The sequence below is a fragment of the Acidimicrobiales bacterium genome (assembly GCA_022452145.1).
Taxonomy (GTDB): Bacteria; Actinomycetota; Acidimicrobiia; order Acidimicrobiales; family MedAcidi-G1; genus UBA9410.
Genome location: JAKURY010000006.1, coordinates 1 through 98,077 on the forward strand (window position 1 = coordinate 1; position 98,077 = coordinate 98,077).

The 98,077-nt window shown below is 70.8% G+C and carries 89 protein-coding genes, 1 rRNA gene and 3 pseudogenes; 11 read left to right on the forward strand and 82 right to left on the reverse strand.

The window, feature by feature from the left end; translation table 11 throughout:
• Both MK177_03220 and tyrS read right to left on the reverse strand, forming a co-directional pair.
• A 16S ribosomal RNA gene (locus MK177_03220) occupies positions 1-407 on the reverse strand; the annotation flags it as partial.
• A 618-nt stretch (positions 408-1,025) separates the two neighbouring features.
• Positions 1,026-2,339 carry a tyrosine--tRNA ligase gene (gene tyrS, locus MK177_03225; GenBank protein ID MCH2426328.1) on the reverse strand — a complete coding sequence of 438 codons (1,314 nt, stop codon included), beginning with the start codon at positions 2,337-2,339 and terminating at the stop codon, positions 1,026-1,028.
• Between the two features lie 168 nt (positions 2,340-2,507).
• Here tyrS and MK177_03230 point away from each other — a divergent pair, with 168 nt between their 5' ends.
• Positions 2,508-5,210, forward strand: a complete 2,703-nt coding sequence (locus MK177_03230) for a transglycosylase domain-containing protein (GenBank protein ID MCH2426329.1) — start codon at positions 2,508-2,510, stop codon at positions 5,208-5,210.
• Positions 5,207-5,737: a hypothetical protein gene (locus MK177_03235; protein MCH2426330.1), complete on the forward strand. Its 531-nt coding sequence runs from the start codon at positions 5,207-5,209 to the stop codon at positions 5,735-5,737. The genes MK177_03230 and MK177_03235 overlap by 4 nt, the downstream gene beginning before the upstream one ends.
• 90 nt (positions 5,738-5,827) lie before the next feature.
• Here the strand turns inward: MK177_03235 and MK177_03240 are convergent, their stop codons facing one another.
• The 17 genes from MK177_03240 to infC form a co-directional block, all read right to left on the reverse strand.
• Complete coding sequence (locus MK177_03240; protein ID MCH2426331.1) at positions 5,828-6,451, reverse strand: NUDIX hydrolase; 624 nt, start codon at positions 6,449-6,451, stop codon at positions 5,828-5,830.
• A complete protein-coding gene (locus MK177_03245) occupies positions 6,448-6,831 on the reverse strand; it encodes an acyl-CoA thioesterase (protein ID MCH2426332.1) in 384 nt (127 codons plus the stop codon). Before MK177_03245 ends, MK177_03240 begins: the two co-directional genes overlap by 4 nt.
• A gap of 3 nt (positions 6,832-6,834) precedes the next feature.
• Positions 6,835-8,217, reverse strand: coding sequence for an argininosuccinate lyase (gene argH, locus MK177_03250; protein MCH2426333.1), 1,383 nt, complete (start codon positions 8,215-8,217; stop codon positions 6,835-6,837).
• Positions 8,218-8,221: 4 nt separating this feature from the next.
• Entirely contained in the window at positions 8,222-9,463 is a 1,242-nt protein-coding gene (locus tag MK177_03255; GenBank protein MCH2426334.1) for an argininosuccinate synthase, read from the reverse strand.
• A 72-nt stretch (positions 9,464-9,535) separates the two neighbouring features.
• Entirely contained in the window at positions 9,536-9,997 is a 462-nt protein-coding gene (argR, locus tag MK177_03260; GenBank protein MCH2426335.1) for an arginine repressor, read from the reverse strand.
• Positions 9,994-10,908 (reverse strand): ornithine carbamoyltransferase, encoded by a 915-nt coding sequence (gene argF / locus MK177_03265; protein MCH2426336.1) that lies wholly within the window; start codon positions 10,906-10,908, stop codon positions 9,994-9,996. The genes argR and argF overlap by 4 nt, the downstream gene beginning before the upstream one ends.
• Complete coding sequence (locus MK177_03270) at positions 10,905-12,146, reverse strand: acetylornithine/succinylornithine family transaminase (protein ID MCH2426337.1); 1,242 nt, start codon at positions 12,144-12,146, stop codon at positions 10,905-10,907. The genes argF and MK177_03270 overlap by 4 nt, the downstream gene beginning before the upstream one ends.
• Positions 12,143-13,063, reverse strand: coding sequence for an acetylglutamate kinase (gene argB / locus MK177_03275; protein ID MCH2426338.1), 921 nt, complete (start codon positions 13,061-13,063; stop codon positions 12,143-12,145). Before argB ends, MK177_03270 begins: the two co-directional genes overlap by 4 nt.
• 34 nt (positions 13,064-13,097) lie before the next feature.
• Complete coding sequence (gene argJ / locus MK177_03280; protein ID MCH2426339.1) at positions 13,098-14,276, reverse strand: bifunctional glutamate N-acetyltransferase/amino-acid acetyltransferase ArgJ; 1,179 nt, start codon at positions 14,274-14,276, stop codon at positions 13,098-13,100.
• Positions 14,273-15,346, reverse strand: a complete 1,074-nt coding sequence (gene argC / locus MK177_03285; GenBank protein MCH2426340.1) for an N-acetyl-gamma-glutamyl-phosphate reductase — start codon at positions 15,344-15,346, stop codon at positions 14,273-14,275. The genes argJ and argC overlap by 4 nt, the downstream gene beginning before the upstream one ends.
• Before the next feature lie 54 nt (positions 15,347-15,400).
• On the reverse strand, positions 15,401-16,378 hold the full coding sequence (locus tag MK177_03290) for an NADPH:quinone oxidoreductase family protein (protein MCH2426341.1): 978 nt from the start codon (positions 16,376-16,378) through the stop codon (positions 15,401-15,403).
• Positions 16,379-16,449: 71 nt separating this feature from the next.
• Positions 16,450-18,813, reverse strand: coding sequence for a phenylalanine--tRNA ligase subunit beta (pheT, locus tag MK177_03295; protein MCH2426342.1), 2,364 nt, complete (start codon positions 18,811-18,813; stop codon positions 16,450-16,452).
• A gap of 79 nt (positions 18,814-18,892) precedes the next feature.
• Entirely contained in the window at positions 18,893-19,921 is a 1,029-nt protein-coding gene (gene pheS, locus MK177_03300) for a phenylalanine--tRNA ligase subunit alpha (GenBank protein MCH2426343.1), read from the reverse strand.
• Between the two features lie 124 nt (positions 19,922-20,045).
• Entirely contained in the window at positions 20,046-20,843 is a 798-nt protein-coding gene (locus tag MK177_03305) for an RNA methyltransferase (GenBank protein MCH2426344.1), read from the reverse strand.
• A gap of 38 nt (positions 20,844-20,881) precedes the next feature.
• Positions 20,882-21,241, reverse strand: a complete 360-nt coding sequence (rplT, locus tag MK177_03310; protein ID MCH2426345.1) for a 50S ribosomal protein L20 — start codon at positions 21,239-21,241, stop codon at positions 20,882-20,884.
• A 103-nt stretch (positions 21,242-21,344) separates the two neighbouring features.
• Positions 21,345-21,539: a 50S ribosomal protein L35 gene (rpmI, locus tag MK177_03315; protein MCH2426346.1), complete on the reverse strand. Its 195-nt coding sequence runs from the start codon at positions 21,537-21,539 to the stop codon at positions 21,345-21,347.
• Positions 21,540-21,544: 5 nt separating this feature from the next.
• Complete coding sequence (gene infC, locus MK177_03320) at positions 21,545-22,231, reverse strand: translation initiation factor IF-3 (GenBank protein ID MCH2426347.1); 687 nt, start codon at positions 22,229-22,231, stop codon at positions 21,545-21,547.
• Between the two features lie 416 nt (positions 22,232-22,647).
• Between infC and MK177_03325 the strand changes: the two genes are divergently transcribed.
• Positions 22,648-23,181 carry a DUF1844 domain-containing protein gene (locus tag MK177_03325; protein ID MCH2426348.1) on the forward strand — a complete coding sequence of 178 codons (534 nt, stop codon included), beginning with the start codon at positions 22,648-22,650 and terminating at the stop codon, positions 23,179-23,181.
• Positions 23,182-23,206: 25 nt separating this feature from the next.
• Here MK177_03325 and hisG read toward each other — a convergent pair whose 3' ends face one another.
• The 3 genes from hisG to MK177_03340 form a co-directional block, all read right to left on the reverse strand.
• Positions 23,207-24,082, reverse strand: a complete 876-nt coding sequence (gene hisG, locus MK177_03330) for an ATP phosphoribosyltransferase (protein MCH2426349.1) — start codon at positions 24,080-24,082, stop codon at positions 23,207-23,209.
• Between the two features lie 135 nt (positions 24,083-24,217).
• Positions 24,218-25,228, reverse strand: a complete 1,011-nt coding sequence (gene ribD, locus MK177_03335) for a bifunctional diaminohydroxyphosphoribosylaminopyrimidine deaminase/5-amino-6-(5-phosphoribosylamino)uracil reductase RibD (protein ID MCH2426350.1) — start codon at positions 25,226-25,228, stop codon at positions 24,218-24,220.
• The gene (locus MK177_03340; protein ID MCH2426351.1) at positions 25,221-25,763 is read right to left on the reverse strand and encodes a MogA/MoaB family molybdenum cofactor biosynthesis protein; all 543 of its coding nucleotides are present in this window, start codon (positions 25,761-25,763) and stop codon (positions 25,221-25,223) included. The genes ribD and MK177_03340 overlap by 8 nt, the downstream gene beginning before the upstream one ends.
• A 54-nt stretch (positions 25,764-25,817) precedes the next feature.
• Here MK177_03340 and MK177_03345 point away from each other — a divergent pair, with 54 nt between their 5' ends.
• Positions 25,818-26,609 (forward strand): dienelactone hydrolase family protein, encoded by a 792-nt coding sequence (locus MK177_03345; GenBank protein MCH2426352.1) that lies wholly within the window; start codon positions 25,818-25,820, stop codon positions 26,607-26,609.
• A gap of 28 nt (positions 26,610-26,637) precedes the next feature.
• Here the strand turns inward: MK177_03345 and MK177_03350 are convergent, their stop codons facing one another.
• The 3 genes from MK177_03350 to def are packed head-to-tail and all read right to left on the reverse strand — an operon-like array spanning position 26,638 to position 29,238.
• A complete protein-coding gene (locus MK177_03350) occupies positions 26,638-27,771 on the reverse strand; it encodes a methyltransferase domain-containing protein (GenBank protein ID MCH2426353.1) in 1,134 nt (377 codons plus the stop codon).
• Between the two features lie 37 nt (positions 27,772-27,808).
• Complete coding sequence (locus MK177_03355) at positions 27,809-28,663, reverse strand: hypothetical protein (GenBank protein ID MCH2426354.1); 855 nt, start codon at positions 28,661-28,663, stop codon at positions 27,809-27,811.
• A 32-nt stretch (positions 28,664-28,695) separates the two neighbouring features.
• Positions 28,696-29,238, reverse strand: a complete 543-nt coding sequence (def, locus tag MK177_03360) for a peptide deformylase (GenBank protein ID MCH2426355.1) — start codon at positions 29,236-29,238, stop codon at positions 28,696-28,698.
• 93 nt (positions 29,239-29,331) lie between these two features.
• On the opposite strand from def, the gene MK177_03365 reads away from it, so the two are divergent.
• Entirely contained in the window at positions 29,332-29,937 is a 606-nt protein-coding gene (locus MK177_03365) for a class I SAM-dependent methyltransferase (GenBank protein ID MCH2426356.1), read from the forward strand.
• On the forward strand, positions 29,934-30,452 hold the full coding sequence (locus MK177_03370) for a hypothetical protein (GenBank protein ID MCH2426357.1): 519 nt from the start codon (positions 29,934-29,936) through the stop codon (positions 30,450-30,452). Before MK177_03365 ends, MK177_03370 begins: the two co-directional genes overlap by 4 nt.
• Positions 30,453-30,461: 9 nt before the next feature.
• On the opposite strand, the gene MK177_03375 is transcribed toward MK177_03370, so the two are convergent.
• From MK177_03375 to MK177_03590, 44 genes and pseudogenes are all read right to left on the reverse strand, one after another.
• Positions 30,462-32,390, reverse strand: a complete 1,929-nt coding sequence (locus MK177_03375) for a hypothetical protein (GenBank protein MCH2426358.1) — start codon at positions 32,388-32,390, stop codon at positions 30,462-30,464.
• Between the two features lie 13 nt (positions 32,391-32,403).
• Positions 32,404-33,543: a methionine adenosyltransferase gene (gene metK, locus MK177_03380; GenBank protein ID MCH2426359.1), complete on the reverse strand. Its 1,140-nt coding sequence runs from the start codon at positions 33,541-33,543 to the stop codon at positions 32,404-32,406.
• 53 nt (positions 33,544-33,596) lie between these two features.
• Positions 33,597-34,841 carry a bifunctional phosphopantothenoylcysteine decarboxylase/phosphopantothenate--cysteine ligase CoaBC gene (gene coaBC / locus MK177_03385; protein MCH2426360.1) on the reverse strand — a complete coding sequence of 415 codons (1,245 nt, stop codon included), beginning with the start codon at positions 34,839-34,841 and terminating at the stop codon, positions 33,597-33,599.
• 25 nt (positions 34,842-34,866) lie between these two features.
• Positions 34,867-35,220, reverse strand: a complete 354-nt coding sequence (gene rpoZ, locus MK177_03390; GenBank protein ID MCH2426361.1) for a DNA-directed RNA polymerase subunit omega — start codon at positions 35,218-35,220, stop codon at positions 34,867-34,869.
• Positions 35,221-35,393: 173 nt separating this feature from the next.
• Entirely contained in the window at positions 35,394-35,966 is a 573-nt protein-coding gene (locus MK177_03395) for a hypothetical protein (GenBank protein ID MCH2426362.1), read from the reverse strand.
• 28 nt (positions 35,967-35,994) lie between these two features.
• Positions 35,995-36,309: an integration host factor gene (locus MK177_03400; GenBank protein MCH2426363.1), complete on the reverse strand. Its 315-nt coding sequence runs from the start codon at positions 36,307-36,309 to the stop codon at positions 35,995-35,997.
• A gap of 90 nt (positions 36,310-36,399) precedes the next feature.
• Entirely contained in the window at positions 36,400-37,101 is a 702-nt protein-coding gene (gene pyrF / locus MK177_03405) for an orotidine-5'-phosphate decarboxylase (GenBank protein MCH2426364.1), read from the reverse strand.
• Between the two features lie 38 nt (positions 37,102-37,139).
• Positions 37,140-38,090 (reverse strand): dihydroorotate dehydrogenase, encoded by a 951-nt coding sequence (locus MK177_03410; protein MCH2426365.1) that lies wholly within the window; start codon positions 38,088-38,090, stop codon positions 37,140-37,142.
• Positions 38,087-41,377, reverse strand: coding sequence for a carbamoyl-phosphate synthase large subunit (gene carB, locus MK177_03415; GenBank protein MCH2426366.1), 3,291 nt, complete (start codon positions 41,375-41,377; stop codon positions 38,087-38,089). Before carB ends, MK177_03410 begins: the two co-directional genes overlap by 4 nt.
• On the reverse strand, positions 41,377-42,492 hold the full coding sequence (carA, locus tag MK177_03420) for a glutamine-hydrolyzing carbamoyl-phosphate synthase small subunit (GenBank protein ID MCH2426367.1): 1,116 nt from the start codon (positions 42,490-42,492) through the stop codon (positions 41,377-41,379). Before carA ends, carB begins: the two co-directional genes overlap by 1 nt.
• Positions 42,489-43,781 carry a dihydroorotase gene (locus MK177_03425; protein ID MCH2426368.1) on the reverse strand — a complete coding sequence of 431 codons (1,293 nt, stop codon included), beginning with the start codon at positions 43,779-43,781 and terminating at the stop codon, positions 42,489-42,491. The genes carA and MK177_03425 overlap by 4 nt, the downstream gene beginning before the upstream one ends.
• A complete protein-coding gene (locus MK177_03430; protein ID MCH2426369.1) occupies positions 43,778-44,767 on the reverse strand; it encodes an aspartate carbamoyltransferase catalytic subunit in 990 nt (329 codons plus the stop codon). Before MK177_03430 ends, MK177_03425 begins: the two co-directional genes overlap by 4 nt.
• Positions 44,764-45,330 carry a bifunctional pyr operon transcriptional regulator/uracil phosphoribosyltransferase PyrR gene (gene pyrR, locus MK177_03435; protein ID MCH2426370.1) on the reverse strand — a complete coding sequence of 189 codons (567 nt, stop codon included), beginning with the start codon at positions 45,328-45,330 and terminating at the stop codon, positions 44,764-44,766. The genes MK177_03430 and pyrR overlap by 4 nt, the downstream gene beginning before the upstream one ends.
• Before the next feature lie 145 nt (positions 45,331-45,475).
• Positions 45,476-46,066 (reverse strand): GNAT family N-acetyltransferase, encoded by a 591-nt coding sequence (locus MK177_03440; GenBank protein ID MCH2426371.1) that lies wholly within the window; start codon positions 46,064-46,066, stop codon positions 45,476-45,478.
• Entirely contained in the window at positions 46,063-46,491 is a 429-nt protein-coding gene (gene nusB, locus MK177_03445) for a transcription antitermination factor NusB (GenBank protein ID MCH2426372.1), read from the reverse strand. The genes MK177_03440 and nusB overlap by 4 nt, the downstream gene beginning before the upstream one ends.
• Before the next feature lie 11 nt (positions 46,492-46,502).
• On the reverse strand, positions 46,503-47,066 hold the full coding sequence (efp, locus tag MK177_03450) for an elongation factor P (GenBank protein ID MCH2426373.1): 564 nt from the start codon (positions 47,064-47,066) through the stop codon (positions 46,503-46,505).
• Positions 47,067-47,162: 96 nt separating this feature from the next.
• Positions 47,163-48,266: a Xaa-Pro peptidase family protein gene (locus tag MK177_03455; protein MCH2426374.1), complete on the reverse strand. Its 1,104-nt coding sequence runs from the start codon at positions 48,264-48,266 to the stop codon at positions 47,163-47,165.
• A complete protein-coding gene (locus MK177_03460) occupies positions 48,263-48,706 on the reverse strand; it encodes a 3-dehydroquinate dehydratase (protein ID MCH2426375.1) in 444 nt (147 codons plus the stop codon). The genes MK177_03455 and MK177_03460 overlap by 4 nt, the downstream gene beginning before the upstream one ends.
• A gap of 49 nt (positions 48,707-48,755) precedes the next feature.
• A complete protein-coding gene (locus MK177_03465; GenBank protein MCH2426376.1) occupies positions 48,756-49,790 on the reverse strand; it encodes a 3-dehydroquinate synthase in 1,035 nt (344 codons plus the stop codon).
• Positions 49,787-50,341, reverse strand: coding sequence for a shikimate kinase (locus MK177_03470; GenBank protein ID MCH2426377.1), 555 nt, complete (start codon positions 50,339-50,341; stop codon positions 49,787-49,789). The genes MK177_03465 and MK177_03470 overlap by 4 nt, the downstream gene beginning before the upstream one ends.
• Positions 50,342-50,402: 61 nt before the next feature.
• Positions 50,403-50,882 (reverse strand): prepilin peptidase, encoded by a 480-nt coding sequence (locus tag MK177_03475; GenBank protein ID MCH2426378.1) that lies wholly within the window; start codon positions 50,880-50,882, stop codon positions 50,403-50,405.
• Between the two features lie 23 nt (positions 50,883-50,905).
• Positions 50,906-51,778 (reverse strand): shikimate dehydrogenase, encoded by an 873-nt coding sequence (aroE, locus tag MK177_03480; protein MCH2426379.1) that lies wholly within the window; start codon positions 51,776-51,778, stop codon positions 50,906-50,908.
• Positions 51,771-52,841, reverse strand: a complete 1,071-nt coding sequence (mltG, locus tag MK177_03485) for an endolytic transglycosylase MltG (GenBank protein MCH2426380.1) — start codon at positions 52,839-52,841, stop codon at positions 51,771-51,773. The genes aroE and mltG overlap by 8 nt, the downstream gene beginning before the upstream one ends.
• Before the next feature lie 155 nt (positions 52,842-52,996).
• Complete coding sequence (gene ruvX / locus MK177_03490) at positions 52,997-53,488, reverse strand: Holliday junction resolvase RuvX (GenBank protein MCH2426381.1); 492 nt, start codon at positions 53,486-53,488, stop codon at positions 52,997-52,999.
• A 7-nt stretch (positions 53,489-53,495) separates the two neighbouring features.
• Positions 53,496-56,090, reverse strand: coding sequence for an alanine--tRNA ligase (gene alaS, locus MK177_03495; protein ID MCH2426382.1), 2,595 nt, complete (start codon positions 56,088-56,090; stop codon positions 53,496-53,498).
• Positions 56,091-56,184: 94 nt separating this feature from the next.
• Positions 56,185-56,472 (reverse strand): hypothetical protein, encoded by a 288-nt coding sequence (locus tag MK177_03500; protein MCH2426383.1) that lies wholly within the window; start codon positions 56,470-56,472, stop codon positions 56,185-56,187.
• Positions 56,472-56,909 carry a hypothetical protein gene (locus tag MK177_03505; protein ID MCH2426384.1) on the reverse strand — a complete coding sequence of 146 codons (438 nt, stop codon included), beginning with the start codon at positions 56,907-56,909 and terminating at the stop codon, positions 56,472-56,474. The genes MK177_03500 and MK177_03505 overlap by 1 nt, the downstream gene beginning before the upstream one ends.
• A 94-nt stretch (positions 56,910-57,003) precedes the next feature.
• A pseudogene (locus tag MK177_03510) lies at positions 57,004-58,275 on the reverse strand (replication-associated recombination protein A).
• A gap of 15 nt (positions 58,276-58,290) precedes the next feature.
• Entirely contained in the window at positions 58,291-60,030 is a 1,740-nt protein-coding gene (gene aspS, locus MK177_03515; protein MCH2426385.1) for an aspartate--tRNA ligase, read from the reverse strand.
• On the reverse strand, positions 60,027-61,286 hold the full coding sequence (gene hisS, locus MK177_03520) for a histidine--tRNA ligase (protein ID MCH2426386.1): 1,260 nt from the start codon (positions 61,284-61,286) through the stop codon (positions 60,027-60,029). The genes aspS and hisS overlap by 4 nt, the downstream gene beginning before the upstream one ends.
• An 86-nt stretch (positions 61,287-61,372) precedes the next feature.
• On the reverse strand, positions 61,373-63,592 hold the full coding sequence (locus MK177_03525; protein ID MCH2426387.1) for a bifunctional (p)ppGpp synthetase/guanosine-3',5'-bis(diphosphate) 3'-pyrophosphohydrolase: 2,220 nt from the start codon (positions 63,590-63,592) through the stop codon (positions 61,373-61,375).
• Between the two features lie 217 nt (positions 63,593-63,809).
• Positions 63,810-64,916, reverse strand: coding sequence for a protein translocase subunit SecF (secF, locus tag MK177_03530; GenBank protein ID MCH2426388.1), 1,107 nt, complete (start codon positions 64,914-64,916; stop codon positions 63,810-63,812).
• Positions 64,913-66,415 carry a protein translocase subunit SecD gene (secD, locus tag MK177_03535; protein MCH2426389.1) on the reverse strand — a complete coding sequence of 501 codons (1,503 nt, stop codon included), beginning with the start codon at positions 66,413-66,415 and terminating at the stop codon, positions 64,913-64,915. Before secD ends, secF begins: the two co-directional genes overlap by 4 nt.
• A gap of 32 nt (positions 66,416-66,447) precedes the next feature.
• Positions 66,448-66,759, reverse strand: a complete 312-nt coding sequence (yajC, locus tag MK177_03540; protein MCH2426390.1) for a preprotein translocase subunit YajC — start codon at positions 66,757-66,759, stop codon at positions 66,448-66,450.
• A gap of 109 nt (positions 66,760-66,868) precedes the next feature.
• Positions 66,869-67,978, reverse strand: coding sequence for a tRNA guanosine(34) transglycosylase Tgt (gene tgt, locus MK177_03545; GenBank protein ID MCH2426391.1), 1,110 nt, complete (start codon positions 67,976-67,978; stop codon positions 66,869-66,871).
• Between the two features lie 43 nt (positions 67,979-68,021).
• A complete protein-coding gene (queA, locus tag MK177_03550) occupies positions 68,022-69,041 on the reverse strand; it encodes a tRNA preQ1(34) S-adenosylmethionine ribosyltransferase-isomerase QueA (protein MCH2426392.1) in 1,020 nt (339 codons plus the stop codon).
• A gap of 79 nt (positions 69,042-69,120) precedes the next feature.
• Entirely contained in the window at positions 69,121-70,161 is a 1,041-nt protein-coding gene (gene ruvB, locus MK177_03555; GenBank protein ID MCH2426393.1) for a Holliday junction branch migration DNA helicase RuvB, read from the reverse strand.
• A gap of 12 nt (positions 70,162-70,173) precedes the next feature.
• Positions 70,174-70,704, reverse strand: a complete 531-nt coding sequence (locus MK177_03560; protein MCH2426394.1) for a Holliday junction branch migration protein RuvA — start codon at positions 70,702-70,704, stop codon at positions 70,174-70,176.
• Positions 70,705-70,880: 176 nt separating this feature from the next.
• Positions 70,881-71,279, reverse strand: a pseudogene (locus MK177_03565) (crossover junction endodeoxyribonuclease RuvC).
• A 52-nt stretch (positions 71,280-71,331) separates the two neighbouring features.
• Positions 71,332-72,081 (reverse strand): YebC/PmpR family DNA-binding transcriptional regulator, encoded by a 750-nt coding sequence (locus tag MK177_03570; GenBank protein MCH2426395.1) that lies wholly within the window; start codon positions 72,079-72,081, stop codon positions 71,332-71,334.
• Positions 72,082-72,133: 52 nt separating this feature from the next.
• Positions 72,134-72,709: a pyridoxal 5'-phosphate synthase glutaminase subunit PdxT gene (gene pdxT / locus MK177_03575; GenBank protein MCH2426396.1), complete on the reverse strand. Its 576-nt coding sequence runs from the start codon at positions 72,707-72,709 to the stop codon at positions 72,134-72,136.
• A 12-nt stretch (positions 72,710-72,721) separates the two neighbouring features.
• Positions 72,722-73,612, reverse strand: a complete 891-nt coding sequence (pdxS, locus tag MK177_03580) for a pyridoxal 5'-phosphate synthase lyase subunit PdxS (protein ID MCH2426397.1) — start codon at positions 73,610-73,612, stop codon at positions 72,722-72,724.
• A gap of 68 nt (positions 73,613-73,680) precedes the next feature.
• The gene (locus MK177_03585) at positions 73,681-74,856 is read right to left on the reverse strand and encodes a DUF3048 domain-containing protein (protein ID MCH2426398.1); all 1,176 of its coding nucleotides are present in this window, start codon (positions 74,854-74,856) and stop codon (positions 73,681-73,683) included.
• Between the two features lie 7 nt (positions 74,857-74,863).
• Complete coding sequence (locus MK177_03590; GenBank protein ID MCH2426399.1) at positions 74,864-75,586, reverse strand: hypothetical protein; 723 nt, start codon at positions 75,584-75,586, stop codon at positions 74,864-74,866.
• Between MK177_03590 and MK177_03595 the strand changes: the two genes are divergently transcribed.
• Positions 75,585-75,770 (forward strand): hypothetical protein, encoded by a 186-nt coding sequence (locus MK177_03595; protein MCH2426400.1) that lies wholly within the window; start codon positions 75,585-75,587, stop codon positions 75,768-75,770. The two genes, MK177_03590 and MK177_03595, sit on opposite strands and share 2 nt — an antisense overlap.
• Here MK177_03595 and MK177_03600 read toward each other — a convergent pair.
• From MK177_03600 to MK177_03650, 11 genes are all read right to left on the reverse strand, one after another.
• Entirely contained in the window at positions 75,760-76,830 is a 1,071-nt protein-coding gene (locus MK177_03600) for a glycosyltransferase family 4 protein (GenBank protein ID MCH2426401.1), read from the reverse strand. The two genes, MK177_03595 and MK177_03600, sit on opposite strands and share 11 nt — an antisense overlap.
• A gap of 11 nt (positions 76,831-76,841) precedes the next feature.
• Positions 76,842-77,810: a phosphatidylinositol mannoside acyltransferase gene (locus MK177_03605; GenBank protein MCH2426402.1), complete on the reverse strand. Its 969-nt coding sequence runs from the start codon at positions 77,808-77,810 to the stop codon at positions 76,842-76,844.
• A 67-nt stretch (positions 77,811-77,877) separates the two neighbouring features.
• The gene (locus tag MK177_03610) at positions 77,878-78,570 is read right to left on the reverse strand and encodes a CDP-alcohol phosphatidyltransferase family protein (GenBank protein ID MCH2426403.1); all 693 of its coding nucleotides are present in this window, start codon (positions 78,568-78,570) and stop codon (positions 77,878-77,880) included.
• Positions 78,571-78,727: 157 nt separating this feature from the next.
• A complete protein-coding gene (locus MK177_03615; GenBank protein MCH2426404.1) occupies positions 78,728-79,234 on the reverse strand; it encodes a hypothetical protein in 507 nt (168 codons plus the stop codon).
• A gap of 130 nt (positions 79,235-79,364) precedes the next feature.
• Positions 79,365-79,994, reverse strand: coding sequence for a uridine kinase (udk, locus tag MK177_03620; protein ID MCH2426405.1), 630 nt, complete (start codon positions 79,992-79,994; stop codon positions 79,365-79,367).
• Between the two features lie 115 nt (positions 79,995-80,109).
• On the reverse strand, positions 80,110-81,573 hold the full coding sequence (gene ahcY, locus MK177_03625; GenBank protein MCH2426406.1) for an adenosylhomocysteinase: 1,464 nt from the start codon (positions 81,571-81,573) through the stop codon (positions 80,110-80,112).
• A gap of 144 nt (positions 81,574-81,717) precedes the next feature.
• A complete protein-coding gene (locus tag MK177_03630; protein ID MCH2426407.1) occupies positions 81,718-82,920 on the reverse strand; it encodes a class I mannose-6-phosphate isomerase in 1,203 nt (400 codons plus the stop codon).
• Positions 82,921-82,938: 18 nt separating this feature from the next.
• Entirely contained in the window at positions 82,939-83,175 is a 237-nt protein-coding gene (locus MK177_03635) for a Trm112 family protein (GenBank protein ID MCH2426408.1), read from the reverse strand.
• A gap of 10 nt (positions 83,176-83,185) precedes the next feature.
• Positions 83,186-85,729: a glycosyltransferase gene (locus MK177_03640; protein ID MCH2426409.1), complete on the reverse strand. Its 2,544-nt coding sequence runs from the start codon at positions 85,727-85,729 to the stop codon at positions 83,186-83,188.
• Entirely contained in the window at positions 85,726-88,362 is a 2,637-nt protein-coding gene (locus MK177_03645; GenBank protein MCH2426410.1) for a hypothetical protein, read from the reverse strand. Before MK177_03645 ends, MK177_03640 begins: the two co-directional genes overlap by 4 nt.
• The gene (locus MK177_03650) at positions 88,359-89,117 is read right to left on the reverse strand and encodes a CPBP family intramembrane metalloprotease (protein ID MCH2426411.1); all 759 of its coding nucleotides are present in this window, start codon (positions 89,115-89,117) and stop codon (positions 88,359-88,361) included. The genes MK177_03645 and MK177_03650 overlap by 4 nt, the downstream gene beginning before the upstream one ends.
• 133 nt (positions 89,118-89,250) lie before the next feature.
• On the opposite strand from MK177_03650, the gene ftsH reads away from it, so the two are divergent.
• Both ftsH and MK177_03660 read left to right on the forward strand, forming a co-directional pair.
• Positions 89,251-91,323 (forward strand): ATP-dependent zinc metalloprotease FtsH, encoded by a 2,073-nt coding sequence (gene ftsH, locus MK177_03655; GenBank protein ID MCH2426412.1) that lies wholly within the window; start codon positions 89,251-89,253, stop codon positions 91,321-91,323.
• Between the two features lie 11 nt (positions 91,324-91,334).
• Entirely contained in the window at positions 91,335-91,781 is a 447-nt protein-coding gene (locus MK177_03660; protein MCH2426413.1) for a hypothetical protein, read from the forward strand.
• Position 91,782: 1 nt separating this feature from the next.
• On the opposite strand, the gene MK177_03665 is transcribed toward MK177_03660, so the two are convergent.
• Together MK177_03665 and MK177_03670 are read right to left on the reverse strand one after the other, a co-directional pair.
• On the reverse strand, positions 91,783-93,264 hold the full coding sequence (locus MK177_03665; protein MCH2426414.1) for a DUF5719 family protein: 1,482 nt from the start codon (positions 93,262-93,264) through the stop codon (positions 91,783-91,785).
• A 2,708-nt stretch (positions 93,265-95,972) separates the two neighbouring features.
• Positions 95,973-96,545, reverse strand: a pseudogene (locus MK177_03670) (hypothetical protein).
• 335 nt (positions 96,546-96,880) lie between these two features.
• On the opposite strand from MK177_03670, the gene MK177_03675 reads away from it, so the two are divergent.
• Both MK177_03675 and MK177_03680 read left to right on the forward strand, forming a co-directional pair.
• Complete coding sequence (locus tag MK177_03675) at positions 96,881-97,819, forward strand: GDP-mannose 4,6-dehydratase (GenBank protein ID MCH2426415.1); 939 nt, start codon at positions 96,881-96,883, stop codon at positions 97,817-97,819.
• Between the two features lie 5 nt (positions 97,820-97,824).
• A partial coding sequence (locus MK177_03680) for a GDP-mannose 4,6-dehydratase (GenBank protein ID MCH2426416.1) occupies positions 97,825-98,077 on the forward strand: 253 nt, incomplete at its 3' end.

Here is a 98,077-nt window from a genome sequence, read left to right on the forward strand (position 1 = left end):
CCTCAAGCGGCGTGGCTGCGTCCGGCTTTCGCCCATTGCGCAAGATTCCCCACTGCTGCCTCCCGTAGGAGTCTGGGCCGTGTCTCAGTCCCAGTGTGGCTGATCGTCCTCTCAGACCAGCTACCCGTCGTTGCCTTGGTGAGCCGTTACCTCACCAACTAGCTGATAGGCCGCGAGACCCTCCCGAAGCGCCTGAGCATTTCCTCACCTGGCCATGCGACCTGGTGGGGATATCCGGTATTAGCCCGAGTTTCCTCGGGTTATTCCAGTCTTCGGGGCAGGTTTCTCACGTGTTACTCACCCGTTCGCCACTCACTCATGTGACCCGAAGGTCGAGTGCGTTCGACTTGCATGTGTTAGGCCCGCCGCCAGCGTTCGTCCTGAGCCAGGATCAAACTCTCCGTCGAAATCTCAGGCCGACACCGCCGAAGCGGTGCTGGCCGTCGAATCAGTTGGTGCGGCACCGCCCGAAGGCGGTGCCGACGCGAGTTCGAGGTCGATCGGGACACCAAATCCCGGCCGACCAGGCACAGGTCAATGGTGGTCGGCCGAAGCCGGCCACCGCTGTCCGTACAGTGCTATTTGAATTGTTCAGGGTCTGTCCAGTGACGACTCGCGATCGTCTGTGGACAGCCCGCACTGGCTTTTTCGTCCTCTATCCCGTTTTCAAGGAGCACCTGGAGGCCAGAGGCCTCCCGGCACACGCCGAACACGCGGGACGGATCCCGTGTGATGGCGGTGGTGCCCTCAACCCACCTCGGTGATTCGGTCCCATCGGACCTGCCACCGGGCGGGTGCCCACGCTACGGTGGCCGATCCGCCCGGTCAAGGACGGACGCGGTACCCGTAGGCAGAGAAACACTATCCCTACGCCTGACTGGCCCCAACCCGTACCGGCGGCTTTTTGCCCTGATCGGCGTGACCAGCAACACCCGGCAGCCCGGACCTGGAGGGTCTGCCGGGAGAACGGCGGCGGTCCAGCGCGGGCAGGGCGCCGGCAGTCGGGAACCAGCAGGTGGGAACCCTCAGGTGAGCACCAGCAGGTGCCGGTTGCGCCTGCCCTTCTGGAGCAGCACGTAGCGCCCGTCCACCAGTGCGTCGGGCGGGAGGGCGACGGCGCCGGGATCCTGTCGCCGACCGTTCACGGACACCCCACCGCCGGAGAGCGTTCGCCGGGCGTCGCCCTTGGACCCGCAGAGGCCCGAGGTCACGAGCACGTCGACGAGGGATTCAGCTCCGGTCAGGTCATCGGCGGCCACCGACGTCTCGGGCACGATGCCCCGCAGCGCCTCGAGCACCGCGCCGGTGGGCGGCTCGGCACCGAACAGGCCCTGTGCGGCCAGGCGGGCCCGGGCCGTCTCTCCCTCGCCGTGGACCAGGGTGCACACCTCGTCGGCGAGGCGCTGCTGGGCCACACGGAGTTCCGGAGCCTGCTGGTGGGACGCCATCACAGCAGCCACCTCTTCGACCGGTACGAGGGTCAGGTGCAGCAGTAAGCGCTCCACGTCCCGGTCGTCCACGTTCACGAAGTACTGGTGGAGCTCGTAGGGCAGGGTCCTTACTGGGTCCAGCCAAAGCGTACCGTCTGCCGTTTTTCCGAACTTGGCGCCGTCGGCCCGTGTCACCAGGGGCACCGTCAGCCCGTGGGCCGATGCGGCCTTCCGCCGCCGGATCATGTCGATGCCGGCGGTGATGTTCCCCCACTGGTCCGACCCGCCCACCTGGAGCTCGCAGCCCAGGCGCTCGTGGAGTTCGAAGAAGTCGTTGGCCTGGAGGAGCATGTAGCTGAACTCGGTGAACGAGATGCCCTGGTCGCCGGCCAGGCGGGCCCGGATCGACTCCTTGCCGAGCATGGTCCCCACGGTTACGTGCTTGCCGACGTCGCGCAGGAACTCGAGCACGCCGACGCCGACGGTCCACTCCCGATTGTCGACCAGTACGGCCGGCTGGTCGTCGGGAGCCAGGTCCCCGTCGAACCTCAGGAACGACCTGAGCTGCCCGGCGACGGCCTCCACGTTGTTGGTGAGGGTCACGCCGTCCAGCAGGTTGCGTTCCTCGGACCGACCGCTGGGGTCGCCCACCATCCCCGTGGCACCACCGGCGAGCGCGATCGGACGATGGCCGGAGTCCTGGAACCGACGCAGCAGCAGGAGCGGGACGAGGTGCCCGACGTGGAGGCTGTCGGCCGTCGGATCGAAGCCGCAGTACACGGTGATCGGCCCCTCGTCCAGGCGCTGCCGGAGGGTCCCGAGGTCGGTGCTGTCCTGGACCAGCCCCCTGGCCACCAGGTCGTCGAGGATGCCGGCTCCGGCGAAGCCGTCGGGCTGTGGGGCGCTCATGATCACCAGTATGGAGCCTCGGAGCCGTCAGGCCGGGCCCTTTCCCACGACCCTGCCTGACCTGCTGTCCGGGACCCTGCGCACTGCCCGGCAACCGGTGCCCGGCGCCGCCCTGTGGTGGTCGTCACCCGACGCGGTTACGGGTCGCCGGGCGGCCAGACTGGGAAGATGCGGATCCTCTCCCCGGGCCTCGTGCGCGTCGCCTGCGTGGTGACGGCGCTGGCCACCGTGGCCACCTCCTGCTACCGCTACGAGACCCGGGACTTCGAGATCACGATCCCCGAACAGGCGGAGTCCTCGGTCGTGGTGGCCCGCGACGGACGCCACATCATCACGCTGGTCGCCCCCGAGAACCGCACCAGCGCCCGCACCCTGGACGAGATCCCCCAGATGGTCCGCGACGCCGTGATCGCAATCGAGGACGAACGCTTCTACATCCACGACGGCTTCGACCTCAAGGCGATCATCCGGGCGGCCCGGACCAACCTGGAGGCGGGCGGGATCAGCCAGGGTGGATCCACCATCACCCAGCAGTACGTGAAGCTCGCCATCATCCGCAATGCCGAGCAGACAGCCAGCCGGAAGTTGGAGGAGGTCTGGTACGCCACCCGACTGGAGGACGAGTACGGCAAGGACTTCATCCTCCTGCAGTACCTGAACACCGTGTACCTGGGCCACGGCGCCTACGGCGTGAAGGCTGCCGCACAGACGTACTTCAACAAGGACGTGGCCGACCTCAACCTCTCCGAGGCGGCGATGGTGGCCGGGATCATCCAGCTGCCGGGCCGCTACAACCCGTTCATGAACTACTCCAAGAGCCTGAAGCGCAGCCACATAGTGCTGGACCGCATGCTTGCCAACGACTACATCACCCCGGAGCAGCACGCGGCCGCCGCTGCCATGCCACCCCGGCTGGAGGAGTACTCGGCCCGCCTGGAGACCCGCTACGCGGCCGGCCACCTGGTGGAGGAGGTCCGGCGTTGGTTCCTGGACAACCCGGCGTTCGGAGCCAGCCGGGGAGTCCGGGAGCGGCTCCTGTTCGAGGGCGGCCTCAGGATCGAGACCACCGTCGACCTCGACCTCCAGCAGGCGGCCGAAGAGGCCGTGGAGGACCACCTGCCCGCCGGACGGGGCCACCCCGACGCAGCGGTGGTGGTGCTCGAGACAGGAACCGGCCAGGTCCTTGCGATGGTCGGCGGACGGGACTTCTTCGGCACGGACAACGACGCCAAGGTCAACCTTGCGATCGGCGGCGGACGGCAGGTGGGCTCCTCGATGAAGACCATCGGCCTGGCCGCGGCCCTGGAGGCAGGCTGGAAGGTCACCGCCACGTATCCGGCGCCCAACGTGCTGGAGTTCGAGATCCCCGGCGCCGACGAGGACAACAGGGTCTGGCGCGTCACCGGCGGCGTAGGCGGCCACGATGCCACCGAGGCCCGTTTCGAGCACGGAATCCAGGCCCTCCTGCAGTTCTACCTACGGGAGGAGCACACCGACGTCCCGCCCGACCACGTCGAGACCATCCGGGTCGTCAAGGAGGTCGACGTGGAGGACCGGGATGAGGACGCAGGGGAGGCCGGCGAGACCGAGATCACCTACCAGGCGGTGGACCTCACCCAGTGGGTGGCAAACCGCCGGTACGACTTCGACCGGGAGCGCCTCTTCCAATATCGCATCCAGATGCTGGAGGCCATCCCCACCTGGAGCTGGGACCCGTCTGAGGGCGAAGAGTTGGTGGCACCACCCGACGCCGAGGAGGTCACCCTCATCCGGGCCACCCGCAGTTCCCTGAACACGGTCTTCGCCCAGCTCAGCATGGAGATGGGCGCCCACCGGGTGGTCTTGATGGCCCGCCGGCTGGGGATCCGCTCCACCATCCAGCGGGTGAACTCGAACATCCTCGGCACGTCCAACGTCACGATGCTGGACATGGCGACCGCGTACCACACGTTCGCCAACCGTGGCGTCAACATCCCGCCGAGCTACGTGACGCGCATCGTCCGCGCCGACGGAACGACGCTGTGGTCGTGGACCAGGCAGCAGTCACGGGTGCTGGACGCCCGCCTCGCCGACATGGTGACCTGGATACTGGAGGGAGCGGTCACCCAGGGCACCGGCTGGCGTGCCAAGTTGGATGACCGACCGGCGGCCGGCAAGACCGGTACCACCCAGAACTACGCGGACGCCGTCTTCGTGGGGTACACCCCGCAGCGGACCACCGCCGTCTGGGTCGGCTACCCCGAGGCCCAGATCCCGATGATCCCCCCGACCACCGACCGCAAGGTCTACGGCGGCACCTACCCGGCGATGATCTGGAAGGACGTGATGGAGGCCGCACACGTCGGCCTCCCCGCGGAGGAGTTCGCCAGCATCATCCCCACCCGCAGCGTCCGCCCGGTGCCCGCCGCCCCTACCACGACCGTGGCCGTCGAGCCGCCCGCCGACGGTCGCCTTCCCACGCCGGACCTGCTCGGCCTCACCCTTAACAATGCCAGGGCCCTCCTCGCCGGCTCCGGCGACGGCATACGGATCGTGAGCGTGGTGGAGGTCGAGATGGAAGGCACGGAGGCCGGAACGATCATCGGCCAGGCACCGGCCGTCGGATCGACCATCCAGCCGGGTGGCTCCATGCTGCTGGAGGTGACCGTGGAGCCTCCCCCGATGGCCAGGGTGGTCGTACCCGAATTGCTCGAACGCGTGCTCTTCACCGTGACCCCAGTCCTCGAATCCCTGGGCCTCGGCTACCAGGTGATCCATGTGGCCGACCCGGACGAGCCGGAGTGGATCAGCGGCCTCGTCTGGTCCCAGGACCCGGCCCCGGGAACGGTCGTCGAGCCGGGAACCGTCATAACCCTCCGGGTGGCACCGTGACCACCCCCGCACCGGTTCGATCGGACGGTCGCAGGTTCGTCGTCCGAACGCTGGTGGGGCTGCTGGCCGTGGCCATGGTGGTGCTGTGGGTCTACGCCTTCCTCCTGGCCCCGTCGGGAAACCCGGATCGACTCCAGGACCGCGCCTGGCCCGAGGCGGCCCAGAAGCGGTGCCTGGAGGCCAGGGCGGTGATCGACTCGCTTCCCAGTGCAGCCCAGGCCACCTCTCCGGCCAATCGGGCCGTCGACCTGGACCTGGCCACGGACGTGCTCGGTGCCATGGTCGCCGACCTGGCCGTGATGCCAGGCGGCATCGACGACGACACGCACCTCGTCGAGATGTGGCTGGACGACTGGGAGGTCTACCTTTCCGACCGACGGGTGCACGCCACCCGGCTGCGGCTGGAGGGCGATGTCAGGCCGCTGCTCACAGCGCTGCCCAGTGGCACCGGCAGCGTCCTGAAGCGTATGAACGGCTTCGCCCGGGTCAACGACATGGAGGCCTGCCTGGACCCTGGCGACGTGTAGGCCCTACCCGGGGGTTCGACACTCAGGTCGTCCGGGAGCCCGGCCACGTGCCGACCGGCCCGACCCCCGGAGACCGGGATACCGGTCTGTTCAGGCCTGGAGGGCCTCGATGGCGTCGAGACGGGCAAGCGCCCGATCGGCCAGGCGGCAGAGGCCCGTATCGGCCCCGAGGGAGGGCAGGTCGGCCACCGCAACCCATCGGAGGGCCTCCGACTCGTGGTTGCCGATCGGCACGGAGCCGGGCGGCGCCAGCACCAGGAACCGGACGTCGTGGTGCTCGTGGGGGTCCTCGGCCGGCGGGTCCACGAGGTGGACGTCCAGGTCGACGGCCGGCTCCACCACCCGCAGCCCGGTGATGCCCGTCTCCTCGACGGCCTCCCGGAGCGCCACACGGGCGAGGTCGGCATCCCCGTCGGCGTGCCCGCCGGGCTGGAGCCAGCGCCGCAGCTTGGAGTGGAACAGGACGAGGATCCGGCGGTCTGACGGATCCACGACCAGCGCCGAGCCCGTCAGGTGCCCGGGACGACAGGTCCGGTCGAGGGGGTCGGCCCGGGTGTCCAGGAGTTCCAGAATCCGGTCCTGCTCCGGACCGACCGGTCCGGCCTCGACGGCGTACCGGGGATCGTGGACCTGTCGTCCGGCCAGGTCGGCCAGGTCGGCGGCCGAGGCAGCCGGGCCGGTGGGCCCGGCACGTACGTCGCGGTCCCCTCTCACCCGCCCAGGTGGGCCCGGATGGCCTGTGGCGGCACCATGGGTTCGTGGTCGCCCACCGACACGCCCACGTAGTACACGGTCGCCGTCAGGACGACGCGGTCCTCCACCCGGACGTCGAAGGCCATGTCGAACGACGTGGTCCCCCACCGCACGACCTCGGCCGTCACCACCAGCTCGTCGTGTACCCCGGCCGGTCCGTGCCAGGTGAGGTCGGCCCGGCGCAGCATCAGCTCCCAGCCGGTGGACTCGAAGTCCGCGTCCAGCGTCCGGAGCCACGAATCGGACACGTCGTCCAGGTACGCCAGGTAGTGGGCGTTGAAGACAACGCCCTGCCGGTCGACCTCGCCGTAGCGAACGCGGATGGTCTGCGTGTAGGCCACGGGTCAGTCGGCGATCCTCTTCGCCTGGGCGGCCAGCCGGTTCACGAACCGGCCCCGCTGCACGGCGACGGGCCCGGGGCCGGCACCGCCCGGCGTGGTCCGCCGCCGTACGGGGGCACCGGGAGCAAGCAGGGCGGCCGCCTCCGGGCCGAGGCGCTCGTCGGCCGACACCAGGTCGACCAGCGAGCCCTCTCCGGCCAGCGCAGCCCGCACCAGAGCCCCCACGACGGCATGGGCGTCGCGGAACGGCGTACCTGCGGCCACCAGGTACTCGGCCAGGTCGATCGCGGCGGCGTACGGGTTGTCGGCCGCGGCGGCCATGCGGTCCGTCCGGAACGCCAGGGTGGACACCATCCCGTCGAGGGCCGCCAGCGTCAGCCTGACGGTGTCGAAGGCGTCGAACAGCGGCTCCTTGTCCTCCTGGAGGTCCTTGTTGTAGGCCATGGGCAGGCCCTTGAGGGTCGCCAGCAGGCCCGTCAGGTGTCCGATGAGGCGCCCTGCCTTGCCCCGCGCCAGCTCGGCGACGTCAGGGTTCTTCTTCTGCGGGAGCATCGAGGACCCGGTCGAGAAGGCGTCGTCCAGGTCCACGAACCCGAACTCCTCGCTGCTCCAGAGGACCAGCTCCTCGCCGATCCTGGAGAGGTGCACGCCCAGGAGGGCCAGGGCGAACAACGACTCGGCCACGAAGTCCCTGTCGCCGACGGCGTCCATCGAGTTCTCGAAGCGCGCGGCGAAGCCCAGGTCTGCGGCGACCGAGTCGGGGTCCAGGGGCAGGGACGACCCGGCCAGCGCACCGGCGCCCAGCGGCGACACGTCGGCCCGGTCGCGGGCGTCCAGCAGCCGGTCCACGTCGCGGGCCAACGCCCAGCCGTGGGCCAGGAGGTGGTGCGCCAGCAGCACGGGTTGGGCGCGCTGGAGGTGGGTGTAGCCGGGCAGGTAGGCGTCGGCGGCCTCGTCGGCCCGGGCTGCGAGCGTGCCCTGGAAGGTGGTGACCAGGCGCGCCAGGTCGCCCAGCTCCCGTAGCGTCCAGAGCCGCAGGTCGGTGGCCACCTGGTCGTTACGGCTCCTCCCGGTGTGCAGCCGGGCGCCGGCGTCCCCGGCCAGCTCGGTGACCCGCCGCTCGACCGCGGTGTGGATGTCCTCGTCGCCGGCAGCGAAGGCGAACGAGCCGTCGGCCATCTCGGCCTCGACGGCGTCCAGCGCCGCGAGGACCGCCTCGGAGTCCACCTCCGACATGAGGCCCACGCGGGACAGCATCCGGACGTGGGCCCGAGACCCGGCGATGTCCTCCCGGAACATCCGCCTATCGAACGGCAGGCTGTCGTTGAGGGCCTGGAGGGCCTCTGCGGGCCCGCCCTCGAAGCGTCCGTGCCAGAGCGTCGCCACGGCCCTATGCCCCCGACCTGGCTGCCCGCCGGGCCAACGTCCTGAGCCTCAGGGCGTTCAGCCTGATGAAGCCCTCGGCGTCGGCCTGGTCGTAGGCACCCTCGTCATCCTCGAAGGTGGCGACGGCCTCGTCGAACAGGGTGTCGTCGGACTCCCGACCCACGACGGCCACATTGCCCCGGTACAGCCGCAGCCGGACGCGACCGTTCACGAAGGCCTGGCTGTGGTCGATGGCCACTTGCAGCATCTCCCTCTCGGGACTGAACCAGAAGCCGTTGTAGACCAGCTCGGCGTAGCGGGGCATCAGCTCGTCCTTGAGGTGCGCTACGCCACCGTCCAGGGTGATCGACTCCATGGCCCGGTGTGCCTTCAGCAGGATGGTGCCACCGGGGGTCTCGTAGGCGCCCCGTGACTTCATGCCCACGAACCTGTTCTCGACGATGTCGGTCCGGCCGATGCCGTTGGCCCCGCCCACCCTGTTCAGTTCGGTGAGCACGGCCGCCGGGGTCATGGGCGTGCCGTCGAGCGCCACCACGTCGCCGTTCTCATACGCCAAGTCCAGGTAGGTGGCCTCGTCCGGTGCCATCTCCGGGCTGACCGACCACCGCCACATCTCTGACGGCGGCTCCTGCCAGGGGTCCTCCAGCGGACCGCCCTCGTACGAGATGTGCAGCAGGTTGGCGTCCATCGAGAAGGGGGACTTCGTGCCCCGCTTCATCTCCACCGGGATTCCGTGCTTCTCGGCGTAGTCCAACAGGCTCTGCCTGGAGCCCAGGTCCCACTCCCGCCACGGTGCGATGATCCGGATGTCGGGCCGCAGTGCGTAGGCGCCCAACTCGAACCGGACCTGGTCGTTGCCCTTGCCGGTGGCTCCGTGGCTGATGGCGTCGGCACCGGTCTCGTCTGCGATCTCGACGAGCCGCTTGGCGATGAGCGGCCGGGCGATCGACGTTCCGAGCAGGTACTCCCCCTCGTAGAGGGCGTTGGCCCTGAACATCGGGTACACGTAGTCCCGTACGAACTCCTCCCGGAGGTCCTCGATGTAGACCTCGGTCACCCCCATGGCCTCGGCCTTGGCCCGCGCCGGCTCGAGCTCCTCGCCCTGGCCCAGGTCGGCGGTGAAGGTCACCACCTCGCAGCCGTAGGTCTCCTCCAGCCAGCGCAGGATGATCGAGGTGTCCAGCCCACCCGAGTAGGCCAGGACCACCTTGTCGACCGCCGTCCGGTCCGTCTCGTCACCGCTCACTTCTCTGCCTGCTTTCGTCAGCCTCGGGCCCTCGTATCCGGATGCACCGGCGCCCACGTATCCACGTCGTTCTCAGAGCCCGGCCAGGGCCCGCAGGGCCGTGGCCAGCTGCTCTCCGGTCGTTCCCTCGGCGGCCACCACCATCAGGGTGTCATCGCCGGCCACCGTTCCGATGGACCCCTCGATCCCCGTCCGGTCCAGGGCCGACGCGACCACGTGGGCCGAGCCGGGCGGGGTCCGCAGCACGACGAGGTTGCCCGAGTACCCCACGTCGACCACCCACTCGCCCATTACACGCCGCAGCTGGTCGATCGGCACGACCCGGTCGGCCGGATGCTCGGGGATGGCGTACATGCTCTCCGCGCCCGGCACCCGTACCTTCACCGCCCCCAGGTCGTCGAGGTCGCGCGACACGGTGGCCTGGGTGGACTCGATGCCCTCGTCGGCCAGGAGGCCCACCAGCTGCTCCTGGCTGGTCACCACGTGGCCGGCCAGGAGCCGCTCCACCCGGTGCTGTCGTTGGTGCTTGCTCACGTGACTCCCCCTACTCCGTGGACCGCCTCGCCCAGCAACCAGGCCAGCAGCCCCCGGGCGGCATGCATCCGGTTGGCGGCCTGCGGCCAGACACGGCTTGACGCCCCGTCGACCACCCCGTCGGTGACCTCCTCGCCCCGGTGGGCGGGCAGGCAGTGAAGGAACAGGGCACGGGGGCCGGCGGCCTCCATGAGAGCCTCGTCCACCCGGAACCCCTCGAAGTCCCGCAGTCGCCGGGCCGACTCCTCCTCCTGGCCCATCGAGGTCCAGACGTCGGTGTAGACCACGTCGACGCCGGCCACCGCGTCGGTCGCCCGGTCGAACTCGGCCACCACCACGCCGGCGGCCGCCAGGCGATCCCGGTCGGCCTCCGGCAGCCGGTAGCCGGGTGGCCCGGCGAACCGGACGTCGGCGCCCAGCATCCCCGCCGCCAGTGCGAGCGACCGGAACACGTTGTTGCCGTCGCCGACGTAGGCGACGGTCCTGCCGGCCACCTCGCCGAGCTCCTGTCTGATGGTCAGTACGTCGGCCAGGGCCTGGAGTGGATGGGCGGCGTCCGACAGCATGTTGACGATCGGCACCAGCTCCTCGCCGGCCATCCGCTCGACCGTGGAGTGGGCGAACACCCGGGCACCAATGCACCCGTGGAAGCAGGCCAGCGTGCGCGTCACGTCCTCGACGGACTCCCTGACGTCCAGGCCGACATCGGCCGCCTGGATGTGGACGGGGTGGCCACCCAGTTGGAATACGGCCATCTCCATGGAGTTGCGGGTACGGGCCGACGGCTTCTCGAACACCAGCGCCATGCCGCGTCCAGCCAGTACCTGTGGCGGCGATGGGTCCACGGCCAGGTCCAGGACCCGGTCCAGCTCTTCGACGGTGAGGTCGTCGACCTCCAACAGGTGCCTCATCGGTTCGCCTCCCCGGCGGCGTCCGCCGCCATGACACCGGCCAGGATCTCGACGCCCTCGGCCAGCTCGTCGCTGGACACCGTGAACGGGGGTGCCAGCCGCAGTGCAGTCGGCGTGACCCCGTTTACCACCAGGCCGGCATCCAGGCACGCCCGGGCCACGTCCGGCGCGGTCCGGCCGGCCAGTACCTCGGGCTGCAGCTCGGCTGCCAGCAGCAGGCCCAGGCCCCTGACACCGGCCACCCCCGGCACGCTCTCCAGCAGCGCCGTCAGCTCGGCGCCGCGCTCGCGTGCAAGTCGGGGTGCGTCGATCTCCTCCATGACCCGGAGTACCTCGCGGGCCGCCGAGGCGGCCAGCGGCTGGCCGGCGAAGGTGGACCCGTGGTCTCCAGGCCCGAACGCCGATGCCACCTCGGACGTTGCCCACACGGCGCCGATGGGCACGCCGTTTCCGAGGGCCTTGGCGACCGTCACGATGTCGGCCCGGATCCCGGCATGGTGGAACCCGAACCAGGCACCGGTGCGACCCAGGCCCGTCTGGATCTCGTCCATGACCAGCAGGATGCCCCGCTCATCGCAGAGCCGTCGGACGCCCCTCAGGAACTCCACGTCGGCCGGGTTGACGCCTCCCTCGCCCTGGAGGGGCTCCAGCAGGATCGCACCGACCGACGGGTCGATGGCCGCCTCGAAGGCCGCCACGTCGTTCCAGGCGGCATGCCGGAAGCCCTCGGGCAGCGGCTGGAAGGGCTCGTGCTTCTCGGGCTGGCCGGTGGCTGCCAAGGTGGCCAGGGTCCGACCGTGGAACGACCTGAAGGCGGCCAGCACGCCGTGCCGACCCCGACCGTGGTACTTCCGGGCCAGCTTCAGGGCCGCCTCGTTGGCCTCGGCACCCGAGTTCTGGAACAGCACCCGACCGGGTTCGGCCTGGTCGGTGCCCGACCGGACCAGCGCATCCAGGCGCTCGGCCACCTCCAGCTGCGGCTCGGTCACGAACAGGTTGGAGACGTGCAGGAGGGTGGATGCCTGCTCTGCCAGGGCTGCCGCCACCCGGGGGTGGGCGTGTCCGAGGCCTGTCACGGCCAGGCCGCAGAGGAAGTCCAGGTACCGCTTCCCGGAGTCGTCGAACAGCTCCGTACCGGCGCCACGGACGAAGGTGACCGGGGGGAGGCCGTAGTTGCCCATGAGCACCTCCGGCCACCGCTCCCGTCCTGTGCCGGCGCTCGTGGCGGTGGTGGTCATACCTGCACCCCGTCCACGCCCCTGCCGTCGGCGGCCACGCCGCCGTCGGGCAGGACCATGGTGCCGATGCCCAGGTCGGTGAAGAGCTCCAGCAGGAGCACGTGGGGTATCCGACCGTCGACCATGTGGGCCGAGCCGACGCCCGCATCCACGGCATCGATGCAGGCCTGCACCTTGGGAATCATCCCGCCGCTGATCGTGCCGTCGGCGCTGAGGTCGGCCAGGCCCGAGAGGTCGATCCGGGAGATCCTGGACGCCGGGTCGTCGGCGTCGGCCAGGAGGCCCTCCACGTCGGTCAGGTAGAGGATCCGCTCGGCTCCCAGGGCTCCGGCCACCGCTGCGGCCACGGTGTCGGCGTTGATGTTGTAGGCCTGTCCGCTCGGGTCAACCCCGATGGTCGAGACCACCGGGATGAGGTCTTCGGCCAGGAGCCGCTCGATGATGGCCGGGTTGACCGACTCGACGTCGCCCACGAAGCCCAGCTCCGGGTCCCGGGCCGAGGCCCGGATCAGCCCGGCGTCCTCCCCGGAGAGGCCCACGGCCAGGGGCCCGTGCCGGTTGATGCCCGACACGATGTCCCGGTTGACCTTGCCGACGAGGACCATTCGGGCCACGTCGAGGGTCTCGGCGTCGGTGACCCTGAGGCCGTCCCGGAACTCCGACACGATGCCCAACCGGTCCATCAGCGCGCCGATCTGGGGACCACCCCCGTGCACCACGACCGGCCTGATGCCGACAGAGTGCATGAGCACGATGTCCTCGGCGAACCGGGCGGCCAGGTCCTCGTCGCCCATGGCACTTCCACCGAACTTGACCACGATGACCGAGCCGGCGAACCGCTGTATGTACGGCAGGGTCTCCACAAGCACTGCGGCGCGCCGTTCAGGCGAGAAGCCCGAGAGAGGGCCTGCGCCCACGGAATCAGACTGGTCCATGTCGTCCTCCACGTCCCTACGAGGTCCGCATGTTCTCGTCGATGTAGGCGTGGCTGAGGTCGGTGGTGACGATCCACGCCGAGCCGTCTCCCTGCCCCAGGTCCACCTCGAGGTCGATCCTCCTGCCCGCCATGTGGGTGGCCAGGGCCATCTCGTCGACCGGCTGGACCTGTTCGGCTGCGTAGACCACCTGGCCGCCGTAGGCGATGGTGATGGTGGCAGGGTCGAAGGCGATGCCGGCAGCCCCCATCTCGGCGGCGATCCGGCCCCAGTAGGGGTCCTCTCCGTACCAGGAGCACTTCACCAGCTGGCAGTTGGCAGTGTCCCGTGCGCCCGTCGCCGCCTCGGCGTCGGAGACTGCGCCGGTGACCGTCAGGAACACCGTCTTGGTGGAGCCCTCGGCGTCGTCGGCCATCTGCACGGCCAGGTCCCGGCAGGCGTCGGCCAGGGCGGCCCCCAGGTCGGCCGTGTCCACCGGTCCGGCCGTCCCCGAGGCCAGCAGCAGGACGGTGTCGTTGGTCGACTCGGCGCCGTCCACGGTGAGGCAGTTGAACGAGACCCCGACGGCGTCCCGTAGCAGGTCGGTGGCCGTGGACGGGTCGACCTCGGCGTCGGTGGTCAGCACGGCCAGCATGGTGGCCATGTTGGGCTCCAGCATGGCGGCGCCCTTGGCCACCCCGCCGACCGTGAACGCTCCCCCCTCGGTTGTCGGGCCGGTGGTCACCGTGGTCCTGGGCACCGTGTCGGTGGTCATGATCGCCCGGGCGGCGGCCAGGCCGCCGTCAACGGTCAGTGCTGCGGCGACCGTCGGGATGGCCGGGGCAATCCGGTCCATGGGCAGTGGGAAGCCGATGAGGCCGGTGGAACAGACCAGGACCTCGTCGGGTGTGCAGCCCACGGCTTCGGCGGTCAGGGCGCACATGGCCTCGGCGTCGGCCCTGCCCGCCGCACCGGTGGCCGCGTTGGCGTTGCCGCTGTTCAGGACCACGGCCGCCGCCCGGCCTCCGGTGGCCGACAGGTGGTCCCGGCAGACCAGGACGGGCGGGGCCGTCATCCGGTTGGAGGTGAACACGCCAGCCGCCGTGACCGGCGTGCCGTCGGCGGTGGCCACCATGGCGAGGTCGTCGGCACCCGAGGCCTTGACCCCGCAGGCCATGCCGGCTGCCACGAATCCGGGCACCGCCGTGACGCTCACGGGTACACCCCTATCGAGGTGAGGCCGGTCGTCTCGTCGAGGCCCAGGACGGCGTTGGCACACTGCACGGCCTGTCCGGAGGCGCCCTTCACCAGGTTGTCGATGGCGCAGATTGCGAGGAGCAGGCCGGTGCGTGGATCCACCCGGGCGGTCAGGTGGGCGGCGTTTGAGCCCAGGGTGGCCTTGGTGGACGGCGACCGCTCGTCGGTGACCACGAACGGCTCGTCGGCGTAGAAGTCGGACAGGATCGCCATGGCGCCGTCGGTGTCCAAGCCGCCGTCAACAGGCCGGGCGTAGCAGGTGGCCAGGATCCCCCGGTTCATCGGAGCCAGGTGGGGGGTGAACAGGACGCTCACCCCGGCGACCGTGGTGCCGTCGGCCAACGTCGAGATTGCCTGCTCAATCTCCGGCGTGTGCCGGTGGCCGAGACCGGATCCGCCCGGACTCCCCACCAGGCCGTATGCCGAGACGTCCTCGTCCACGGCACAGAACGTGGTGTTCGGCTTCGGTGGCCGACCTGCGCCGGACACGCCGCTGGCCGCATCCACGATGATGCCGGCCGTCTCGACGGCGCCGGCCCGCACGAATGGCGCCAAGGCCAGCGCAGAGGCGGTGGGATAGCAGCCGGCGGCGGCCACCAGCCGGGCACCGGCCAGGTCGGACCGGAACAGCTCGGGGAGGCCGTAGACGGCCTCATCGAGCAGGGCGGGTACCTCGTGGTCCTCGCCGTACCACGCCGGGTAGAGGGCAGCGTCCCGGAGCCGGAAGTCGGCGGCTAGGTCGACGACGTGGCCGACCCGGTCGAGGAGCTCGGGCACCAGGGCCTGGGAGGCCCCATGGGGCAGGCCCAGGAATGCCACGTCGCACCCGTCGACCGCCGACGGGTCGGCCGGAGCGTAGGTCAGGTCCGGGTAGTGGGCGGCCAGGCTCGGGTAGAGGTCGGCCACCGCGGTGCCGGCCTGGGTCTCGCCGGTGGCGACTGCCACCTCGAAGTCGGGGTGGCCGGCACAGAGCCGGAGGAGTTCGGCCCCGGTGAATCCCGACGCCCCGATGATGGCGATCCTGCGCATTGGGACAGTATGCCAACTTCTGCATATTGATACAACATTACTATGCAGTGTTATTTATATCTGCAGGTCAGCAACCACTTTGCCCACGGCCTTGCGGTCGGCGATGTCCTGCAGAGCCCGTGGCGCGTCGTCGAAGCCGTACGGCGGGTGGAGCAGCGGATCCACCGCACCCTTTGAGGCCAGGGCGAACACGGAGGCCATCTGACGACCCAGCGACCCGGGATCGCGGGCCAGCGAGGCCCCCCAGTGCACGCCGACCACCGAGTAGTTCTTGAGCAGCACATGGTTGGTCTTCAGCTCGGGGATGCCGGCCACGAAGCCGATCACCAACAGGCGACCATCCCATGCCATGCACCGACGGACCTGTTGGAAGGTCTCGCCCCCCACCGGGTCGTAGGCCACGTCGACTCCCGTACCACCGGTCAGCTCCCGAACCCGCTCGACGAGGTCGTCCACCTCGCGGTGGTCGATCACCTCGTCGGCGCCCAGGCCCGCACATGCGGCCACCTTCTCCGCTCCACCGGCCACCGCGATCACACGCGCCCCTGCCGCCCGACCCAACTGGATGGCCGCCGATCCCACGCCACCTGCCGCCCCGGTCACCAGCAGCGTCTCACCGGCCGCCAGGTGGGCCCGATCGTGGAGGGCGAACCAGGTCGTGCCGTAGTTCATCGGCACCGCCACCGCCTTGGTGGACGGGAGGGCATCGGGCACCTCGAACACCGATCCCTCCGGCAGCACCACCCGCTCGGCGAGGCCCCCACCCAGGGCCACCACCCGCCGACCGACGAGTGCCGGGTCCACCCCGTCGCCGACGGCTGCGACCCGACCGGCCGTCTCGCTCCCGGGCGAGAACGGCAGCGGGGGCTTCACCTGGTACTCGCCACGGCACTGCAGGACGTCGGGGAAGGCCAGGCCGACCGCCTCCACGTCCACCAGCACACGTCCGGGCTCCGGAACCGGGTCCGGCACCTCGTCGAGGACCAGCCGCTCGATCGGATCACCCAGCTCGTGGAGTCGCCATGCACGCATGGCACCGACGGTACCCGTGGGGCCGGTGGCCTCCAGCAGTGGGACGGCCCCAGAGCCGAGCTGCCGCGGTCTCAGCCCCGCAGGGTGGCCGACAGGGCGCCCTGCACGGCGTCGATGCAGCGCTGGCGCACCTCGGCCACCTCGGCATCGGTGAGGGTCCGGTCGTCAGCCTGGAAGCGCAGCGTGAAGGCGAGGCTGCGACGACCCTCGGCCACCGGTGCCCCGCGGAAGACGTCGAACAGGGAGAGGTCGGCTAGCAGATCACCCGCTGCGCCCCGCAGGCACGATCCAACGTCGGCCGCCGCCGTCGTCTCGTCGACCTCGAAGGCCAGGTCGATATCCGACGACGGGTAGCGGCTCACCGACCGGTATGGCCGGTCGCCGTGCGGCAGGCCCAGCAGGATCTCCAGGTCGAGCTCCAGCCAGCCCACGCGCTCGTCCACCCCGAAGGCCTCCAGAACCCCCGGGTCCACCTCGCCGACGTGTCCGACGGCCACGCCGTCCACGTCGATCCGTGCAGTCCGGGTCGGATGCATGCCGGGGGTGGTCTCGGCCACCAGGCGGTAGTCCCTGGCGTCCAGGGCGTCGGCCAGGGCCGAGAACACCTCGACGGCGGCCCCGGCGTCCCGACCGGCAAGAGCCACGGCGAGGTGCTCCCGCTCGTCCGGGAGCGGCTGGACGTCCACGGGGCGGCGGTACACGTGGCCGACCTCGAACACGCCGAGCCCGTGGAGACGGTGGGAGGCGTTGTAGGCCAGGGCCTTGAGGATTCCCGGGCGCAGCGACGCCCGCATGACCGACTCCTCGGCCACCAGCGGGTTGGTGACCGTCACGCCATCGGGTTCCAGGCCAGCCCTCTCGAGGTCACCGGGAGCCAGGAAGGGCACCGGCATGACCTCGTCGAGGCCGAGGCCCACCATGGCGGCCCGCACGGCCCTGCGGTCGGTCTGGTAGGCGGTCAGCGCCCCGGTGACGGCCGACCTCGGCACCGTGCGTTCGATCCGGTGGTAGCCGTGGATCCTGGCCACCTCCTCGACGATGTCTATCTCCGTGGCGCTGTCGAGCCGGAAGCTCGGGATGGCGACGTCCAGGTCGGCACCCCCCTCGCCCGCCGGCTCCGCACCGAACTGGATGGACCTCAGCAGGTCCGCTATGGCGTCGCGCTCCAGGTCGGTTCCCAGCATGGCGTTCACCCGGTCGGTCCGGACCCGGATCGTCTCCCGGACCGGGGTGTTCCCCCGCACGTCGACAACGCCTGGTGCCAAGGTGGCGCCGGTCTCGGCCAGCAGCTCTGCGAAGCGGCGCATGGCCAGGTCGGCCACCTCCGGATCGGCCCCCCGCTCGAAACGGGCCGATGCCTCGCTCCGCAGGCTGAGCCGACGCGACGACGAGGCGATGGTCATCGGATCCCACCAGGCCATCTCGAGGGCCACGCTGGAGGTCGACCCGCCTATCTCCGTGGACGCCCCACCCATGATCCCTGCAATGCTCACCGGCACGTCGGTGGCGTCGGCCACCACGCCATCGCCGGCCGTCAACGTCCGGACCACCCCGTCCAGGGTCTCGATGGCCTCGCCAGAAGTGGCCCGGCGAACCCGTAGCCCACCACCGGCCACGGTGGCCAGGTCGAAGGTGTGGCTGGGTTGGCCAAGCTCCAGCATCACGTAGTTGGAGACGTCGACCACGTTGTTGATGGGGCGCATGCCCAGCGCCGTCAGGCGGTTGGCCATCCACCGCGGCGACGGGCCTATAGAGATGCCGTCCAGCACGCGCACCACGAACCTGCCGCAGAGGTCGGGGTCCAGGATCTCGACCGCCATCCGACCTGTGGCGTCGTCGCCGACCTCTATCGGTGACGGGTCGGGTCGGGTGAACGGCACGCCCTGCCGGGCAGCCAGGTCCCGCGCCACACCTGCCACCGACATGGCGTCCGGACGGTTCGGGTTGACCTCCAGGTCGAAGAGCACGTCGGGACGCAACTCGAGGGCCTCGGTCAGGGCCAGGCCGACGGTGTGGTCGCCGTCCAGCACCAGGATGCCCTCCTGGTCGGAGCCCAGGCCGATCTCCTGTGGCGAACAGAGCATCCCGTTGGACCACTCGCCGCGCAGCTTGCGACGGGCGATCTCCATCCCGTTCGGCATGGTCGTACCTAGGGTGGCGAACGGCACCAGGTCGCCAACTGACATGTTGAACGCCCCGCAGCAGACCTGCAGGGCCTCCCCGTCGCCGGCGTCCACGTCCACCAGCTGGATGCGCTCGGCATCGGGATGGGCACGCAGGTCCAGCACCCGGGCCACGACGATGCCGTCCAGCCCGGAGCCCACGGTGACCACGTCCTCGACGGCGAGGCCCAGCCCGCTGAGCTGGTCGCCGATCTCGGCGGGTGCCCCGTCGACCGGGGCGAACTCCTGGAGCCAGGACAGCAGGACCTTCATCGGCCCCCACCTCCCGTTGGAAGGTGGCCATAGATGCAATGGCGGAGTCGGTTCATCGGAGGAGGGTCGCTGCAGGCCATCAGAACTGCGACAGGAAGCGGTGGTCGTTGCGGAACAGCTCGCGGAGGTCGTCGATACCGTGGCGCATCAACGCCAGGCGGTCCAGGCCGAACCCGAAGGCGAAGCCCGACCACTCCTCCGGATCCAGGCCGCACGCCGCCAGCACGTTGGGATGGACCATCCCGCAGCCCGCCAGCTCCAGCCAGGTGCCGTCCGGACGGCGTATGTCGAACTCGGCCGACGGCTCGGTGAACGGGAAGTACGAGGGTCGGAGGCGGGACGTGAAGTCCCCGCCGAAGTAGGCCCGGGTGAAGGCCTCCAGGGTCCCGGCCAGGTCTCCGAAGGTGATGCCACGGTCCACGACCAGGCCCTCGATCTGGTGGAACACCGGCATGTGGGTGGCATCCGCGGTGTCGCTGCGAAACACCCGCCCCGGCATGATCGAGTAGATGGGCGGCTCGCCGGCCTCCATGACCCGGATCTGGACGGGCGAGGTGTGGGTGCGCAACAGGGTGCTGCCCGGTTCGCCGTGGTCCACGTAGAGGGTGTCGTACATGTCGCGTGCCGGGTGGTCGGGCGGGAAGTTGAGGGCGCCGAAGTTGTGCCACTCGTCCTCGATCTCGGGGCCCTCGGAGACCGTGTAGCCCATCCCCACGAACAGGTCCTCGAGCCGCTCCCAGGTCTGGGTGACCACGTGGCGGTGGCCGAGGCGCCGGCCCCGGTCCAACTCCGTCAGGTCCAGGCGCTCGAACTCGAGCCGAATGGCCCGCTCGAGGGCCTCCAGGTGGGACCTGCGGGCTGCCAGCAGCCCCTCGATCTCGGCACGGACCTCGTTAAGGCGACGCCCGACGGCCTTGCGCTCGTCCACCTCCATGGCCCCCAGGGACCTCCGGGCGGCGGTCACCACCGACTGCTTCCCGAGGAGGTCGGCGTCCACGGCCCGCAGGGCATCCAGGTCGTCGACCGCGGCGATGGCGGTCGCCGCATCGGCGAGGTGCTGGTCCAGGTCGGGGGTCATACGTGGAGTGCGCGGATCGGGAGCGGTCATGGCGACCAACGCAGGCTAGAGGAACCCGTCGGCCCACCCGACGACCGTTTGAGTCTTCCGTGCCGTCCCGCCGTCCGTGGGGTCCGTCCACCGCGGCGCCGGCGTCCGTACCGCCACTTCGTAACTACGCGCCGTCCCCTCGAAGGGAGCGCCCCACCAGGTCGTGCAGTGCCACAGACCCGGCGATGGCCACGTTCAGCGAGTCGACCCCACCGACCGTGGGAATACTCACCACGCCCTCACACGCCCCAACCACCTCTTCGGAGAGGCCGTGGGGTTCGTTGCCCAGCACCAGGGCAACCGGTCCGTCGGTCGACACCTCGGCCGGAGGTATCCCACCGCGCGGAACCGTCGCCCAGCACCCGTACCCGGCACCGCACAGGAGCCGCAGCGCCGTCAGGGGATCGTCCACCAGGGCGAACGGCAGGCGGAAGGTGGACCCGGCAGCGGCCCGGACCAGCTTCGGGTTGTAGGGGTCCACGCCGCCGGCGACCACCACGCCCGTGGCCCCGAAGGCCTCGGCGGACCTGAACAGGGTGCCGGCGTTGCCCGGATCGGAGACCTCGGCCAGGACCAGCAGCGGTCCCGTCGTGGTGGCCAAGTCAGCCGGTTCGGCGTCGTGGAAGGCCACCTCGGCCAGGGCCGGCTGTGGTGACCTGGTGCTGGAGAGGCCCTCGAACACGCCGTCGGGGACGACGAACGTGGCCGCGCCGGACCACCCGGCCCGATGGAGCACCTGGTGGGAGGCCGCCGAGGAGGGCACCACGACCTGACGGACCTCACGACCGGCGTCCAGCGCCTCGGCCACCAGGGAGGGGCCCTCCACGACGTAGGCGGCCTCGTCATGGCGGAATCCACGGTCGCGGACCAGCCGGCGCATCCGCTGGATGCGCGGGTTCCGCCCTGAGACCTCCTCGGTCATCTGGCTGGCTCCACGGTCATCTGGCCGGGAGCCGTGTATCAGGCTGCTTCGGCGGACGTCGCCAACTGAACGAGGGCTGCGAACGCCTCCGGCTCAGCGACCGCCAGGTCGGCTAGGACCTTTCGGTCCACCTCGACGCCGGCGGTCTTCAGGCCGGCGATGAAGACGCTGTAGCTGGTGCCGTGCTGACGGCAGGCGGCGTTGATGCGCTGGATCCAGAGGCGACGGAACTGGCCCTTGCGGGCCCGGCGGTCACCGAACGCGTAGTTGCCCGCGTGCATGACCGCCTCGTTGGCGGACTTGAAGGTCCGGCTCCTGTCGCCGTAGTACCCCTGGGCCTGCTCCAGGATGGCCTTGTGCTTCTTCTTGTTGTGGACGGCTCGCTTGACCCTGGCCATCACGCTCTCCTTGTCGGTTCTGTCGTCGTCGTACGACGGGTGGAAGGTCGGTTCGGTCGGGGACGGGGTCCCCGTGGGTGGCCACCGGACGGTGGCCGCGGGTTCAGATCCCCAACTGCCGGCGTACGGTCGGTGCGTTGGCCGGATCCACATCGCTCTGGCGGGCCAGGCGACGCTTCCGCTTCGGGGACTTCTTCTCGAGCATGTGGCTGATGTAGGCGTTCCGGCGCTTGAGCCGACCGGTTCCGGTCACCTTGATGCGCTTGGCGGCACCACGGTGGGTCTTCATCTTGGGCATATCGTCTACTCCCGTGTCTCGGTCGGTGTCTCGGCCTGTGTCTCGGCGGATGTCTCGGTCGATGTCTCGGCGGATGTCGCTGCCTGTGCCTCGGCCTGTGCCGGGTCGGCGGCAGGAACCTCGGCTGTCTCGGCGACCGGCGCTGCGGCCTGAACCACGGCCTCCCGTCGCTCGGCGGCGGCCTCCCGCTGCCTGCGGGTGCCCTGGCCGGGTACGAGCACCATGACCATGTTGCGGCCGTCCTGCTTCGGGAAGACCTCCACACGGCCCACGTGGTCGACAGCCTCGGCAACCCTGTCGAGGATCCGGCGCCCCAACTCCGGGTGCTGCATCTCCCGTCCCCGGAACATGATCGTGACCTTGACCTTGCTGCCGTCGCCCAGGAACGCCTCGACCTTGCGGGTCTTGGTTTCGAAGTCGCCGGGGCCGATCTTCGGCCGGTACTTCATCTCCTTGACCAGGACGTGGGTCGCCTTCTTCCGTGATTCCTTGGCCCGCTGGGACTGTTCGTACTTGAACTTCCCGTAGTCCATGATCCGGCAGACCGGCGGATCGGCCTTGTCGGCCACCTCCACCAGGTCGAAGCCCATGTCTCCGGCGATGGTCAGGGCATCCGGCAGGGGCTGGATTCCGAGCTGCTCACCGTCCGGCGAGACCAGGCGGACACGCTGGGCACGGATGCGGTCGTTGATCCGTGGTTCCTGATTGCTGGGTGCTGCTATCGGTCGTCACTCCTGTGCGTCACGCGGTGCTCTCCTCGTGAATGGTCGATGGGAAGCGCCGCCCGCCCCCCGAAACGAGGACAAGTCCCCGGAAGGACGACAGGCCCCGAAAACGGAGAAACGGCAGGCGCCGGAAAGCCGACACCCGCCGAGGATGATCCACGCCGCCCTGACGGCACTGGGTGCCGTGGACGTCGCCGATCCGACGAGAAGAAGACCCTGACCCGCTGGACGCGTGCCGGGTGGGGAGGACCCCGCTTTCCCTTCAGTTGTGCACCGTAGGCTAGCGGTCCCACGACGGTCCGGCACCTGCCCCTCCCTGGGTACCGTCCCGACCAGGATCCGACGCTCCCCACGGGAGCTCCCGCCCAGCCAAGGAACCCGCTATGAGCAGCCTCTGGACCCCCGGTGGAGAACACCCGGTCGATCGCCCCGACGAGAATGCGGCGCCGAAGGACGAACCGAGGCTCGAGGATCTGAGCCCCGAGGAACGTGAGCAGGTCGAGTCCATGGCCAGGGAGATGGCCGCGGTACGCGAACAGCTGGCCTCGGTGCCCGCAGCGGTGGTGGTCGCCAACCACCTGATGGGCCTCTACGAGCTGGGGAGCATCCACCTCTCGCAGCAGCCTCCGAACCTGGCCGAGGCCTCGGTGGCCATCGACGCCCTGGGGGCCGTCGTCGACAAGTTGCCCGGGCGGCTGGGTGAAACCGAGGCCACCATGCGAGACGCCCTCCACCAGATCCGCCTCGCCTACGTGGCCGTCGAGAAGGCCGCCCGCGAGGCCGACATGGCGACGGAACAGGCCGGACACGAGGCTGACGTGCAGGACCCGGCTGAACCAGAGCCAGCCGCACAGGACCCGACTGAACCGGAAGCCGCTGTACCCGATGCGACAGGCGGGGACGCAGAAGGGGACTGAACGCCGGGTCCGGCCCGGTGCTGCGTCAGTGGACGATCTTGGACAGCGGGAGTTCGAGGATGTCGGTCGCCCCGACGTCACGCAGGGCGGGTATCAGCACGTTGATCTCCGACTTCGCCACCACAGTCTCCACGGCGAAACCCGCCCCCCGGAACAGCTCGTTCACCGTGGGCGACTTCATGGACGGGATGAGGCCGATCACCTCGTCCAGGTGCTCCGTGGGCACGTTCATCTTGACCAGCACCTTGCCCCGGGCCTCCAGCGTGCCCTGCAAGAGCCGGTGCAGCTGCTCCATGGCGTGGCGCTTCTCGGGGTCGGCATACGAGTCGGCGTTGGCAACCAGCTCGGTGAAGCTTGTCAGGATGGTGTCGATCACCTTCAGCCCAGCCGCCCGTAGGGCCCTACCTGTCTCCGTGATGTCCACCACCACGTCGACGATGTCGGGAATCTTGGCCTCTGTGGCGCCGTAGGAGAGCCTTATGTCGGCCTCCACCCCCCGCTCCGCGAAGAACCGGCGGGTGAGCTCCGGGTATTCGCTGGACACCCGGACGCCCGACGGCAGGTCGGCCACCGACTCCACCGGAGAATCACCGGCGACGGCGACCACGATGCGCACAGGGCGGGCCGTAGCCTTCGAGTAGTGGAGCTCGCCGAGGGAGACCACGTCGCTGCCCGTCTCCTCGATCCAGTCGCGACCGGTGATCCCGATGTCGAACAGGCCATCGGCCACGTAGAAGGGGATCTCCTGGGGCCGGAGGATCCGGACGTCGTCGATGCGCGGGTCGTCGATGGACGCCCGGTAGTCGACCGACGAGCCACGGCTCACCGCCAGGTCGGCGCCCTCGAAAAGCTCGAGCGTCGACTTCTCCAGCGAACCCTTGGGCAGGACCAGCTTCAGCACGGACCGAACCTACCCGCCGGACACCCTGGCCCGGCCGTGGGATTCCGGCCTGCGGGAGACCGGGGCCCGGCCACGGGCTTACGACGGCGGGAGGCCGGAGACAGGCCACGGACCTCCTGCCGACGCGGCGCCCGGTCAGCCGTCGTCGAGCACCAGGTCCAGACGGAGGTCGTCGCCAAGGGCCTCCACGGCCACGAACCGTCCCCTTCGCAGGTCGGCCATGGTCGGGACGCCCGGCCCGGCCAGGAGCGGACGGCCGTCGTCGCCACCCAGCAGTGCCGGCGCCAGGTAGACCACGTAGCGGTCGACCAGCCCGGCGCGGTGGAACCGGCCCGCGACGTCTGCTCCGCCCTCCACCAGCAATTGGAGCACGCCGTCCGAGCCCAGGGCCTCCAGGAGGCCGTCGAGGTCACCGTGGTACTCCTCGGCGGGCAGGACCCGGGCACCGGCGGGAATCGCCCCGAGCACCACACGGCGGGGCGGGGCGGCCGCCTCGTCGACCATGTCCCGGACGTCCAACCGTGGATCATCGGCCCTGACGGTCCCCGCACCCACGCATACCGCGTCGCTGGCGGCCCGTAGCCGATGTACGTCGTGGCGCGCCTCAGCGCCGGTGATCCAGCGACTCGTCCCGTCCGGTGCGGCGATCCGCCCGTCCAGGGTGGCGGCCAACTTCAGCACGACGTAGGGGCGGCCGGTCCGACGGTGGTGGAGGTACGGCGCCAACTGGGTGGCGACCTCGTCGGCGAGCACGCCGACATCCACAGCGAGGCCCGCCTCCCGGAGCCGGTCCAGTCCCCTACCGGAGACCTCGGGATCCGGATCCCCGACGCCGACGACCACCCGGGCCACCCCGGCCCCGATTACGGCGTCGGTGCACGGCGCGGTCCGGCCGTGGTGGTCGCACGGCTCGAGCGTCGTGTACAGGGTGGCGCCGGCCGCGGCCGGTCCGGCCGCCTCGAGGGCCACGCGCTCGGCATGTGACCCACCCGGCGGATGGGTGAACCCGGTGCCCACGATCCGTCCGTCCAGTACCACGACTGCCCCCACCCGCGGGTTCGGGGAGGTACGGCGGTGAGAGGCACCCGCTGCGTCCAGGGCCGCCCGCATACCGCCTTCGTCGTCGAAGACGGTCGGTTCAGCCACCGGTGCCCGACCCCTCACCCGAGGGATGCGGATCGGCGTTGTCGACCAGCAGGCGGACCGCGTGCGGCACGACGTCGACGACGGCCTCGAGGCACTCCACGCATCCCTTCGAGGACCCCGGTGTGTTCAGCACCAGAGCGGTTCCGCAGGTGCCGGCCACCCCGCGCGACAGGCGGCCCAGTGGGTTGGCCAGGCGCATGGCCTCGGCCAGCCCGGGGGCCTGGCGGTCCAGCACGGCCAGGGTGCCCTCCGGCGTCTGGTCACGGGGACCGAAGCCCGTCCCTCCGGTCGTGACCACCAGGCCGTGGAATCCGACGGCCAGCGCCCGGATGGCCTCGGCCACCGCCTCGGTGCCATCTGCGGTCACAGCCGTGTCGACCACGGTCCAGCCCTCGGCCTCACAGCGGTCGACCAGCGCCGCTCCCGACCGGTCCTCACGGACCCCGTGGACTACTCCATCGGACACGGTCAGCACCTTCACGTCCAGGGGAGCCACGTCACCGAGGTGGAGGTCGTCGTGCCCGTGTCCGGCCATGGGGCGAGGGTACCGGAGCGATCCCGGCAGCCCGGGCAGGGTTAGGGTCGCCCGATGGGCGTGGATGCACTGGCCGGCTACGAGATCGGCGCGTTCGAGCACGGCGGCACCAGCCGTACCGTGCTCCGGACCGGGTCCGGACCGGCTGTCATCGTGATGGCGGAGATGCCGGGGATCACGCCCCGGGTCGCCGACTTCGGCCGTCACGTGGCAGCCATCGGATGCACCGCCGTGCTGCCCTCGCTGTTCGGCACACCGGGCAGGCGCCCCACACCCGGCTACCTGATGCGGTCGCTGGCTGGAGGGTGCGTCTCCAGGGAGTTCACCGCCCTGATGCGTCGTAGGACCTCGCCTGTCACCGACTGGCTGCGGGCGCTGGGCGCGTTCGAGCACGGCAGGTGCGGAGGACCGGGCATCGGCGCGGTCGGCATGTGCTTCACCGGAGGCTTCGCCCTCGGCATGATGCTCGACGACCGGATGCTGGCCCCCGTGCTGAGCCAACCGAGCCTGCCCCTTCCCCTGACCGCCCGCCATCGACGGTCTGTGGGCATCTCGGACCGGGACCTGGACGTGGTGAAGGAGCGGGTGGCCGACGGGGTGTGCGTCCTGGGCCTCCGGTTCAGCGAGGACTCGATGGCCCCCGCCGAGCGCTTCGAGCGCCTCGGCGAGGAGCTGGGGGACGGCTTCATCGGCGTGGAGCTCGACTCGTCGCCGGGCAACGCCCACAGGATCTCGAAGCGGGCCCACTCGGTTCTCACGGAGGAGCTGGTGGACGAGCCGGGCCACCCCACGCTCGATGCCCTGGACCGGGTCCTGGCACACTTGGGCGAGCGCCTCCTGAACTGACCGTCGGGTCGAACGCCTGGCCCGGGTCTCAGTCGATCCGGTAGCGGAAGACGGCCATGCCCTCGCTGTCCAGGTCCTGAGGCAGCAACAGGCCACCGGCTCCGTCGTCGCCGTGGGGCCGCCAGGGTCCGCCGACCGCGGCACCGGAGCACAGACCGGTGTGCTCCCGGAACCGCCGGTCCACGCCGGTCGTCTCGGCCGCCGTCAGGGTGCACACGCTGTAGACCAGTTGGCCGCCGGGGCGGACCAGGTCGACCACGGCGCCGAGCAGCGCCACCTGGAGGTCGGCCAACTCGGCGACGTCCGCCTCGCTGGACCGCCAACGGGCATCGGCCCGGCGGCGGAGCACCCCCAGGCCGGTGCACGGGGCATCCACCAGGACCCGATCGAACGAACCCGGACGGAAGGGCGGAATCCGCCCGTCGGCGGCAACGAGCGCCATGTCGTGCCCGAGGCGAAGAGCGTTGTCGCGTACGAGGTTCAGTCGGGTCGGGCGCAGGTCGGCGGCGACCACCGACGCACCGGCGGCAGCCATGGCCGTGGCCTTGCCCCCGGGGGCCGCGCACAGGTCCAGTACCCGCCCGGCGCCCGGGTCGAGGTCCTCGACGACCAGGGCGGCCACCATCTGGGAGGCACGGTCCTGGTGGTAACCGTCGTCGCGGACCACAGCCGGCGCCGGTCGGTTCATGGCGGCCAGCGCCTCCAGCGCCTCATCGCGACCGAGGTCGGCCACCAGGCGGTCCACCAGCCAGTCCGGCACGCTCAACTCGACGCCCGGTCCGGGCCATGTGGGCTCGTACCCGGCAACCCGTCGTAGGACGGCGTTGCAGAGGCCACGGACCCGTCGGGGCGCCACGGCGACCGTCGCCGAGACGGCGGCATGGGCTGGGACGCCGGCCCAGTGCAACTGGTAGGCACCCAGCCTCAGCACGGTGCGCACCTCGGCCTGGACGTCGTCGTGCAGGAAGCGGTCCAACAGGTGGTCGCAGGCCCGACGCATCCGGGTCGTGCCGTAGACGAGTTCGGTCACGAACGCCCGGTCGCGGCGGTCCAGCTCCGAGCGGTCCAAGGCGGCCCGCAACGCCAGGTTGGCGTACGCACCGTCCCGCTCGATCCGCCCCAGCACCTGCAGCGCCAGCCGCCTGGGGTCCTCTGTGCTCACACGCACAACCCTTCGTCGGCGCCAGGCCGGGCGGCGCTCACCTGCCCAGCCGTTCACCGGCCGCTGGCCGGGCACCGCCCAGCCAGGCCGCCGCGTCCATCCGGGAGCGGCTCGCCGGCTGCACCTCGACCAGGCGCAGGGAACCCCCACCGGTGGCCACCAGGTCGCCGACCAGTGCCCCCGGCAGACCGGGCACCGCCACGTCAACGACCTCGGCCCGCCAGACCTTCAGGTCACCGTCCCGGAATGTCGTCCAGGCTCCACCCACCCGCACCAGGCGCTCCAGGTCTGCCGCGGGACGACCCCAGTCCAGCCTCCGGTCGTCCCTGTGCAGCTTGTGGGCATGGGTCACCACGCCCTCCTGGGGCTCCGGTTCGGACAGGCCGCCGTCCAGGGCATCCACCAGCAGTCGGGCCCCGAGTACGGCCAGGCGTGCCCTCAGCCCGTCGGCTGTGTCATCCGGGTCGATGGGCACCTCCACGCGGGCGTGGACCCCACCGGTGTCAAGGCCCTCGGCCACGGTCATCAGGCAGACACCGGTCATCTGGTCGCCGGCCAGCAGGGCCCGTTCCACCGGAGCGGCCCCCCGCCACCGGGGCAACAGGGAGAAGTGCAGGTTCACCATCGGTACCTGCCTCAGTACCTCCACACCTATGATCCGGCCGAAGGCGACCACCACGCCAAGGTCGGCACCGCAGCCGGCCACCGCATCCAGGTCGTGGGCCACGGGGAGGCCCAGGTCTGCGGCCAGGGCGCCCACCGGGGTGGGGGTTGGAGCCGAACGCCGCCCACGACGCCGCTCGGGCGACGTCACGACCAGCACCACCTCGTGGCCCGCATCGTGCAACGCGGTCAACGGCGGTACGGCCACCTCGGGGTTCCCCAGGTACACCAGCCGCCCGGGATGCGCCGGAGGCGGCGCGATCAGGGCAATCGCAGGCCCCCGTCCGACGGCCCGCCCGCCGGGGAGGTTGCCAGGCGGGACATGGTCATCTCCCGCAGGGTCCGCCTGGCCTCGCGACGCCGGTCGTCATCGAGGTGGTCGATGAGGAGGATCCCGTCCAGGTGGTCGATCTCGTGCTGAAAGAGGCGGGCCTCGACCTCGTCGGCCTCGATCGAGACCTCGTTGCCGTCGAGGTCCCGGCCCACGAGGTGGATCCGCTTCGGCCGGACGATCTCCCAGAACAGGCCGGGCACCGACAGGCACCCCTCCTCGTAAGCCCATTCGCCGTCGGACTCCATGATCCGCGGGTTCAGGATCACGCCGGCCCCGTCGCCGTGGTCGTAGACGAAGAAGCGCTTCTGGACCCCCACCTGCGGCGCGGCCAGGCCGATCCCCAGCGCCTCGTACATGGTGGTGAACATGTCGTCGGTGAGTCGCACGAACGCGGCGTCCACGTCGGTCACGTCGGTCGCCGGCCTGCGCAGGACCGGATCGCCGATCACTCGGATCTGGTGGGGCGCCACACCGCAAGGCTACCGTCGGAGCCATGGAGGCCCGATTGCCAGACCCCGGCTCGTCGGGTGAGTGACGGCCAGTACTGGACCGACAGTCCCGGCGTGGCCTCCCGGCCGTCCGAGGTGGACCTCCTGCTGCCCGATGTCGACCTCCGTCTGACCACCGACCGCGGCGTCTTCTCTGCCGACCGGGTGGACCGGGGCACCCGGTACCTGCTGCTGGAGGGGCCGGACCTCCCGACCGGACCGGTGGACCTGCTCGACCTCGGCTGCGGTTACGGCCCGATCGCCTGCACGTTGGCCTCCCGTCGCCCCGAGGCCCGGGTGTGGGCCGTCGACGTCAACGAGCGGGCCCGCGACCTCTGCCGGGCCAACGCCGCTGCCGCCGGGCTGGCCAACGTAGAGGTGGCGGCACCCGACGACGTACCGGTCGACGTCCGCCTGGCTGCCATCTGGTCCAACCCCCCGATCCGCATCGGCAAGCCGGCGCTGCACGACCTGCTGACCCGGTGGCTGGACCTCCTGACCCCCGACGGCACGGCCCACCTCGTGGTCCAGCGGCACCTGGGAGCCGACTCGTTGGCCCGCTGGTTGGACGACCGGGGATGGGCCACCGAACGGCGTGGCTCCCGCAAGGGCTTCCGGCTGCTGGACGTGGCCGCCCGGGCCGAGCCACCGACCGGCGCAGCGGCGGACGGCGCCACGTGAAGAACCTGGACGGCACCGGGCTGAAGCGCCTCCACCGTGACTGGCGACGCCGCCGCGAACCTGAGGTGGCACTCCTGCTGGACAGCGTGCAGACCCCCTACAACGTCGGCGCGATCCTCCGCACGGCGGCCGCCTACAGGGTGGCCCACCTCTGGCTTGCCGGGGCTACGGCCCCTCCCACGCATTCCAAGACCGCAAAGACGGCGCTGGGCACGGGCCGCTACCTGACCTGGACGATCTGTGAGGACGTGTCCGACGCGATCGACGGGATCCGGGCCGCCGGCTACGGGCTGGTCGGCGTGGAGCTGGCCGACGAGGCCGTGCCGATCCACGAGATCCGGCTACCGGAGAAGGCCTGCCTGGCACTCGGGCACGAGGAGCGGGGACTGTCGGCCACCACACTCGCCGCCTGCGACGCCGTGGCCTTCATCCCGCAGCTCGGCAGGGTCGGCAGCCTCAACGTCGCCACCGCTGCCGGGATAGCCCTCTACGAGCTGAACCGCCGGGGCTGGTGAGGGTCGGGCTCAGGCCCGCAGTGGATCCACCTCGAGGCGGAGGCGACCCGGGGGACGCTCCACGGCGAGGAGTGCGTCGGACAGCCGGTCGTGGTCGGGGGCCCTGACCAGCCAGGCACCGTCCCTCGGACCCATGACGTCCATGCCGTCCGCCTGTGCGAGGTGGGCCATGAACTCCGGGGCGGCCGCGCCGGAGATCCGTGCCAGGGCCGCGAAGGGCGGCAGGCCCAGCACCGACCGGCGGTCGCGCTCGGCGGCGACCAGGGCGGCCGGGTCCGCGTGCAGCACAGCCTGGAGCACCTCGTGGCCCGGCTGTCGGGTCTGCACCACGAGGCGCCCACCGTCCGACCGGTGCCCCAGCAGCCGGGCGGCACGGATCAGGAGGGCCATGGCCTCTTCAGCGGCCCGCATCCTCGGCGCCAGGAGTTCTTGGTCGAACTCGAGGAACACCACCCGGGCCACGCGCCTCTGGATCCGGTGCAGGACGGCCTCTGTACCAACGAACACCGACGCTCCCGCTCCGTCCAGCAGGGCGGCATCGGTCTCGGCCGTCACCTCCACAACCGGTCGGCCGGCCAGGGCCTCCAACTCCTCGCGGACCCTCGCCACGCCCGCACGCAGGTTCCGGAACCGGGTCGCGCCGCAGGAATCACAGACCACGGGCCGACCATGATCGTCGCCCATAGGACAGCGCAGGCGGTCGTCCACGTCCTGGACCATCGGCACCCGGTGCTCTTCGCAACGCGCCAGCTCACCGCACCCGTCACAGGCCAGCAGGCGTGACCGCCCCTTCCGGTTTAGGACGCAGACCACCGGGTCGCCGGCCTCGCCACGGAGCATCGGCACCAGCGTCGGGGAGAAGAGCCCCGAGCGGACCGGATCCTCCATGCGGCGGTCGACGAGGTCGACCACCGGCCAGCCGGCCCGTTCCTCGACCCTGGACGGGGCAAGCAGGCGCCCAGAGCCGAGGGCCTCCAGAGTCGGGCTGGCCGAGGCGAGGACGCATGGGACCGCGGCCCGTCGGGCCCGCTCGACGGCGAGGTCCCTGGCGTTCCACGTCGGCGTCCGCTCCTCCTGGTAGGCCTCGTCGTGTTCGTCCAGAACCACCACGGCCCGCAGGTCCCGGACCGGCGCCAGCGCGGCGGCCCGCGAACCCACCACGATGCCGCCGGCGGCCGCCTGCGCCCAGTCCCTCGGCATCGTGGACACCGGTATACCGGCCCGACGGAGCCGCACGGCCAGCCGAGCGGCGCCAGCCGAGGTGGGAACGAGGACCAGAGCGTCGCCTCGGCGGGCGGCGGCCATCACCAGCGGGACGGGATCCGTCGCCGGTGGCAGGCGGACCACCGTCGGGGCGCCGTCGGGGGTCGGCTCCAGCGCACCGTCCATCCATCGGGCATCGGCGTCGGGCACGACGGTAGGCGCCGGAGGTGCCGGAAGGACCTCCACCACGGTCGGTGGCGACCCGGTGGCCAGGAAGCCCACCACCGGGCCCACCCAGCGTCGGGCGGCCCACCGGCTCAGGTCGATCAGCTCCGGCGACGGACCCAGCCCGCTCAGGCGGGCCAGCGGTCGCAGGTCCACGCCCTCCGGTGGGACCACGTGGTCCTCCACGACCCATCCCCCGACCCTCCGGCCACCCAGCACGACCCGGACCCTGCTCCCCACCCCCAGGCGTCCGGCACGCCCGTCATCCTCCCAGGAGGTGGGGACCAGGTAGTCGAAGTCCCGGGCCACGGCCGCCACGTCGGGCACGACCCGGACCACCCGACCGGGAGCGTCGGTCCCGTCCTCGGCCGTAGCTTCGTCGCCGGTGGCGACATCGGCAGCAGCGTCCCCACCGGTGGCGACATCGGCAGCAGCGTCGTCGGGAGTAGCCGTCGACAGGCCGACGTCGTCGAGGTCGAGGCGACCCTGGTCGGCAGCCCCGCCGGTCACTCCGGGCGCCGGTTCAGCCCAGGCCGAGGGCGGACCGCACGTCGTCGACCCGGTCGGTCGACTCCCAGGGGAACCCGGGTCTTCCGAAGTGCCCGTAGGCGGCCGTTTCCCGATAGATGGGCCGCTTCAGCCGCAGGTCCCGGATGATGGCCGCCGGACGCAAGTCGAAGACATCCTGCACGCAGGCCGAGATCTTCTCCGGGTCCACCGCCTCGGTGCCGAACGTGTCGACGAGGACCGAGACGGGATGGGCCATGCCGATGGCGTAGGCCACCTGGACCTCGCACCTGGTGGCGGCACCGGCCTCCACCAGGTGTTTCGCCACCCAACGGGTGGCGTAGGCGGCCGAGCGATCGACCTTGGACGGGTCCTTGCCGGAGAAGGCGCCGCCACCGTGGCGGGCCATCCCGCCGTAGGCGTCCACGATGATCTTGCGACCCGTCAGCCCGGTGTCTCCGACCGGGCCACCGATCACGAACCGGCCGGTCGGGTTGACGTGGACCTCGTAGTCGTCGTCGGCGAAAGCCGCCGGTATGACCGGCCGGATGACCTGCTCGATGAGGTCCGGGCGGATCATCGAGTCCCGGTCGATCCCGTCGTTGTGCTGGGTCGAGACGAGCACCTTGCGCAGTCGGACCGGCCGGTTTCCCTCGTAGTCGAAGGTGACCTGGGTCTTGGCGTCCGGACGCAGGTACGGGATGGTCCCGGCCTTGCGGACCTCGGCATGGCGTTCGGCCATGCGGTGCGCCACGTGGATGGGCAGCGGCATGAGCACGTCGGTCTCGTCGCAGGCATAGCCGACCATCATCCCCTGGTCGCCGGCACCCTGGCGATCCAGCTGGTCGTCCCCGCCCGAGAGCCCTGACCTCACCTCTTCGGAGTCGTCGATGCCGCGGGCGATGTCGCTGGACTGGGAGTCCAGGGCGACCATGACGCCGCAGGTGTGGCCGTCGAAGCCGAAGTCCTCGCGGTCGTAGCCGATCTCGCAGATCGTGTCGCGCACGGTCTGGGGGATGTCCACGTAGCCGTCGGTGGTGACCTCGCCGGCCACCACGACGAGTCCCGTGGTGATCATCGTCTCGCAGGCCACCCGACTCTCGGGGTCGTTGTCGAGCATGGCGTCCAGGACGGCGTCCGAGATCTGATCGGCCATCTTGTCGGGATGGCCCTCGGAGACCGACTCCGAGGTGAAGGTCCAGTTCCTGCTCACGTGCTGTCTCCGTTCGGGAACCGGTTCGTTCCGTGGACTGTCAGTGCGGCGTCGAGCACCAACCGTGCCACCTCCCGCTTGTCGGCCAGCGGCACGTCCAGTGCGCCGCCCTCGGCATCCAGGATCACCACGGCGTTCGTGTCGTGGTCAAACCCCGCCTCGGGAGTTGACACGTCGTTGGCCACGATGAGGTCTATGCCCTTGGCGGTCAACTTCGCCGCGGCATTCTGGCGCAGATCGCAGGTCTCCGCGGCGAACCCCACCAGGACCTGCCCGCGTGTCCTGGTTCTCCCCAGCTCGGCCAGTATGTCGGCGGTCGGCTCAAGCAGTATCTCCGGCGGCCCGCCGTCCTTCTTGATCTTCTCGGTCGCCACATCGACGGGACGGAAGTCGGCCACCGCTGCGGCCATGAGGACGATGTCGGCGTCAGCGGCCCTGGCGACGACAGCGTCGGCCATCTCCGCTGCGGTATCCACCGCCGTGACCTCGATGCCGGGTGCTTTCGGCGCCCTGTCCGGCCGGGTGGTGACGCAGCGCACCGTGGCCCCCCTGGAGGCCGCCTCGACGGCCAGGGCGTGCCCCTGCTTGCCCGAGGACCGGTTGCCGATGAAGCGCACCGGGCAGATCGGCTCGCGGGTCCCACCCGCCGTGACCAGCACGGTCATGCCGGCCAGGTCACCACCATCGGTTCCCCGGGTGGCGCCCAGGATGCGTTCAGCGGCCTCCACCACGTCGGTCGGATCGGCCATTCGGCCCGCTCCGACATCGCCGCCGGCCAGACGCCCGTCCCCAGGACCGACCATGGTCACGCCACGTCCGGCCAGGACCTCGACGTTGTCCTGAACCGCCGGCTGCTCCCACATCTCGGTGTGCATGGCCGGACACACGATGACCGGCGCCCGGGTGGCCAGCAGGGTGGCGGTGAGGAGGTCTCCCGAGCGTCCCATCCGGTAGTCGGCCAGCAGGCGTGCGGTGGCCGGACACACGATGACCAGGTCGGCTCCCTGGCCCAGCCGGGTGTGCGGGATCGGATGGGGTTCGTCCCACAGCGAGGTCTGGACGGGCTCAGAGGCCAGGGCGTCAAAGGTGGCCCGACCGATGAAGTGCAGGGCACCCTTCGTGAGGACCGGAGCGACGTGTGCACCGGCGTCGACCAACCTGCGGCAGACCTCGACCGCCTTGTAGGCGGCGATGCCACCGGTAACCCCAAGGACGATTCGGCGTCCGGCGAGTGATCCCATGGTGGTTGCCCCGGAGGGCCAGGGCTCAGGCGCCCTCTTCGCCCTCGACCTCACCCGAGGGCAGGTCGTCGCCGTCCTGGCCGGCCAACTCTGCGTCTGTGGCATCGAGCATCGTGTCGATGTCCTCGACCTCCTCCGGCGGCTCGATCGCCTCGATCTTGCCTGCGGCCAACTCCTCGAAGGCGATGGAAAGCGGCTTGCGGGACGTGGAGGTCACCTGCGGCGGGATGGATGCCCCCAGGCCCTCGCCCAACTGGCCGAAGTAGGAGTTGATCTGGCGTGCACGCTTGGCACTCACCGTCACCAGGCGGAACTTGGAATCGGCGGTCTCGAGGAGGCCCTCTATCGCCGGGTTGACCATGCTGTCGTGACGTGGCACTTGGATCCTCTTCGTTCCTCTGGGTACCGGTTCAGGTGACCTGGACTTCCGCCCGGAGGCCCCTTCGGGGTTGTCTGCGAACGGGCCGACGCGGGCCACCACGGTACCAGCGGCACACCCCTAACCCTCGAGCGACCCGGCCCCCTGGAGGGCGGCCTGGCCGCTCCGGCCGATCAGCCGGAGGCTGACCGGTAATCGTCGATGAGGCCCGCTATCACCGTCACGGCAGCCTCCAGGTCGTCGTTCACCACCCGCCCGTAGCCCAACCCTGCAGCCTCCCGCCGTTCCCGGACCGCCTCGGCGACCCGGTCCTCGGCGCGTGCGGCGTCGTCCCCGCGACCCAGCAGGCGACGCAGGAGCTCGGCATCGTCAGGAGCGTCCACGAACAGGCACAACGCCCCGGGCAACTTCTCCAGGACCTGTCTCCCACCAGCCACGTCGATCTCCAGCAGGAGGTCGCGCCGGTCGTCGGGATCCGGCGTCGGGGTGCCGTACAGGCAGCCCAGGAACTCGTTCCACTCCAGGAACCCGCCCTCCTCCCTGCGGGCCTCGAAGGAGGCCCGGTCCACGAACAGGTAGGCGTCCGGCTCCTCGTCGACGCGTCGCAAGCGGCTCGTCCAGGAACGGCTCAGGGCCAGGTCGTCGTCCCGTTCGACGAGGGCCCGGGCGATCGTGCCCTTGCCGGCACCCCCCGGGCCCGAGAGAACCACGACCAGAGGAACCCGGTGTCGGGGATCCTCCCCCACCGGCCCAACCCCCGTCGGGTGGTCGGGGTCAGCCGAACCGGGCGACCAACTCGGCCCGCTGCTGGGTTCCGAGGCCGCGCAGGCGACGGCTCTCGCTGATGCCGACCTCTTCCATGGTCCGACGCGCCTTCACCTTGCCCAACTTGGGCAGGGACTCCAGGACGGCCAGCACCTTCATCTTGGCCAGGATCACCTCGTCGTCGGACCGGGCCAGGAGCTCGGACATCGATATCGATCCCATCTTGAGGAGGTTCTTCATCTCGGCCCGAACCCGTCGGGCCTCGGCCGCCTTTACAAGGGCGGCCCGTCGCTGTTCATCTGTGAGTTGAGGTAGTCCTGCCATGCGCCGGACCCTAGTAGGGGTCGAGACGTCGGGTGGGACTCTCCGAATGGATGCCCATGCCACCAGGTGCGGGACCCTCCGGCAGAAAGCTCACACCATCAGGTTGTCGACGATGGCCGAAGCGGCCGCCGTCGGGTCGTCGGCCGCGGTGACGGCCCGACCCACCACCAGGAGGTCGGCCCCGGCGGCCAGGGCGTCACGGGGCGAGGCCACCCGGGCCTGGTCGTGGGTGGCCTCCCCGGGCATCCGGATCCCCGGAACCACCCGTACCAGTCGGTCGGACCACGGGTCGGTGGCGGCGAGGTCGGGGGCGGCACACACGATCCCCTCGCACCCGCTGGCCGCCGCCAGCTCGCAGCGGGCACCCAGGACGTCGCCGCCGGCCACCTCGTCGCTGGTCAGGACGGTGACCCCCAGTGCACCGGGTGTCGCCACCCCGGCTGCGACCGCTCCGACGGCCAACCCCTCGACGGCCGCCCGCAGCATCGGCCCGCCTCCCGAGGCGTGCACGGTCACCCAGCGGGCGCCCAACGCCCCCAGCACCCGGGCGGCACTGCCAACCGTGTTGGGGATGTCGTGCAACTTCAGGTCGCAGAACACGTCGAATCCGGCCTCGGCGAACGAGGTGACCGCCTCGGGGCCGGCCGCCGAGAACAGCTCCAGGCCGACCTTCACCGTGCCGAACCAGGGGGCCAAGAGATCGGCCGTCCGGCGGGCTGCCACCAGGTCGTCCACGTCCAGCACCAGGCACAGCCGGCGCCGGACCTCCTCGGGCACCTCGTGGTCAGCCACGGGCCCCTCCCACCATCTCGTCCGGCACCTGCGTGGCGTCAGCCATGCGCCGCTCCGATCAGCTCCTCCAGCCGTGACACCCCGTGGCTGTCGCACCAGCGGCCCAGGTCGCGCAGGATCCGGGCCGGAGCCCGCGGATCGGCGAACGTGGCGGTCCCCACCTGGACGGCTGATGCGCCGGCCAGCAGGAACTGCACGGCATCGACTGCGCTGGCCACCCCCCCGACGCCGATGATGGGTAGATCCGGGAGGGCCTCCCGGGTGTCGAAGACGGCCCTCACGGCCACCGGCCGGATCGCTGGCCCACTCAGGCCGCCCCGCCCGGCTCCCAGGAGGGGTCGCCGTGACTCCGTGTCGATCACCATGCCCAGCACAGTGTTGGCGACGGTCACCGCTTCGGCGCCCGCACCGGCGGCGGCGGCCGCGATGTCGGGGAGTTCAGGCGTGTTCGGGCTGAGCTTCGCCCAACAGGGTCGCCGGGCAGCCGCGGCAGCGGCCACCACCTCGGCTGTGGCCGTACCGGAGTGGGCGAACAGCGCCCTCCGGTCCTCCAGGTTGGGGCACGATGCGTTGACCTCCACTGCCACCACCTCGGCCGGGGCATCGGCCAGCAACTCGGCGGCCCGGGCGAACTCGTCGACCCTGCGGCCCCAGATGCTGACCACCACCCTGGCCCCCGTAGCCACCAGCCCAGGTAGGTCGTGTTCCAACCAGGCCTCGACGCCAGGCCCCTGGAGCCCGACGCTGTTGAGCATTCCGGCCGGCGTGGCGTGCACACGGGGTGCCGGGTTGCCGTCCCACGCCTGGACGTGGAGGGACTTGACCACCACGGCGCCCAGCGATGCCGGGTCCAGGTGGTCGGCCAGCTCGTGGCCGTGGCCCGCTGTGCCCGAGGCGGTCAGGACGGGGTTGGGGAGGACCAGCGAACCGATACGCGTTGTCAGGTCGACGGCCGGGCGACCGCTCCCTCCTGGGTGCCGGAACCTCACGGGAGCGCTCCCTCCGGAACGGCCACCACACCCTCGTGGTACTCCTGCAGGGTCCGCACGGCAAGTGGGAAGCGGCGCCAGTCGGCCAGCCCGCGGGCCGCGGCCAGGGCTGCGTTGGCCGTGGTGAGAAGCGGTATTCCCCCAGCTCCGGCCGCGGCACGGATGTGCTCGCCGTCGGCCCGCGGCCCCCGACCCCTGGGGCTGTTCACCACCATCTGCACGGCTCCCGACCGGATCAGCTCCACGGCGTCGGTTCCGTCCTCGCCCAACTTCGCCACCACAGTCGAGACCGGCACGCCGTTGGCGACCAGGTGATCCGCCGTGCCGCTGGTGGCCACTATCTCCAGCCCCAGGTCCACCAGGCCCCGGGCGGCTTCGAGGCCGACCGCCTTGTCCCGGTCGGCCAGGGACATGAACACCGTTCCCGAGTCCGGCAGGGCGCCACCCGCCGAGATCTGCGACTTCGTGAAGGCCAGGCCCGTGGTCATGTCGATCCCCATGACCTCGCCGGTGGACCGCATCTCGGGACCGAGCACCGGGTCGGCCTCCGGGAACCTGTCGAACGGCAGCACCGCCTCCTTGACCGCCACATGGTCGCCGGCAACCCGTTCCCGCAGCAGCCCCTCGGCGCGTAACTCGGCCAACGTGGCGCCCATCATCACCCGGCTGGCCACCTTGGCCAGCGGGACGCCGGTGGCCTTGGCCACGAACGGCACCGTCCGCGAGGCGCGCGGGTTGGCCTCGATCACGTAGACCTCGTCGCCCTTGACCGCGTACTGGACGTTGATGGGCCCCCTGACGTCGAGGGCCGCCGCGATGGTCCGGGTGTGGTCCTCGATGCGGCCCACCACCGCCGCCGACAGGTGTGGCGGCGGGATGACGCAGGCGCTGTCGCCGCTGTGAACCCCGGCCTCCTCGACGTGCTCCATGACCGCACCGATGACGACCTCGCCGGTGTGGTCCCGGATGGCGTCGACGTCGACCTCCGTGGCGTCCTCCAGGAACCTGTCGACAAGCACCGGCCGCTCGGCCGACAGGCCGCCCTCGATGCCGAGGCTGCCGAAGCCACTCAACTCCGCCATGGCCCGCATCATCTGGGCGTCGTCGTAGACGATCTCCATCCCCCTGCCACCCAGCACGTAGGACGGGCGGACCAGCACCGGGTAGCCGATGTCGCCGGCGATGGCCAGCGCCCCGGCCGTGTCGACGGCGGTACCGCCCGGCGGCTGCAAAATGCGCATCTCAGCGCACAGGGCGTTCCACTGCTCGCGGTCCTCGGCCAGGTCGATCGAATGCGGGCTGGTCCCGGCGATCAGGTCAGGGGGCAGCGTCGACGCCAGCTTCAGCGGCGTCTGGCCGCCGAGCGACACGATGACGCCGACCGGCTGCTCGGCGTCGATGACGTTGGCCACGTCCTCGGCTGTCAACGGCTCGAAGTACAGGCGGTCGCTGGTGTCGTAGTCGGTCGACACGGTCTCCGGGTTGCAGTTCACCATGATCGTCTCGAACCCGGCGTCCCGGAGGGCGAAGCTGGCGTGCACACAGCAGTAGTCGAACTCGATGCCCTGTCCGATCCGGTTGGGGCCCGAGCCGAGGATCATCACCTTGGGCCGGTCGGACGGCCGGACCTCATCCTCGTCCTCCCAGGCCGAGTAGTGGTAGGGCGTCTCGGCGGCGAACTCGGCCCCGCAGGTGTCGACCGTCTTGTAGGTGGGACGCACCCCGGCCGCCTCCCGGGCAACCCTCACCTCGTCGGCCTCCCGACCCCAGATGTAGGCCAGCTGGGCGTCGGCGAACCCCAGGCGCTTGGCCCGTCGCCAGTCGCCGCGGCCCATGGCGTCCAACCCCAGGTCCTCAAGGTGCAGGCGCTCCTCGCTGATGGACAGGATCTGGTCCAGGAACCACGGGTCCACCTTCGTGGCCTCGTGCACAACCTCCAGCGGTACGCCCCGCCGGAGCAGCGCCTCCAACTGGGTGACCCGGCCCGGGGTGGGGACCGCGGCGGCAGCCAGCAGGGCGTCGTCACCCATCTCGTCCAGCACCGCCTCGGCAGGGTCGCCGTTTAGGCCCAGCCGCCCGTTCTCCAGCGAGCGCATACCCTTCTGCAACGACTCGGGGAAGGTCCGGCCGATCGCCATGACCTCGCCCACGGACTGCATCGAGGTGCCCAGCACGCCCGATGTGCCCGGGAACTTCTCGAAGGCCCAGCGGGGGACCTTGGTCACCACGTAGTCGATGGTCGGCTCGAACGCCGCCGGGGTCTTCTCCGTTATGTCGTTGGGGATCTCGTCCAGCGTGTAGCCGACGGCCAGCTTGGCGGCAATCTTGGCGATCGGGAAACCCGTGGCCTTCGATGCCAGGGCCGACGACCGGCTCACCCGGGGGTTCATCTCGATGATGACCTGCTCGCCGGTCTCCGGGTGCACGGCGAACTGCACGTTGGAACCGCCGGTCTCGACCCCGACCCGGCGGAGGCAGGCGAAGGCGGCGTCCCGCATCTCCTGGTACTCCACGTCGGACAGCGTCTGGGCGGGAGCCACGGTTATCGAGTCGCCGGTGTGTACGCCCATCGGGTCCAGGTTCTCGATGGAGCAGATGACCACGCAGTTGTCGGCAACGTCCCGCATGACCTCCAGCTCGTACTCCTTCCAGCCGGCGATCGACTTCTCGATCAGGATCTCCGAGATCGGGCTGGCCTCCAGGCCGGCCGCCGCCACCGTCTCGAACCCGGCGGTGGTCGCCGCCATCCCGGTGCCCCTACCACCCAGGATGTAGGCGGGGCGGATCACCACCGGTAGGCCGATCCCGTCGATCACCCGGCGGGCCTCGTCCATCGTGTGGGCGATGCCGGAGAGCGGCACGCTCAGGCCGATCTGCTGCATGGCCTCCTTGAACCGTCCGCGGTCCTCGGCCGTGGCTATGGCCTCGGCGTCGGCGCCGATCAGCTCCACCCCATACTCCTCGAGCACCCCCGCCTCGACCAGCTCCATGGCCAGATTCAGGGCCGTCTGGCCTCCCAGGGTGGGAAGCAGCGCGTCGGGCCTCTCCCTGGCGATCACGGCCTCCAGGACGTCCAGGCGGAGGGGCTCCACGTAGGTGGCGTCGGCGAAATCCGGGTCGGTCATGATGGTCGCCGGGTTCGAGTTGACCAGGACCACCCGGTAGCCGTCGTCCCGTAGGACACGACAGGCCTGGGTACCCGAGTAGTCGAACTCGCATGCCTGGCCGATCACGATGGGGCCCGAGCCGATGAGCAGGATGCTGGCGATGTCGTCGCGGCGCGGCATCAGCCCCGCCCTCCCGCCGGACCGCCGACGCTCTCCATCATGTCCTCGAACTCGGCGAACAGGTACCGGCTGTCGTGGGGACCCGGGCCGGCCTCCGGGTGGTACTGCACGCTGAACGCCGGAACGTCGCTGCAGCGGATGCCCTCGACGGTCTGGTCGTTGAGGTTGACGTGGGTGATGACGGCAGACGGGATCGAACCCTCGGCCACGCAGTAGTTGTGGTTCTGGCTGGTTATCTCCACCTTCCCGGTGGCCAGGTTGCGGACCGGGTGATTGCCGCCGTGGTGTCCGAACGGCAGCTTGAACGTCTCGGCGCCCAGCGCCCCGGCCAGCAGCTGGTGGCCCAGGCATATGCCGAAGATCGGTACCTCTCCGAGGAGGGCCGTGATGTTCCCGCGGATGGCGGCCAGCGGCCCTGGATCACCGGGACCGTTGGACAGGAACACGCCGTCGGGAGCCATTTCCAGCACCTCGGTGGCCGGTGTCGAGGCGGGTACCACGGTCACCTCGCCGAGGCCGGAGAGGTGCTTCAGGATGGTCGCCTTGATGCCGAAGTCGTAGGCGACGATCCGGCGGCCTCCACCCGTGGACCCGACGACCAACGGGGCCTCACACGTCACCGTGGCCACCAGGTCGATCCCGTCCGTACCGGGCTCGACGGCCGCAGCGGCGGCCAGGGTGGCCACGTCGGCCGTTCCGAAGGCTCCGGGCATCGCACCCGCGTCGCGCAGGTGACGGGTGAGACGCCGTGTGTCGATCCCGGCGATGCCCGGCACGCCGTGGGCCCTCAACAGCCCGTTGAGGTCGTCCGACGACCGCCAGTTGCTCCGGCGACGGGCCAGGTCGCGCACCACGATGCCGCGGCAGAAGGGCCTCCGGCTCTCGTGGTCGTCGTGGTTGACCCCGTAGTTCCCGATGTGGGACGCGGTGAAGGTGATGATCTGGCCCGCGTAGGACGGGTCGGTTATGACCTCCTGGTAGCCGGAGAGGACGGTGTTGAACACCACCTCGCCGGTGGCCACCCCGCCGTCGGGCTCCGCACCGATGGCCTCTCCCTCGAAAACCTCGCCGTCTACCAGGACCAGGGCGGCCTCGACGATGCGCTGACGGGTCACCGACGGGCCTCGCCATCAACCACGACCGGCACGCCGGCCCGGATGGTGTGGCGGACCCGGCCCCGGAGGGACCGTCCCTCGTACGGGGTGTTGGAGCTCAGGCTGGCCATCGCCGCACCGGAGACGGTCCAGGTCTCGTCGGGATCGACCACGCACAGGTTGGCGGGAACACCCGGAACCACCGGCGCACCATGCCTGTCCGCCACACCGGCGATGGCCGCCGGCTTCCATGACAGCAGGGCCAGCACCTCGGGGAGGTCCAGGCCCGACTCCCCCAGCGCCAGGGAAAACGCCGTCTCCAGGCCGAGCATCCCCGGGGGTGCCTGGTCGAAGGGCAGTTCCTTGGAGTGGGCGGCGTGAGGTGCGTGGTCGGTGGCGATGGCGTCGATCGTGCCGTCCGCCAACCCCTCCCGGACCGCCCGGACGTCGGCATCGGTCCGCAACGGCGGATGGACCTTGAACACCGGGTCGTAGGAGGCGCACGCCGCATCGGTGAGGGTGAAGTGGTGGGTGGTGGCCTCGGCCGTGACCGGCAGGCCTGCCGCCTTGGCCCCCCTGACCATGGCCACTGAACTCGCCGTGGAGAGGTGCTGGAAGTGCAGGTGGGCACCGGTCAGGCGGACCAGCGCGATGTCCCGCATGACCATCAGCTCCTCGGCCTCGGCCGGCTGGCCGGGAATCCCGAGGCGCGACGACCACTCCCCCTCGTGCATGTAGCCACCCTCGGACAGGGCCGAGACCTCGCAGTGCTGGGCGAGGACGACCGGTCGGCCCAGCCGGCCGCCGAGGCCCGTCGAGTACTCCATGACCCGGCGCATCAGCCGCGGATCCTGGAGTCCGGTTCCGTCGTCGGTGAAGATCCCCACCCCGGCATCGACCAGCTCGCCCATGGGCGCCATGTCGACCCCGTGGCGGCCCAAGGTCATCGCCGCCGACGGGACCATCTCGCAGGTGGAGCGCCGGCCCAGGGCCCGGACCTGTTCCACCACGGCGACGCAGTCGGTGGTCGGATCGGTGTTCGGCATGGTGACCAGGGCCGTATAGCCACCCAGGGAACCGCCTAGGGCACCGGTCAGGATCGTCTCGGCTTCCTCCTGGCCGGGTTCCCGGAGGTGGGCGTGGAGGTCCACGAAGCCCGGCGAGACCACGCAGCCGGTGGCGTCGAGGTCCAAGTCGCCGCTGAGGCCGGTCCCCAACGCGGCGATGAGACCGTCGTCTCCCAACTCCACGTCCAGGACGCGCTCACCATCGCGGTCGATGATCCGTCCGCCCCGGAGGACCACGCTCACCGGTCGACCTCCACAGCGTCACCGGCTTCCACCGCTCCCAGCTGACGGCCCGAACCGAGTAGGAGGAAGAGGACGGCCATGCGCACCGACACGCCGTTGACCACCTGGTCCAGGATCACCGACCGATGGTCCGCCGCGGCCTCGGCGGAGATCTCTACCCCCCTGTTGGTGGGTCCGGGGTGGAGGACCAGGGCGTCGCTGCGCATCCGGGCGACCCGCCCGGCGGTCAGGCAGAAGTCGGCCGCGTATTCGCGCAGCGACGGGATCAGGCCCTCGGTGATGCGCTCACGCTGAAGCCGGAGCAGGTAGATGGCATCCAGGTCGCCGAGCAGCGGATCCAGCTCGTGGGCCACGGTGACCGGCCACCCCTCGATGGCCGGTGGCAGCAGGGTTGCCGGGGCCACCAGCACCACCTCGGCCCCAAGGGTGGTGAAGGCCAGCACGTCGGACCGGGCCACCCGCGAATGGCTGACGTCGCCGACGATGGCGATCCGCATCCCGTCCAGGGACCCCCGGCGCTCACGCAGCGTGTAGCAGTCCAGGAGCGCCTGGGTCGGATGCTCGTGGCAGCCGTCGCCGGCGTTGACCACTGAGAGGTCGGTCCATTCGGCCACCCGGTGGGCGGTTCCGGCCATGGCGTGGCGGACCACCAGGACGTCGGCTCCGTACGAGGCGACCACCTCGACGGTGTCCCGGATACTCTCGCCCTTGCTGAGCGAGGAGGTGCCGGAGCTGAAGGCGACCGTGTCGGCCGACAGGCGACGTGCCGCCGTCTCGAACGACATGCGGGTCCGGGTGGAGTTCTCGAAGAACAGGGTGGCCACTGTCCGGCCGCGGAGCGCAGGGACCCTCGGTATGGGGCGGCGACCGATCTCGGCGAACGCGTCGGTCAGGTCCAGAATCTCCTCCAGGTCGGACCGGCCCAGGCCGTCGATCCCCAGGAGGTGCCGGCCGAGGCCGGTGTCGTGTCGGGCGTCGGCGCTCACTTCTGCATCACCCCGAGGTCCACGCCGGCGAGGTGCACGTCGACGACCTCGTCGCGGCGGGTCGGCAGGTTCTTGCCCACGTAGTCGGGGCGGATGGGCAGCTCCCGGTGGCCGCGGTCGATCATCACCGCCAGCTGGATCGAGCGGGGCCGACCAAAGTCGCAGAGGGCGTCCAGGGCAGCCCGGATGGTCCGACCGGTGAAGAGCACGTCGTCGACCAGCACGACGACCCGTCCATCCAGGTCGGCCGTCAGGTCGGTGACGGCCTCCGGGACCACCGGCCTGAGGCCGATGTCGTCCCGGTGGAGCGCCACGTCCAGGGTCCCGACCAGCGGATGCAGGCCCTCGATGTCGGCGAGGGTCTCGGCCAGCCGCTCGGCGATCGGCACCCCGCCTGTCTGGAGGCCTACCACCACGAGGTCGTCCAGGCCGTGGTTCCGCTCTATGACCTCATGGGCCATGCGACGGACGGCCCGCCCCATGTCGTCGGTGGTCATGATCCGCGCGTGGGACACGAAGACGCCCCCGAACGGGGGCGTCTGACGTCGTTCTCGTTCGGCCATCGGCCTCGTTCTCCTCGATCCGTCCGGGCCTCACGGGACCCGCTTCACGGTCGAGGACGCATCCTACACGCGTCGGTCCCGTCCATGCCCGGCCCCGATCACGAAGGCCCCGACCATGGACGGCCCGGACCACGAATGGCGCGGATCATGGACGGGCCAGACCACGGTCGGACCGGGCGACCATGACAAGACGGCCGTCGGCGGACCGATCCAGTTCCTCGTAGCCGGCGGCCATGGCGACGGCCAGCGAGCCGACGTTGCCGGGCTCCATCTCGGCCACCAGGACGGTCAGGCCCAGTGGCGGCCCCAGTGCCCAGGCCGTCAGGATGCGCACCATCTCGGTGGCGATGCCCCGCCGACGCTGCGCCGCCACGGTCCACCAGCCGATCCGAGCAGCGCCCCGCTCAGGGTCGAAGGCCGAGAGGCCGACCTCGCCCAGCACCTCGCCACCCACCTTCGGCCCGATGGCCGGGTCACCGGTCGGCTCCGGGGCCGGCTCCACGACCGGCTCCACGGCCACCAGGTCGAGGGCCAGGCCGGCCTGCCGCCGACCAGCCTCGCCGGCGATCCACGCCGCTGCGGCCGCCGGATCGACGTCCTCCGGTACCGGTAGCCACCGTCGGACCTCCGGGTCGGACCAGGCGGCAGCCAGCGCCAGTGCGTCGCCCGGTTCCCAGGATCGGAGCAGGCACCGCCTCCCGGCCAGCAGTGGCTCGGGCAGCGGCAGTTGCCTCACGCCGGATCGGCCTCCGATGGGCGGAGCTCGTCGGCTATCCCCGAGACCACCCCGTTCACGAACCTTGCCGACCGCTCTGTCGAGTAGTCGCCGGCCAGCTCCACCACCTCTGCGAGGACGGCCGACGTGGGAACGTCGGGCCGGTACCCAAGCTCATACACCGCCATGCGGAGCAGTGCCCGATCCACGGCCGGCATGCGGTCGGTCCGCCATCCCTCGGCGAACCGGCCGATGATGTCGTCCACCTCGACCAGCACCCCGGCCAGGCCCTCCACGATCTCGATGACGTAGCCGCCCGGGGGCACCGGTTGGGTGGCCAGCACCTCGAGCAGCCCCTCGCCCCGGGACTCGGCCGCATAGAGGATGGCGAGCGCCGACTCGCGGGCCTCCCGCCGCGAACCGATGGGGTTTGTCGGTCGGGCCATGGCGAGGCGGGTCAGGCCCTGCTGAGGTACTCGCCGGAGCGCGTGTCGACCTTGACCCGCTCGCCGGTCTCGATGAACAGCGGTACCTGGACGATAAGGCCCGTCTCCAGCGTGGCCGGCTTGCGGGCCCCCGACACCCTGTCGCCCTGGATGCCCGGCTCGGTCTGGGAGATGGCCAACTCCACCGAGGCCGGGAGCTCTAGGCCGATCACCTCGTCGCCGAACATGAGGACCATCGTCGTGCTCTGCTCGATGACGTAGTTGGTGGCATCACCCAGCGTCTTCGGCGCGATCTGGATCTGGTCATAGGTCTCGTCGTCCATGAACACGTAGTCGGCACCGTCCCGGTAGAGGAACTGCATCGACCGCTTGTCGATCATGGCCCGCTCGACCTTCTCACCTGCCCGGAAGGTCCGGTCGACGACCGCACCAGTGCGCACGTTGCGCAGCGTGGTCCGGACGAAGGCGTGGCCCTTGCCGGGCTTGACGTGCTGGAAGTCGACCACCTGGACCAGGTTTCGGTCCAGCTCCAGCGTCATGCCGTTCTTCAGGTCGTTGGTTGTGATGGTGGGCATGTCCGCTCCGGATTGGGGCTCGGTTGTGAAGGTTCGGCGGGAAGGGCTCGGTTGCTGGGGCTCGGTGACCTGGGCTGGGTGAACCTGCCCGTCCGCTCACGGGTCCTTGGGTGACCGGGTGAGCTGACGGTGGCCGTCGGAGGTGACGAGGACGGTGTCCTCCCAGCGCACACCGCCGAAGCCCCCGAGGTAGGCCCCCGGTTCGACGGTGACCACCTGGCCGGCCCGAAGAGTACCAGTGGAGGTGGAGGAGACAGCCGGCCCCTCGTGGATGTCGAGGCCGACGCCGTGGCCGGTGCCGTGCGAAAAGGCCCCACCCAGGCCGACGGCCTCCAGGGAGGATCGGCAGGCGGCGTCCACCTCGGCGATTGGAACCCCGTCGCCCACGACTGCCAGCCCGGCCAGCTGGGCGTCCAGTACCGCCCCTAGCATGTCGGCCGCCCGACCGGATCCCCGACCGCCGATCCGCAGCGACCGGGTCATGTCCGACCGGTAGCCGTCGACCATCGCACCGAAGTCGCATACCACCAGGTCGCCATCTGCCATGGGGCGTCGGCCGGGGCGGGCATGTGGCAGGGCGCTGTTGGGCCCCGCGGCCACGATCGTCTCGAACGCCCGGTCCGAGGCGCCGCCGGCTCGAACGGTCTGATCGAGGGCCATGGCGACGTCCACCTCGACCGCACCGGAGACGATCGAGGGCAGGACCTCGGCCAGGGCCCGGTCGGCGATGGCCGCCGCCTCGGCGATGCGAGCCACCTCCCCCTCGTCCTTCACCTCGCGGAGCCCCTCGACCAGCCCGTCGGTCGCCACCGGCGGACTGGACAACAGGTCGGCCAGGCGTCGCTGTTCAGCCCATGTCACCGACCCCGCCTCCAGGCCCACCCGGGCCGAGCCGGAGGCCAGGGTGGAGACCGGCGAGTGATCGGAACCGCCCACCACCTCGACGTCAACCACCGCCCCGGCAGCAGCCACCTGGTCGGGTGCCTGGTCCCGGTAGCGGCCGTCTGTCATCAGGACCGCCCGATCGCCATCCACCCAGAGGCTTCCCGACGAACCGGTGAAGCCCGTCAGGTAGCGGACGTTGGTGGTCGAGGTGACCAGCAGCCCGTCGACCCCGGCCGGATTCAGCAACGCCCTGAGACGGTCCAGCCGATCGGCCACCCGCAGGGGCGCCAGCCCGGCCAGCGGTCCGCTGCTCACCCGTCGAGGAGGTCGGCCACCGCTTCGACGGCCATCCGGTAGCCGGCCCCGCCGAAGCCGGCGATGGTTCCGGCGGCGACCGGTGCGACGACCGAGGTGTGGCGCCACGGCTCTCGGGCGGCGGGGTTCGAGAGGTGGAGCTCGACCACCGGGCCCTCGAAGGCAGCCAGGGCGTCGTGGATGGCCCACGCGTAGTGGGTGAACGCCCCGGGGTTCACGACGATGCCCGCACAGCGGCCCCGCGCCCCGTGGATGGCGTCCACCATCTCGCCCTCGTGGTTGGACTGGAGGTGCTCGAGCACCAGGCCGCGGGCGGCCGCGGCGACCCGGGCGGCCTCCACGTGGTCGTCCAGGGTGTCGCTGCCGTAGACGTCGGGCTGGCGTTCCCCCAAGAGGTTGAGGTTCGGGCCCGACAGGAGCAACAGCGGTTGTTCGCTCATGGTCGACATCCTTCCACGGCGACCCCTGCCGGCGACCCCGACTTCACCGTCACCGCACAGCCTCGATCGTGTCCCGCACCACCCCGGCATCCACGCCGGCCACCACCTCGACGCCGGCCGGGCCGTCCAGGACGAAGGTCAGCCCGTCGATGGCCTTCTTGTCTCGTCCCATGGCGACCATCAGCTCGTCGGGATCGGCCCCTACAGGCAGCGACCCCGACAGGCCGTAGCCGTCCACGACCCTGCGGTGCTCGGCCACCCGTTCGTCGTCGATCCGCCCGAGGGCCCGTCCCAGCTCGGCGGCGTACACGAGGCCGACGGCCACCGCCTCGCCGTGGCGCAGGTCGTACTGGCCGGTGGTCTCGATGGCGTGGCCGAGGGTGTGCCCGTAGTTCAGGACCGCCCGTCGGCCGGCTTCGCGTTCGTCGGCCGCCACCACCTCGGCCTTGATCTCGATGCACCGGGCTACCCGCTCGTCCAGTGCGAGGCCATCCAGGTCGCCGACTCCCGGGTGGGCACCGCCCAGGTCGCCACCGCCCAGGAAGTGGTACTTGGCCATCTCGCCCAACCCGCAGGACATCTCGCGCTCTGGAAGGGTGTCCAGGACCGCCGTGTCACACAGCACGGCCACCGGCTGCCAGAACGCCCCGACCAGGTTCTTGCCCTCGGGGAGGTTGACCCCGGTCTTGCCGCCTATGGCCGCGTCGATCTGGGCCAGCAGCGTCGTCGCCACATGCACCACCGGAAGGCCACGGTGGTAGGAGGCCGCGGCGAACCCCGCCACGTCGGTGACCACGCCGCCACCCACGCCCACCACCGCGTCGGCACGCGTCAGGCCCCACGCTGCGAACGCCCGGCAGAGGTCCTCGACGGTGGACAGCGTCTTGGCCGACTCGCCCTCGTCGATGGTGAACACCCGATGGTCGACCCCGGGGTCGACCTCGACCGGTATCGAGGCCTGGGTGACCACAGCCACCCGACGGGCGCCCGACGGGACCACAGAGGCCAGCTCGCCCGCTGCCCCAGGCCCGACCAGCACCGGATAGGAGCGGCCTCCTGACAGGCGCACCTCGACCCGGATCACCGGGATGCCTCCCCGGCCGTGGAGACGGCCTCCAGCACCAGGCTCCCGACCTCGGCGACGGTCAGGCCATCGGTGTCCAGCACCACGTCGGCTGCCGATTCGTACGTCGGGCCGCGCTCGACCGCCAGGCGCTTCAGGACCTCCAGGGGCTCACCGTCGGCCAGGAGGGGCCGGCCGGCCGGGTCCCCGACCCGGGCGGTCAACGTCTCCGGCGTGGCCCGCAACCAGACCACGGTCGCCGACCGGGCCAACGCCAGCCGATTCGCCTCGCGCACCAGGACACCGCCGCCGGTCGACAACACGATCGGATCCCCCGCGGACAACTGCAGGGCCAGGGCCTCCTGCTCGACCTCGCGGAACGCCGTTTCGCCGCCTTCGCGGAAGAGCACCCCGATGGACCGACCTGCCAGCTGCATCACGGCACGATCCAGGTCCACGTGGCGGCGACCCGATCGGGCCGCCACCGAGACGCCCACCGACGTCTTGCCGGCTCCCATGAGGCCGACCAGCGCCAGGTGCCGTCGGGGGACGTCGGCGGGGATCGGATCCATCCGGACAGGCTACTGACGCCCGCCCCGGAGGCCGGGACGATTCCCGGCCGGTGCCGGGTGCTCAGGCCACGCCGGCCACCAGGGTCCCAAGGCAGAGCCATGGCCCGAAGGCGATCGGCTCCCGCCAGCGGCGTCGGATCCCGGACGCCACCAGGGCCGCCACCGCGGCGACCAGGAGGGCCAGCGCCACACCATGCACCAGGTCCCGCCAACCAACGGCCGACCGGCCCAGAAACCATCCCAGCGGGACGGCCAGGCGGAGGCCGCCGCCTCCCAGGCCGTCGCCGGCCACGAGGCGGACGGCCAACAGGAGCCCACCGAAGGTCGCGGCACCCAGCAGCGCCCCGGCCACCGGTAGCGCCGTACCGGCCACCACCGCCCCGGCCAGCGTGAGGGCGACGAGGCCGAGCAGCAGCCGGAGCACCATCGGGGTGGGAAGCCGGCCCGTCCGGAGGTCGACAACCGAGAGCGCCACCGACCAGCAGGCCAGCCATGCCGTAGCCGGCCAGGCACCGGCCATCCAGTCCGTAACGGCCTCCACGGCCAGCCCGCCCGGGCCGCGGGTCAGCGGCGCGCCAGCGCGGCGCGGGCGGCGGCGTCCATCGCCGCCACCGGCGCGTCCATCCCCGTCCACAGGGTGAAGGCGTGCGCCGCCTGGAAGACGAGCATCGAGAGGCCGTTGTGGACCTCGACACCACGACCGCGCAGCGCAGCCAGCCATTCGGTCTCCGGCGGGTGGTAGATCAGGTCGACGGCCACGGTCCCGGCCGTCACGGCCGCCGGATCGACCGGATGCTCCGCCTCGACTCCAACCATCCCCACCGGTGTGGCGTTCACCACGAGGTCCGCTCCGGCAAGCGCCTCGGCGACCGCCGACGGCCCGAGTACCCGGCCGGCCGTGCCGGCCAGCGCGGCGGCCGTCTCGGCACGCTCCGCCGTGCGATTGACCACGGCCACGTCCGCGGCTCCGGCGCTACCCAGGGCATGGACCACTGCGCGTGCCGCTCCTCCCGCCCCGATGACCACGGCCCGTCGGCGCATCGGATCGAAGGCCGCGTCGTGTCGCAGGCCGTCCAGAAATCCGGCCCCGTCCGTGTTGTGCCCGACCAGGAGGTCGCCATCGGGCACCACGCAGTTGACGGCATTGAGGGCCCCGGCGTCGCTGGTCAGCAGGTCGACGGCGGCGGCCACCGCCTCCTTGTGGGGCATGGTGACAGAGAGCCCCCCGATGCCCAGCGCCCGCATCTCCTCCAGCGCACCGGGCGCCCTTCCCTCGGGGACCTCCATGGCAACGCATGTCCAGTCCAGGCCGGTCTCGGCGAACGCCGTGTTCATGAGGGTCGGAGACAACGAGTGGCGGACCGGATCACCTATGACCGCTGTCAGCCGGGTGTCCCCACTGACCGGTTGCCGTCGATCCCTGGTCGGCTCATCCACAGCCGAGATCCTTCTGCATGCAGGCCCTCCGGGCCACCTCGAATTCCGCGGCGGTGACGGCGAAGGTGTGAGCACCCATGACGCCGCCCTCGTCGGTCCGGACGTAGTACATCCATCCCCCCTGTTCGGGGGCCACCGCCGCCTCCAGCGACGCCCGACCCGGAGCAGCGATGGGCGTCGGGGGGAGCCCGACGATCACCCGGGTGTTCCACATGGACACGGTGTTCAGGTCGGCCTCGTCCATGGGTTCGCCGGCCGTCTTGCCGACCGCGTAGCGGGTGGACGCGTCGATTCCCAGCCTCCAGCCGGAGGCCAGCCGGTTGTGGATGACCCGGCTGATCCGGGGCCGGTCCACGTCCAACAGGGCCTCCTCCTCGATCAGAGATGCCAGGATCACGGCTTCGTAGGGGGTCAGGCCCAGTGCCGCGGCGCGAGCCTCCAGGTCGAGGTCGTCCACCACCTTCAGGAACTGCCGGTGCATCCTGACCAGCAGGCCCAGCTCGTCGCCGACGGTCGCCCCGTCCAGTTGGTAGGTGTCGGGGAACAACAGGCCCTCCACCAGTTGGAAGGGCAGGCTCGCCGGGTAGTACTCCCATGCCAGCCGGTCGCTGATCAGGGCCGCCCGCAGCTCGTCCTCGTCGAAGAGAGGCATCTCACGCAGCAGTCGGGCCACCGTCTGCTCGATGGTCAGGCCCTCGGGAACGGTCACCCGGATGACCTCCTCGGGCAGCGGACCCAGTTGCAGGGCCGCTACCGCGGTAGGGAACGCGAGGTGCTGCTGGAGCACGTAGTCACCGGCCTGGAATGAGTAGTCGATTCCCGAGTCACAGTCGATCAGCCATCGGATCGCCGTCGGACAGCGCAGCCACTGGCGGAACATCGCCGGGTTGTCGATTATCTCGTCATCGCCAAGGGCGGCCACCACGTCGTTGGTGGTCCACCCCTCGACGATGACGAACTCGACCTCGGCGCCCGGCAGGTCGTACGGCGTCATCTGGTCGCTGACCCAGTCCATGAACATGCGGTAGCCGATCAGCAGGCTGAAGAGCGCCAGGACCAGCACGATCCCCCACCTGGGAAACGGCCCGAGCGGGGCCCTGTGCCGGACCCACCGAACGTCCGGCCGGACCCCGTCGTCGACTCCAGGGGTCGGCGACGCGCCGACGGACGGCCCTTCGAGGTCGTCCGGGCCGTGCCTCCCGACCACCCCGTCGTCGCTCACCCGTCCTCCGTTCCCGGCTCACCCGTTCCCGGCGCTCCGATTTCCGGCTCATCCGCTGCCGGCTCACCGTTACGGGCACGCCGGCCGTCCAGCCAGGCCTGGAGCATCACCGTCGCGGCCACCATGTCGACCACCCGTCGACGCTCGGCACTCCGAAGGTCCTGTTCCCGGAGGGAGCGTTCGGCGGTGACCGTGGTCAGGCGCTCATCGTAGGTCTCGACCGGAACCCCCAGGCGGTCACCCATCTCATCGGCCTCGGCACCCATCCTGAGGGCCATCGGGCCCCGGGAACCGTCCAGGGAGTACGGCATCCCGACGACGACGACCTCGACCTCCCACTCCCGTACCAACGAGGCGATGGCCCGGTGTTCGGCCCGCCGGTCGCCGGTGCGCTGCACGACTTTCAGCGGCGTGGCCACAAGGCCCTCGCCGTCGCTCACCGCGACGCCGATGCGCTTCGAGCCGAGGTCCAGGCCCAGGGCCCTCACGGGTCGATCAGCCGGCGTGGGCGGCTGCCCGTGCCTGCTCGAGGGCGTCTGCGAGGTGCTCGGGCGCCTTGCCCCCGACCAGCGTCACGTCGGGATTGGAGCGGCCCCCCCCGCCGATGGTCCGCGCCGCCTCGGCCACCAGGGCTCCGGCGTCCAGTCCGCTGTCACCTGAGACCGCGGCGACCAGGATCGCTCCGCCACCCTCCGGGGCCGTTCCCAGCACCACGGCCCTGACCCCGTCCCGGTCCCGGATGGCCACCGCCAGGTCGCGCAGGCCATCACGGTCGATGCCGTCCACCAGGCCGGCCACGACGCCATCGGTGGCCGACGCCGCCAACTCGTCGGCACGCCCCAGGGCGGCCTGCCGCTTCCAGGACTCCAGTTCCCGACGGAGCGCCTTGACCTCGCCCAGCCGCTTCTGGATGCCGTCCAGCACATCGTCCACCGGTACCCCGATCAGCTCGGCAGCCCGGTCCAGTGTGGCCTCGGCGTCCCTGAGGCGGTCGATGGGCCCGGTACCGGTTATGGCCTCGAGCCGTCGGATGTTGGAGCCGATGGACCCCTCGGCCACGATCTTGATCGGCCCGATGTCACCCAGGGCCGCCACGTGGGTACCGCCGCAGAGTTCCGTCGAGTTGGGGCCGGCCTCGAGGACCCGGACCACGTCGCCGTACTTGTCGCCGAAGAAGGCGATGGCACCGGCTTCCTCGGCCCCGTCCCTGGTGGTCTCGTAGTGGCGGCACGCCGGGTTGGCGAGGACGTCCGCATTGGCGAGGTCCTCGACGGCGGCGACCTGCTCCCGCGTCATGGCCTCGAAGTGGCTGAAGTCGAAGCGGAGGCGGTCGGGGCCCACGTGGGAACCCTGCTGCTTCACGTGGTCTCCCAGCACCCTCCGCAGCGCCGAGTGGAGCAGGTGGGTGCCGGTGTGGTTGCGTCGGATGGCGGCCCGCCGATCGGCGTCTATGACCGCCCGGACCGTCTGGCCGGCAGCGGGCACCCCGTCGGAGGCATCGACCCGGTGCTGGTGGAGGCCGTCCAGTGCCAGCGTGGTGTCGAGCACCCGCGTGGTCCCCGACCCGTACTCGAGGGTGCCCGTGTCACCGACCTGTCCGCCGGCCTCGGCGTAGAACGGCGTGCGGTCCAGGACCACGAGGTCGCCCTCTGCGAAGAGGACCGTCGCCTCCACCTCGTCGACGTCCCGTCCGACGAACTCGGTCGCCCCGTTCGCCTCCAACACGGCCCTCAGGTCTCCGGCCACAGCGCTCGCCGCAACGTCCTTGCGGGCCGACCGGGCACGCTGCTGCTGGTCGGCCATGGCCGTCCTGAAGCTGTCGAGGTCCACCTCGACGGAGCGCTCAGCGGTTATCTCCTCGGTCAGCTCCAGCGGGAAGCCGTAGGTGTCGTGCAACTTGAACGCCACGTCTCCGGTGAGCCGCTCGCCGTCAGCCAGGTCGTCCAGGGCATCGTCGAGGATGGACAGGCCGACCCTGAGGGTCTCCCGGAAGCGGAGCTCCTCGCGGTCCAGCACGTCGCGTATGAAGGCGTGGTTGCGCACCAGCTCCGGATAGTCAGGGCCCATGATCTCGACGACGGAGTCCACCAACTGCGGCATGATCTGGTCCTCGACGCCGAGCAGCCAGGCATGGCGAATGGCCCGCCGGACTATCCGGCGCAGGACGTAGCCGCGGTCCTCGTTGCTGGGGAACGCGCCGTCGCTGATCAGGAAGGTGGACGACCGGGCATGGTCGGCAAGGATCCGCTGCGACACGTCGGTGCGGTCGTCAGAACCGTGGGACACGCCGCTGATCTCGCCGATTCTTGCCAACAGGCGTGTGAACTCGTCGGTCTCCCACACCGAGTCCACGCCGCCGAGCACGCTCAGGATCCGCTCCAGGCCGGCGCCGGTGTCGATGGACGGCGCCGGGAGCGGTGTCATCGAGCCGCCCTCGTGCTGTTCAAACTGCATGAAGACGAGGTTCCAGATCTCGATGAACCGCTCGTCGCCGCCGTGGGCCGGTCCGCCGTCGTCGCCGAAATCGGGACCCTTGTCCCAGAAGATCTCCGAACACGGTCCGCATGGCCCCGTGTCGGCCATCCGCCAGTAGTTGTCCTCGTCGAGGCGCTGGATGCGCTCGGCGGGCACGCCCACCTCGTCGCGCCATATGGCCTCGGCCTCGGCGTCGCTGACGTGCACGGTGACCCACAGCCGTTCGGGGTCCAGCCCGAGGTGGTCGGTGACGAACTCCCAGGCGAAGGCACATGCCTCGGACTTGAAGTAGTCGCCGAAGCTGAAGTTGCCCATCATCTCGAAGAAGGTGAGGTGGCGCAGCGTCCGGCCGACCTCGTCCAGGTCGTTGTGCTTGCCGCCGGCACGCAGGCACTTCTGCACGGTGACGGCGCGGGGCCAGGGGGCGGGCTGCTCGCCTACGAAGTAGGGCTTGAACGGCACCATGCCGGCCACCGTGAACAGCAACGTCGGGTCGTGCGGCAGGAGGCTTCCGGAGGCCTCGTGGTGGTGCCCGTTGGCGACGAAGAAGTCGACGAAGGCGCGGCGCAGGCCGTTGGCGGTGAGGAGGTCTTCGGGAACCGGTCGCGCAGTCATGACCGGCCCATCCTAGGGATCGCCCTACGTGATGCCGGACAGGTCACGCAACCTGGTCTGGAAAGCGGCAGGCAGGGTGCCGAACACGACCGGGTCAGCGCATGGATCGGAGGGGCCGGTGCCTGCGATGGGCGCCGTACTCGTGGTCCAGGGCGCTGCGGGTACGGCCCACCTCGGCCCGACCGTCCCGGGTCGCCTCGGAGAACTCGCCGGCGATCCGCCGGACGCTGCGGAGCATCGCCGTGCCCTGGTCGGCCACCTCGCGACGCAGGTGCTCGGGCGTGTACCGCTCCACGCCACGGCGGACCCGGCGTCGGAGCCAGACCGACGAGGCGGTACCGATGAGCCAGCCGCCGAGCAGCCAGACGAGGCGCCTGCGCATCAGGCGGCACCATCCCGTCGCCTATCGGACCTGATCTCGATCGCCGCGGCCTCGACCACCGGGTCATCGCCGCTGCGCTCCGAGGTGCGGCCCCCAAGTCGCCGCACGAACCGGCCGAATCCGGCCGCGACCGAGGCGACCCCGATGAGAGGCGGTGAGAACGCCCGGTAGGTCAACCGGGAAGCCGCGTCCATCGTGGTCGAGATGTCCTCGGCAGTGTCCAGCAGGTCGTCCACCCGGTCCAGGCCGGACGTGGCGTGGTCCACCGCCCTGCGCAGGTCGGCCACCAGGGGCACGGCCTGTTCCCGGAGCACGTCGACGGTCTCCCGCAGGGTGCGCAGCGTCCTAACCAGCGAGAACACGGCAACCACCAGGACGGCGATCGCCGCCAGGCACACCACGGCGACCAGCACCGCCGCCAGGTCAGCTGCGTCCATCGTGTCCTGCTCCTCCGTCGGCCCGCGGTCGGTCGGCCATCCGGTCGGCGACCTCGCGCTCGTAGCCGTGTGGCGACGGATCGTAGTAGACGTTGCCCTCCACCTCGTCCGGCCGGTGGCGCTGGTCCACCCAGCCCTCGGGGTGGTCGTGGGGGTAGTCGTAGCCCGTGCCGTGGCCCAACTGGGCCGCCCCCCTGTAGTGGGCGTCGCGCAGGTGCATGGGGACCTCACCGGCCCCGGACGACCTGGCGTCGACCTCTGCCCTACCGAGGGCCACGGTGACCCGGTTCGACTTCGGGGCGGTCGCCAGGTGGACGACGGCCTGGGCCAGGTTCAACTTCGCCTCGGGCAGGCCCACGAACTCGACGGCCCGGGCCGCTGCGTCGGCGACGACCATCGCCATCGGATCCGCCATCCCGACGTCCTCGCTGGCCAGGATCACCAGCCGACGGGCGATGAACCGGGCGTCCTCCCCGGCGTCCAACATCCGGGCCAGCCAGTAGAGGCCTGCGTCCACGTCCGATCCCCGGATGCTCTTGATGAATGCGCTGATCACGTCGAAGTGGTCGTCGCGCCCGTAGCGCAGGGCCTTGGTGCCAAGTGCCGCCTCGGCGTCGCCCACCGTGACCCGGTCCTCTCCCCGACCGACGGCCAGGGCCGCGGCCACCTCGAGGCTGGTGAGGGCGTGGCGACCGTCTCCGGCCGCCCGATCGACCAGGAGGTCCAGGGCGTCGTCGTCGGCGGTCACCTCCTCGGCCTCCATGCCCCGATCCAGGAGGCTCCGCACCGCCCCGGGGTCCAGCGGTTCGAGGCGGAACAGGGTGGACCGCGAGAGCAACGGTGGGTTCACCTCGAAGAACGGGTTCTCGGTGGTGGCGCCGATGAGGACCAGCAGGCCGGACTCCACCGACGGAAGGAGGGCATCCTGCTGGGCCTTGTTGAACCGGTGGACCTCGTCCAGGAACAGGATGGTGCCGACGTCCCGTTCGCCCAGTCGGGCCTCAGCCCGGGCCACCAGCTCCCGTACGTCCCTGACGCTGGCGTTGACCGCCGAGAGCTCGGAGAACTCCTGGGCGGTGACGCGGGCGATGAGGCGTGCCACCGAGGTCTTGCCGGTGCCCGGCGGGCCCCAGAGGATCACCGAGGAGAGTCGGTCGGACTCGATGAGTTGGCGGAGAGGCCTCCCCGGACCCAGCAGGTGGTCCTGGCCGACGATGTCGTCGATGCGGGTCGGACGCAACCGGTCGGCCAGCGGTGCCCGCCGTGCGAGGCGTTCTTCGGCAGCGCTGGCGAAGAGGTCCCCGGACACAGCGCGGAGGCTACCCGTCGCCCGGCGGCCGGCTGGTCGGCTGGCGCTGGCAGGCATCCAGCCCCCGGCCTGCTAGCTGATGGGCGGCAGGACCCGCAGTCCCAACTCCTCGAGCTGCAGGTCGTCGATCGGGGTGGGCGCGCCGGTCAGCGGATCGGCCCCCGACTGGGTCTTCGGGTAGGCGATCACCTCGCGGATGTTCTCCTCGCCTGCCAGGACCGCCGTGAGGCGGTCCATTCCGAAGGCGAACCCGGCGTGCGGCGGTGGACCGAACCGGAAGGCATCCAGCAGGAAGCCGAACTTGGCCTGGGCCTCCTCGGCCCCGATGCCCAGAATTGCGAATATCTGCTCCTGGATGTCGCGGCGGTGGATCCGCACGCTGCCGGAGCCCAACTCCCACCCGTTCAGCACCAGGTCGTAGGCCTGCGACCGAACTTCCAGCAGGTCGCCCCGCTCCAGGGCGTCCAGGTCGTCGGGGTGTGGCATGGTGAACGGGTGGTGGGCGGGAATCGGGTTCCCCGCCTCGTCCAGGCCCTCGAAGAGCGGAAAGTCGACGACCCACAGGAAGTGGAGGCCTCCCTCGGTAACCGGCGGACGGCCCAACTCGATGCGCAGCAGGCCCAGGATGTGCCGGGCGGCGCGGCGTTCGTCGGCCACGATGAGGATGAGGTCACCGACCTCGGCGTCCATCGTGCTGCTCAGGTCCGCCTGTTCGCCGTCGGTCAGGAACTTGGCGACCGGCGAGTTGAGGCCCTCGTTCAAGACCTTCATCCACACGAGGCCCTTGGCCCCCCACAGCCTGCACTGGTCGGTCAGGTCGTCCAACCGGTTGCGCGACGTCTCGGCACCACCGGGCACCCGGATGCCCTTCACGCAGGGAGCCTGGAACGCCCGGAACTCCGTGTCGGCGAACACCCCGGTCAACTCGACCAGCTCCATCCCGAACCGGATGTCGGGCTTGTCGGTCCCGAAGCGCTCCATTGCGTCAAGCCACGACATCCGGGGGATCTCGCCGGGACGCTCGCCTGTGACCGCCTCGGCAGCTGACGCCACCGCATGAGAGATGAACCCCAGGACGTCGTCCTGGGACACGAAGCTGGCCTCGGCATCGAGCTGCATGAACTCGAACTGGCGGTCGGCGCGGAGGTCCTCGTCGCGCAGGCAGCGGGCGATCTGGTAGTAGCGGTCCACGCCACCGACCATGCAGAGCTGCTTGAAGAGCTGTGGGCTCTGGGGAAGGGCATAGAAGGAGCCGGGTTCCTTGCGGGACGGCACGACGAAGTCGCGCGCTCCCTCCGGCGTGCTGGCGATGAGCATCGGGGTCTCGACCTCGATGAACCCCTGCTCCTCCATTGCGCCCCTCACGGCGCTGTTCACCCGCGCCCGCACCTCCAGGTTGCGCTGCAGCCGGGAACGCCGCAGGTCCAGGTAGCGGTGTCGGAGGCGGATCACCTCGTCGACGTCGGTGCGGTCGTCCAGCGGGAAGGGCAGCGGCTCCGAGGTCGACAGGACCGTGACCCCCGAGACGTCGATCTCGACGGCACCGGTCGGAAGCGAGTCGTTGGCGGTGTCGGCCGGGCGCCGCCGCACGGTGCCGGTCACCTGCAGGACGAACTCGCTGCGCAGGTCGTGGGCTCCGTCGATGACCAACTGCACCACGCCGCTGCGGTCCCGCAGGTCCACGAAGGCGAGGTGCTCACCGTGCTCGCGCCGACGGTCGACCCAACCGCAGAGGGTGACCTGGCGATCCACGTCATCGACCCGCAGGTCGCCACAGCGGTCGGTTCGCATGGAGGTGGAGTAGTCGGTCAACGCAGCCTCGCTCGCAGGGTGTCGATCATCGAATCCAGGGCGACGGTCTGCTGTCCGCCGTCACCCCTCAGGTCGCGGACGGTCACCGTGCCGGCCGCCAGCTCGTCGTCGCCGACGATCACCGCCATCGCCGCTCCGCTCCGATCGGCGGCCTTCATCTGGGCCTTCATGGACCGGTCGTCCCAGGCCCGGTCCGCCCGCAGGCCGGCGTTGCGGAGGTCGTCGGTGAGCACCACGGCCCGGTCGCCCCCGGTGGTATCGACCACGAAGACGTCTATCGCCGAGGTCGGGGCGTCGAAGACGCCCTCGGCGTCGCACGCCAGCAGGGTGCGGTCCACCCCGAGGGCGAAGCCCACTCCGGGCGTGGCCGGGGCGCCGAGGTCCTCGGCCAGGCCGTCGTAGCGTCCTCCGCCGCCGACGGCGTTCTGTGCGGCGTCCAGGGCCTCGGCTGCGAACTCGAAGGTGGTACGGACGTAGTAGTCCAGGCCGCGGACCAGGCGGGGCGACACGGTGAACGGCACGCCCAGGGCGCCGAGGGCGCCGGTAACCCGCCCGAAGTGTTCCGCCGCATCGTCCGACAGGTGATCCAGCATGCTGGGCGCTGCGGCCACCAGCTCGGCATCGGCCTCGCGCCGGGAGTCGAGTACTCGCAGCGGGTTGGCGACCAGCGTCGTCCGGGATTCCTCACTGAGGGCGCCCAGGTCGGCCGAGAAGTGGGCCCGCAGGGCCTCCACGTAGCGGGCCCGGTCGCCTGCGCTGCCGAGGGAGTTCACCGCCAGGGTGACCTGCCGCAAGCCGAGTCGTTCGTAGAACTGCCAGGCCAGGGCGATGACCTCAGCGTCCACGTGGGCGTCCTCCGGGCCGAGGACCTCCACGCCCACCTGGTCGAACTGCCGGAAGCGCCCCTTCTGGGCCCGCTCGTACCGGAAGTTGGGCCCCGCGTACCAGGCCTTCCACGGCACGGCGGGTCGGTGCTCGGCAAAGGCCCGCACCACCGAGGCCGTCTGTTCTGGACGCAGGGCGATCTTCCGACCGCCCCTGTCCTCGAAGGAGTACATCTCCTTGCGGACCACGTCCGTGGCCTGGCCGAGGCGTTGGAAGACCTCGACGTGCTCGAACATCGGCGGGATGACCTCCAGGTAGCCCGCTGAGGAGACCACGTCGGCGAAGACGTCGACCAGCGACCGCCACCGGGAGGAGTCGGGCCAGAGGATGTCGCGGGTGCCCTTGGGGGCACGGAAGACGTGGTCAGCCACAGCGATGGAGGCTACCGGGCCCTCTACGGCGCGGGCCGGGGCTCTCGCCGACGGGATGGGCGATCGCCCACCCCGTCGGGCGGCCCTCAGTCGCCACCGCCGCCGGGCACCACCCGGTGGACGTCGTAGACGGAGTCCACCTCGCGCAGCAGGCGCAACATCGCCTCCAGGTGTGTGGGGTCGCCGATCTCGAACTCGAAGCGCATGGTGGCCACCTGGTCGACTCCACTGGTCACCGTGCTCGTCGCTAGCACGTTCACGTGGTTGTCGGCCAGCACCCCGAATATGTCCCGCAGCAGTCGGGGTCGGTCCAGCGCCTTGATCTCCACCGACACCACGAAGTGGCCCGACGAGTCCTTGTCCCAGTCCACGTCGATCAGCCGGTCGGCCTGGTCGGCTGTCAACGACACGGCGTTGGCACAGTCGGAGCGGTGGACCGATACGCCCCGACCCCGGGTCACGAAGCCCATGATCTCGTCCGGTGGCACCGGCGTACAGCATCTCGACAGCCGCACCATCATGTCGTCGAGTCCCTCGACGTGGACGCCCACGGTGCCGGTGTCGCGGCGCGGACGTCGGGACCGGACGATCTCCGCTTCGACCTCGGCATCGGGCTCGAGTTCCTCCAGCGCCTTGACGACCCTCCCCACGACGGCCCGGGCCGAGACGTGGTGCTCGCCCACCGCGGCGTACAGGGTGTCCGGGTCGTGGTAGTTCATCGAGGCCGCCACCTCGGCCAGCTCGGGGCCGGCCAGCACATCGCGGACGGGAAGCCTGGCCCGGCGGAGCTCGGTGCTGAGCGCCTCGTATCCGGCATCGATGGCATCCGACCGTCGCTCCCGCGAGTACCAGTGCTTGATCTTGCTGGACGCCCGGTGAGTGGCCACGAACTGCAGCCAGTCCCGGCTGGGTCCTGCACCGGGCTGCTTGGAGGTGACGATCTCGACGGTGTCACCAGTGGTGAGGTGCGTCTCCAGGGGGACGAGACGACCGCCCACCTTGGCACCCACGCAGGTGTGCCCGACGTCGGTGTGGATGGCGTAGGCGAGGTCCACGGGCGTGGCACCGATGGGCAGGGTGATCACCTCTCCGTTCGGGGTGAAGACGTAGACCTCGTCCAGCTCGAGGTCGGTCTTGAGGTTGGCCATGAACGTGCCGGGATCCTCGGTCTCGGCCTGCCACTCCACGATGCGTCCCAGCCACGCCATCTCGTCCGATGGCGACTGGGCCTTGTAGTCCCAGTGGGCCGCCACCCCGTACTCGGCCCGGACGTCCATCTCGACCGTACGGACCTGGAACTCCACCTGCTTGCCCTGCGGGCCCACGACCGTCGTGTGCAACGACTGGTAGAGGTTGAACTTGGGCATGGCCACGTAGTCCTTGAACCGGCCCTGAACCGGCTTCCAGCTGGCGTGGATCGTGCCCAGGGCGGCATAGCAGTCCCGGACGCTGTCCACGATCACACGCACCCCGACCAGGTCGTGGATCTCGTCGAAGGACCGCCCCTTCACGATCATCTTCTCGTAGATGCTCCAGAGCTGCTTCGGACGGCCGGCCACCTTGCCGGCGATGCCCAGCTCGGCGAGACGGCCCTCCACCTCGCCGATCAACTGCGCCAGGTAGAGGTCGCGCTCCGGCGAACGGTCCTCGACCATCTGGTCGATCTGGCTGTACCTCTTCGGATGCAGCGTTGCCAGGGCCAGGTCCTGCAGCTGGTCCTTGACCTCCTGCATGCCCAGGCGGTTGGCCAACGGGGCGTAGATGTCGATGGTCTCCTGGGCCACCCGCTGCTGCTTGTGCTCCGGAAGGGCGGCCAGGGTGCGCATGTTGTGGAGGCGGTCGGCCAGCTTGATGATCAGGACACGGAGGTCCTTGGAGAGCGCCACCAGCATCTTGCGCATGCTGGCCGCCTGCTGCTCCTCCCTGGTGTCGAAGTGGAGCCGATCCAGTTTGGTCACCCCGTCGACGATGAGGCGGACGTCCGACCCGAAGTCCCGCTCCAGGTCTTCGAGGCTGACCGACGTGTCCTCCACGGCGTCGTGGAGCAGGGCGGCCGCGACCGTGACGTCGTCCAACCCCTGGCGGGCAACGATGGTGGCCACCGACATCGGATGGTTGATGTACGGCTCGCCCGACTTCCTGGTCTGTCCGACGTGGGCAACCAGGGCCACCGCATACGCCCGTTCTATGAGGGACGTGTCGGCACGCGGGTGCCGACTCCGGAACTCGGTGAGCAGCGCCGAGGTCTCCGCGACGGTCGCCCTGGGTCGGCGACGCCAGGGGAGGACCCGGGTCACCGTCGGCACGGCACGCTCCCCGATCGGCCCAGGTCATCCAGGTGGCCCACTCCGGCCGCGTGGCCAATCGGACCCACGTCGTCCATGTGGTCTACGAGGCTCATCGGAGCCACGACACCCATACAGCCAGCGCCGCCCACGTGGGGCACGGCAGCCTCATTCGCCCGACTCCCGCATCCCCCAACGGTAGTCGGCCACGGTTCGTCCCCTGAATGTCAGCAGCCGGTCAGCGCTTCTTCTTCTTGCGGGGCCGTGGCGGCACACCGCCGGCGGTGGTCGGGGCAATCGTCGGTCGGCGCTTCGCCGGCCCACCGGTCGGGCTCCTGAGCGGTGCCGCCCTGGAGTCGGAGACCGCCGCCTCCTGGCGTCCGATGACCCGCGTGGGACCGTCGGCCAGGCCACGGGCACTGACCTTGTCCGCGACCAGCCGCCAGCGCTCCTCGCGCTCCTTGAGGGAGGCCACGAGGGCCGACGCCAGGAAGAGCGAAGAATACGAGCCGACGAAGATGCCGACCAGGAGGGCCACCGCGAACTCCTGCAGGGTGGCGGCTCCCATGACCAGCGATCCGATCAGGAGCAACGACACCACCGGTATGGCCGAGGTGACGCTGGTGTTGATGGACCGCATCGCCACCCGGTTCAGGGACAGGTTCATCAGCTCCGTGTAGGTGTAGCGCTCGGTGGCACCCAGGCGTCCCACGATCTCCCGGACCTTGTCGTACACGACGATCGTGTCGTAGAGGGAGTAGCCCATGATGGTCAGGAAGGCGATGACGGTGGCCGGCGTGATCTCGAACTGCAGGACGGAGTAGACCCCGACGCTGAGCACGATGTCGTGGGCCACGGCGACCATCGCGCCGACGGCCATCTTCCACTCCAGGCGCATGGCGATGTAGAGCGCCACGACGACGAAGAACACCAGCAGGGCACGGACGGCCTTGTCGGTCACCTCGTCGCCCCAGGTGGGTCCGACCTGCTCGAAGGCCTCGACCGGGCCCAGCTCGGCGACGAGGACATCACGGATCTCGGCGGCACGGGTCGGGTCCTCGACGTCGGAGCGGATGAGGAGCAGCTCGCCGTCCACGATCTGGATCCGGGCGTCGGCGGCGTCGAGTCGTTCCATCACCCGACGGGCGTCGGCGACGCTGGTCCCCGGTGCACGCACCTCGAACGAGGTGCCACCCTCGAAGTCCAGGCCCAGGTTCAACCCACGCACGCCGAACGACGCCAGGCCGATCAGCACAGCCACCGTCGAGGCGATGAGGGCCCGACGCCACAGGCGCGGGAAGTCCACCGCCGACTCGCCCCGGTAGAGGCCACCCAGCGTGCTCACGCCCCGGCCCTCCGGAGGCTGCCGGCCGGAGCCGGCACGGCACCGCTGGCCGGCAGACCGAAGCGCTCGGGGTGCTCGGCGAACCACCGGGTGGTGGACAGCAGGCGGATCATCGGTCCCATGAAGAAGTAGGTGGCGACCAGGTCCAGGATGGTGGCCAACCCGAGGTAGAGGGCGAAGCCACGCACCGCTCCGACGGTGAGGTACCAGAGCAGGCCGGCGCCGATCAACGACGCCATGTCGGCCTTGACGATGGTGGAGTAGGCAATCGGGAAGGCCCGGTCAACCGACGAGCGGGCGGTCCGACCGTCCCGCACGTCTTCCTTGAGGTGCTCGAAGTACACGACGTTGGAGTCGACTGACACGCCTATGGCCACGACCATGCCCGTCACCCCGGCCAGGGTGAGTGCCAGCCCCGACTGGGTCCCCAGGTGGGCGATGATCGACCAGAGCAGGGCACCGGAGATGGCCAGGCTGGCCAGCGCCACCATGCCCAGTATCCGGTAGTAGCCGACTATGAACACGGCGACCAGCAGGAGGCCGATGAGGCCCGCTACGACGCCGGCCCGCAGGGAGTCCTCGCCGATCGTGGCCGACACCAGCCGGATGTTCTCCGGTTCCAGCTCTACGGGCAGGGCGCCGTAGCGCAGCGCCAGGGAGACGTCGTCGGCCTCGAGCTTCTCGAAGCCGCCGGAGATGAGGATGGCGTCCCGACGGAACTCGGGTGCCCGGATCGACGGGGCGGTCACGACCTGGCCGTCCAGGACGATGGCCAGGCGGCCGTTGGTGGCACCGTCCGGGCGGGGACACGCCGGGGTGCCGGAGAAGCAGAGGGCGGCGATGGCGTTGAAGCCGTCGATGCCTACCTGGCCCTCGTGGAGTTCCAGGCCGACCTGCCACTGGTAGTCGATGAACAGGGCGTCGGCGTCGCTGACCGCCTCGCCGGTGAGGAGGCTGGGGCCGAGCAGGTAGCGCTGGCCGGTGGGGTCGCCTCGCAGTCCCAGCACCACGAAGTCCTCGGGACGGTCGTCCTCGGGAAGGGTCAGGCCGGCGGGTCCCACGGCCGGTACCACCCCACCGGTGGCCACCGCCTGGCACGACGCGGGCGCCGCGGGCGCCGTGCCGGAGGCCGGCCGGGACGCTCCCCTGTCGGTGTACATGCGACAGACGGGCCGGAATCGCAGTTCGGCCGTGGTGCCGACCAGCGAGAGCGCCCGCTCCTGGTCGTCGACGCCGGGCAGCGACACCATCACACCGGTCTCGGTACGCGAGATCTCGGGCTCGGCCACGCCCAGGCCGTCGACCCGGTCGCGGATGATCTCGACCGCCTGGTCCAGCATCTCCTCGTCGGCGGGGCCGACCGCCGCCAGTCGGACCGACACGCCGCCCTGCAGGTCCAGGCCGAGCAGCGGCTCGTTGCGCCAGACGACCGTCATGACGGAGGCCGCGACGGTGAGCGCGACGATCCCGATCAGGAAGACGAGTTGGCGACGTGGCATGGCTGTGGCCGGTGGCGAATGCGTGGGTGGGCTCAGCCCACTATCGGGCCTTCGCCGGAATCGTCGCCGGAATCGTCGCCGGAGTCGGCCGTCGGCTCGTTGAAGCGACCGTCGACAGATCCGCGCAGAACCTTCAACTCGATGCCCTCGAAGACCTCCAGCCACAGGATGTCATCCTCGACCTCCTTGATCACGCCGAAGATCCCGGAGTTGAGGACGACCTCGTCGCCCGCCTGGACGGAGGCGACGAGCGCCTGCTGCGCCTTCACCTTCTTCTGCTGCGGTCGGATCATCAGTACGTACATGAGCCCGAAGATGAGGATGAGCGGGATGAAGCCAGACATGGTTCGAAGTCGTCCTTTGGGGGAAATCGGCCCTTGGGAGGGAATCGGTCAGCGACCATGGGACCGGTCGGGCGTGATCGCCGGACCCGGGAAGCCTAGGCCTTACCGGTCAGCCCCAGACGGCCAACGTCTCGAGCCGGAAGGACTCGAACCGGCCCTGGTCGATCGCCGCCCTCAGCCGGTCCACGAAGTCCAGCAGCCAGGCCAGGTTGTGGAGGGTGAGTAGACGACGACCGGTGGGCTCGTCGGTCAGCAGGAGGTGCCGCAGGTAGCCACGGGACCACCTGGTAGCCGGGCTGGCGGGGAACTCCGGATCCAGCGGTAGGTCGTCTGTGGCATACCGAGCGTTCCGGAGGTTAAGCCCCCCGTCGGTGGTCAGCACCGTGCCGTGGCGGGCGTGTCGGGTCGGCAGCACGCAGTCGAACATGTCGATGCCCCTGGACACCACCTCCACCAGGCCCGCCGGGTCCCCCAGCCCCATGAAGTACCGGGGCTGGTCGGACGGCAGCATGGACGTGACGACGGCCAGCGGTTCCAGCATCTCGTCGCGGGTCTCCCCCACGCTCATCCCCCCGACGGCGTAGCCGTCGAACTCCAGGGCCAGGGTGCGTTCCGTGCTCTCGGCCCGCAGCACCGGATCCACCCCGCCCTGCACGATGCCGAACTGGCACTGCCGTTCGGCGGCGTCCGGGTGGTCCAGGAATGCCCGACGTCCACGGGCCGCCCACGTTGCCGTCCTCTCGACCGCCCCACGCAGGATCCTGTCGGTGGCGGGCAGCGCAGGGCACACGTCCAGGACCATCTGGATGTCGGCTCCCAGGTCGGCCTGCACCGACGCCGCCCCCTCCGGGGTGAGCACGTGGGTGGACCCGTCGTAGGTCGACCTGAAGGTCGCCCCGGCATCGTCGACCTTCGGCTGCAACGAGAAGATCTGGTAGCCGCCGCTGTCGGTCAGCGTAAGGCCCTCCCAGCCTGCGAACGCCCCGAGCCCGCCCAGGTCCCGGACCACATCGGCCCCGGGCCGCAGCATCAGGTGGTACGTGTTGCCCAGCACAACCTCGACGCCCAGCTCCAGCAGGTCCGTCGAGGAGAGGTGGCGCACCGCCCCCCGGGTACCGACGGGCATGAAGCACGGCGTGGCGAACGACCCACCGGGGGTCTCAACCCGACCGGTCCGGGCCCCGCCGTCCACGGCACCGGTGGTGAACGTGGCTCTCATGACGGCCTGGCCCCCCCGACGTGGCTCTCCTGATGGCGTGGCCTCACGACCATTCCCCCGATCTGCCTGAACCGGACCTGGCTACGAGCATGGCGTCGCCGAACGACAGGAAGCGGTAGCCGTCGACCAGCGCCGTTTCGTAGAGGTCCCGCCAACGGGACCCGGCGAAGGCCTCGAGCATGACCAGCAGGCTGGAGCGCGGCAGGTGGAAGTTCGTCAGCAGCACGTCGACCACCATGAATTCGAAGGGTGGACGGATGAACAGGTCGGTCCGTCCATCCGGTCCGAAGCGGGCCGCCGACTCCAGGGCCCGGACGGTGGTGGTACCGACCGCGATGACCCGGTCGGCGTCCCTGCAGGCCTCCAAGGTGGCCTCGGGGACCGTGTAGTCCTCCCTGTGCATCCTGTGGTCGTCCAGGTCGTCCACGGTTACCGGGCGGAAGGTGTCCAGGCCCACCACCAGCTCCAGGGAACCGATACGCGCTCCTGCCTCCCGGCAGGCCTCCAGCACCTGGTGGGTCAGGTGGAGGCCGGCGGTCGGGGCGGCTGCAGACGCCGACCGACGGCTGTAGACCGTCTGGTACCGGTCGGGGTCGTCGAGGACCGTCGTCAGGTAGGGCGGTAGCGGCATCTCGCCACAGCGGTGGATGGCCTCCAGCACCGGGCCGTCGGCCTGAAGGCGGACGTGTCGGCGGCCCTCGCCGAGGTCCCTGCCGACCTCCACCGAGAAGCCGTCGTCCACCCTCAGCGTCGTCCCGTGGGACAGCTTCCGACTGGGCCGCACCAGGGCCTCCCAGGTGTGGTCGCCCTGCAGCGCACGCAGGAGGAGCACCTCGGCACTTCCGCCGGTCTCACGCCGGAACCTCAGTCGGGCCGGCAGCACCCTCGTGTCGTTGACGACCAGCACGTCTCCGGGTCCCACAATTGACGGCAGGTCGCTGACGGTGCGGTGCACCACCTCGTCGCCCAGGGCGTCGAGCAGGCGGGCCGACGAACGGTCCTCCAACGGCACCTGGGCTATCGCCGCGTCGGGAAGTTGGTAGGCGAAGTCGTCCGGGCCCATGCGCGGGCCAGCCTACGGCCGACGATGGGCCCGCTCAGGCCGTTCGGTCCGCGCAGCCAGTTCGGCCCGGCGGGTCCGGTCAGCCCTCGAACAGGGAGCCGGCCCCCCGGTTAGCCGCGGCGGGCCGGTCCATCCCCAGATGGTCGAAGGCGGCGGGCGTGGCCACCCGGCCCTTCGGGGTGCGGAGCAGCAGGCCCTGCTGGATGAGGAACGGCTCGTACACGTCCTCGACGGTGTCCTCTGGCTCGCTGACGCTGATGGACAGGGTCTTGAGGCCCACCGGCCCACCGTCGAACCGCCTGCACATGACCGAGAGGATCTCCCGGGAGGGCTTGTCCAAGCCCAGCGAGTCCACGCCGAAGAAGGCCAGGCCGTCGCGTGCCACCGGTCCGTCCACCACGCCGCTGCGCTCCACCTGGGCGAAGTCCCTGACCTGCCGGAGCAGGCGGTTGCCGATGCGGGGCGTGCCCCGGGACCGTCGGGCGATCTCGGCGGCCCCGTCCTCGTCTAGGTCGACCTTGAGGATCCCGGCGGCGCGCGTGACGATGGACTGCAGGTCGGCCGGCTCGTAGTAGTCCAGCCGGGTCGTCAACCCGAACCGGTCGCGCAGGGGCCCTGTGATGAGGCCGGTCCGCGTGGTCGCGCCCACCAGCGTGAACGGTGGGAGCTCGAGGCGGATCGACCGGGCGGCCGGCCCCTTGCCCAGGATGATGTCGAGGGCGAAGTCCTCCATCGCCGGGTAGAGCACCTCCTCGACTGCCCTGGCCAGTCGGTGGATCTCGTCGATGAACAGCACGTCACCGGGCTCCAGCTTGGTCAGGATGGCGGCCAGGTCGCCGGAGCGCTCGAGCGCCGGGCCCGAGGTGATGTGCATCTCGGCAGCCATCTCGGCGGCCACGATGTGGGCCAGGGTGGTCTTGCCGAGCCCCGGTGGTCCGGCGAACAGGAAGTGGTCGGCAGCCTGCCCCCGCCGCCGGGCCGCCTCCAGCATCACCCGCAGGTGACCCTTCAACTCCGCCTGGCCGACGAACTCGTCGAGGCGGCGTGGTCGCAGCCCGACCTCGACCGCCACCTCGTCGACGTCGGGATCCAGGTCTGCCGACAGGAGCTCCTCGCGCATGGTCGGTCCCCCCTATGCCCTGGCCAGCCGCTGGAGCGCCTCGCGCAACAGGACCGCCGGGTCGTCGCCCCCGAGGTCGACCAGCACGCCCCGGACCTCGTCGCTGGTGTAGCCGAGGCCACCTAGGGCCTCCTGGACCTCGGAGACAGCGGAACGACCTGCCCGCGGATCGTCGTCGGATGCCGGAACGCCGTCGATGGGCAGGTCGAGGGAGTTCTTGAGCTCGACGAGCAGGCGGGCGGCCGTCTTCTTGCCTACGCCCGGCACCAGGCACAGGGCAGCCAGGTCGTCGTCGGCCAGGACCCGGGCCAGCTCGACGGGGCCGTGCACGCCGAGTACCGACAGGGCCAGCGCCGGACCGACGCCGTGGGCCGAGAGGAGCGTCTCGAAGCAGGCCCGCTCGGCGCGCTCGAGGAAGCCGTAGAGGGTCTGGTCGACCTCCCTGATGTGGTGGTGCACGTGCAGGAAGACCTCGCTCCCGGTATCGCCGAGTCGGACCGCCGTGGTCGGCGTCACCACCACCCGGTAGCCGATGCCCGCCACCTCGACCAGGACCTCGCCCGGGTCGAAGCGCTCCAGGAGGCGACCCCGCAGCGAGCCGATCACCGGGCGACCGCCCTGGGATCGCCCCGGTTCGACCGGCGGCCGGGCGGAACCACGGCAAGGTGGCAGAGGGCCACGGCCACCGCGTCGGCGGCGTCCACGGGACGTAGCGGCGTGGAGATCCCTAGCTGGGTACGGACCATCTGCTCCATCTGGTCCTTGTCTGCGCCTCCCCATCCGGCCACCGCCGACTTGACCTCGTTCGGCGAGTAGAGGGCCACCTCACAACCGGCGGCGGCGGCCTCGGCCATCACCACGCCGGAGGCCTGGCCGGTCTGCATGGCCGTGCCGACGTTCACCTGGAACAGCACGCGCTCGATGGCCACCTCGTCGGGCCGGTACTCCTCGATCAGCGCCCGGACCTCCCCCTGCAACTCGGCGAGGCGACGGGCCACGTCGGCCTCCGGTGAGGTCCGGACCACCCCGGCGGCCTCGGCGCGGAGCCTCCGGCCGTTGCGCGAAACGACGCCGTAGCCGCACCGGGTGAGGCCGGGGTCGATACCCAGAACGAACATGTGTACGACTCTAGCGGTGGTCGCCCCGGAGGTCGGTCACCCCGGCAGCGCCTCAGCCGTCCAGCGCCTCGAGGATCTCAGCAGGAATGTCGAAGTTGGCGTGGACGTCCTGGATGTCGTCGTTGTCGTCGAGCAGGTCCACGAGCCGGAGGACGGCCCGGGCGTGCTCGGCGGTGTCGATGGCCACCGTCGTGGTGGCCAGCATGGTGACGTCGGCGTTCAGGAACGGGACCTCGGCCGTCTCGAGCGCCTCACGGACGCCCGGCAGGTCGGTGGCCTCACAGGTCAGGCGCCACGTCCCGTCCTCGTCCACCAGGTCCTCGGCGCCGGCGTCCAGCGCCACCACCATGATCTCGTCCTCGTCGACCGACCCGTCCAGCAGAACCACGCCCTTGCGCTCGAACTGCCAGGCCACCGAACCGGGCTCGGCCAGCGAACCCCCGTTCTTGGACAGCAGCGACCGGACCTCGGACCCCGTGCGGTTGCGGTTGTCGGTCAACGTCTCCATGTACAGGGCCACACCGTGTGGGGCGTAGCCCTCGTAGGTGATCGACTCGTAGTCGACGCCCTCCAGCTCGCCGGTGCCCCGCTTCACCGCCCGCTCGATGGTGTCCAGCGGCACCGAGGAGTCCCGGGCCTTCTGGAACATGGTCCGCAGCGTGGGGTTGGTGTCGGGGTCGCCGCCACCCTGTCGGGCCGCCACCTCCACCTGCTTTATGAGCTTGGCGAAGAGCTTGCCGCGCTTTGCGTCGGCGGCGCCCTTCTTGTGCTTGATGGTCGCCCACTTGGAATGGCCGGACATGTGCTTCTCGTCTCGACTGGTGGTTGGAGTGTCTTGGGATCGTTTCCGACGATCAGGCGCCGAACGCCAGGTCCAGGAACCGTTCGTGGATGCGCCCGTCGCCGGACATCTCGGGGTGGAACGACGAGACCAGCACGGCGCCCTCACGGCATAGCACCGGGACCCCGTCCACTGTGGCAAGCACCTCGACGTCGGATCCGACCCGTTCCACGACCGGCGCCCGTATGAACACGCCGTGGAACGGACCGTCCAGGCCCGTGACCGATAGCTGGTCCTCGAACGAGTCGACCTGGCGGCCGTAGCCGTTGCGCCGGACGTCGATGTCGATCGCGCCGAACGAGCGCTGGTCGTCGCGGCCGTCGGTCACCCGGACGGCCAGGAGGATCATCCCGGCACAGGTCCCCAGCACCGGGAGGCCGTCGGCCAGGCGCTCGGCCAGGGACGGTCGCAGGCCCGACGAGTCCAGCAGCATGGACATGGTGGTGGACTCACCACCCGGAACGACCATGGCGTCGACGGCGTCAAGGTCCCCGGGGGTACGCACCTCGAGAGGCACCGCTCCGAGGCCGGTCAGGACCTCGGAGTGCCGGGCGAACGCCCCCTGGAGGGCGAGCACGCCGACCTTCATGCGGAGCGGGCCCTACCAGCCCCGGTCGGCCAGCCGGGCCTCCAGCGAACCGATCTCCAGGCCGGGCATGGCGTCGCCCAGGCCACGGCTCACCTTTGCCACCATCGCCGGATCGCCGAAGTTGGTGACGGCTTCCACGATGGCACGGGCCCGCGGTGCCGGGTCGTCGCTCTTGAAGATGCCCGATCCCACGAACACCGCCTGGGCTCCCAGCTGCATGACCAGGGAGGCGTCGGCAGGCGTGGCAATCCCTCCCGCGCAGAACATCGGCACAGGGAGCTCACCGGTCTCGGCGATCTCCTGGACCAGTGGCAGCGGCGCCTGGAGGCGCTTCGCCCAGTCGAAGAGCTCGGCCTGGTCGGCCTGGGTGATCCTGCGGATGTCACCGATGATGGAGCGGAGGTGTCGGACGGCCTCCACGATGTTGCCGGTCCCCGCCTCACCCTTGGAGCGGATCAGGCATGCGCCCTCGGAGATGCGCCGAAGGGCCTCACCCAGGTTTGTGGCGCCGCACACGAACGGCACGTCAAACGCCCACTTGTCGATGTGGTGCGCCTCGTCGGCCGGCGTGAGCACCTCGCTCTCGTCGACATAGTCGACGTCGAGGGCCTGCAGGACCTGGGCCTCGGCGAAGTGGCCGATGCGGGCCTTGGCCATCACGGGGACTGTGACTGCCTCCTGGATGCCGAGGATCATCTCGGGGTCGGACATGCGGGCCACGCCACCATCCCGGCGGATGTCTGAGGGCACCCGCTCAAGCGCCATCACGGCGGTGGCTCCGGCGTCCTCGGCGATCTTCGCCTGGGTCGGATCCACGACGTCCATGATCACGCCGCCCTTGAGCATCTCGGCCAGGCCCCGCTTCACCAGCTGGGTCCCGGTTGCTCTCGTCACTTCGCTCATGGCGCGCAGTCTAGGACAGGGATCGGGCCGACTACCCCGCCGGATCGGGCGGTAGTCGCCTCGTGGCGTCAGCCCGTGAGCTCGGCCACCTGGGATGGGTCGAGGATGACTCCCTCTCCCAGGCGGGCCAGGGCCACCCACGTACGACCGGGGTGGAGGTACACCGGTGAACCCGTGTCGTCATCGGCCAGCGCCCAGCCGTCGGCCAGGAACGGCCGACTCCAGGTCACTCCGGTGACCGTGCCGTCCCGCAGCAGCCAGCCGTCGCCGGAGCCGGTGGAGATCACCTGAGGCGACAACAGGTCTGCGTCCGACGTTCGGTAGTCCACGTACAGGATCAGCACGTTGTCGGCCGCCAGCTGGAAGCCATCGGCGTCCACGAGCGGTACCCCGCGGTGGAACCTGAGCCACCGTGCCGAGACGTGGTCCCACACCCAGTCGATGTCACGGCGGGGTGCGATCCAGCGAACTCCACGGGTCGGCACCGCCGATGCCGGCAGGCCACCGAAGGCGAAGATCGGGTCGGGTGCCGATCCGGTGGCAGCCGACGCGGCGGCCGCCGCGTCCAGGAAGCCGTTGTACGGCGACTCGCCACGGCTGGCGTCCCTGAAGAAGAGGTGCTGGCCCAGGCCGTTGGTGGTCAGGCCCACGAACGTCCCGAGGCCGATGGCCTGCTCCACCTCGGCGCCCACCCCCTCGTTGCTCCCCCAGTAGGCGAAGAGCGGGCGGTTCAGGTTGCCGATGAGGTCGATGTCGCTGGACCGGGCCGAGCGGACCAGGCCGACCCGCACTGGGACCTCGCTGTGGAACACGGCCAGGAACCGGGTGACCCCGTTCTCGATGTGGGCCTCGTAGACGACGTCGGCGTCCTCCAGCCCGACCTGGGGCAGTGACTTCGAGTCGTTGTTGCCGACCTTGACGACCAGGGCCGGTCGGTCGACGTTCCCGTCGACGGCCGGCAGGCCGGTCAGCGGGTGGACCGGCCCGGCCCACCCGATGATCGTTGTGGTGGTCGCCACGCCGATGCTGGTGGTCGTGTCGACCTCGACCGTCGCTCCGCCGTCCTCGGCCACCGTGTCGGCCACCACCGCTGCTTCGGTCGTGGTCGGCGCAACGGTGGCGGTCGTCGCCGGGGCGAGCGTCCCCAGGGTCGGCACGGGGGCGGCCTGTTCGCCACCACCGCATCCGGTGGCGGACAGGGCCAGGCCCAGCACGGAGATACCCAGGAAGCGGCGCCCGACCATCACGGCGTCAGCACTCCCCCAGGGCGGCCACGCGGACCTCGACCGTCGGATGCGACGTCGTCTGGACGTCGGTTCGTCCGTCGGGTTGGAGCAGCCAGAGCCGGGAGGTCGATACGGAAGCGTCCACCTCGGTCCCCAGGTCCGCCAGGCCCCGTAGGGCCGTCTGCATCCCCGGCGGGAAGCGCGTCCACTCTGCGCCGTCCAGGTCGGCCTGCATCACCCGGTCGGGCCCGACGGAGGCGGAGGCGACCAGCCGGACCCCGGCGAGGCGGCCCATGGCAGCCGCTGTCGTCTCGCCCCGGAGGTGGTCGTCTGTGCAACGAACCAGGAGGTGGGCCACCAGCGCCTCGAGCTCGACGAGGCCGAGGCGGTCGGCCGCACCGGTGGTCAGGACGATCGATGCGCCGTCGGGTCCGGCCATGGCCGCGGCGTTGCCGGCGGGCGAGTCGATGACGAAGAGCTCCGGAGGCTGGATGCCGTGGGTGAGGCAGAGGCCGCCGACGGTGTTGTGCAGCCGCGGGAACTCCCCGACGAGGGCCGGACGGGCCTTCAGGCTCCGCCGGAGGACCCGCAGGGCGCGACGACCCGTGACCCGGGCGAAGGACACGGTGAGGAGTATGCCCGCCGCGACGGCTATCGGCAGGCCCAGACCGACTAGCAGAGCGACCAGCAGCGTGACCACGCCGACGACGACCGCGGGGAGGGTGACGGCGCTACGGAGAGGAGACATGGGCAACGGCCTCGTGACGACTCGCTGGTGTGCGATCACCGCTGGTGGCGATCCGGGTGGACGGCCTGCATGTTACGCCCACCATCGGCCGACACGGGGCCCACCGGCCATGCCCACCATCGGCCTGGTCAACGCCGGTCTGCCCACCATCGGCCTGGTCAACGCCGGCCGGATCAGGCCATGACGTCCGCGTAGGCCTCGAGGTACCGGTCGGCGAGGCGACGCATCGAGAACTGCTCGGCACGGATCCGACCGCTTGCCACGAGGCGGGCGGAGAGGTCGGGATTCCGGAGGACCTTGTCGATGGCGGTGCCGAGAGCAGCAGCGTCGTCCGGGGGTACGAGCAGCGCGTCCTCTCCGCCCCGGGCCACCTTCGAATAGCCCGGGATGTCGCTGGCCACCACTGGCGTGTCGCAGGCCATGCCCTCCAGGAGCACCACGCCGAAGGACTCGCCCCGCAGCGAGGGCGCACAGAACACGTCTGCTCCGCGGATCCGGGCGGCGCGCTCCTCGTCGGAGATGCGCCCCAGCCAGGTGATCCGGGCGTCGCCCGCCACCCTTGCCCGCAGGGCCTCGGTCTCCGGACCGTCACCGGCCACCCAGAGTCGTACGTGGGCCGGCAGGTGTGACATGGCGTCGAGCAGCACCGTGAGGCCCTTGCGCGGCTCGTGGCGTCCAATGAAGAAGACCGTCGGTCCCTCTGTCGGCCACGGCACCACCAGGCGACTCCGCCGCACCTCTACACCGTTGAAGAGGATCTCGTATTCACCGCCCAGGGATTCGGCAGCCATGGCAGCCGCGTCGTCCGAGACCGCGAACGACCGGTCCAGGCGGCGGTTCAGCCACCGCACCCCACGGTTCAGGACGTCGTAGGCCAGGCTGCCACCGGCGGCGTGGAACGTCCCCACCATGGGAGCGGCGGCCAGGAACAGTGCCGTCGTCGTGGGGCCTGGAGCCAGCGGTTCGTGGAGGTGGATGACGTCGAACTCCTCGTCGCGCAGGGCGCGGATGGTCCGCAGGGCACACGGGACGTCCGGGGCGATCGGGGCCATTGAGCCGTTGGCGGCCGTCGGGAGGCTGTTGCCCAAGGGGGTGACGCCTGCATCGGGCGGCGGGCCGTCGCAGGGGCCCAGTACCCGGGTGGGATGGCCTGAGGACCGCAGCATCCGGGCGAGGCCCAGGACCTGGCCCTGGACGCCTCCGGGGATGGTCAGGCTGTACGGGCAGATGAGGCCGATCCTCATGTCGACCGACGCTAGTCGTGGTCCCCGGCTGCTCCCCCGCTGAGACCACCCGTGCCTGCCGGGGATCCACCGGCTGCCGCCGCGTCGTCCGGTGCGGCATGTTCCCGATCTGTGGGCCAGTTGGGCTGCAGGAGGTGCCACTGCTCTGGTGCACGCGAGATGAGCACCTCCAGTTCGGCGGCCAGCAGTCGGGTCACCCGGGCCACGTCGTCGCGGAGGCGCCCCTCCCGGACGGCTGGCACGGCTGGCCTGACCACGCCGTGGCAGCCGCCGGGGTGGTCGTAGACGGCAATCGGCAGCAGGACGGCACCGGTCCGCAGGGCGAGGGTGGCCGGACCGGCAGGCAGCGTGGTCCGCTCTCCGAAGAACTCGACCTCGACGCCGGCCCCCCCGACATGGCGGTCGCTGGGTAGGCAGACGGCGCGGTTCTCGCGCAGCATCGCCATGGTCTCGGTGCCGGCGCTGGGACCCAGGCCGACCACCTTCATGCCCAGCGAGGCCCGCAGGCCGCGGTACCACTCGAACAGCTCGGGCGGCTCGAGCGCCTCGACCACGCAGCCGACGGGCACCTGGTGCCGAAGGGTCAGCCAGTGGGCCGCCCACTCCCAGCTCCCCAGGTGTGGCATGGCCATGATCACGCCGTTGCCAGCCTCCCGGGCCTCGGCGATCAACTCGTAGCCCTCTTCGGTGAAGCCGGCGATGACCTGGTCGGGCGTCATCGCCGGGAGCCGGAAGCTGTGGAAGTAGTAGTCGGCGTACGAGACGAACACTGCGTCGACGCTGCGCCTCATCTCGGCGGCGTCCAGGTCGACCGGGCTTGACCTGCGAAGGGTCCGTTCCACGATCCGCCGACGGTCGCCGTCCATGTACCCGACGAGCCGTCCGATGGTCCGCGCCACCAGGGCACCAGGACGGGCGGGCACGACCTGGGACAGCCGGGCGGCCAGGCGGTAGGCGTTGACGATCCGCGGCGTCTTCATGACCTGTACAGGAGACCGGCGTCCAGGTGGCCGACGTCCGGGAGCGCGGTGGCCTCTGACGCGACGGTCAAGGGCGCGACGTGGGACGCCACGACCCGTGGCGCTGGCGGCGACCCGATCGACGCATGGAGCGGACCTGTCGACGGCGTTCGACACGAGGACTCAAGGGCGCTTCCCGGTCGGCACTGGCCTGGCGCCACACCTTCACGAAGCGCTGGCCCGCGGTGAACAGGCTGAGCACCAACATCACCCAGAGGACCGGCACGAGGATCTCGGAGAACAGCAGGCCGAAGGCCAGGACGATGAACCTCTCGGCGCGTTCCATGAGGCCGCCCTTGGCGTCGTAGCCCAACGATTCGGCCTTCGCCCGCTGGTACGAGATGAACATCGCGGTGGCCATGATTCCCACCGGCAGCATCATCATGTGGTCGGTCCGGACGCTTGCCAGGTGCCATGCCACGCCGCCGAACAGGAGCGCGTCGGTCAGCCGGTCGGCCACCGAGTCGAAGTAGGCACCGCGCTGCGACGAGGTACCCGCCGCCTTTGCCACCGCGCCGTCCAGTGCATCGGGGATGCCGGTCAGCACCAGCAGCAGGAAGCCGAGCCTCAGGTAGCCCAGGCCGATTGACACGGCGGCCGCGGTGGCCATCGCTATGCCGACGACGGTCACGACGTCGGCGGAGATTCCGGTTCGCTGGAGGCTTCGGCCGATCGGGGTCAATCCCCGATCTACGACGTCACGCCAGTTTCCGTCGAGCATGGTGGTGGTCACTCTCCAGTAGAAGTGGATCCCGCTCCTGGTGGCAGCCGACCGGGCGTTCGGGCCATCCGGGGGATCTGGTTTCCGACCCTCCAGCGTACCAGTGGCCGCCCGGTGGTCAGTAGAGCCGGGTAGGTGGTGCCCAGCACGTGGTCGTTCACGCCCCGGTTGCCCAGTCCTCGGGGTTCACCTCGGTGTAGGAGGCCACAACCGACCCGTCTACGCCGTCGACGAACACGAGGCCCCGGCGCTCCGGCGGCGACTCGTTCGAATACACCAGCACCCGCCACGTCGGTCGGCTCCGAAGCCCCCGCCACGCCATCTGCGCCGAGGCGTGGCCCACCGGGAAGCCGACCTCGCGGACAGCGGCCACCAGGGCGTCGGCCTCGTCGGTGCCGAGGCTCCAGCCCGCCTGGAGGTGATAGGCCCCCAGCAGCGCCAGCCCGGCGGCTCCGACGTACAGGCCACCGTCGACCAACGGCGAACCCTCGGCGAGGATCGCCACGACCGCGGTCGTGGCGGCCAGCACCAGGTAGATCGCTCCGGGGATCCGGCGTCGGTCGTTGTCGGGGAACACGTACGGCCCGACGAGGCCACGGGCGTCGAGGTCATCCGGGAGGGCGTCACGCACCTCGGCGTCGGGTGTCTCGACGGGCTCGTCCACGGCGCGACCCTAGCGGTGGGCCCGTCTGCCGCGACCTGACCACCCGTCCGGCTCCGAGGTGGCCGCCACCACCACGCAACGCACCGACTCGGTCCCCGAACGCCGCTCGGGGCACCCCCGGGGGCACGCCTCAGACCAGGCCTCCGGAGGCCACCGAGACGGCATCCAGCCGGTCGACGATCAGGCCCAGGTTCGCCACCAGGTCGCCCTGGCCGTCGAGCGTCAGGTCTGCGAGGTCCCGGCACGGCGACACGAACGCATCGTGCATGGGCGCCACCGTTGCAGCGAACTGCGTACGCACGCTCTCCGGTGTCCGGCCGCGCTCCCTTACGTCGCGGTCCAGCCGGCGGGCCAGGCGCACCTCTGCCGGTGCCTCCACGAAGACCGATACGTCCAGGCGTTCCCGAATGACCGGAAACGCCAGCACGAGGATGCCGTCGACCACAATCACCGGTCTGGGGTCGACCCGTCGGGTCGTACCGGTCCGGGTGTGGGTGGTGAAGTCGTACACCGGGACCTCCGCCGGCCGACCGGCCAGCAGGCCGTCCAGGTGGCTGACCAGCAGGTCGACGTCCAGTGAGTCCGGATGGTCGTAGTTGACCAGCGCACGTTCGTCGGGGGTCAGGTGGACCAGGTCGTGGTAGTACTCGTCGAACCAGAGGACCGAGACGTCGGCGCCCAGCCGATCCGCCAGGCCCCAGACGAGCGTGGTCTTGCCGGCTCCGCTTCCCCCGACCACCCCGATCACCGTTCTCCGCACGGGGAGGGATCATAGGACCGGCGCCGACGGGCCCGTAACCCGTGCTGCCAGATGCCCGCCGGGACCGCGGATGAAGTCGGCGGTGGTGGTCGATACCTGTAGCAGGTGCCTGTGCTCAGTACCTGTAGTGGTCGGGCTTGAACGGACCCTCTACGGGCACGCCCAGGTAGTCGGCCTGGTCGTCCGAGAGCTCGGTGAGGTGCACACCTAGGGCATCCAGGTGGAGCCTGGCCACCTTCTCGTCCAACGACTTGGGCAGGGTCACGACTGCGATCCCGTAGTCCTCGGCGCGGGCGTGGAGTTCGATCTGGGCCAGGACCTGGTTCGAGAAGCTGGCCGACATGACGAAGCTGGGGTGGCCGGTGGCGTTGCCCAGGTTCAGCAGGCGACCCTCCGACAGCATGATCACCGAGTGCCCGTCGGGGAAGACGAACTCGTCCACCTGGGGCTTGATGTTGACCCGCTGGACGTCGGACATGCGCTGCAGGCCGGCCATGTCGATCTCGTTGTCGAAGTGCCCGATGTTGCCGACGATGGCCTGGTGCTTCATCCGCCCCATGTGCTCGGCGGTGATGATGTCACTGCACCCGGTGGCCGTGACGAAGATGTCGGCCTCTCCGAGGACCCTCTCCAGCGTGTTCACCTCGTAGCCCTGCATGACCGCCTGGAGGGCGCAGATCGGGTCGACCTCGGTGACGATCACGCGGGCCCCCTGGCCGCGCAGCGACTCGGCGCAGCCCTTGCCCACGTCGCCGAAGCCGCACACCACGGCCGTCTTCCCGCCGATCATCACGTCGGTGCCCCGGTTGATGCCGTCGATGAGCGAGTGGCGGACGCCGTAGAGGTTGTCGAACTTCGACTTGGTGACCGCGTCGTTGACGTTGATCGCCGGGAACAGCAGCTCACCGGCCTCCAGCATCTGGTAGAGGCGGTGGACCCCGGTGGTCGTCTCCTCGGACACGCCCCGGATGCCGGCAGCGATCCGGGTCCACCGCTCCGGGTCGTCGTCCAGCGAGGCAGCCAGCGTGGCCAGGACCACCTGCCACTCCTCGGGGTCGTCGTCGGTCGGATCAGGCACGGCACCGGCCGCCTCGTACTCGACGCCCTTGTGGACCAGCATGGTGGCGTCGCCGCCGTCGTCCAGGATTAGGTTTGGTCCTCCGCCTCCGGGCCATTCCAGGATCTTCCGCGTGGCCCACCAGTAGTCCTCCAGCGTCTCGCCCTTCCAGGCGTAGACGGGCACGCCCCGCAGGTCGTCCGGCGATCCGTCAGGACCACAGACGACGGCTGCGGCAGCGTGGTCCTGTGTGGAGAAGATGTTGCAGCTGGCCCACCTCACCTCGGCTCCGAGGATGGTCAGCGTCTCGACCAGGACTGCCGTCTGGACGGTCATGTGGAGCGAGCCGCTGATCCGGGCACCGGCCAGGGGCTGCTCGTCGGCGAACTCGGCCCGCAGGGCCATCAGGCCGGGCATCTCGTGCTCGGCCAGGCGGATCTCGTTGCGACCGAACTCGTACAGCGCGATGTCGGCGACCCGGTGGTCGTCGGCGAGGGGTGGGAAGTTGGTGGAACTGGTCATGACGACTCCTGTTTGCTACCCGTGCGGGATGTGGCTATTGGCCCCGGAGGCGTGGCTCCGGGTACCGGGGCTGGGGTCGTCTGACGCCGTTCGGGCAGCCGCGGACCGTCAATGCTACCGGTCGGACACGTCGGGGCCCGGCGGTCAGCCTCCCACCGAGACCCGGTGGGCGATCCCGTCGACCGAGATCCGGTAGGCCCCGTCGGCGACCGGGACCAGGGCGGCCTCGCCCGGCGCCAACAGCAGGTCGCCTCCGACCACCGTGCGGCCGGCTACGGCCACCACCACGTCGGGACCCCGCCGCTCGCCGGCCCCGGCCCCTGCCACGTCCACGTCGACCTCGGCCCGCCCGGCGATCCGCCACACGGCGAAGTCGTCCACCGGAACCTCGTACGGGTGCACGCCGTCGACGGCCCGCTGCACGATCGGGGCATCCCCGGGACCCAGCAGGGCCACGAGGGCGTCCGGATCGACGTGCTTGGAGGTGAAGCCTCCCCTGACCACGTTGTCGCACGGTGTCATGACCTCGAGGGCCACCCCTCCCAGGTAGGCGTGGAGGACTCCGGGTCCCACGTACATCGCCTCCCCCGGCTGCAGCACACACCTGCGCATCATCGGAACCAGCAGGAGCGCCGGATCTCCCGGGTACCGGTCCGCCAACCGGCAGACGACCTCGGCGGCCTGGACCTCGGCTGCCGGGAGATCGGCACCTGCGACATCGGCGGACCGGACCCCAGGTGCCCCGGCGGCGGCCGGCCCTTGGCCTTCGAGCACCCTCCGGGCCGCATCCACGAACCGGTAGACGTCGCGACCACGGTCGGTGGCCCGGTCTCCGGTCAGCACGGCACCCACGACGTGCCGCCAGGCCTCCGGCTCCCGATCATCCAGCAGGGTCAGGATGTGGTCGGCCACGCCGAGGGCCCCGGCAACCTCCCGGGCCTCGGGGACGGGCCGGAATCCGCAGAGGGCCTCGAAACGGGTGACGGCACAGAGCAGTTCGGGCTTGGGTCCCGGGTCGGGGAACGACCGGGTGGCGTCGCCACGACCGATGCCGGCCTCCTCCTCGCGCCGGTAGCCGTCGGCGGCTGCCATGGCATCCGGGTGTACCTGCAGGGAGAGCGGCCGGTCGGCGGCGAGCAGCTTGACCAGGTATGGCAGGTAGGCCACGTCGGGCAGGTCGACCCCTTCCGGGGCCCGGCCATCCACCACCTCGGAGGACCTCGCCCGGTGGGCTCCGAACCAGAGCTCGGCCTCGGGTAGACCGGATGGCTCCACGCCCCTGAGGTCCGCCAGGGCGGTCGACGAGCCCCAGTCGTAGTGCTGCAGCCGGCCGGCCAGGCGTTCCACGGTGCTGTATCCCCCGGGTCAGTCGCCGAAGGTGGGCCGGATCCCCTCGGACTCCGCCAGGGCCAGGAGGCGCCCGTGCTCGGCGTCGTCGACCGTCTCGGCCTCGTCCACGAGCATCACGGGGATGCCGTCCCGGACCGCGTAGCGACGGCGCAGCCTCGGGTTGTAGAGGGCGTCCTCGCCTTCGAACCAGAGCAGGGCGCCCTTGTCCTCAGGGCAGGCCAGGATTTCCAGGAGCTTCGGATCCAGCGTCATGGACTGGAGGCTATTGGCCGATCAGGGCCTGCACCTCGGCCACCCGGGCCGTACAGGCCGCGTCGTCGGCAGCCTCGACGTTGAGCCGCAGCAGCGGCTCGGTGTTCGACGGCCTGAGGTTGAACCACCAGTGGCCGAAGTCGACGGTCAGCCCGTCCAGTCGGTCCTGGGGGTGACCGGCGTAGTGCACGGCCACCAGTTCGATCACGCCAGCCGGATCGGTGACCGTGGTGTTCAGCTCGCCGGAGGCCGCGTAGCGCTGCAGGGGCGCCAGCAGGCCGCTCAGCGGAAGGTCCGAACCGGAGAGGGCCTCCAGCACGACGAGGGCCGCTATGAGGCCCGAGTCGGCCCGGTAGTTGTCCCGGAAGTAGTAGTGGCCCGAGTGCTCGCCTGCGAACGCCGCACCCTCCTCGACCATGGCCTGCTTGATGATGGAGTGGCCCACCCGGGTCCGGACGGCCCGGCCCCCGTGCTCGGCGATCACCTCCGACACGGCCCTGGAGCAGATGAGGTTGTGGAGCACCGTCGCCCCCGGCTCGCGTTGCAGCACGCCCCGGGCCACCAGCGCCGTGGTGGTCGATCCCGATACCGGATGGGCCCGCTCGTCGACCAGGAAGACACGGTCGGCGTCGCCGTCGAAGGCCAGGCCGATGTCGGCGCCGGTCTCCAGCACCCGGGCCTGCAGGTCGCGGAGGTTCTCGGGCTGGATCGGATCGGCAGGGTGGTTCGGGAAGGTGCCGTCCAGCTCCGGGTAGAGGTGGTCGAGGTGGAACGGGAGCCCGTCGAACACCGCCGGAACGACGAGCCCGCCCATGCCGTTGGCCGTGTCGACGACCACGCGCAGGGGGCGCAGGGCGTCTAGGTCCACAAACGACCGGACGTGGTCCACGAACGCCGGCAGCATGTCCAGCGACGTCGTTGACCCACCTCCCGGTGCGTCGGCGTCGCCGAATCCGGCGATGATCCCGGCCGCCATCGCTCCCAGCCCGGTGTCGCGGCCGACCGGTCGGGCGGCCGAAAGGCACAGCTTCATGCCGTTGTAGGCGGCCGGGTTGTGGCTGGCCGTGAGCACCGCACCGGGGATGCCCAGGTGTCCGGAGGCGAAGTAGAGCATGTCGGTGGATGCCAGGCCGAGGTCGACCACGTCGAGCCCCTCGGACGTCACGCCGGCGGTGAAGGCCGCTCCCAACGCGATGCCGCTGGGGCGCATGTCGGTGCCCACCACCACCCGGGTCGTGTCGGGTTCCTCGCTGCGTACCAGCAGGGCGAACGCCCGCCCGATGGCCTCGGCCAGCGGTTCGTCCAGCTCGTCCGGCACCCGGCCGCGGACGTCGTATGCCTTGAACACGGCGCTGACAGCCGACGCCGCCAACGGCTCGGGAGCCGGCGGGCCTCCGTCGGGAGCCGGGTAGCCGCCGCGCCGGGCCAGCTGCCGCACCCTGACCAGGTCGGCCACCAGGCGGAGCCCGTCGCGCAGGGCACGCACGGTGGTCCGCTCCGAGTTCTCTACCTCGACGGGCACCTCCGCCAGGGTGAGGCGCCACCGTTCGGCCAGGTGGAACAACTCGACGTCGAAGGCGAAGCCGTCCAGCGTCGAGGCCTCGAAGAGGCGGTGGGCCACATCGGCCCGGAAGGCCTTCAGCCCGCACTGGGTGTCGCGGTACTGGCCGAGGAGCAGCGCGTGGGTTACCAGGTTCACCAGGCGTCCACCCACCTCACGGATGCGCCCGGTCCGGACCAGCGTCCGGGTGTCGGTGTGGCGTCGGCTCCCGACCACCATGTCGTACCCGGCCTCGACCTGGGTGACCAGGGCGGCTGCCTGGGCCGGCCCGTAGGCCAGGTCGGCGTCGGTGAAGACCACCGTCCGACCGGTGGCCACGGCCACCCCCGCCCGGACCGCCGCGCCCTTGCCCGAGTTGCGCTCCAGGCGCACCACCCGGTCGGCGCCTGCGGCCTCGGCACGCGCCGCCGTGTCGTCCGGCGAGCCGTCGTCGACCACGACGACCTCCACCGGCTCCACGTCGCCCGCCCGGCCCAGGGCCCCACCCAGCTCCTCGCGGACCCGGGCCACGGCATCGGCGACGCGGTCGGCCTCCCGGTAGGCGGGTAGCACCACGCTGACCCGGAAGGCCCCGGGGGGCGGCGGACGCTCGGAGGGACGGTCCTGTTCCCGACGGATCACCCGGAACAGGAACGCCCGGTAGGCGATGCCGCGCACTACGGCCGCTGCGGCCACGGCCGCTGCCTTGGCGGCCAGGTCGCGGCCCGGACCGCCCGGCGTGCCGAGGACCGCCAGGACCGCCAGGTCGACCATCCCGGCGGCCACCACGACCGATACGAACACCCGCCGGATCCTGATCCAGCGGGCGAAGGGGTCGTCCCGCAGGGTGACCAGGCGGTGGAGGCGTCGGGCAGCCACCGCTGCCACGGCGAGCGCCACCACGTCGGCGGCGACCACCGACCAGCCCCTGTCCAGGAGCAGGACCAGGAGGCCCACGTCGACCGCCGTGGCGATCAGGCCCACCACGGCGAACCGTCGCAGCCGCTTCCTCATGGTGCCGTGGCCTCCGGCGTGGCGGAAGTCCCGTCCGGCCCGGGCTCGTCCGGGTGGGCTGGCCCGGCGACTCGGTGCTGCCCCCATCTGGCCCGAGGCAGGTCGCCGGCGGGCCCGACGGCCGCCAGGTCGTACCACTCCGACCCTGACGGCGGGCGATCCGACAGGCTGTCGGGCCGCCGGGCCAGGACCACCAGGGCGACCAGCCCGACCAGGCTCAGCAGCATCGACACGATGTCGACGCCGGTCCGGCCGTAGGTCAGGGCCACGTCATTTCCGGTGGGCACCACGACCATGAGGTTCGGCGTGGTCCGCCACGGACCGTCGGCGCCAGCCACCTCCCAGTTGGGGAAGAACGACGTCCGCACCAGCACCGGTACGCCGATCCGGTCGACGTGGAACGAGATCGTGTCGACCCCCGAGGCGATGTCGGTGACCGTGACCGCCGGCAGGAGTCGGCGTTCCGCCAGCTCGTCCGGGGCGACGCGCTGCCACCCGTCGGGACCTCCGATGGTCCGCGGCACGGCCGACGAACCCTCTTGGAACACCTCGACCGCGGGATCCAGCCAGTCGGCGTGCCCTACGCCCGTGAAGGCCGCCGGTTCCACCTGCATGGGAACCACCAGCTCGGCACCGGCGACGGCGAACACGGTCCAGGGGCCGCTGGTGGCCAACTCGGTCAGGTCCGCGTGCCCACGCCCCTCTGCCACCGCCCGCTCCGAGAAGGCCGCGTAGTAGGGGACGCCGAGCTGCCGGAGGTGGTCGATCCCGGCATCCAGGTCGAAGCCCCGGTAGGGCAGCCCCCGCTGGGCCCGGGACGGCGAGATGGAGAGCTCCGACTGGACCAGGAAGTGGTAGGGCGTCGTCGTGGAGGCCTCGAAGTAGAGGCCCTCCATGGAGCCGATGCAGCCGTCCGTCCAGTGCGGAAGGAGCATCAGGGCCATCGGCGTGCCGTACCGCACGAGGTCGCTGTGGTACTCCCAGAGCAGCCGTCCACAGCCGTGCTCCTCGGCGATCCCGAGCATCGTCGCCGTGAGCGCGCGCTGCTCCTCCCAGCCGCCGCCCGTGGTGTCGCCCACCCTGTTCTCGTAGCCGTCGAAGTTCCAGCGAACCCAGGACCTGCCCAGGTTGAGTTCCTCGGTCTGGAAGCCCAACCACGAATAGGTGTTGCCCGACATGGAGCCGGTCGGCAGGACCCTCAACGGCATGCCCAGGTAGGCGATCAGCGCGAGGAAGGCCAGCACCGCTCCCCCGCCGCTGACGAGCCTCCCGGGTCGGCCACCGGCCGAGCGCCGGATGCCGTCGACCACCCGGCCCAGGAGCCGCAGCACGTCGGCCACGCCGATGGCGGCCAGCAGGTAGATGCTCAGGTAGTAGGCGGGGAGGATCCGGCCGTTGTAGAGGCGCCCCTCCGGGAGGTGGACGAAGGCCAGGCCCAGGAGGATCGCCGAGCCGGCCAGCACGAAGCCCAGCCGGCGACGGAAGGCGATCGACGCGACCAGCCCGACGACGGCGATGAGGATCGCCACCTGGAGCGGTGGATCGTTGGTGAGGAAGTCGGCCGCCAGGTGGTCGCGGTCCAGCAGGTAGGAACGGAACTGGGTGAGCTTGTGCCAGGCCATGTCGTTCAGGTGGTCCCGCTGCCACCAGAAGGGCAGGACCCAGAACGCCGAGCAGAGGCCGGCCACCAGGCCCGTGGTGAGGAGCCAGCGCAGGGCCTCCCGGCTCGGGCGCACCAGCAGGGCGACCGCCGAGGCCACCAGGGCGTAGAAGGCGACCAGCAGGTGGAACAACCCGGTGAGGGCCAGCAGCACGGCAGCCGCGGCCCGGCCCCGGCCGGTCTCCAGGCCCCGGACCATGAGGCCGATGTAGACGAGGCAGGCCGCCACCGCCAGCGTGAAGGCGAACTCGCCGGCCATGGTCGACATCAGGTTGCCGCCCATGATGTTGAACGACCTGTCGAACACGAAGGGCAGGGTGGCCACCGCGGTGAGAGCCGGCCCGGGGAACGGCAGGCCGGCGAGGCGCCCGGTCAGCCAGCCGGCCGCCGGCATCACCACCAGCCCGACCACCGTCACCCACTTGATGGCCATGCCGTAGTGGACGGGAACCACGAGCACGCTGAGCGCCCCCAGCAGGCCCAGCCGGGTCAGCCAGCCGGCCGACCGGTTGCGGACGAGTCGTGCCGCAGCCAGGCCGATGGCCGGGAGCACCACCACCAGCAGCGGCGTGGCCAGGCCCACGTCCACGGCCACGACGACCAGCATCGGGACGACCATGTAGAAGTGGTAGGCGGGGAACCCGGCGTACCAGTCGGGCGTCCACCCGGTGAGGCGGAACCGGGGCAGCAGTTCGTCGCGTATGTACGCCGGCCCCCAGACATGCGCTCCGAGGTCTCCGCCGGTCGGGGTGGACCTCGTGAACAGCAGGCCGTCCGGGTTGACCACCCAGAGGACGAACAGGACGCTGCCCCCTACCAGGAACCAGTTCACCCACGTGGTGAGGGGGATGCGTCGCACGGCGGCGGCCAGCGGGCTGGCCATGTCATCGGCGCCCGGACCGGCCGTCTCGGCTATGGGCCCAGACGTGGGAGACGCAGCCTCGGGAACGGGCAGCGGGGTGGGATCGCTCATACGGCGGGAACTGCGACCAGCAGCATCAGGACCGTCACCCCGTTGAACCCCAGGTGGGCCCATATCGCCCGTCCGAGCCGACCGTCGCGCTGCGCCAGCCAGCCACACACCAGGCCGATGGCGACCAGGGCCGGGAACTGCAGGACCTGCAGGTGCACGGCGCCGAACACCAGGGCGGAGACGACCAGGGCGACCCGGGGGCGCATCCGGGCCTCCAGGGCACGCAGGGTCAGCCCGCGGAAGAAGAGTTCCTCCACGATCGGGGCGCCGACCACGACCGAGAGGACCAGCAGCAGGATGCCGCTACCCGTGGCCTTGTCGACCAGCTCCCGGGCGGGTCCGGAGACGTCCAGGTCGTCGGTCAGCAGCAGTATCGGCACGTAGATGGCCGGCACGACGGCCACCTGGGTGACGACGCCGATCCCCAGGCCCTGCCAGGCATCGGAGGCCGTGGCCCCCCAGCCCAGGTCGGCCCAGCGCACGCCCCGGGCGGCCACAAGCCAGAGCGGGACCCCCAGCAGGCCGATCCACAGGGCGGCCTGCATGACGGCGACCATGGACAGCGGCAGGACGTCGGCCTCCTCGTATCCGCCGGCGGTGAATATGATCCCGGCCGCCACCACACTGGCCACCGTCCCGATGACCACGCCGGCCACCACGTGGCCGACGCCCCAGGCGTGTCCGGTGGAGCCCTCCTCGGGGATGGCGCCGCTGGCGCGCCCGGTGGAGTTCTCCTCGGGGGTGGCGCCGTCCATCGGGCGAACCCTAGCGAGGGGCCCCGGACCGGAGGTCGTCGCCGTGCCCGGTCTGTGCCGGATCCGGACCACCCACGTCCGTACGTAGCCGGGCCGAGGCCTGTCCGACACAGGTCCCCCGTACCATGGAGGCATGGCGGAACGATCCGACAAGCGGGGTGCGAGGCCGTCCGGTAGGCGCTCCGAGCGACCGGGTGGTCAATCGGCGACGGGCAACCGGTCGGGACGCGACCAGGGTTGGCCCCGCTGGGGCATCTGGCTGGTGCTGGGCCTCCTGGCCTCCGCCCTCTTCTTCCCCAACTTCCTCCCCGCCCCCGAAACCGACGAGGTCACCTACGACCGGTTCCTGAGCCGGGTGGCCGTCCACGAGGTCACCGACGTCCTGGTCGACAACCTGACCGGGAAGATCGAGTTCACCGACGTCGACGGCGTGGTCCACGTCACCGCGGGCCCCCTGGAGCTCTCCATAGACGACCGGCGGCTGCTGGCCGACAGCGGTGCAGCCGTGCTCTTCGAGACACCGCAACCCGGGTTCCTCCAGGCATGGCTGCCGCTGCTGCTGCCCGTGGGCCTGATCATCCTTTTCTTCTGGTGGATCAACCGCCGGGCCCAGGGCCAGATGGGCGGGATGATGTCCATTGGCCGGTCGCGGGCCAAGACCTACTCCTCGGAACGGCCCGGAACCACGTTCGACGACGTGGCCGGCTACGAGGGCGTGAAGATGGAGATCCGCGAGGTGGTCGACTTCTTGAAGGACACCGAGAAGTTCGCCGAGATCGGCGCCCGGGTCCCCAAGGGCGTGCTGCTGGTCGGCCCGCCGGGAACCGGCAAGACGCTCATCGCCAGGGCGGTGGCCGGCGAGGCCGGGGTGCCGTTCCTGTCGGTCACCGGTTCCGACTTCATGGAGATGTTCGTCGGCGTGGGAGCCAGCCGGGTCCGAGACCTGTTCGAGACGGCCCGCAAGATGGGCAGCGCCATCATCTTCATCGACGAGGTGGACTCGGTCGGCCGCAAGCGCGGCGCCGGCCTGGGCGGCGGTCACGACGAGCGCGAGCAGACGCTGAACCAGATGCTCTCCGAGATGGACGGCTTCGAATCCTCCGAGGGCATCGTGATGATCGCTGCCACCAACCGGCCAGACATCCTGGATCCGGCCCTGTTGCGGCCCGGCCGCTTCGACCGCCAGGTAGTGGTACCTCTCCCCGAACTGGATGACCGTCGGAAGATCCTGGACGTCCACGTGAAGGGCAAGCGGGTGGACGAAGACGTCGACCTGGACCTGATCGCCCGTGGAACACCCGGTATGAGCGGCGCCGACCTGGCCAACCTGGTGAACGAGGCCGCCCTCATCGCGGTCCGGACCGGTGCGGACAGCATCCAGGCCGACCACTTCGAGCAGGCCCGGGACCGCACCCTCATGGGCCAGAAGCGCGAGTCGCTGGCGCTGTCGGCGGACGAGAAGGAGGCCATCGCCTACCACGAGGCGGGCCACGCACTCTGTGCCGCCCTGCTTCCGACCGCCGATCCGCTCCACAAGGTGACGATCATCCCCAGCGGCATGGCCCTGGGCATGACCATGCAGTTGCCCGAGGAGGAGCGCCACCTCTACCGCCAGGACTTCATCGAGGACTCGCTCGTAGTGAGCCTCGGCGGTCGCATGGCCGAGAACCTCGTCTTCGGCGTGGCCTCCACCGGTGCGAGCAACGACCTCGTGGGCGCCACCGAGCTGGCGCGCAAGATGGTCAGGGAGTGGGGCATGAGCGACCGGGTCGGCCCGATGGCATGGGGCAGCCAGGGCCACGTGTTCCTGGGCGACGACCTGCTGCACAGCCGCGACTACAGCGACCACACGGCCCGGCTCATCGACGAGGAGGTCCAGCGGATCCTCAGCGACCAGGAGGCACGCTGCCGTGACCTGCTCGTCGAGCACCGTCACGCCCTCAACCTGATCGCCAGGTCACTCCTGGAGCACGAGACGATCAGCGGAGAGGAGGTCAGCCGCCTGGTACGGGTCGCCACCGACCCCAGCGCCGGCACGGACGCCGGCGTGGACTCCGATGACACGTCCGGTCCAACGGACGCCAGTGACACGACGGGCCTGACCAACGCAGATGACGGGTCCGGCTCGACGGACACAGATGGTTGGTCCCGCTCGACGAGTGACGGTGCTCAGGCGGCCGTCAGCGATCCGGCAAGCACCGACTGACGGGTCCACCCGTGGACCGACTCCTGCTCCTCGTCCTGGTGGCCGCCACCGCGGGCACCCTGGCCCACCTGGTGCAGCGTCGGCGTCCCGATGCCCCGGTCCGTACGGGCTGGTCTGTACCCCAGCAGTTGGACCGCCGCGACTTCGACCGCCCCGACGCTCCCTGGCTGGTCGCCGTGTTCACATCGGCGACATGCGATACATGCGGGTCGGTGGTCGAGGTCGCCCGACCCCTGGAGAGCCAGGCGGTGGCGTTCCAGGAGGTCGAGGCCGGAGAGCGACGCGACCTGCACGACCGGTACGCCGTCGATGCCGTACCCATGGTGCTCCTGGTGGACGGGGTGGGCGTGGTGCGCGACCACCACCTGGGTCCGGTGACGGCCACCCACCTCTGGGGGAGCCTGGCCGAGCTCCGCCAGCCCGGTTCAACGCCCGACGGCTGCGACGCCGGCGGGTGAGCTAGCCAGTGGCGGGCCAGTCCTCGGTACCTACCACCGCCACGGCCACACCGGCCGTGGACCCGGCCGGCGAGGACTCCCGGACCGACGCCACCACCGGCGAGGTGGACTCCACGGCCAGGATCACGGGCCCACCCGCTCCCAGGGGGAACACCACCTGGGTCCCGGGATCCAGCTCGACCACGGCCGGAAGGCCCTCCGGTGCCCGCCCGGCCAGCACCTTCACCTCGAGGATGGCGATGCTGGAGCCGGCCGGGTTGGCCACGGCCAGGATGTCCCCGGTGCTCTCGAACCGCTCGCCCAGGTCGACCAGCCAGCCGCGCGCCACCACGGCGACGGCCGGACGCACGGCGAGGTCGGGAACGGCCAGTTGGCCGGTGGCTGCCTGCTCGCCGGCGGCCCCATCGGCGACAACTCCCCGACGGACCAGCGATGCCGCCACCGGCTGGTCGTCCAGGGTCCGGACCTCGATCCCGAACGTACCAACGCCGTCCAGCCTCCCGTCGCCGAGGTCCACGACGTGGCGCTGCCCGGCCCGCAGGACCACAGGCCAGGGCTCCACGAACCCGTCGGACGGCGACGTCCGGGCGACCACCTCGAGTTCTACGGTGTCCTCGCCGGGGTTCAACACCACGACCGACAGGTCGCCTCCTGACCCGGCAACCGGGCCGACGCCGGGAACGAACAACCGCGACCGGGCCTCGGGCAGGCCTGGCGCCAGGTCCAACCCCCTGAGCCCCGTGGGACCTTCACCGTCTGCCAACTGGAGCCGCGCCACCGCCACCTGGCCGACACGCACGTCGACCAGGGCCGAGACCACGGCCGAGTCGGAGATGCGCTCCGTCACGTCGTAGGCGACCAGCGACCGGCCGGCCACCACCATCCCCTGGGAGTCGAGGGTCTCGCGGCGACCTATGTCGCCGACGAACCGCAGGTCCACGACCGCCGAGGCCGGGAACGGGTTGTGCATTAGCAGCCACACCCGGTTGCCCGGCCGGGCGGTGGTGGACCACGGCACCAGCCAGGTCCCGGAGGTGCGGGTCAGGCACGGGCGGTGGTCGACACCATCGCCCTCGATGCGCTGTCCGACGACGACGGCCCCTCCGGGTACCTCTACGGTCACGGCGGCGAAGGCCGACCCGGGCACGAACCGGCCGGGTCGGATCTCCAGCCTGTCACCGGCATCCAACCGGAAGGCCCGCTCCACGGCCCGACCCCGGTCGTCGACGACGATCACCCGACCGTCGGTGGGTCCGGCTGCGATGCTCGCCACCTGCACCACCCGGTCCCTGATCCCCTCCAGGGCGTCGGTCGGGCCGATGCAGAACCAGAGGTCCGAGGACTGTCCGGCCAGCGACATGGCCGTCCGGGCCACCGCCGGCGGTGCCTCCCGGACGTCGCCCGGAGCTTCCACTCCCAGGGACAGGGAGCCGATCAGCAGCGCCAGCAGCACCACCAGGGCCGGTGACCGGTGGGCGTTCACGGTCGGTGTTCCCGGTCGGAGGCATGGATACTGCGGGAGGCGTCGGCCATGGGAACGGTGTGGCTCCCCCCGACGCGGCCCTCACGAGCTTCCCGGGCGGTACGGGCCCAGCTGGCCAGCAGGAGCACCACGCCGACCAGGACCACCTGGACCGACCGACGACCCCTGGAGCGCGATCCGTCCAGATCCAGCACCCCGACCGTGTCCCTGGCCACCCGGACCGACGGGTGGTCCAGCCGGGCCGGGGTGGCGTCGTCTGCGACCAGTGGCTGCGTGACGCCGTCGACCACGAAGCGCCAGGCGGCATCCGGGCCGATCGCCCACCTCAGCGCTCCGTCGGCCGAGGCGGTCACCACCCGCAGGTCGAAGGCCTCCCGGGTCACCGGGACCGGCACGGCCCGACGATTCCGGTCCCGGACAACCGCCAGGGGCGCCTCCACCACGGTGCTGCGGTAGACGGTCACCGCCCTGTTGATGCCCTCCATGCGCTCCAGGTCCAGCTGGCGCGACACGGCCCCGGCCAGGCGGTCCGGCACCGGGACCTCGCGTGCCGGCTGGGGCACCGGCGTGGAACGCTCGACCAGCACCACCCAGCCCACGCCCCACGTCGCCAGCCGGGCCCCGAGGCGGCTGGTGTCGCCGGCCATGGCGTCCAGCACCGACGCCCTGATCGAGGCCATGCCCTCTGTCGGCTCCATGGGCCACTGGTCGAGGAGGTCGGGCCGTCCGTCGGTGACCGCCATGGCCAGGCGAGACCCTCCATGCAGGCCGTCCAGGAGGTGGCCATCAGGGCCGAATCCACCCGAAAGTGGGATTCCGGCCGCCGGGAGCACCGACGGGTCGCCGAGCCAGAGGGCCCGGGGAACACCGCCGTGGATCGTCTCGCCGTCGACCGGTCCTGTCGAGATGAACGGCACCGCTGCACGGAGGTCGTCGCGCGCCGTACCCCACGCCCCGTCGATCGAGCCGACCAGCACGGGCAGGACGGCCACGGCCAGGGAGAGGCCCGCCACGCCGACGGCGACCTGCCGGAGGCGGCGGTCAGGCTCTCGACGTGAACGGCCATCCCGGGAATCAGCCGCTGGGCTCTGGCCGCCGCCCAGCAGGTCCGAGCCGAGGCCGGCGACGCCCACAGCTGCGGCCCAGGCCAGGCCCACGGCTGCCGGTACGAGGAGGGCACCGGGCTCGGGCGTCGGTCCGTCCCACCAGCCCTGGTCCACGATCCAGACGGCGGACCACGAGGCGGCGACCACGAACCACGCCCGGAGGGCGATGGCCAGGTGGCGACCCCGGGCGACCAGCAGGGCGATGACCGGCAGGACGAGCAGGGCCATCCCGAACAGGCCAAGACCGAAGTCGCCGGTTTCCAGGCGGAACATCTCGGCCGTGCCCACCCCGTGGACCGGCCAGTCGACCGGGGTGACCAGCGACCCGATGGATCGGCCGGCGAGGAGCTCGAGCAGCAGCGGGAGGTGCAGCAGCGCTGCCACGGCGATGCCGACCGCGGTGACCAGCAGCAGTCGCCACAGGCCGGCGATGCTCCCGGCCAGGACCGTGCCCACGACCAGGCCTACGACCACCATGGAGACCGGCACGGCGAGCGTCGGATCCACGGCGACGGCCGCAGCCAGCACCAGGCCAGTCACGAGCACCTCGGACCACAGGCCGCGGAGGCGGGTTCCTGGTCCGGCGTCACCGCCACGGATTCCGTAGGGGGCGACCCCCTGCGCTCCTGCCAGACGACGGACCACCCAGGGAACCACGGCGAAGGCGGCGATCGGTGCCAGCCGACCGGCCCGCAGGGCGTCGTAGGGCACCGGGACGGACAGGTAGACCAGCACGGCGACCGCCCGGGACCGACCGCCGCCCACCGGTTGGGCCAGCCGCCAGACCCCGAGTGCGCCCACCGGGAGGGCGGCGAGCACAACGAGGGCCCATAGCAGGTCGCTCCCCCACGGCCAGAGGCCGTCCAGCAGCCCGATGGCGGCAAGGCCGTCGGGCCCGACCACCGTGCTGCCCGTGCCGGTGGGCCGCCAGCCCAGCCACCACGACCTGACCAGGTCCATCGGGTCGGCAGGCAGCGGCTGCATGCGGCCGACCGCCGGGAGGCCGTTGCCGACCAGGGCCCTGGACCCGAAGCCGAGGACCACCGCTGATGCCATGAGGGCCATCCCGCCGGGACCCAGCAGCATCGACCAGAGCCGGTGCAGGCGCACCTGGCTGGGCGAACGGTCGTCGGTGCCGGTCAGGTCCCGTCCGGTGACCGCCCGCCAGAAGGCCCGGTGGGGAACCTCGAGGCTGGCCACGTCGGCAACGGCCGACGGGTCGGGGGTCGGCATGAGGCGGCGGCGACGCCGGGCAGACGAGAGGCGGCGCAGGTTCCAGGGCCAGGCCCCGACCAGCCCGAGGGCGTGGCGGAACCTCCCGGTCGCCAGGCCGTAGACCGCCCCGGCGACCGTGGCGGCCAGCAGGCCGATGACGGCCGCCGCGGCCTGGGGCGGCCGATGGCAGACCAGCACCATCCGGAGGCGGTTCCGGGCCCGGTGGGTCACTGCCGACTGGACCCCTCCACGGGTTCCCGGAGGATCTCCCGGCTGGTCTCCCTTCCCGCCCTCAGGCCGACCCGCCGGCCAACGATCACCGGCGTCGATGCGCTGGGCCACGGCGGTGGGCGCCGTGGCCACGGTGGCCCCCAGCAGCCGGGCACGCCAGCAGAGTTCCACGATGCCGTCGCTGCCATGCACCTCCGGGTCGATGCCGCCGAGTGCCTCGAACAGGTCGGAGCGGACCAGCACCGCCGCACCTGCCACAGCCAGCACGTCCCGGTCCGTGTCGTACTGGCCCTGGTCAATCTCACCGGGCCCCACCAGCGGAACCGGAGTCCCCAGCCGGTCCACCGAGGTCCCCAGGTCGTCCAGGGTGCGGCTCCCCTCGGACCCCAGCACCTTGGCTCCGACGATGCCGGCGTTGGCCTCCACGGCCTCCTCCACCATGCGCCGGACCGCCGTGCCGCCCAGCAGGACGTCGTCGGTCAGCAGCAGCAGGAAGCGTGGCGTCATACCGACCGGTCGGGCGGCCAGGCCGGCGGCGACGGCCGCCCCGAAGCCGGGGTTCCCGTCCAGGAGGGCGACGGTCGAGCCCGGCAGGACGCGCCCGACGCGTTCCAGCAACGGGGCTGCTGCCGGGGCTACCGCCGCAGCCCTGCCAGCCGCAGGCGCATCGCCGACGTCGACCACCAGCACCTCCAGGCGGGCGTGGTCCTGGGCGGCCAGGGCCTCCATGACGGCATCGAAGGCCGGTCCGGGGTCTTGGGTTACCAGCACGGCGAGCACCGTCGCCGTCGGTGGTCGGGGCGCCGGATCGGCCGGCGCCGCAGCACTCAGCGACTGGTCGGAGACGGCGTCCACGGACACCGGACCCTAGTGCCATGCCACCTGTGGCTGATCGGCAGACGGGCACGCCATCTGCACATGCACTCGACCGGTGAACAGACCTGCCGCCGACGGCAGCCGTCCTGGTCGACCTCCACGCTGCCTGCAACACGCTTCAACACATAGTGTGCGCCGGTGGCCCATCTCGTTACCGACTGCCGCCCGCGCCACCCGTGAGGACGTTGGTGACCGGCGCGGCCGGGTTCGTCGGAAGCCACCTCGTGGAGCACCTGCGGACCTGCGGCGACGACGTCGTCGGCACCGACAGGTCCGATGGCGGTCCGGACCTGCTGGACGCGGCGGGCATCAGGCGCCTGGTCGGCGACGTCCGACCGGAGGTGGTGTTCCACCTGGCAGGGCAGGCCGACGTCGGGGGCTCCTGGGACTCCCCCGTCGAAACACTGCGCGTGAACGCCGAGGGCACCCTCCACCTCCTGGACGCCGTGCGTTCCCTGGACGGTGCGCGGGTGGTCACGGTCAGCAGCGCAGACGTCTACGGGGTGGTCGACCCCGACGACCTCCCAATCCGTGAATCAGCCCCCCTGCGCCCCGTGTCGCCGTATGCGGCCAGCAAGGCTGCTGCCGACCTCCTGGCCCTCCAGGCCCACCTGGGCCACGGGCTGGACGTGGTTCGGGCCCGCTCGTTCAACCACCTCGGGCCCGGACAGGGCGACCGGTTCGTCTGTTCGGCACTGGCCTCGCGGATCGCCGCAGCCGAGCTGGCCGGAGATGACTCCATCCGGGTCGGCAACCTCGAGGCCCGTCGCGACTTCACCGACGTCCGGGACGTGGTCCGGGCCTACCGGTGCCTGGCCGTCAGCGGCCGGTCCGGAGCCGCCTACAACGTGTGCACGGGAACCTCGGTGGCCATCCGTGAGATAGCAGAGCGGCTGCTCGACATTGCCGGTCAGGGTGGGCCATCAGGCCGGAGCCCGACCGGCCAGATGCGCCTGGTATCGGACCCGGCGCTGCACCGGCCGGTGGACCTCGCCGAGTCGTGTGGCGACCCCACGGCGATCCGGACCGACACCGGCTGGAGGCCCGAGATGTCGCTGGACCGGACGCTCGCCGACCTGCTGGAGTACTGGCGGGGGCGCCTTCGGCGGGAGCCGGAGGCAGACTGACCGCCATGACGCGTCGCGCCCTCATCACCGGAATCACCGGACAGGACGGCTCGTATCTGGCCGAGATGCTGCTGGACAAGGGCTACGACGTGGTCGGCATGGTCCGTCGGACCTCCACGGTCACCTTCGAGCGCATCGACCACCTCATGGACCGCATCCAGCTCCACTCCGGCGACCTCCTGGATCCGCTCTCGCTCATCGAGGCCCTCCGGGTGCACGAGCCGGACGAGGTCTACAACCTGGCAGCCCAGTCGTTCG

What these genes read in the sequence shown, in the direction of transcription:
- tyrS (MCH2426328.1), bottom strand. Translation starts at nt 2,339, where the DNA reads ATGAGCGCCCCACAGCCCGACGGCTTCGCCGGAGCCGGCATCCTCGAC.
- MK177_03230 (MCH2426329.1), top strand. Translation starts at nt 2,508, where the DNA reads ATGCGGATCCTCTCCCCGGGCCTCGTGCGCGTCGCCTGCGTGGTGACG.
- argF (MCH2426336.1), bottom strand. Translation starts at nt 10,908, where the DNA reads ATGAGGCACCTGTTGGAGGTCGACGACCTCACCGTCGAAGAGCTGGAC.
- MK177_03270 (MCH2426337.1), bottom strand. Translation starts at nt 12,146, where the DNA reads ATGACCACCACCGCCACGAGCGCCGGCACAGGACGGGAGCGGTGGCCG.
- argC (MCH2426340.1), bottom strand. Translation starts at nt 15,346, where the DNA reads ATGCGCAGGATCGCCATCATCGGGGCGTCGGGATTCACCGGGGCCGAA.
- MK177_03290 (MCH2426341.1), bottom strand. Translation starts at nt 16,378, where the DNA reads ATGCGTGCATGGCGACTCCACGAGCTGGGTGATCCGATCGAGCGGCTG.
- pheT (MCH2426342.1), bottom strand. Translation starts at nt 18,813, where the DNA reads ATGAAGGTCCTGCTGTCCTGGCTCCAGGAGTTCGCCCCGGTCGACGGG.
- pheS (MCH2426343.1), bottom strand. Translation starts at nt 19,921, where the DNA reads ATGACCGCTCCCGATCCGCGCACTCCACGTATGACCCCCGACCTGGAC.
- MK177_03305 (MCH2426344.1), bottom strand. Translation starts at nt 20,843, where the DNA reads ATGACCGAGGAGGTCTCAGGGCGGAACCCGCGCATCCAGCGGATGCGC.
- rplT (MCH2426345.1), bottom strand. Translation starts at nt 21,241, where the DNA reads ATGGCCAGGGTCAAGCGAGCCGTCCACAACAAGAAGAAGCACAAGGCC.
- rpmI (MCH2426346.1), bottom strand. Translation starts at nt 21,539, where the DNA reads ATGCCCAAGATGAAGACCCACCGTGGTGCCGCCAAGCGCATCAAGGTG.
- MK177_03325 (MCH2426348.1), top strand. Translation starts at nt 22,648, where the DNA reads ATGAGCAGCCTCTGGACCCCCGGTGGAGAACACCCGGTCGATCGCCCC.
- MK177_03340 (MCH2426351.1), bottom strand. Translation starts at nt 25,763, where the DNA reads ATGGCCGGACACGGGCACGACGACCTCCACCTCGGTGACGTGGCTCCC.
- MK177_03345 (MCH2426352.1), top strand. Translation starts at nt 25,818, where the DNA reads ATGGGCGTGGATGCACTGGCCGGCTACGAGATCGGCGCGTTCGAGCAC.
- metK (MCH2426359.1), bottom strand. Translation starts at nt 33,543, where the DNA reads ATGGCCGATCAGATCTCGGACGCCGTCCTGGACGCCATGCTCGACAAC.
- coaBC (MCH2426360.1), bottom strand. Translation starts at nt 34,841, where the DNA reads ATGGGATCACTCGCCGGACGCCGAATCGTCCTTGGGGTTACCGGTGGC.
- MK177_03400 (MCH2426363.1), bottom strand. Translation starts at nt 36,309, where the DNA reads ATGGCAGGACTACCTCAACTCACAGATGAACAGCGACGGGCCGCCCTT.
- carB (MCH2426366.1), bottom strand. Translation starts at nt 41,377, where the DNA reads ATGCCGCGCCGCGACGACATCGCCAGCATCCTGCTCATCGGCTCGGGC.
- pyrR (MCH2426370.1), bottom strand. Translation starts at nt 45,330, where the DNA reads ATGGCCGAACGAGAACGACGTCAGACGCCCCCGTTCGGGGGCGTCTTC.
- nusB (MCH2426372.1), bottom strand. Translation starts at nt 46,491, where the DNA reads ATGGCCCGACCGACAAACCCCATCGGTTCGCGGCGGGAGGCCCGCGAG.
- efp (MCH2426373.1), bottom strand. Translation starts at nt 47,066, where the DNA reads ATGCCCACCATCACAACCAACGACCTGAAGAACGGCATGACGCTGGAG.
- MK177_03460 (MCH2426375.1), bottom strand. Translation starts at nt 48,706, where the DNA reads ATGAGCGAACAACCGCTGTTGCTCCTGTCGGGCCCGAACCTCAACCTC.
- MK177_03470 (MCH2426377.1), bottom strand. Translation starts at nt 50,341, where the DNA reads ATGGATCCGATCCCCGCCGACGTCCCCCGACGGCACCTGGCGCTGGTC.
- alaS (MCH2426382.1), bottom strand. Translation starts at nt 56,090, where the DNA reads ATGACTGCGCGACCGGTTCCCGAAGACCTCCTCACCGCCAACGGCCTG.
- MK177_03500 (MCH2426383.1), bottom strand. Translation starts at nt 56,472, where the DNA reads ATGCGCAGGCGCCTCGTCTGGCTGCTCGGCGGCTGGCTCATCGGTACC.
- MK177_03505 (MCH2426384.1), bottom strand. Translation starts at nt 56,909, where the DNA reads ATGGACGCAGCTGACCTGGCGGCGGTGCTGGTCGCCGTGGTGTGCCTG.
- secD (MCH2426389.1), bottom strand. Translation starts at nt 66,415, where the DNA reads ATGCCACGTCGCCAACTCGTCTTCCTGATCGGGATCGTCGCGCTCACC.
- yajC (MCH2426390.1), bottom strand. Translation starts at nt 66,759, where the DNA reads ATGTCTGGCTTCATCCCGCTCATCCTCATCTTCGGGCTCATGTACGTA.
- tgt (MCH2426391.1), bottom strand. Translation starts at nt 67,978, where the DNA reads ATGAGAGCCACGTTCACCACCGGTGCCGTGGACGGCGGGGCCCGGACC.
- queA (MCH2426392.1), bottom strand. Translation starts at nt 69,041, where the DNA reads ATGGGCCCGGACGACTTCGCCTACCAACTTCCCGACGCGGCGATAGCC.
- ruvB (MCH2426393.1), bottom strand. Translation starts at nt 70,161, where the DNA reads ATGCGCGAGGAGCTCCTGTCGGCAGACCTGGATCCCGACGTCGACGAG.
- MK177_03570 (MCH2426395.1), bottom strand. Translation starts at nt 72,081, where the DNA reads ATGTCCGGCCATTCCAAGTGGGCGACCATCAAGCACAAGAAGGGCGCC.
- pdxT (MCH2426396.1), bottom strand. Translation starts at nt 72,709, where the DNA reads ATGAAGGTCGGCGTGCTCGCCCTCCAGGGGGCGTTCGCCCGGCACTCC.
- pdxS (MCH2426397.1), bottom strand. Translation starts at nt 73,612, where the DNA reads ATGAGCGAAGTGACGAGAGCAACCGGGACCCAGCTGGTGAAGCGGGGC.
- MK177_03585 (MCH2426398.1), bottom strand. Translation starts at nt 74,856, where the DNA reads ATGGTCGGGCGCCGCTTCCTGGGTATCTCCGTGCTGGGCCTGGCCCTG.
- MK177_03595 (MCH2426400.1), top strand. Translation starts at nt 75,585, where the DNA reads ATGGGCAACGGCCTCGTGACGACTCGCTGGTGTGCGATCACCGCTGGT.
- MK177_03590 (MCH2426399.1), bottom strand. Translation starts at nt 75,586, where the DNA reads ATGTCTCCTCTCCGTAGCGCCGTCACCCTCCCCGCGGTCGTCGTCGGC.
- MK177_03600 (MCH2426401.1), bottom strand. Translation starts at nt 76,830, where the DNA reads ATGAGGATCGGCCTCATCTGCCCGTACAGCCTGACCATCCCCGGAGGC.
- MK177_03605 (MCH2426402.1), bottom strand. Translation starts at nt 77,810, where the DNA reads ATGAAGACGCCGCGGATCGTCAACGCCTACCGCCTGGCCGCCCGGCTG.
- MK177_03610 (MCH2426403.1), bottom strand. Translation starts at nt 78,570, where the DNA reads ATGCTCGACGGAAACTGGCGTGACGTCGTAGATCGGGGATTGACCCCG.
- ahcY (MCH2426406.1), bottom strand. Translation starts at nt 81,573, where the DNA reads ATGACCAGTTCCACCAACTTCCCACCCCTCGCCGACGACCACCGGGTC.
- MK177_03635 (MCH2426408.1), bottom strand. Translation starts at nt 83,175, where the DNA reads ATGACGCTGGATCCGAAGCTCCTGGAAATCCTGGCCTGCCCTGAGGAC.
- MK177_03640 (MCH2426409.1), bottom strand. Translation starts at nt 85,729, where the DNA reads ATGAGGAAGCGGCTGCGACGGTTCGCCGTGGTGGGCCTGATCGCCACG.
- MK177_03645 (MCH2426410.1), bottom strand. Translation starts at nt 88,362, where the DNA reads ATGAGCGATCCCACCCCGCTGCCCGTTCCCGAGGCTGCGTCTCCCACG.
- MK177_03650 (MCH2426411.1), bottom strand. Translation starts at nt 89,117, where the DNA reads ATGGACGGCGCCACCCCCGAGGAGAACTCCACCGGGCGCGCCAGCGGC.
- ftsH (MCH2426412.1), top strand. Translation starts at nt 89,251, where the DNA reads ATGGCGGAACGATCCGACAAGCGGGGTGCGAGGCCGTCCGGTAGGCGC.